A 113,405-nucleotide genomic window follows, 5' to 3' on the forward strand; every position below is an offset into this window, starting at 1 on the left:
TCCTTCGGCACCGTCCAGGCCGCCCTCGGTGTCGTCGCCTTCTCCCTCACCTTCCCCGCCACCGCCTGGGGCCTGGAGGGCTTCGGGCCCTGGTCCCTGATCGCCGTGCGCAGCATCCTCGCCGCCGCGGTCGCCGGAGCCTGCCTGGTGGTGCTGAGGGTGGCACCGCCCGAGCGGCGGCACTGGCTGGGCCTCGCCGTGGTGGGCGCCGGGGTGGTCCTCGGCTTCCCCCTGCTCACGACGCTCGCCCTGCAGACGTCGACCACCGCGCACGCCGCCGTGGTGGTGGGCCTGCTGCCGCTGACCACCGCGCTGCTGTCCGCGCTGCGCATCGGCACCCGCCCCTCGCGCACCTTCTGGATCGCGGCCCTGGCGGGCGCGGCGGCCGTGATCGCCTTCACGGTGCAGCAGAGCGGCGGAGCGCTGACCTCGGCCGACGCCTATCTCTTCGCGGCCCTGCTGGTGTGCGCCGCCGGCTACACGGAGGGCGGCCGGCTGGCCCGGGTGATGCCGGGGTGGCAGGTAATCGGCTGGGCGCTGGCGCTGTGCCTGCCGCTGACGGTGCCGATGGCGGCGGTGGCACTGTCCTTCGAGCCGGTGCACCTGACGGCGCACGCCGTGACCGGGCTGCTGTGGGTGGCGATCGGTTCGCAGTTCCTCGGCCTGGTCGTCTGGTACCGGGGCATGGCGGCGATCGGCATCCCGAAGGCCAGCCAGTTGCAGCTGGCCCAGCCGCTGCTCACACTGGTGTGGTCGGTACTTCTCCTGGGCGAGCACCTGCCGGTGGCCGCTCCGCTGACGGCCGCGGCCGTACTGGTGTGCATCGCGGTCACCCAGCGGGCCAGGGGTTAGCGCCCGCCCTCGGACCGCACACAGGTGAGGAGGCCTCACGGATGCACGCAACCAAGGGCGACCAGCTGGTCCAGCACGGCCGGGTGGTCGGTGAGCACGACAAGGTCGCGGAAATCGTCGAAGTGATGGGCGACAAGGGCACTCCCCCGTACCGGGTCCGGTTCGAGGACGGGCACGAGGCCGTGTGCTCGCCCGGCCCCGACTCGGAGATCCGGCACAGGGAGACCCAGCTGTAGCCCAGGGGCCGCACCCCACGCGGGAGCGGTCAGCGCGGGACGGCGGCCGGCTGCGTGTAGTGGTCGGCGGCCACCCGGGCCATCGCGCCGCCGCGGTCGTCGGCGACGTCCTTGGCCGAGAAGTAGACGTGCCCGCGGACCTCCGGGTACCGAGCGGCCAGCGTCAGGTGGCGGGAGAGTTCGGCCGGGTCCTGCCAGGCGGCGGGCTGCGCCGGGTCCCCGGACTTGTACAGCGCCTCGCCGATGTAGAGCTGGGTGCGGCTGCCCCGGGCGGCCTCGGCCCACCAGGGCAGTAGTTTCGCGTAGTCGGCGCCGTCCAGCCCGATGTTCCAGTACAGCTGCGGCACGACGTAGTCGATCCAGCCCTCGCGCACCCACTTGCGGGTGTCCGCGTACAGGTCGTCGTACGTCTGCACGCCCGCCCGGGTGTCCGAGCCGCGCTCGTCGGTGGCGGCGTTGCGCCACACGCCGAAGGGGCTGACGCCGAAGCGGGCGGCCGGCTGGACGTCCTTGACCCGTTGCGCGGTCTCGCGCACCAGCCGGTCGATGTTGTCCCGCCGCCAGTCGGCCTTCGTGGCGAAGCCGGTGCCGAACGTGCCGAAGGTCCCGCCGTCGTCGAAGCTCTGGCCCGCCACCGGATACGGATAGAAGTAGTCGTCGAAGTGGACCCCGTCCACCTCGTACTTCGCCACCGCGTCCATGATCGCGTCCTGGACGAACGCCCGGACCTCCGGCAGCCCGGGGTTGTAGTAGAGCTGCCCGCCGTACGGCACCACCCACCCGGGGTTCTTCCGCGCGGGGTGCGAGGAGACGAGGCGGGCCGGGTCGTCGTGGGTGGCGACGCGGTACGGGTTGAACCAGGCGTGCAGGTGCAGGCCGCGGGCGTGGGCCTCCTTGACCGCCGTGCCCAGCGGGTCCCAGCCCGGGTCCCGGCCCTGGCTGCCGGACAGGTACTGCGACCACGGCTCGTGCGCCGAGGGCCACAGCGCGTCAGCCGTCGGCCGCACCTGGAGGATCACCGTGTTGAGGCGGTGCCGGACCGCGTTGTCGAGGTGCTCGATCAGCTCCGCGCGCTGCTCGGCGGCGCGCAGCCCGGCGCGGGTGGGCCAGTCGCGGTTGGCCACGGTGGCCAGCCACATCCCCCGCATCCCGGCGGCGGCGCTGCGCGAGGACGCCGGCTCGGCGGCGCCCCGGGCGGTGGGCGCCGCGGACGCCCCCGTAGCCCCGGACACCGCCGTGAACGCCGACAACGCCGCCACCGTGAAGGCACGGCGCGAGACACCGCCCATGGGAAGACCTCCTGAACGCTGTGGATCCGTACGGTCACGGATCGTGTACGGGGCCTCAGCATGCCCGACCCGGGAGACGGAACCGTGACCATTCGGGGGTAACGTGCTCGATCGGAGCAGGCGACGGGGACCCCGGCATGCCTGCGGCCAGCCGTGGAGTCAGCGAAAGGGACGATGTGACCGGCATCTCGGGAGATATCGCACGGGTCGGCGTGGTCGGCTGTGGCCAGATGGGGGCGGGCATCGCCGAGGTGTGCGCCCGCTCGGGTCTGGAGGTGATGGTCGCCGAGACCACCGGCGAGGCTCTGGAGATCGGCCGCACCCGGCTGTACAACTCGCTGGCCAAGGCGGCCGAGCGCGGCAAGATGACCGAGGAGGAGCGGGACGCGACACAGGCGCGCCTCAGCTTCACCACGGACCTCGGCGAGTTTGCCGACCGTGATCTGGTGATCGAGGCCGTCGTCGAGAACGAGCAGGTCAAGACCGAGATCTTCCAGGTGCTCGATCAGGTCGTGACCCGGCCGGACGCGATCCTGGCCTCCAACACCTCCTCCATCCCGCTGGTGAAGCTGGCGGTCGCCACCTCGCGGCCCGACCACGTCATCGGCATCCACTTCTTCAACCCGGCCCCGGTGCAGCAGCTCGTCGAGCTGATCCCGGCGCTCACCACCTCCGAGGGCACGCTCAGCCGGGCTCAGCTGTTCACCGAGAAGGTGCTGGGCAAGCACGCCATCCGCGCCCAGGACCGCTCCGGGTTCGTGGTCAACGCGCTGCTGATCCCGTACCTGCTCTCCGCGATCCGGATGTTCGAGTCGGGCATCGCGAGCCGCGAGGACATCGACAACGGCATGGAGATGGGCTGCGCCCACCCGATGGGCCCGCTGAAGCTGGCCGACCTGATCGGCCTGGACACGGTCGCCTCGGTGGCGTATTCGATGTACGAGGAGTATAAGGAGCCGCTGTACGCCGCTCCGCCGCTGCTCCAGCGCATGGTCGACGCGGGCCGTCTCGGCCGCAAGAGCAGCTCGGGCTTCTACGCCTACGGCTGACGCCGGTCGCGGCGCCGCTCCTCATCCCAGGCCCTTGTCCTTCCTGAGGCCCAGTCCCCGGCTCTGCTCCTGCTCCCGGTTCTGGCTCTGGTTGCGGCTCTGGTCCTGGGTGACCGCCGCCGTGCCGTCGGGCCCGCCGCGTGCACGGTTCTCGGCGGCCCGGTTCGGGGGGCGGGGGCCCGACAGCCCCGCCGCGGCCACGCGTAGCGTGTTCGCCACGTCGGGGTCCAGTCTGCTCGATTCCCGGGGAGCGTCGCTTTCGTCGTCCGGCCCGTCCCGGTTCTCCCGCTCCCGCTCCCGGTCCGGGTTCTCCCGACGACGTGCCTCCGCCGAAGCCTCGTAGGCCTGTTGGGCCTCCACGGCCCGGGCCATGTTGGCTCCGCGCATGCGGTCCACGTTCGGCTCGAGCTTGAACCCCTCGATCTTGAGTTCCTTGGTCTCGATGTCGGACCGGTCCTCGTCGTCCTCGTCCCCGCCGTCGTCGGGCGGTGCGCCGTGGTCGTCCGGGTCGTCGGGACCGTCGCCGGAGCCGCCGGGAGCACCGGCTCCGTCCGGGGGCGGGCCGTCCGCGGGTGGTCCGACCTTGAGGTTGAGCCATGGATTGGGGCGCTGCTCCCCACCGTCGCCGTCCGGCTCCTGGTCTGCCGGGCCCTCCGGGTCGTCCGCGTAGGTATCCGGTGGATCGCCGTCCTGCCAGGCGCCGTCCGGCGGCCCGTCGGCGGCGAACGCCTCACGAGCGGCGTCGGCCCGGCCTTCGAAGGCGGCACCGGCGGCGGCTTCCTCCAGGGCGTTAGCGGTCTCCGCGACGAGATCCGCGGCGGCCTCGGCTGCGGCGACACCGATTTCGGCCACGCCCTCGGCCGCCGACACCAGGGCCCCGCCTGCCTCGTCGAGCTCACTCCGAGCCGTCCGGCCCTCCGGCTCGGCCGGCTCCGACGGCTCCCGGTCATCCGCTTCGGAATCCGGGGTCGAGGCTGCCCTGTCCCGGTCCCCGGGCTCCGGCATGGCCGCCGCTTCGGGCTCCGGCTCGGTGTCCGGCCGCGCTTCCGCGACCGCGGCTTCTCGTTGCGGCCGTTGCTCGGGCTCGGACGCGGGCTCAGTCTCGGACGCGGGGTCCGCGTCGGGCGGGGGCTCGGGCGCCCCCTGGTGTCCCCGCTCCGTCTCGGACGCGGGCTCCGCGTCAGGCGCGGGCTCCGTCTCGGACGCGGACTCGGCGAGCGGTGCGGGCTCGGGCGCCCCGTCGGGGTCTCGCTCGGAGTCGTGCTCCGGGTCCGGCACGGGCTCCGGCCCCGGCCCCGGCTCCGGCTCCGGCTCCGGCTCCGGCTCCGGCTCCGGCTCCGGCTCCGGCTCCGGCTCCGAGTCAGGTTCAGGTTCCGCCGTGGGCCTCGCTTCCCTCTCAGCATCGCGGTCACGTTCCGACTCGGGCCCGGACTCTTGTTCCGGCTCGGGCTCTCGCGCTCGCTCCCGCTCGGTCTCAGAGACGGGCTCAGGTTCCGGCTCTTGCTCGGCTTCGGGCTCGGCCTCGGCTTCGGGCTCGGCCTCAGCCTCGGGCTCGCGCTCGGGCTCGGGCTCGGGCTCGGCCTCAGCCTCGGGCTCGCGCTCGGGCTCGGGCTCGGCCTCAGCCTCGGGCTCGCGCTCGGGCTCCGCCTCAGCCTCGGGCTCGGGCTCGCGCTCGGGCTCCGCCTCAGCCTCAGCCTCAGCCTCGGGCTCGGGCTCGCGCTCGGGCTCGGGCTCGGGCTCGGGCTCGGGCTCGGAGACAGGCTCGGGCTCCGGTTCTCGCTTCGGCTCCGGGGCGGGTGCCTGGTCCGGTGCGGGGGGCGGCTCCGGGTTCGGGGCGGGCTCGGGTTCCGGGCCCGGGTCGGCGCGGTCCTGGTCCGGCGGCTGTGCCGGCTCCGGCTCGTCCGTCGGCGGGTCGCCGTCCTCCGGGGCCTCCGCGACGGGCGGCGCCGGATCGTCGGGCCGGGAGTCGGTCTCCGGAATGTCGCCGTCCCCGGTGTCCTCCGCCCGTTGCCCGTCCTGCGGCGCCTCCGCGTTCTCGCCGGACTGGTCCGGTACGTCTCCGTCACCGGGGGCGTGCGCGTCGCGAGGAGGCGGGGGCGGTGGAGGGGGCGGCGGGGCGTCACCGACCGTGCCGCCGAGTTCGCTCATCCGTGGACCCCCGTCCCCTCGGCGCACACCTGCGCCACCCGTGCCGCCGTCTCCGCCACCAGCGCGCGCAGCCGCGGACCTTCCTCGCAGGCCAGGGCGAAGGCCCGTCGTACGTGGTCCTCCGTCGTGGCGCCCGTCACCGCCGCCACCGCCCGGCGCAGTCCGCTGCGCTCCACGTCGCCGATCCTGGCGTGGGCCTTCCCCGGTCCGTACCCGGGCAGGGCACGGACCTGGAGGCGGTGGTCCGCGCCGGAGGTTCCGGTGAGCACCAGCCCGCGGGCCGCCCACTCGGCCTCGTGTTCCGGGTATCCGTGGGGTCCGTCCGGGGTCGCCTTCCGGGCGCGTTGGATGGCTTCCAGCACGTCCCGGAAGCGGTAGTTGGCGTAGGTGTACCGGCGCCGGTCGACCGGCGGCGGCTCCCGGCCCAGCAGTTCGGCGTACAGCACGGTGTACAGGCGCTCCGCGAAGTCCCCGGGGTCGACCTCGTCCCGCATCAGGGTTTCCCGCGCCGAGACGGCTCGTTCCGCCGCGTACCCGAGGGTGCACTCCAGACCGCGTGCGGTGAGGGCCGTCAGGGCCGCCCGTACCCGAGACGCCGGGGCCGGGGCGGCCATGCCCATCGCCTGCGCGCAGGCGGCTGCCTCCACCCAGATCAGGTGGAGCGGCTCCGCGGACCGGTGCTGGGAGTCGTTCATCGCGCGCAGCGTGCAGGGTGCGCCGCGGCACGCGGGTCCGCACAGGCGGCTGCGGCTGCCCAGCAGCGGCGGTTCGCCGGAGGCGCCCTCGGCGCTCTCGTCGTGCTCGCCGTGCGGGACGGACGTCAGTACGGGCCGGTCCATGCCGTCCGCGGCGACGGCGGCGCGGCCCGGGGGCAGGGCGACGACGTTCTCGCTCTGCTCCGGCCGGAGGTTCATCGTGGCGCCCACGAACCGGCGGTCGTCCTCGGCCGGCAGCCTGTGCATGATCTTCAACGCGCTGTTCTTGACCACGTCCGGGAGGATCTTGCTGGGGATCTGCTCGACGATGACGACGCCCTCGCCGTAGGCGCGGATCTCGGCGAGGAGCGATGCGAACAGTTCGACCGCGGCGGCCGCGGGGCCGTCCTCGACGTTCTTGAGCAGGCGGTGCGCCTCCTCCACGACGAGCACGTGGCGCAGGGGCACCCCGCCCGCGCCGTGGTTCACCCGCAGGTGTTCGACGAGGCGGATGAGGGTGGCCCCGATGAGGAAGGCCTTGTCCTGGTCGTTGGTGATCGTTTCCAGTTCCAGGACCACGTTCCCGGAGAGCAGTCCGGCGACGTCCAGCGGGTGGCCGCCCTCGAAGAACCGGCCCGGGGTGCCTTCCCGCAGCGAGCCCATGCGGACGTCGACGAAACCCCGTACGTCGGCGGTGACCTCCTTGCCGTAGCCGATCGTCTCGACCACCTGCCGTGCCGTCGCCTGGAGTTCGCCGAGGGTCGGGTAGGCCGCCGTGCGGGGCTCGTCCGGCTCGTCCGGCAGGAACTTCGGCTTGTGGGCCGGGCGCGGCTCGCCGGTGACGAGGTCCCACCCGGCCTCCGTGTAGCACTGGGACAGTGCTCGGGCCAGCACCTGCGGGAACGGTTCGTGTCCCTCGAAGGCCGCCAGGAAGAGTGCTCTGACGAGGTCCACATGGCTCTGCAGGGGGAAGCCGGGCTCCGGTTCCAGCGGGTTGAGCGAGGCGGGCGGGACGTCCACGTCCCCCGGCCGGATCACGGTGACCCGCCGGGCTGCCTCCGGTCCCCCGGCCGCGCCGAGGCGGCCGGCCATGCGCGCGTACTCGGCCTTCGCCGGTTCGATCGCCAGCCAGGGGACCGGCCGTTCGTGCGTGGACAGGGCGGTGAGCAGGCTCCGGACGGTCTGGGACTTGCCCGAACCGGTGGCCCCGCAGATGAAGGCGTGCCGGTTGAGGGTCGCGCGCGAGACGTGGAGCCGGCCGGTGGCCGACAGCGACTCGTCGAGGATGTCGCCGATCGGGAAGCCGTCGGCGGCCGTGCCCTGCTCCGAGTCCTGCTCCGTGTCCTGCGTCGTGTCGTCGGCGGTGACGTCGAAGCGGTTGGGGGCCACCGTGCGGATGCCGGGCAGTTCCCGCTCCGGTGGCCGGGCGAGCGCGGCCACGAGTTCCGCGGGTGCGACGAACGGGGTGGCACCCGGCGCCACGGAAGCGACGGAAGCGGCGGCGGCCGGGGCGGTCGCGGTCAGTGCCTCGGCGAAGGGCATCGGGTGCCTGGTCGGCACGAGGACGTACGGCAGGTCGTCCAGGTCGCCGGAGCCGCACAGCAGCGCGGCCGAGGCGAGGACGGACCCCGGCCGCTCCGCGCCGACCAGCACGCGTACGCTCCATACTCCGGTGGCGAGCGCCCTGGTCAGTTCGCGGTGGCGCGCCTCGGCCCGTTCGGCCGCCAGCCGGTCGGCCGCGGAGTTCTCCCGCTGACGCAGCCGGGGCAGTTGCACGGACAGCGCGGCGCGCTCCTGCTCCAGCCGCTCGTACGGGAGGGGTTCGGCCAGGAGCAGCCAGGCGAAGGCGTCCGGCAGGTGGGCGACGGCGTCGTCGAAGGAGCCGCGGCGTTCCGTGGGCAGGGCACGTTCGTCGTCGCCCATGCGCAGGGCGTCGTGGGACCCGAGGCAGGGCAGCCAGTACGGCATCCGCTCCAGCAGTGCGGCGGCCTCGCCTGCCGGAATGTCCCGGGCGGTGGCGCCGGGCGGGTAGCCCACGGGGCGTTCGGCGGTGTCGTGGGGCTGCTCTCCCGCGGGCGGGAAGAACGGGGCGCCGCCCACCAGGAAGTGCATGGGCCGGTGGGGGCCGGGGCGGATCCACGCGGTGGCGAGCCCGGTGGGGCCGCCTTCGCCGTGGTGGCCGAGCACCGCGTGGGCGGCGGTCACCGCCGCGGTCAGCTGGGCGGCCGTACGGTCGTGGCCGGGTTGCCGCTCGTCCGGTCGGCGGGGCACGGTGAGCAGTCGGTGGAAGCGGTACGCGGCGAGTTGCGCGGGACCGCCGCGGGCGCCGGCGTCGGGTGTCACGGCAGGCTCGGGCGCGGCCGATCGGACACTTTCGGCAGGAAGTTGATGCCGGGGCTGCAGTCCCCGAAGACGACGCGTCGACCGCCCGGGCCGGTCTCGACGAGGACCAGTCCGGTCACGGGCAGGGCCTGCATCTGGGTGGGTTCGACCGTGAACTCGTACACCCGGCTGAGGTTCTCGCCGGTCGTGGTCGAGTGGGCGGTCGAGGTGGTGGTGGACTCCTGCCAGCTGCGGGAGAGCGAGGTGGCGGTGGAGTCCGAACTCCCCCAGGTGCTGCCCGTGCCGCTGCCGCCCCGGTTGAATCCCGAGGTCCGGGACAGTCCGCTCTGGAAGGTGTAGCTGGTGCCGCGTCCTTCCGTGAGCGTTTCTCCGACCTGCCGGGTCAGCTGGTTCACGAGGAACTTGTGTTCCTGTCCGATGAACTGCGCGGCGGCCTTCGCCTCCTCGCCGTTGCCCATGCGCATGAACACCGTCGCGCTGTCGGATCCGCCGGCGACCTGGACCGCGGCCTCCCGCAGGTGTTCCAGGAGCAGGACGAGCCGCACTCCGGCGGTCCGTGCCTGGCGGGCCATCGTCTCCAGCGCCTCACGGCCCAGGTGGTCGGCGCCCGCGACGACGAGCGTGCCCGAGCCGGGGGTGACCGCGCGCTTGCGCAGCGCGTGGAGCAGTTGGAAGAAGACGAAGCGGTCGGTGAGGTCCTTGCGCCGGTGCACCTCGTCCTCGGTCGTGACGACGGTGAGCCCGCCGGGTTTCCACCAGGCGGAGACGGGGGCGTCGGGCGTGTGGACCGTCTCCGCCCTGGTCAGCAGTTCCGTCTGGGCCCGCACGTAGCGGAGTTCGTTCTGGACGCGTTCGCCCTGGCCGACGAGGTCGATGGCCCGGGTCAGCGACTCGACCTCGGAGGCGCCGAGCGGGCCCGGTGCCTGCGGGCCGGGGTCGTAGACGCGGAGCAGGACGCGCAGTCCGGCGGCGAGGCGGTCGAGGGTCACGGGCCCTTCGAGGAGGTCGGTGACGGTCTGGACCACGTCCACGTCGATGGTGTGGAGGTCGATGTCGGCGCCGGGCGGGCGCATGGTGCCCAGGGCCTCGGCCAGGGTCTCCGCCAGTTCCTCCGAGGTGAACTCCTCGCGCAGGTCGCGGCCGAGCAGGGCGCCGGGCACGGGTACGTGGCCGACGGTGACTCCGCGCCGGGTGGCGAGCCCGGCGAGTTCCAGGGCCACCGCCTGCTGGGTGAGGTCGAGGACGACGACCGACTGGCCGGCGGTGAGCAGGGGTCCGCCCAGCGTGGCGAGGAGGCTGGCCCAGCCGTTGCCCGTGCCGCCGAAGACGTCGATCCGGCTGGGCCCCGAGGTGAGGGAGATCGGGTACCAGGTGTCCAGGGTCTCGTTGTGGCGCAGATGCGCGTCGCGGTGCTGGGCGAGCAGTTCCTGCCAGGCCTTCGTGCGGGCCTCGTGGTCGCGCCGGGCCCGTTTCCGTTCGGCTTCGAGGCGGCGTTCGGCGGCCCGGAGCCTGGAGTTGGGCGAGGTCGCCCTGAGCAGGGCCACGATGGCGATCATGACGATCACCGCGACGACGATGTTCCCGGCCACGAGCGCGACACCGCCCGCGAGCAGGGTCATGCAGCCGAAGCCTGTGGTGTTGCGGCCGCCCATGGCGTGCTCGCGCAGGGAGCGCACCTCGTGGTCGGAGGGCTCCGTGTACACGGGCGGGTTCTGGGCGGCGCGGTGCGCCGGGGGCTCCGGCGGCCGGACGAACTCCCAGCCCCAGCGCTCCTCGCCGGCGAAGACGCGCCGGGCCAGTTCCACCGCGGCCCCGTCGCCGGGTTCCGCGGGCGTCCCCGCGGGCCTTGGATCCGGCGCCGTTTCCCGGTGGTCCCGGCCGGTCCCGTCGCCCGGCCCGTCGAGCCCGGCTCTCTTCTCGGCAGCACTCATCACGCCCCCCCGTCCGATGTCGCAGCATCGTGCCCGCGCGGGCGGTGCCTGTCAGTACCTGCGGCAGGCGGGACGCCGCCTTGGCCGGAACACCTCAACAAATGACCGAAGTTGGCACATGGTCCGGGCCGGTCCGGGCTACTCCTCCTGCGGCTGGTCGCGCCCGAGCCTGAGGTGGTGGAGCAGGAGCAGGGCGGCCGCCATGCCGGCGGCCGGAACCTCCCCGCGGGTGACCAGGTCGGGGACGAGTTTGAGGGGGACCCATTCCCGGCGCTCGGACTCGAAGTCGTCCACGGGGTGTCCGACGTACGTGCCCCGGTCGGCCCAGTAGACGTGGTGGCGGGCGTCGGTGAGTCCGTTGGAGGGCTCCACGCTCATCAGGTGGTGCAGCGGTCCGGGCCGCCAGCCGGTCTCCTCCTCCAGTTCCCTGGCCGCCGCCACCGCGACGTCCTCGCCGTCCTCGACGACTCCGGCCGCCAGTTCCCAGCCCCAGCTGTCGGTGATGAACCGGTGCCGCCACAGCAGGAGGACCTCGCCCGCCTCGTTCACGACCGTGGCCGCGGCCACGGGGCGCATCCGTATCAGGAAGTGGTCGAGGTGCCGGCCGTCCGGCAGGACGACATCGGCGAGGTTGACGCTGAACCACCGATTTGAGTACACATTTTGTTCGCTCTGTTTCGCCCACTGCACTGTTCTGCCACCTTTCTTTGAGTAGGTGGCAATATCGCAGTAGCAGCGTTCCGGCAGCAGGCGTACGGGGGCCGCTCACGGCGCAGGGGTGGGCGCAGGGGCGGGACGGACGGGACGGGCGGAACGCCTACAGCGGTACGCGCAGTGCCCCGTCGATGAGTTCGGCGGCCTCGGCCGTGCCCGCGCAACCGCTGCTCACCAGGTGTTCGCGCACCGCGCGCAGTCTGTCGCGCAGCCGATGGGACTCCATTCCCCGGGCCTGTTCGGCCATCCGCACGGCCGTCGCCACCGCCTTGTCGGCGTGGCCCTGACGCAGTTCGATCGTGCTGAGCATGGCGAGCCGGTGCACGCGGCCCCGGTCGTGCGCGGGGGTGTCGACGGCCGCCGCCGCGTGCTCCCCGGCCGCCGCGAGTTCACCGAGGCTCAGCAGCGCCTCCGCGACCTGGACGTTGACCAGTCCGGGCTGGACGTAGCCGGTCTCGTCGGGCTCGTACCCCCGCCGGATGCGCTCGGCGGCCTGCTCGGCCCGGCGGATGCAGGCCAGCGCGCCGCTGCCGTCGCCCAGGTGCGCGTACGCCTTCGCCTGCATCGCGTACAGGTCGGAGGCGAGCGCCGGGGTGATGTGCCGGCCGGCGGCGCGCAGCGCGGCCTCGGCGAAGGCGACGGCCTGCCGGTACTCCCGCATGAACAGCGCCTGGTTGACCAGCAGCGCGATGACGTACGCGCCGAGCCCCCGGTCGCCGCTGGCCTTGGCGAGCCGGAGCGCCTGGTGGAAGTAGCGCTGAGCGAGGCCGTGCGCGTCGGAGTCGTACGCGCAGATCCCGGCGACGGCCACCAGGCCCCCGGTGGCCCGGTGCAGCTGCCGTCCGGTGGCGTCGGTGTAGCTGCCGCGCAGCAGCGGGGCGGCCTCGGAGTTGAGGAAGCCGACGATGCGGGCGCGGGTCGCGATGCCGCCGGCCTTGCGGTACATCTGCTCGTAGTGCGAACGGGCGCAGCGCACCGTCTCCAGATCGGCCGCGGTGACCCGGTGCCGTCCGCCGCGGGAGACGTCCGTGTCCTCGGGCGGGTTCTCCCACTCCCACACGGGCATCACGGCCGGCGTGCCGGTGAGCGCGGGGGCGCCGAGGATGTGCGGGCGCTGCTGCTGGTCGGAGCGCCACAGGGCGGTCGCACGCTCCACGAACCCGGACAGCGATCCGGTGTGCGGGGCGGCGGGTTCGCCGGGCACGCCGAGGCCGATGTCGTCGAGGGTGACGGGGCGGTGCAGCCGGGACGCGAGGACCTCGCAGATCAGGTCGGGCACCTGGCCGCGCGGCCGCTGGCCCTTCAACCACCGTGCGACGGCGGTGTGTTCGTACCTCAGTGCGAGCCCGCGTGCGCGCCCCGCCTGGTTGACGTGCGCGGCCAGTCCCGCGTGCGAGATCCCGGCCTCGTCGAGGATCGCGTCGAGCAGGGTGTTGGGCTGCATGGGTGCCCCCGGTGAATCGGTGCCGACAGCGTAGTGCGTCGGGCTTCACACGGGGTGTGAACGGAGTACGCGCATCCGCAGCGTGTGCGCGCTGTCGCGGAGAGTTCCGGGCCGGTTGACTGAAGGGCCTCGAAAGAGGCCGGCCGGGCCGCCGGCTCCCCCTCGTACAGTGCGGCGGCCCGTATCCACGCCGTCCGCCCAGCTGCCTGCCCGACACTCCGTGGCGGGGCGGACGGCGAGCTGGCTCCGCCGGGTACGGAGAGGGTCGCGGTGCGTTTTCGACTGCGGGCGCGTTGTGGTTGCTCGCGCCCACGCGGCGGAGCCGCACATGTCACAGCCCCGCGCCCCTAAAGAAGGGCACGTTGCGCTGACGCCCCTTCAGGGGCGCGGGGAACTGCGCGACCAGCCACCGACTGCCCGCAGCCGCCGAACCGGCAGGAACCCCACGCCCCTTGGGCGAACCGCTAACTACGCAGCACCGCTCCCACCCGCTCGCCCGCGAGGGCAACCGCGGCATCGCGGGCAGCGGAGGCCTCGTCGACCGTCAGCGTCCGGTCCCCCGCGCGGAAGCGCAACGCGTACGCGAGGGACTTGCGCCCCTCACCGAGCTGCTCCGCGTTGTCGTAGACGTCGAACAGCCGGATGGACTCCAGCAGTTCACCCGCGCCCTCGCGCAGCGCGACCTCGACCTCGCCGGCCGGGACGAACGCGTCGACCACCAGGGCCACATCCTGCGTCGCGACCGGGAACGTGGAGATGCCCGGCGCCTGCGGGGTGTCGTCGCCGACCCGCTCCACCGCGTCGAGGTCCAGCTCCATCGCGCAGGTGCGCGCGGGCAGGCCCAGTGCCTTCAGGACGCGCGGGTGCAGCTCACCCGCATGTCCGACGACGCGGTCCTCGCCGTCCGCGGTGAGGAACAGCTCGGCGCAGCGGCCCGGGTGCCACGGCCCGTACTGGCCCTTGCGGACGCCCAGTTCGGCGCCGGCCTCGCGGGCGACGGTGCGGGCGGCCTCGACCGCGTCGGCCCAGTCGGCCGGGCGGCCCTTGCCCCACCAGCCGGCCTGCTCGCGGGCGCCGGCCAGGACCACGGCGACGTGCCGGGGCTGGTCGGGCAGCGCGGCGTCCAGCGCGGCGAGGTCGTCCTCGTCGGGGCGCCGGTCGACGGGCAGGTTGGCGGCGACCCGCTGCTCGCCCTGCGGGTGGAAGACCAGGCCGGTCTCGAAGAGAGCCAGATCGTGCGCGCCCCGGCCGTCGTTGCGCCGCAGGGCCGCGAGCAGGCCCGGCAGCAGCGAGGTCCGCAGCGCGGGCTCCTCGTCGCTGAGCGGGTTGACCAGCTTGACGACGCGGCGGGCCGGGTCGTCGGCGTCGAGACCGAGCTGGTCGAAGACCTGCTCGCCGACGAACGGGTAGTTCAGCGCCTCGACGAACCCGGCACCGGCCAGGGCACGCCCGACGCGGCGGTGCAGCCGCTGCCGGGAGGTGAGGCCGCGGCCCGCCGGGGGCCGGGGCAGCGTGGAGGGCAGGTTCTCGTAGCCCTCCAGGCGGATGACCTCTTCGGCGAGGTCGTTCGGGTCGGTCAGGTCGGGCCGCCAGGACGGCACGGTGACGATCAGCTCGTCCTGGCCGTAGACGTCGCAGCCCACCTCCTGGAGGCGGCGCACGACGGTCTCGCGGCCGTAGGCGACACCGGCGACCTTGTCCGGGTGGTCGGCCGGGAGGCTGATGGTGTGCGGCGCGGACGGGGCACTGATCTCGGTGACCCCGGCCTCGGCGGTGCCGCCCGCGAGCAGCACCAGCAGGTCCACGGTGCGCTGCGCGGCAGCGGCGGCGGCCTGCGGGTCGACGCCGCGCTCGAAGCGGCGGGACGCCTCGGAGGACAGCTTGTGCCGGCGGGCGGTGCGCGCGATGGCCACCTGGTCGAAGTGGGCGGCCTCGATGACCACGTCACTCGTCGTGTTCCCACCGTTCTCGGCGGCGTCGTGGTCGGCGATCTCGGTGTTGGCGCCGCCCATGACACCCGCGAGCCCGATCGGGCCGCGGTCGTCGGTGATGACCAGGTCCTCGGCGTGCAGCTTCCGCTCGGTGCCGTCGAGGGTGACGATCTTCTCGCCCTCCTGCGCCCGGCGCACGCCGATGGTGCCCTGGACCAGTGAGCGGTCGTAGGCGTGCAGGGGCTGGCCCAGCTCCATCATCACGTAGTTGGTGACGTCGACGGCGAGCGAGATCGGGCGCATGCCGACCTTCTGGAGCCGGCGCTGGAGCCAGATCGGGGAGCGCGCCTCGGCGCTGAGGCCGGTCACAGTGCGGGCGGTGAAGCGGTCGCAGCCGGTGGGGTCGGCGATCTTCACCGGGTAGCCGTAGGCGTTCGGGCCGGGCACGTCCAGCAGGGCCGGGTCGCGCAGGGACAGGCCGTAGGCGATGGCGGCCTCGCGGGCGACGCCGCGGATGGACAGGCAGTCGCCGCGGTTGGCGGTGACGGCGATGTCCAGCACCTCGTCGACCAGCTCGAGCAGCTCGATGGCGTCCTTGCCGACCTCGGTCTCCGGCGGCAGCACGATGATGCCGTGGGTGCCGTCGTCGCCCATGCCCAGCTCGTCGCTGGAGCAGATCATGCCGTGGGACGTCTTGCCGTAGGTCTTGCGGGCGGAGATCGAGAAGCCGCCGGGCAGGGTGGCGCCGGGCAGGACCACGACGACCTTGTCGCCGACGGCGAAGTTCCGGGCGCCGCAGACGATCTCCTGCGGCTCGCCGGTGCCGTTGGCCTGCCCCACATCGACGGTGCAGAAGCGGATCGGCTTCTTGAAGCCCTCCAGCTCCTCGATGGTCAGCACCTGGCCGACGACGAGGGGGCCCTTGAGGTCGGCGCCCAGGTGCTCGACGGTCTCGACCTCGAGGCCGGCCGAAATCAGCTTGGCCTGCACGTCGCGGCCGGTCTCGGTGGCCGGCAGGTCGACGTACTCCCGCAGCCAGGAAAGCGGGACCCGCATCAGATCTCCATCCCGAACGGCCGGGTGAACCGGACGTCGCCCTCGACCATGTCTCGCATGTCCTCGACGTTGTGGCGGAACATCAGCATCCGCTCGATGCCGAACCCGAAGGCGAAGCCGCTGTACTTCTCGGGGTCGATACCGCAGGCGGTGAGCACCCGCGGGTTGACCATGCCGCAGCCGCCCAGCTCGATCCAGCCCTCGCTGGAGCAGGTGCGGCAGGGCCGGTCGGGGTTGCCGACGGACGCGCCCTTGCAGACGTAGCAGAGCATGTCCATCTCGGCGGACGGCTCGGTGAAGGGGAAGAAGTTCGGCCGCAGCCGGGTCTTCATCTCCGCGCCGAACAGCGACTGGACCATGTGGTCCAGGGTGCCCTTGAGGTCCGCCATGGTCAGGCCCTCGTCGACGGCGAGCAGCTCGACCTGGTGGAAGACGGGGGTGTGGGTGGCGTCCAGCTCGTCGGTGCGGTACACCCGGCCGGGGCAGATCACGTAGACCGGCAGCTCGCGGGAGAGCGCGGAGCGGATCTGCACGGGCGAGGTGTGGGTGCGCAGCACGACGCCGGACTCGGCGCCGCCCTCCGGGCCCTGCACGAAGAACGTGTCGGCCTCGCCGCGGGCCGGGTGGTCCGGGCCGATGTTGAGGGCGTCGAAGTTGAACCACTCCGCCTCGGCCTCGGGGCCCTCGGCGACCTCGTAGCCCATGGCGACGAAGATGTCCTCGATGCGCTCGGAGAGCGTGGTGAGCGGGTGGCGGGCGCCGGCCGGTACGCGGTCGTGGGGCAGCGTGACGTCCACGGCCTCCTCGACCAGGACGCGCGCGTCGCGCTCGGCCTCCAGCTCCTCCTGGCGGGCGGCCAGCGCCTTGTTCACGGCGCCGCGGGCCATGCCGACGCGCTTGCCCGCCTCGGCCTTGGCCTGCGGGGGCAGGGCGCCGATCTCTCGGTTGGCCAGCGCCAGCGGGGAGGTGCCGCCGGTGTGGGCGACCTTGGCCTCCTGGAGCGCGTCGAGGGAGTCCGCGGCGGCGAAGGCGGCGAGCGCCTCGTCCCGCATGCGCTCGATCTCTTCCGGTTTCAACGCCTCGACCTCGACTGGGTCGTACGACTTATTCGGTGCCGACATCTCTTCCCGTGCTTCCGATTGGCTGGCTGGGACGCCCCGTCTACGGTCCTCGGACGCGGCGGAGACGCTTCGTCTGCGCTTCGTCTGCGGATCTGGACGCAAAGGTGCCAAAGACCGAGTCTAACGGGGCTGTGGAACGCTGATTACGCCCGTGGTGTCCGTCGGCCGTCTCAGGTGGTTGTCAGCTGAGGTACGCCGGTGCCGCCACGGGCAACGTAAATCGGAACTCGGCGCCGCCGCCGGGGGCGCGGCCGACCGTGATGGTGCCGCCGTGGGCCTCGACGATGCCCTTGACGATGTACAGCCCGAGGCCGGTGCCACCGCGCTTGCTGCCCCGCCAGAAGCGAGTGAAGACGCGGTTCATGGACTCCTCCGGGATGCCCGCCCCCTCGTCGCTCACCGTGACCGACGTGCCGGTGTCCTCCCCTTCGCGGGGGGACGCCGTGGGCGTGACGTCAATGGTGACGGTTCCCTCGCCGTGCCGCACGGCATTTTCCAGCAGGTTGCTGAGCACCTGGTCGACCTTGTCGGGGTCGGCCCACAGGTCGGGCAGCGGCTGGGCGAGGCGGAGCAGGAAGCGGTCGGCCTCCAGACCGGAGGCGACGTACGCCTGGATGTGCCGGCCGACGGCGGCGCCGATGTCGACGGGCTGGCGGCGCACCTCCAGGCGGCCGGAATCGATCCGGGAGATGTCGAGCAGCTCGGCGATGAGGCGGGTGACGCGGTCGGCGTCGGCGTCGACGGTCTCCAGCATCAGCCGCTTCTGGTCGTCGGTGAACCTCTCCCACTTGGCCAGCAGGGTGGCGGTGAATCCCTTGACGGAGGTGAGGGGGGAGCGCAGCTCGTGGGCGACGGTGGCGATCAGCTCGGCGTGGCTGCGCTCGGTGCGGCGGCGGGCCTCGGTGTCGCGCAGGGTGACGACGACGCGGTGGACGGGGCCGAGGCGTTCGGCGCGGACGTAGCGGGCGGTGACCAGGACCTCCCGTCCGCCGGGGAGCAGCAGGTTGCGCTCGGGCTGCCGGACGCGGATGGCGAGGCCGCCGTAGGGGTCGGTGAGCTGCCACCAGCGGCGGCCCTCCAGATCCTCCAGCGGCAGGGCGCTGTCCAGGGGCTGTCCGAGAGCCTCGGCGGCGGGGGTGGCGGTGATGCGGACGGCGGCCGCGTTGAAGCAGACCACCCGGCCGTGCTCGTCGGCGACGACCAGGCCGTCGGGCAGCTGGTCCGGGTCGATGCCGAGGTCGGCGGGATCGCCGGGCGTGCGGGGCGCGGGCGGGCACGGCACCTGGCGTGCTCCCGGTGCACTGCTCGTGCCGACGCTCATCCCCGTACCCCACCTCTCAACCGCGCAGGGGCCTTGAGCTGGTCACCCTACTAGCTCTCGGTGACGGAGCGGCACCCTCCGGCGGCGCGCTGTGCACGCGCCGACGCGTAGAGACATACGGCGGCGGCGGTCGCGAGGTTCAGACTCTCCGCCTTCCCGTGGATCGGGACGCGCAGGACGGCGTCGGTGAGGGCGCGGGTCTCCTCCGGGAGCCCCCAGGCCTCGTTGCCGAACACCCAGGCCGTGGGCCCGCCCATGGTGCCCGCGTCCAGCTCGGTGTCGAGGTCGTCCTCGCCCGCACCGTCGGCGGCCAGCACCCGTACCCCCGCCTCCCGCAGTCCGGCGACGGCCCGCTCGACGGGGACGCCGACGGCAACCGGCAGGTGGAACAGCGAGCCGACGGAGGCGCGTACGGCCTTGGGGTTGTAGAGGTCGACGGAGGCGTCGGTGAGCACGACCGCCTCGGCCCCGGCGGCGTCGGCGCAGCGCAGCACGGTGCCCGCGTTGCCGGGGTCCCGGACGTGCGCGAGGACGGCGACGAGCTTGGGCCGGGCGGCGAGGATCTCCTCGAACGGCGTGTCCAGGAACCGGCAGACCCCGACAAGGCCCTGCGGGGTGACGGTGGTGGAGATGTCCTCGATCACCGAGTCGGCGGCGAGGTGCACCCCGGCCCCGACGTCACGCGCGGCCCCGACGATGTCGGCGTACCGCTCCGCGGCCTCGACGGTGGCGAACAACTCGACCAGCGTCTCCCCGTACCCGGCAGCTTCCCGCACGGCCTGCGGCCCCTCGGCCAGAAACAGCCGCTCCTTCCCCCGAAAGTTCCGCTTCCCCAGCCGCCGCGCGGCGGCGACACGGGGGGACCGGGGGGAGATCAGCTCGGGGCTGACAGGACGCACTCTTGCTCACCTTCACATCTGAATCGTCGTGGACTGCAACGCGCCCCAAAGGGGCGCGGGGAACTGCGCGACCAGCCACAACGCACCCACGGCAGACAACGAACCGAACACAACGGCAACCGAAGGGACCCGCAGGCTCCAGCCTGCGGGTCCCTTCAACTACGGCTCAAGCCGGCGCAGCGTCACGCCGCCTTCGGCGCGTTCACATCGCTCGGCAGCGCCTTCTGCGCGACCTCGACGAGCGCGGCGAACGCGTTCGGGTCGTTGACGGCCAGCTCGGCGAGGATCTTGCGGTCGACCTCGACGTTGGCGGCCTTCAGGCCCTGGATGAAGCGGTTGTACGTGATGCCGTTGGCGCGGGCAGCGGCGTTGATGCGCTGGATCCACAGCTGGCGGAAGTCACCCTTGCGCTTCTTGCGGTCGTTGTAGTTGTAGACCAGCGAGTGGGTGACCTGCTCCTTGGCCTTGCGGTACAGGCGCGAACGCTGACCGCGGTAGCCGGAGGCCTGCTCGAGGATCGCCCGGCGCTTCTTGTGGGCGTTGACTGCCCGCTTGACGCGTGCCACTTGTTAACTCCTTGTAGCGGGGCCGCGGTGGTCCTCACGCGGCCCGGTATCGAATGGGTCCCGGTCCTGCCGTACGGCGCTCAGTGGCGCCCGTACGTCACTTGCCGAGAAGCTTCTTGATCTTCGCGGCGTCGCCCGGGGCCATCTCGGCGTTGCCGGTGAGGCGACGCGTCACGCGGGACGACTTGTGCTCGAGCAGGTGGCGCTTGCCGGCGCGCTCACGGAGCACCTTGCCGGAGCCGGTGATCTTGAAGCGCTTGCTGGCACCGCTGTGCGACTTGTTCTTCGGCATAGCGCCGTTCTCTCCTCGTCGGTGGCGCTCCGGTGCCCGGTCGTGAAACCGGGCACGGTTGGAGCGTCGCTCTTGTATCGGGTATGTGTCCTGGGGACTGGCGGTCCCCCGGGGGTCACGCTTCGGCAGGTGCCTCGGCCGGGGCCTCGGCGTCCTCGACGTCGTCGGCCTCCGCGGCGTTCTGCGACTTGCCGGGGTTCGCCTTCGCGTCCGCCTTGCGCGCTTCCTGCGCCTGGCGGGCCTCGGCCATCGCCTCGGTCTTCTTCTTGTGCGGACCGAGGACCATGATCATGTTCCGGCCGTCCTGCTTCGGGTTCGACTCCACGAAGCCGAGGTCCTGGACGTCCTCCGCGAGACGCTGCAGCAGTCGGTAGCCGAGCTCCGGCCGGGACTGCTCGCGACCACGGAACATGATCGTGATCTTGACCTTGTCGCCCTGCTTGAGGAACCGGACGACGTGACCCTTCTTGGTGTCATAGTCGTGCGGGTCGATCTTCGGCCGGAGCTTCATCTCCTTGATGACCGTGTGCGCCTGGTTCTTGCGCGCCTCACGGGCCTTCATGGCCGACTCGTACTTGAACTTCCCGTAGTCCATGAGCTTGCACACGGGCGGACGGGCGTTCGCCGCGACCTCGACGAGGTCGAGGTCGTACTCCTGCGCAAGCTCCAGGGCCTTGGCAAGCGGGACAATCCCGACCTGCTCGCCGCTGGGACCGACAAGTCGCACCTCGGGAACGCGAATCCGGTCGTTGATGCGGGGCTCGGCGCTGATGGATCCTCCTCGGTAGCACCACGCGACGGTCTGGCGGACAGCCGCGTAACGTCTGTGTTCGATAGACCTAACCGAGCCGGCACACAAAAAATGCCCCGGACGATCACAGGCGGGGCTCCTCGAACTGCTACCGGAGCACCGCCGCGATGACCGCGGGGCGCGATTTCGGGCTGGTCACCGCCGTGGGACGGGACCGCCTGACCGGTGACCCGCCGTCCGGAGGACGGCCAGGTGGGAGTTCGAAGCCTCCACTTGTGGGCCGGATCCGCTGCCGTGGGCGTACGTGTCCGACCGGTCGTTACACAAGGTTAGCAGCTCGGCGGGGCAAGGGCTAACCGAGTCCGAGTGGGGCCCGCTCCCCCGCTGCGCCTATCGTGTGCGGCATGAGTGAGACCCCTGCTGAATCCGCGGCGAATCCCGACTTCGACGCCATGACCCGCGACATCGCCGAGGTTCCCGCGGTCGAGGTGATCGTGACGGTCGCCGTCAACCTGATGAGCGCGGCCGCCGTGAAGCTGGGCCTGACCGAGGAGGGCGACGCGCACAAGGACCTGGACGAGGCGCGCAAGCTGGTGCACGCGCTGGCCGGTCTGCTGGACGCGACCGCGACCGAGATCAGCTCGTTCCACGCGGCGCCGCTGCGCGACGGTCTGAAGTCGCTCCAGCTGGCCTTCCGCGAGGCCTCGCTCGTCCCGGACGAGCCCGGCCAGGGCCCGGGCGAGAAGTACACGGGCGCGGTCTACGGCTGACCGCCGCCCGCTGATCCGGAGCTACCCCCGCACGTACAAGGGCTCGCCCGGCGGCGTCGCCCCGGCCGGCAGCAGTGCCAGGTCGAGGCCGCGCATCAGGCGGGCCCTCAGTGTGTCGTCGGCGGCCAGCCGCTCGGCGACGGCGCGCGCGGCCCTCGGCGCGTCGGCGGCCGGGTCCAGCACCAGGGCGAGCGTGCCGTCGGCCCGGCCCGGCCCGAGGTGGGCGCGGAGCACGGCGGGCTCGTCGGCCAGGGCGGCGCAGACCGCCCCGGCCACGGCCGGGTCCGCGAGCGGGTCGGTCGTCGTACGCCCCTCGGCCAGTGCCAGCAGCACCGCTCCGGTCAGCTCGAACGGCACCGGCCCGGCCAGGTCCAGTACGACGGTGTCCGCCTTCTCGTGCGCGGCGGCCTGCAACGCCTGGTGCACCGGTACGGCGACGGGACGGGCCGCGGGGTCCCAGCGGGCGAGCGACGCGGTCGAGGTGAAGGCGGGGAGCGCGGTGCGGTCACCGGCCTTCAGGGTCGGTACGGCCATGTCGCTGGTCTTCTCGCGGCGCAGCCCGTTCTCGTCCTCCTCCACTTCCCCCAGTACGGCGACGACGGGCACGAGCAGCCGGGCGCCCTTGAGCGCCTCCAGCACGGGGGCCACGGCGGTGCGGTCCTCGGCCCAGGCGGCGAGCGCGGCGCTCAGCCGGGGGTCGGCGGTGCCGTCGTCGTCGGAGAAGGCGGAGTCGGGAATGTTCTTGTTCGCCACGGTCCCCGACCCTATCCGGGTACGGGTACGGCGCTCCTCACCGGCCTGAACCATCGCCGCCGTGGCATCCTCCAGAGCCTGGCGGGCGCGGTGGGCCCTCGGGTGGGGAGGCAGCGGTGGAGACGGTCGGACCGGTGGCGGACGGTGACGCGCGGCTGGCCGCGGCCATGGCGTCGGTGCCGGTGCCGGACGGCGCCGAGGTGTCGGTGGCGGTGCTCGACCCGGACGCGGGCGCGGGCGCCGCGTACGGCACGGGCGCCTTCGACACGGCGAGCATCGTCAAGGTCGACATCCTGGCGGCGCTGCTGCTTCAGGCGCAGGACGCGGGACGGTCGCTCACCGCCGCGGAGGAGACGTACGCCACCGCGATGATCGTGAACAGCGACAACGGCTCGGCGTCGGCACTGTGGCGGGCGATCGGGACGGCCGACGGACTCGACGCCGCGAACGAACGCTTCGGGCTGATTGGCACCGAGGGCGGCGACGGCCCGCTGTGGGGGCTGACCCGGACCACCGCCGCCGACCAGGTCGCGCTGTTGCGGCAGGTGTTCGTGACGGACGGCTCGGCGCTGAGCGAGGTGGCACGGGCGTATGTGCGCGGGCTGATGGAACGGATCGCGGACGGTCAGCGGTGGGGTGTGTCGGCGGCGGCCGACGCGGCCGGTGGCACGGCCGGTTCGACGTGGGCGCTGAAGAACGGCTGGCTGCGGCGCAGCACCACCGGGCTGTGGGTCGTCAACAGCATCGGGCGGGTGGCGACCGGCGGCCGCGGCTGCCTGGTGGCGGTGGTGTCGCGGGGCAGCGGTACGCAGGGGGAGGGGATCTCGCTGACCGAGGCGGCGGCGCGGGCGGCGGTGTCCGTGGTCGCGGACGATTCGCCCTAGGAACCTCTCCGGGTGGTCAGAAGTCGTCGGGGCGTTCGCGGCGGCCCCGCCACAGGACCACGGCCGCGACCACCAGGACGCCGCCCGCGCCGCCGGCCAGCGGGGCGGCCCAGGCGGAGGTGTCGTCGTCGGAGGCGGGGGCGTCCGGTCCGCTACCGAAGTACTCGTCCCCGTACGACGCCGCCCTCAGGCCCTCCGGCTTCAGCCGTCCGGCCGCCTCGATGGCGGCGGCCGGGTCGACGAAGCCGAAGCCCCGGGAGTCGTCGCGGCCCTCGGCCGGGGCGTTGCGGGCGGTGTCCTCCAGGACGGACTTGACCTGGGCCGGGGTGAGGTCCGGGTGGGCCGCCTTCACCAGGGCGGCGGCCCCGGAGACGAAGGCGGAGGCGGCGCTGGTGCCCCAGCCCTCGTAGTAGCGGTGATCGGGGTCGGCGATGATCACGTCGACGCCGGGGGCGCTGACCGTGGCGTACCAGCGGCGGGTGGAGAAGGAGGCCCGGGTGCCGTAGCGGTCGACGGCGGTCGCCGCGATCACGCCCGGGTAGGCGGCCGGGTAGGAGATGTGGTCGCCCTTCTCGCCGCCGTTGCCGGCCGAGGCGACGACGATCACGCCCTTCTTCAGGGCGTACTGGATGGCCTCGTCCTCGGCGGGTTCGGGGTGGGCGGAGGCGGAGTCGTCGCCGAGGGAGAGGTTGATGATGTCCGCGCCGTGGTCGGCGGCCCAGCGGATGCCCTCGGCCAGGGCGTTGCCGCGGGTCTTGCGGGCCTTGGCGCGGGAGGGGTCGCCGTCCTCCAGGATCACGCGCAGGGGGAGGATCCTGGCCTCCGGGGCGATGCCCATGACGCCTTCGGTGTTGCCGGTGCCGTGTCCGTGGCCGGCGATGATCCCGGCCATGGCGGTGCCGTGCCGGGCCCAGGATCGGTCGCCCTCGCTCGCGCCGAAGCCGACCAGGTCCTTGCCGGTGAGGACGTTGCCGGCCAGGTCGGGGTGGTCGGCCTCGACACCGGTGTCCAGGACGGCGACGGTGACGCCCGCGCCCTTGGTGGTGCGCCACGCCTGCTGGGTGTGCATGGCGTCCAGGGCCCACTGCTGGGCGCGGATGCCGTCGGCGTGCGCGGCGGGCGCCGGGGCGAGGACGAGGGCGGCGGCGAGGAAGAGACTCAGGGCGCCGGTCCTGCGGCGGATGTCTGCGGGGGTCACGAGGGGTGCTCCGTGGGCGCGCCGACGTGCTTGCGCAGGGCGCGTTCGACGCGGTCGGCGAGGCCCTGCGCCTCGTGGCCGAGACCGGCCTGGGCGGGCGCCGACGTGGCACCGGACTCGATGGCCTCCTCGGCGGGTTCGGGTTCGTCGACGGTGCGGCCGTCGGCCCAGCCGGACACGGCGTAGACGACGACGGGGGCGTCGGTGAGGACGGAGACGGTCCACGATCCCCGCTGGGGTGCGCCGAAGCCCTCGGCGACCGTGTCCTTCGCCGCGTACGGCAGGGGCATGAGGTCGTCCCGGCGGCCCAGGCCCTCCTTCTCGAACCGGCCCTCCAGCGAGGTCATGGCGGCGGCGTCGGCCTTGGTGAAGAGCAGGCCGACGGTGGTGACGTAGCTCTGGGTGGCGTCGGTGTAGGTGGCGCGCAGCAGGCGTGAGCAGCCGACCGGGTCGAGCACCTTGGCGAGGAGCCGGTCGAAGGCGCCCGCGCAGTCGCCGTCCGGGGCGACCGCGACCCGCGTCCAGGTGCGGTCGGCTCCGCCGGGTCCCGCGCCCTTGCCCTGGACGGTGGGCGGGAACAGCTGGTCGACGGGCACGCTGTGCCACAGGTCCCCGGCCTCGGTGTACGCACTGCGCGCGCCGTCGTCCCCGGAGTCCCCGGCGAGCCAGCTGCCGGTGACGGCTCCGGTGAGGAGCCCCACGCCGAGCACGAGACAGACGGCCGCGGCGACGACCTGCGGCCGCGGGCGCCCGCCGAGCGGCCGCGGCCGGGCCAGTCCGTCGTACCCCTCGGGCTCCCCGAACGAGACCCGGGGCCGCGCCTCGTACGGGGAGCTCCAGGAGAAGGCGGGGTCGGGGGCGGTGGAGGTGGCGGGGGCCGCCGGGCCGGAGGGCGGGGCGGGTGCCGGGTGTGACGGGTGGGGTTCTGTTCGAGTCGACGGTTCCGCGGCGGGCGTCGTTCGCGGCTCCGGTGTCGGCTCCGGTTCCGGGTCCGCCGGGACCGGGCGCAGGCGGGCGGTCGTCTCCGTCGGGGTCTCCTCGGGAGCACCGGGACGGTACGGCGGTGCCGACGGTACGCCGCTGCCGCGCGAGGCGTCACGGCCGACGGACGGCGCGGTGTCGGGGAAGCGTGCCGAGGCGCGGGGCGGCGGGGCCGCGGCGTCGGCGGACCGGGAGTCGCCGAGCCGGAAGCGCGGGTGGCGGACCCGGACGCCGGAGCCTTCGGCGTCCCTGTCCCGGGCAGGGCCGAAGGACGCCTCGGGGCGTGCCTCGGACTTCGCCGGCTCCTGGCCGCCGCCGCGCTCCCCCGGCGCCCGTGCCGGGCGGGGCGGAACGCCGGGACGGGGCGGGGTGCCGGGACGCGGGGGCGTCGAGGGGCGGGACGGAGCCGCCGGGTGGGAGGCGGTGTCCGGACCGGACTCCGGGCGCGGCGGCGGTCCCTCACGGCGAGCCGCGGACTCCGGGTGCGACAGGTTGGGGCGGGGCACCACGCCGGAACCCTGCGCGAACGCCGACGAATCCGCCACGGACGCCGACGGGCCCGGCCCGGGACCCGGGGCGGGTGCAGAGGCCGGGGCAGGCCCAGGACCCGGGGAGGCCGCAGGAGCCGGGGCGGGTGCAGAGGCCGGGGCGGGCGCAGGACCCGAAGCAGGCGCAGGCGTACGGGCCGAGGTGGGCGCGGAGTCTGGGCGGGGTGGCGTTTCGGGGTGCGGGGGGAGGGAGGCGCGGCGCGCTTCCGTGCTCATGCACCCCCCGTTTCCTCGGGCCCGGCCCGTTTCTCCGACACGGGCCGGAGACGGTGGTCCTGACCGCGGTCTCCTGCCCGGCCCGGCGCGGAACCGATCCGTCCCGGGCACGCATACCCGCTCGGGAGGACCGCCATCCCGGCGCGGGCTGCCGGGGCCCTGCCGCCGGGGCCGGGTCCGCCCGTGCGTGCGCGCCACTCTACGGCGTGACCCCGCTCGACGGGGAACCAGTCCGCGCGCCCGCGGCATTGGCCCGGATCGTCCCCCTACCCTGCGGTAATCCTGTCTGGCAGGCTGCCGTCATGACCGCACGCGCCGCAGACCGGGCCCGTTACGACCGGGCCACCGCCCATCTGGACGCCCCCGTGGCGATCGTGGACCTGGAGGCCTTCGACGCCAACGCGGACGATTTGGTCCGCCGGGCCGGCGGGAAGCCGATCCGGGTCGCCAGCAAGTCCGTACGCTGTCGTGCGCTGCTGGAACGGGCCCTGGCCAGGGACGGTTTCGCGGGCGTCATGTCGTTCACGCTGGCCGAGTCCCTGTGGCTGGCGCGCTCCGGTTTCGAGGACGTGCTGCTCGCCTATCCGTCGGCGGACCGCGCCGGGTACGCCGAGCTGACCGCCGATCCCAAGCTCGCCTCCGCCGTGACCGTGATGGTCGACGACCCGGCGCAGCTGGACCTCGTCGACGCGGCGCGCGACGGCGACGGCGGCGGGGAAGTCGTACGGGTCTGCCTGGAGTTGGACACTTCGCTGCGGCTGCTCGGGGGCCGGGTACGGGTCGGTGCCCGGCGCTCGCCGCTGCACTCCCCCGCCCAGGTCGCCGACCTGGCCCGGGCGGTGACCCGCCGACCGGGGTTCGAGGTCGTCGGCATCATGGCCTACGAGGGGCATGTCGCCGGGGTCGGGGACGCGGTGGCGGGGCATCCGTTCCGGTCGCGTGCCGTGCGGCTGATGCAGGCGGCCGCGCGGCGGGAGCTCGCCGAGCGGCGGGCGGCCGTGGTGCGGGCGGTCCGGGCCGTGGTGCCCGGCCTGGAGTTCGTCAACGGCGGCGGCACGGGCAGCGTGCAGCACACCGCCGCCGAGGACGCGGTCACGGAGATCGCGGCCGGTTCCGGGCTGTACGTGCCGCGGTTGTTCGACAACTACACGTCGTTCAGCGGTCGTCCGGCGGCACTGTTCGCGCAGCCCGTCGTACGGCGGCCGGGGGTCGGGATCGTGACCGTGCTCGGCGGCGGGTATCCGGCCTCCGGCGCGGCGGGCCCCGACCGGCTGCCGGTGCCGTATCTGCCCGAGGGGCTGCGCTACGACCCGCAGGAGGGTCCCGGCGAGGTGCAGACGCCGCTGCTGGGCTCGCCCGCCGACGACCTGCTGATCGGCGACAAGGTGTGGTTCCGGCACGCCAAGGCCGGGGAGTTGTGCGAGCGGTTCGACGCGCTGCACCTGGTGGAGGGCGACGCGGTGACGGCGACGGTGCCGACCTACCGGGGCGAGGGGCACACCTTCCTGTAGCGGGGAGCCCCCGTCGGGTCGGTGTCGGTGTCAGTCCGTCGGGCCGATGCCGCTGCCCACGCCGCCGCCGGTGTCCGCGTCGCCGATGGGCCGGATGCCCTTGGTGATGGCGTCCATGTCGGCCGGCGGCGGCCCGTCCTCACCCGCGTCGAAGACGTAGCGGACGAGGATCGGGGACTCGGTGCCGACGGTGGACGGGAACACCATCGACTGCACGTAGCCGCCGGGCCCCTCGGCCGTCCTCACCCGCCAGCGCACGTAGTACCCGGCGCGTCCGGCGACCGCGACGGGACCGGACGCCACCTCCTCGTGGGACTCGATGCCGCCGAAGGGCTTGTTGCCGATCAGGTCGCGGTCGTAGGCGTCGTCGGCCGCGTCCTCGATGTCCTGCTCGGCCAGGACCTTCGGGGAGGACTCGGCGTTCGCCGTGACGGTGCGCGAGACGACGAGGCCGTGCCGGCACACGCTGCCGTCGGCGGGGCAGTCGTAGGTGCCGTCGGTGGTCATCATGACGTCGTCCTCGGCGACGTACTTGGGCCGGACCCAGCCGTCCGGCAGCGGGAAGGTGATGCCGTTGAGCTGGTCCTCGACCAGGGCCGGGTCGTCGGCGGAGGGTTCGGAGGCGGTGGGTGAGGGGGACGGCGGGTCGCTGACCGGTGCGGGGTCCGTGGCGGTCGCCGTGACCGGCGGGGTCTGCGTCCGCGGGCTGCCGTCGTCGTCCTCGCCCAGCACGAACACGCCGGTGACGATCGCCGCGACCAGCACGGCCGCGGCGACGGTGACGGCGACGGCCTTGCCGCGTCCCCCGCCGCCCGTCCCCGGCCCGGACTCCGGACCCGGCCATGCACCCGGTCCTGGGCCAGACACGGGAGCCTGGCCCACCGCCGGCCCGTACCCGACGGGCTCGGGAGCCCGGCGGTGCTCGGTCCAGGCCGTGCCGTCCCACCAGCGTTCCTGGTGCGGGGCCGACGGATCTCGGTACCAGCCGGGCGGTGGCGTCATGCTCATCCCGGCACTGTAGGACGCCACGCGCGGTGATCTACAGCGGTGTGACGTACGCCCCGGAGATCCCGCCGTCCACCAGGAAGTCCGTGGCGTTGACGAAGGAGGAGTCGTCGCTGGCCAGGAAGGCGACGGCGGCGGCGATCTCCTCGGCCTCGGCGAACCGCCCCACCGGGATGTGCACGAGGCGGCGCGCGGCCCGCTCCGGGTCCTTGGCGAACAGTTCCTGGAGGAGCGGGGTGTTGACCGGTCCCGGGCACAGGGCGTTGACGCGGATGCCCTCCCGCGCGAACTGCACGCCCAGTTCCCGGGACATGGCGAGGACGCCGCCCTTGGACGCGGTGTACGAGATCTGCGACGTGGCCGCGCCCATCCGGGCCACGAAGGAGGCGGTGTTGATGATCGACCCCCGGCCCTGGCGCCGCATGTACGGGATGGCGGTCTTGCAGCACAGGTAGACGGAGGTGAGGTTGACCTCCTGGACGCGCCGCCACGCCTCCAGGCCGGTCTCCAGGATGGAGTCGTCGTCGGGCGGCGAGATACCGGCGTTGTTGAAGGCGACGTCGACACTGCCGTAGGTGTCGTAGGCCGCCGCGAACAGCGCCTCGACCTGCTCCGGGTCGGTGACGTCGGCCTTGACGAAGGTGCCGCCGGTCTCCTCGGCCGCGGCCTTGCCCCGGGTCTCGTCCACGTCGCCGCAGACGACGTGGGCGCCCTCGGAGGCGAGCCTGCGGGTGGCGGCGAGTCCGATGCCGCTGCCCGCCCCGGTGACGACTGCGGTACGGCCGACGAGCCTGCGGCAGACGATGTCTTCGCTCACTGTGCGGGGCCCTCCGTGCTCGATGGGGTGTCGCTGATGAAGACGTTCTTGGTCTCGGTGAACGCGGCCAGCGCGTCCGGGCCCAGTTCGCGGCCGAGACCGGACTGCTTGAACCCGCCGAACGGTGTCCAGTAGCGGACGCTCGCGTGGGAGTTGACGGACAGGTTCCCGGCGCGCACCGCGCCCGACACGCGCAGGGCGCGACCGACGTCCCGGGTCCACAGCGAGCCGGCCAGGCCGTAGTCGGTGGCGTTGGCCAGGCGGACCGCGTCGGCCTCGTCCTCGAAGGGCAGGACGACGGCGACGGGCCCGAAGACCTCCTCGACGGCCACGCGCGCGTGCGCGTCGACGCCGGTGAGGACGGTCGGCGGGAACCAGAAGCCGGGGCCGCCCTCGGGGGCCTTGCCGCGGATGCCGGCGGCGTCGGCGGGGACGAGCGAGCGGACGCGCTCCAACTGCGCGCGGGAGATCAGCGGGCCCATCTCGGTGCTCTCGTCGGCCGGGTCGCCGACCCGGACGGCCTCGATCGCGGGGGCGAGGAGGGCGAGGAAGCGGTCGTGCACGGACCGCTGGACGAGGATGCGGGTGCGGGCGCAGCAGTCCTGGCCGCTGTTGTCGAGGAAGGACATGGGCGTGGCGGCCGCGGCGGCCTCGAGGTCGGCGTCGGCGAAGACGATGTTGGGACTCTTGCCGCCGAGTTCGAGGGTGACGGGTTTGAGCAGCGCCGCGCCCTTGGCGGCCACCTGTCGGCCCACGGCCGTGGACCCGGTGAAGACGATCTTGGCGACGCCGGGGTGCTCGACGAGCGCGTCGCCCGCGACCGGCCCGTGCCCGGGCAGCACCTGGAACAGGCCCTCGGGAAGGCCCGCCGCCAGGGCGAGTTCGGCCAGGCGGAGCGCGGTGAGCGGGGTGGTCTCGGCGGGCTTGAGGAGGACGGCGTTGCCCGCCGCGAGCGCCGGGGCGGTGGCCCAGGCCGCGATCGGCATGGGGAAGTTCCAGGGGGCGATGACGCCCACGACTCCGAGTGGTTCGAGGAACGTGACGTCCAGGCCGCCGGCCACCGGGATCTGGCGTCCGGTGAGCCGCTCCACTCCCCCGGCGGCGTAGTCGAGCAGGTCGCGGACGTTGCCGGCCTCCCAGCGGGCGTTGCCGAGCAGGTGTCCGGCCTGGCGGACCTCCAGGCGGGCCAGCTCCTCCAGGTGCTCGTCGACGGTGACGGCGAAGCGGCGCAGCAGCCGGGCCCGGTCGCCCGGGGCGAGGGCGGCCCAGGTCGCCTGCGCCCGCGCGGCGCGTGCGACGGCGGCGTCCACGTCGGCCGCGGAAGCGGCGGGGACGGTGGCGACGACCTCTTCGGTGGCGGGGTTGAGTACATGGAGCTCGTCAGGGAGTTTCTCTGACAACTCGAACAACTCGGACAACCGGTGCCTCACATGCGTTCGAAGGAGCGGCGCAGTTCCCAGTCGGTGACGGCGGCGTCGTACGCGTCCAGTTCGACGCGGGCCATGTTGCGGTAGTGGGCGACGGCCTCGTCCCCGAAGGCGGCCTTGGCGAGGGTGCTGTTCTCCCACAGCTCGGCGGCCTCGCGCAGGGTGGTCGGGACGTGCGCGAAGTCGGCGGTGTACGCGTTGCCGGGGCAGGGCTCGGGCAGCTCCAGCCGCTGCTCGATGCCGTGCAGTCCGGCCGCGACCATCCCGGCCACCGCGAGGTAGGGGTTGACGTCGCCGCCGGGGAGCCGGTTCTCGAAGCGGAGCGAGCGGCCGTGGCCGACGACGCGCAGGGCGCAGGTGCGGTTGTCGTGGCCCCAGGCGACGGCGGTGGGCGCGAAGGAACCGGGCTGGAAGCGCTTGTAGGAGTTGATGTGCGGGGCGTAGAGGAGGGAGAACTCGCGCAGCGCCACCAGCTGTCCGGCGAGGAAGTGCCGCATCACGTCGGACATGCCACGGCCTTGGCCGTCGTCGGCCATGGCGTTGCGGCCGTCGGCGTCGGCCAGCGAGAGGTGGATGTGGCAGGAGTTGCCCTCCAGCTCGTTGTACTTGGCCATGAAGGTGAGGGACATGCCCTCCTGGGCGGCGATCTCCTTGGCGCCGGTCTTGTAGACCGCGTGCTGGTCGCAGGTGACCAGGGCCTCGTCGTAGCGGAAGGCGATCTCGTGCTGGCCGGGGTTGCACTCGCCCTTGGCGGACTCGACGGTGAGGCCCGCGCCGGCCATCTCGTTGCGGATGCGGCGCAGCAGGGGTTCGACGCGGCCGGTGCCGAGCACCGAGTAGTCGACGTTGTACTGGTTGGCCGGGGTCAGGCCGCGGTAGTTCGCGTCCCAGGCGTGTTCGTAGGTGTCCCGGAAGACGATGAACTCCAGCTCGGTGCCGACCTGCGCGGTGTACCCGTGTCCGGCGAGCCGCTCCAGCTGGCGGCGCAGGATCTGGCGGGGCGCCGCGAGCACCGGGGAGCCGTCCTCCCAGGCGAGATCGGCGACGACCATCGCGGTGCCCTCGTTCCAGGGGAGCCGGCGCAGGGTCGCGGGGTCGGTGCGCATGGCGAAGTCGCCGTAGCCGCGGTCCCAGGAGGACATGGCGTAGCCGTCGACGGTGTTCATGTCGGCGTCCACGGCGAGGAGGTAGTTGCAGCCCTCGGTGCCGTGTTCCAGGACCTCGTCGAGGAAGAACCGCGCGGCGAACCGCTTGCCCTGGAGGCGGCCCTGCATGTCGGGGAAGGCGAGGACGACGGTGTCGATGTCACCGGCGGCGACGAGGGCGTGCAGTTCCTCGACCCCGAGCGGGGGTGTGCGGTCTGCCACGGGAAGAGCCTCCTTCTGGCCGGGAGCCATAAGGTATTGCCGGGAACCTTTGGTTGGGAAGGGGGCGCGGCCGCGTGCGGGAGGAATCCGGCGGGAGATCCGGGAGTGCCGGGAGTTCCGGGAGCGTGACGGACCGGCTGGCGCCGGTACTGCGGCCGGTGCGCGCCGGGAACGGCTTCGAGGAGGCGTTGGAGCAGATCCTCCAGGTCGTCAGGCTGGGCCTGGTCGCGGGGGGCGAGCGGTTGCCGGCCGAGCGGGAGCTGGCGGAGCGGCTGGGGATCAGCCGGGTGACGCTGCGCGAGGTGCTGCGGGTGCTCCAGGACCAGGGGCTGGTCGAGGCGCGGCGCGGCCGGTACGGCGGGACGTTCGTGCTGCCTCGCGCCGACGCGGGCGGCGAGGACGAGCTGCGGCGCCGGGTGGCCGGGGTCGACATCGAGGACGTGCTGCGCTTCCGGGAGGTGCTGGAGGCGGGCGCGGCCGGGCTGTGCGCGGCGCACGGGCTGACGGACGCGGGGGCGGCGCGGTTGCGCGCGGCGCTGACCGGTACGCGGGAGGCGCCGCTGGCGCAGTACCGGCGGCTGGACACGATGCTGCACCTCACCCTGGCGGAGCTGTGCGGTTCACCGGCGCTGGCGGCGCAGTACGCGGCCGTCCGCGCCACCCTGAACGACCTGCTGGACTGCATCCCGCTGCTGGTGCGCAACCTGGAGCACTCCCAGCGCCAGCACACCGCGCTGGTGGAGTCGGTGCTCGACGGGGACGCGGACGGGGCGCGGGAGATCGCTCGGGAGCACTGCGCGGGCACGGCGTCGCTGCTGCGCGGGTTCCTGGCGTGAGCGTCTTGCCGTGCCCACGCGCTCCGGCAAAGGTGTGGGAACGGTCCATTGCCAGATCCCTCACCAACCCATCACCAGCCCATCGTCTGGAGGACGGATGGCCGACCGGCCGCTGATCGGTGTCAGCACATATATGGAGTCCGGGGCACGCTGGGGCGTGTGGGAGCTGGAGGCGGCGCTGTTGCCGGCCGGGTATCCGCGGCTGGTGCAGCGGGCGGGCGGGCTGGCCGCGATGCTCCCGCCGGACGCGCCGGAGCACGCCGCCGCGACCGTCGCCCGCGTCGACGGGCTGGTGGTCGCGGGCGGCCCGGACGTGGAGCCGGTGCGTTACGGCGCCGAGCCCGACCCGCGCACCGGTCCGCCGGCCCGGGCCCGGGACACCTGGGAGCTGGCGCTCATCGAGGCGGCCCTGGCCGCGCGCGTCCCGCTGCTGGGCGTCTGCCGGGGCATGCAGCTGCTCAACGTCGCCCTGGGCGGCACCCTCGTCCAGCACATCGAGGGGCACGCCGAGGTGGTGGGCGTCTTCGGCGGCCACCCGGTCCGCCCGGTGCCGGGCACGCTGTACGCCGGTGCCGTGCCGGAGGAGACGTTCGTGCCGACCTACCACCACCAGGCGGTGGACCGGCTCGGCACCGGCCTGGTTGCCTCGGCCCACGCGGCGGACGGCACCGTGGAGGCCCTGGAACTGCCCGCCGGTCCCGGCTGGGTCCTGGGCGTGCAGTGGCACCCGGAGATGGGCGAGGACGTACGGGTGATGCGTGCCCTGGTGGCCGCGGCCCGACTGGACCGAGCGGGGCCCGAGGACCGGCCCGGCCGTGACCGGTGACGAAGTCGACGACGTCCGACCGGCGGCCCGCCGGAACGGCCCAAGCAGGCCGCACGACTCTCAGTCCGCGCCCCACGAGGGTCCCTCACACCATCCCGGGCCGGGCCCGACCGGCCCCGTCGGCACGCCCGCGGCCAGGGCGACGACGCCGCTCGGCGGACGGGACCGGCGGCACGGGGACCGACGGACCCCACGGCTCGCAGCTCGCGGGACAGGACGGCCCGCCCCCGTGCCCTCCCGGGGAGGGCCCCGACCGGCCGGGTCGCTGCGGCAGGCTACGCCCTGGTCAGGGACAGCAGTTGGCGGGCCGGGCCGGTGGGGCGGTGGCCGGTGGGCCAGACGGCTCGCAGGTCGCGGGCCAGGACGACGTCCGCCACGGGGACGCTGACCAGGCGCCGGGTGGTCAGTTCCTCGCCGACGGCGAGTTCGCTGAGGACGGACGGTCCGGCGCCGCCCACCGCGGCCGCCTTCACCGCCGTGGTCGAGGACAGTTCGATCAGGGGACGGGCCAGGCCGCCCAGCGCCGCGTCCAGGACCTGCCGGGTGCCCGACCCCTTCTCCCGCAGGATCAGCGGGGTGGCCGCCAGTTCCGCCGCCTCCAGCGGGCGCCTGCGGCGGGCCCAGGGGTGACCCGGCGCGGTGACGACGATGAGCCGGTCGTGGCCGATGACCGCGGAGTCGAGGCCGGTGGGCACGCTCACCCCCTCCACGAAGCCGAGATCGGCCTCGTCGGCCAGCAGGCGCTCCGCCACCACCGTCGAGTTGCCCGCGAGCAGCGACACCGCGGTGTCCGGCAGCTGGGTGCGCAGCGCGACCAGCCAGCCCGGCAGCAGGTACTCGGCGATCGTCATGCTCGCCGCGACCCGTAGCCGCGAGTCCCGCCGGTCGCGCAGCGCCTGCGCGCCCGCGTCGAACGCCTCGGCAGCCTCCACGATCCGCCGCGCCCAGTCCGTGACCAGCGCCCCCGCGTCGGTGAGCCGGGAGCCGCGCGGCGAGCGGTCCACCAGGGCGACGCCGAGTTGCCGCTCCATCGAGCGGATGCGGCTGCTGGCGGCCGGCTGCGTGATACCCAGCTCGCGCGCCGCCCCGCCGAGGCTGCCCAGGCGCGCCACCGCCAGCAACAGCTCCATCGCCCCGAGGTCCGGTACCCGGTGTGCCAGCGAGCCCGCCACATGCCGTGCCCGGGTGCCGTGCCCGCCCTCGGTGCCACCGCCCGTGCCACCGCCGGTCCCACCGTTCGTACCGCTGCTCGTGCCGCTGCTCGTGCCGCTGCCCATAACTCCAGCTTATGCCCTCATAGGGGCAGGGTCCCTGGTCAGGGGCTACGCCCGCAGCGACCGTGGAGCCATGGTCACCGCAGCCCAGCCCCGCTCCCCCTCCCCCTCCTCCTCCGCCGCCGGTCAGGCCGTCCGGCGGGTCCCGGCCGTCCGGCATCTGGGCCCCAACTGGTACGCGTGCGTCATGGGCACCGCCATCGTCGGCACGGCGGGAGCCGCGCTCCCGGGGAACGTGCCCGGCCTGCGCACCGCCTGCACCGCGGTCTGGGCCCTGTCCCTCGGCCTGCTGGCGGTCCTGCTGACCGCCCGGTCCCTGCACTGGATCCACCACCGCGACCAGGCCCGCGCCCACCTCCTCGACCCGTCGGCGGCCCCGTTCTACGGCTGCCTGTCGATGGCCCTGCTGGCGGTCGGCGGCGGCGCCCTGACCCTCGGCCGGGACTGGATCGGCACCCCGGCCGCGGTCGCCCTGGACACCGTGCTGTTCACCGCCGGTACGGTGATCGGGCTGGCGGCGGCGGTCGCCGTCCCGTACCTGATGGCCGTACGCCACCGCATCGAGCCGGGGCAGGCCAGCCCGGTCTGGCTGCTGCCGCTCGTCGCGCCGATGGTGTCCGCGGCCGTCGGACCGCTGCTGGTGCCGCACCTTCCGGCGGGGCAGCCCCGCGAGACGCTGCTGCTCGCCTGTGTGGCCATGTTCGGCGTGAGTCTGTTCGCGACGCTGGTGACGCTGCCGGTGGTCTTCGGCAGGCTGCTCACCGGCGGGCCGCTGCCGCTCGCGCTCACCCCGTCGCTGTTCCTGGTCCTCGGCCCGCTCGGGCAGTCGACGACCGCCGTGGGGAAGTTCGCGGACGTGGCGCCGGGGGTCGTGCCGGGGCCGTACGCCGAGGGCTTCGCGGTCTTCGCCGTGCTGTACGGGGTGCCGGTGATGGGCTTCGCGCTGATGTGGCTGGCCCTCGCCGCCGCGCACGTCGTCCGGGCCCGCCGGGCGGGCATGCGCTTCTCGATGACCTGGTGGTCCTTCACCTTCCCGGTGGGCACCTGTGTCACCGGCGCCGAGGCGCTGGCCCGCGAGACGGGCCTGGTCGTCTACGACGGCCTCACCGTCGCCCTGTACACCCTGCTCGTGGCCGCCTGGGCCGTGGCCGCCGTGCACACCGCGCGGGGCCTGCTCAGCGGCGTGCTGCTCGCAGGGCCGCGGCCAGTGTCCGGGGCGCCTCGGCCAGTGACGGCCCGTACCACGTGAGGTACCGCCCGTCGACGAGGGCACAGGACAGGCCGGGGAAGGCCTCCGGGCCGTCGTCCGCGGTGAAGCGGTACGGCTCGTCCGGCAGGACCACGACGTCCGGGCGGGCCGCCCGCAGTTCCTCCACCGGGACCTTCGGGTAGCGCTCGGCGTGCGCGGCGTACAGGTGGTCGACGCCGAGACGGGCCAGGACGTCGCCCGCGAAGGTGTCGCGGCCCAGGACCATCCAGGGCCTGCGCCAGATGGGCACCACGGCCGTGGCGCGCCGGTCGGGCGCGGGCAAGTCGGCCCAGGCGGCCTGCGCCTGGTCCAGCCAGCAGGGCCGGGAGGGCGCGCCGCAGGCGGTCAGTACCCGGTCCAGCTCGGCGACGGCCTGCGGAACGGTGCGCACCTCGGTCACCAGCACCTCGACGCCCGCCGCACGCAGGACGTCCAGGTCGGGGGCGCGGTTCTCCTCCTCGTTGGCGACGACCAGGTCGGGGGCGAGGGAGAGGATGCGGTCGGTCTTCGGGTTCTTGGTGCCGCCGACGCGGACGACGTCGAGACCGGCCGGGTGGGAGCACCAGTCCGTGGCGCCGACCAGGGCGCCGGGCACGGTGCGGGCCACCGCCTCGGTCAGCGACGGCACCAGCGAGACCACCCTCACCGGCACGCCCTCACCGGCGGGGGCCTTCCCGGACCGCTTCGATGTGCTCGGCGACGGCGACGACGATCAGCCGGGTGTCCGGCACGGTGGCCCGCCAGCGGTGCCGGACCCCGCCGGTGAGGTACAGCGTGTCACCGCGCCCGAGCCGGTAGGCCCGGCCCTCGGCCTCGATCTCGACGGCGCCCTCGGCGACGAACATCAACTGGTCGTTGCGGTACTGCAGTTCCCGCCCGGCGTCGTGGTCGCCGGTGAACTCGGAGGCGTGCATCTGGTGGTGCCCGCGCACCAGGGAGCGCACCCTGGGTGCCAGCTCGGGGTCGGGCTCCTCGGCACGGACCACGTCGACGCTGCACGCGGGGTCGGCCGCGGCGAGCAGTTCCACGGCGGTGGTGCGCAGGGCGTCGGCCACCTTCTCCAGGGAGGTCTGACTGGGCCGCGCCCGGTCGTTCTCGATCTGGCTCAGGAAGGGCACGGACAGGCCGCTGCGCTCGGACACCACGGCGAGGGTGAGTTCGAGGTCCCGGCGCCGCCGGCGTACGGCCGCGCCCACCCGGAGGTGCTGATCTTTGTGGTCGCCCATCGCTCCGGCTCCCTCCTTCACCCGTCGTCCTGATGAGTTCTCTGCACCCTACGCATGTTCGGCAAACCGTTTCATGCGGCCGTCACATCGATGTCACGGTGTGGTGGCCTCGACCTCACGTTTCTCGCCACGGGTGGGACCGTCCGCGCGCCGTGGCGCACGCCCTACCGGTTCAAGGCGTGGACGGCCTTCCGTGTTCCCGCCAGCCACTCGCACCCCGGCAGGGTCACGCTCAGGCCGGGACGTGGCGCTCCGTGGTTGGCCGAATCCCTACCGTGTCCGGGCCGGGAACGACCCGAGGGGTGGGCCCGGGCGCCTTGGGGAGACGCCACCGGACCCACCCCTCGGGGGTGACCGTCACGGAGTACGTGCTACTGCGGGGTCATCCGGCCCACGACGTCCGGGTGCTCCTTCAGCCAGGCGGCGACGGCTTCCTCCTCCTGGCCCTGACCGCGGTCCTTGATCTCGGCCTCCAGGCTGCCCAGCTCGTCCTCGCTCATCTTGAAGTTCTTGATCCACTCGGTGAGCTGCGGGTACTGCTCGGGGAACTTCTTGCTGGAGATGGTCCGGATCGTGTTGCCCTCGCCGAAGGCCTTCTTCGGGTCCTTCAGCTTGGTCAGCTCGTAGTCGCTGTAGGCCCAGTGCGGCGACCACAGGGTGACCGCGACCGGCTCCTTCTTGGCGAGGGCGCGCTTGAGCTCGGCCAGCATGGCGGGCGTGGAGCCGTCAACGACCTCGTACTCGTCCTCAAGGCCGTAGCCCGGCAGGACGTCGTTCTTCAGCAGCTGCATCTCACCGGTGCCGGGCTCGATGCCGATGATCTTCCCGTCGAAGAGGTCGCTCTTGCCCTTGAGGTCGGCGAGGGACTTGACGTCCTTCACGTACGAGGGGACGGCGATCTCCAGGGAGGTCGGTTCGTACCAGGTACCCAGGTCGACGAGGTTGTCCTTGTGCTTGTTCCAGTAGTTGCTCTGGGCGTAGGGCAGCCAGGCGTCGAAGTTGAGGTCGATGCCGCCGGAGGCCAGACCGGTGTAGACCGGGCCGACGTCCATCTGCTTCAGGTTCATCTTGTAGCCGCGGCGCTCGAGGACGTTCTTCCACAGGTAGGTGACGGCGACGTCCTCCTCCCAGGGGAACCAGGCCACGTCGAGCGGCTGCTTGGCCTCGGCGGGGGTGGCACCGGTGCCGCCCTCGACCGGGGCGAGCTTGTCGACGACACCCGGGTTGGCCTTGAGCCAGGTGCGGACGGCCTGCTGCTGCTGGCCCTTGCCCGCCTTGTTGATCTCGGCCTCGAGGCTGGTGAGCTGCTTCTCCGTCATGGAGAAGTCCTTCAGCCACTTGGCCGCGACCGGGTTGTCGCCCGAGAAGCCCTTGCGGGACAGCGAGTGCACGCCGTCGCCCTTGCCCCAGGCGCCCTTGGGGTCCTTGAGCTTCTTCAGCTTGTAGTCGTTGTACGCCCAGTGCGGGGACCACAGCGTGGTGACGATCGGTTCCTGCTTGCTGTAGGCCCGCTTCAGCTCGGCCAGCATCGCCGGCGTGGAGCTGTCGACGACCTTGTACTCCTTGTCGAGGCCGTACTCCTTGAGCACCTTGGTCTTGAGCAGGTTCATCTCACCGGCGCTGGGCTCGATGCCGGTGATCTTCCCGCCGAAGAGGTCGGCCTTGCCCTTGAGGTCCTCGAGGGAGTTGATGTCCTTCATGTACGCCGGGACGGTCAGCTCCAGCGACGTCTCGTCGTACCAGGAGCCGAGGTCCTCGAGCTGCTTGCCGTACTTCTTCCAGTACTGCTCGTGGGTCGTGGGCAGCCACGAGTCGGTCTGGAAGTCGATGTTGCCCTGGGCGAGCGCGGTGTAGAGCGGGCCGGCCTCGAACTGCTTGGCCTCGACCTCGAAGCCGCGCTGTTCCAGGATCTCCTTCCACAGGAACGTGGAGGCGACGCCCTCGTCCCAGGGGATGTAGCCGATGGAGATCTTCTTGCCGTCGCCGACGTTCTTGCCGCCGCCGGCCGTGTCGGCGTCGTCGGAGCTGCCGCCGAACATGCCCATGCCGCCGGCCACCAGAGCGAGGATCACGATGCCGATCACGGCGACCTGCGGCTGGGGGCGGTAGGACCAGATCTTCAGGCCCTCGGCGGCGCGCGCCTTGGCTGCGGCGCGGCGGCCGAGCGGGGAGACGTGGGTGCCGAGCGCGCTGGTCATGCGGTCCAGGTAGATCGCGAGGATCACGATGGCGAGACCGGCCTCGGCGCCCAGGCCGACGTTGAGCTGGCCGATGGACTCCATGACGTCGCCGCCGAGGCCGCCGGTGCCGACCATGCCGGCGATCGCGGCCATGGACAGGCCGAGCATGATGACCTGGTTGACGCCCGCCATCACCGTGGGCAGCGCCAGCGGGAGCTGGACGCGCAGCAGGGTGTTGCCGGGCGTGGTGCCGAACGCCTCGGCCGCCTCGACCAGTTCCTTGTCGACCTGGCGGATGCCCAGCTCGGTCATGCGGACGCCGGGGGCGAGGGCGAAGATCAGGGTGGCCACGATGCCCGGGGCGGAGCCGGTCCCGAAGAACAGGATCGCCGGGATCAGGTAGATCATCGCGGGCAGCGTCTGCATGAAGTCCAGGACCGGCCGCACGAACGCGCTCACCCGGTCCGAGCGGGCCGCCCAGATGCCCACCGGCACCGCCACGACCAGCGCGATGATCGTGGCGACCAGCAGGAGCGCCAGGGTGACCATCGCGTTCTCCCACAGTTCGAGGGAGTCGATGAAGGCGAACCCGGCGAAGGAGAGGATGCCCGCGAAGGTGCCGCGCAGCCAGAAGGCGATCACGGCGAAGATACCGGCGAGCAGCAGCGGCTCGGGGGCCTGGAGGACGGCGTTGATGCCGTCGTAGGCGCCGGTGAAGATGTCCTTGAGGAAGGTGAAGAGCCAGGAGACGTTGTCGAGCAGCCAGTCGACGCTGCTGTTGACCCAGTCACCGAGGGGAACCCTAGGCACGGCTGATCACCTTCTTGCCGCCCTTGTCCCGCGGGCTGTCGCAGACACCGGGGACCACGTCCTCGTCGTCGCCGAGGAAGCCGATGAGCCGCTGGGCCGGGACGACGCCGACCAGTCGGCGGTCACCGTCGACCACCGCCACCGCGTGGGGCACCCGGGCGCTGATCGCGCACAGTTCCGAGAACGGCGTCTCGGGCGTCGCGGTCTCGCAGTCGCAGTCGGCCTCGTCGCCGCGCACGTCGGTCTCCATGACGGCGGCGGCGGTCAGGACGCGGGAGCGGTCGACGTCCTTGGTGAAGGAGGCGACGTAGTCGTTGGCGGGACGTATCAGGATGTCCTGCGCGGTGCCTATCTGCACGATCCGGCCGTCCCGCATGACGGCGATGCGGTCGCCCAGGCGCATGGCCTCGTTGAGGTCGTGGGTGATGAAGACGATGGTCTTCTTCAGGGTCTTCTGCAGGTCGAGCAGCTGGTCCTGCATGTCGCGGCGGATCAGCGGGTCGAGGGCGCTGAAGGACTCGTCCATCAGCAGCAGGTCGGCGTCCGTGGCGAGCGCGCGGGCCAGGCCGACGCGCTGCTGCATGCCGCCGGACAGCTCGTCGGGCCAGGACTGCTCCCAGCCGGCCAGGCCGCACAGGGCGAGCGCCTCGTCGGCGCGGCGTTCGCGCTCGGCGCGGGGCACGCCCTGCACTTCAAGACCGTAGGCAGCGTTGTCACGGACGCTGCGGTGGGGGAAGAGCGCGAAGTGCTGGAAGACCATGCTGATCTTCATGGAACGGACCACGCGCAGCTCGCGGTCGCTGAGCTCGGTGAGGTCCTGGCCCCCGAAGCGGACGTGCCCGGCGGTCGGCTCCGACAGACCGTTGAGCATGCGCAGCAGCGTGGACTTGCCTGATCCGGACAGCCCCATGACCACGAAGATCTCGCCGGGCTCCACGGTGAAGGACGCGTCGATGACGGCGGCGGTGGTGCCGTCGGCGCGCAGTTCCTCCCGGACGTCCCCCTGGTCCTTGCGGATGTCTTCCTGGCGCAGTCGGTCGACCGCCTGGTCCGGTTTCCTGCCGAAGACCTTGTACAGGTTCTCGGCCTCTAGTCTGGCTGACACGCTTACCTCTTGGCTCGGGGGCAGGGGCAGGGCCCAAAGCTCCCCTAACAGTTGAATGCATCAACCAGCTTCGGCCCGGCTGCGCGCCTGCCCCGATGCTTATGCGCCAAACATTTAAGTGAGCCAGTTCACACGTCGTCCCCCGCCCGCGCACACGACCTGCGGCATGATTGCGAGGCGTGACCGGACGACTGATGCTTCTCGACACCGCCTCCCTCTACTTCCGCGCCTACTTCGGTGTGCCGGACTCGGTGAAGGCGCCCGACGGCACGCCGGTGAACGCCGTGCGCGGGCTGCTGGACTTCATCGACCGCCTGGTGAAGGACCACCGGCCCGACCACCTGGTGGCCTGCATGGACGCCGACTGGCGACCGCAGTGGCGGGTGGAGCTGATCCCCTCCTACAAGGCGCACCGCGTGGCCGAGGAACGGCCGGCGGGCCCCGACGAGGAGGAGGTGCCCGACACGCTGTCCCCGCAGGTGCCGGTCATCGAGGCGGTCCTCGACGCGCTCGGCATCGCCCGCGTCGGCGTGGCGGGGTACGAGGCGGACGACGTCATCGGCACGTACACGGCGCGGGCCACCGGCCCGGTCGACATCGTCACCGGCGACCGTGACCTGTACCAGCTCGTCGACGACGCCCGCGGCGTGCGCGTGCTCTACCCGGTCAAGGGTGTCGGCACACTGAACCTCGTCGACGAGGCCGCGCTGCGCGAGAAGTACGGCGTCGACGGCGCCGGCTACGCCGATCTCGCGCTGCTGCGGGGCGACCCGAGCGACGGGCTGCCCGGGGTGCCCGGCATCGGCGAGAAGACGGCGGCCAAGCTGCTCGCCGAGTTCGGGGACCTGGCCGGGATCCGGGCCGCCGTCGACGACCCGAAGGCGAAGCTGACGCCCTCGCAGCGCAAGCGGCTGACCGAGGCCGAGCCGTATCTCGCGGTCGCCCCGAAGGTCGTCAGGGTCGCGGACGACGTGCCGCTGCCGGATGCCGGCACCGCCCTGCCGCACGGCCCGCGCGACGCCGAGGCGCTGGACGCACTGGCGGCCCGCTGGGGACTCGGCGGGTCACTGCAGCGGCTACTGACCACGCTCACCGCCTGAGCGGCGCCGCGCGGCGGCCCGTTTCCATGAGCCACATACGGGCCGGGATGCTAGCTTAGGTATGCCTAACTCAGGGAACCGCACGCAGGGAGCAGGGAGGCCGTCATGGCAGACCGTCCGGCACGCAAGCCGCGCAAGCCGCACACCGCGCAGGTCGTCCGCACCGAGCGGCTGACCCCGCACATGCAGCGCGTGGTGCTCGGCGGCGAGGGGCTCTCCGCGTTCGCGGCGGACACCTGCACCGACCACTATGTGAAGCTGCTCTTCCCCTCCGGGGGCGCGACCTATCCGGAGCCCTTCGACATGGAGCGCATCCGCGAGGACTTTCCCCGCGAGCAGTGGCCGGTGACCCGGACGTACACCGTCCGCCACTGGGACGCCGAGCACCGTGAGATGACGCTGGACTTCGTCGTCCACGGCGACGAGGGGCTCGCCGGGCCCTGGGCGAAGCGGGTGCGGCCGGGCGAGACGATCCACTTCATGGGCCCCGGCGGCGCCTACGCCCCCGACCCCGCCGCCGACTGGCACCTGCTCGCCGGTGACGAGAGCGCGCTGCCCGCGATCGCCCGCTCCCTGGAGGCGCTGCCCGACGGCGCCCGCGCCTTCGCCTTCGTCGAGGTCGAGGGGGCCGAGGAGGAGCAGAAGATCGACTCCGACGTGGAGGTGGTCTGGCTGCACCGCGCCGGCCGTCCGGTCGGGCAGGCTCTGGCCGAGGCCGTGCGCGCGCTGGAGTTCCCCGGGGGCAGGCTGCACGCGTTCGTCCACGGCGAGGCGGCCTGCGTGAAGGAGCTGCGCCGGTACCTGCGCATGGAGCGCGAGGTCCCCCGCGAGGACCTGTCCATCTCCGGCTACTGGCGGCTCGGCCACAACGAGGACGGCTGGCAGGCCTCCAAGCGCGAGTGGAACGCCCGCGTCGAGGCCGAGCAGGAGGGCGCGACGGCGGCGTAACGGCTCCGCCCGCCCACGAAAACGCCCCCGCCGGTCCCTGGGCGGCCCCGTCGGGCCCCGCGTACGCGCCCGTGCGGGCGCATGTCGTGCCACCGGCCCCGGAAGCCGCGCGGCAGCGCCCCGACGCCGCTCCCGCGGCGAACCCCGCACGAGAATCCGGCCGCGCCCGCTCAGCCGCGCGCAGCACCGCCCCGACGCCCACCGGTTCCTGTGGCGACCCGCCACGGGGCACACGCCCTTGAGGCGCCGCGTACACGCCCGTACCGGCGCATGTCGTGCCACCGGCCCCGGAAGCCGCGCGGGAGCACCCCGTCACCCGGCGCCCTCGCGGCGAAAGCCCGCGCGGCACCGGCCCTCCGCCGCCGGGCCCTGGCAGCCCCGCGGGCGGCGAGTCCGTCAGTCGCCGCGTACGCGCGCGTGCAGGTGCATGTCGTGCCACCCGTCGGGGTGGAGCACGGCGGCGCGCTTGGTGCCTTCCAGGGCGAAGCCGGTCTTCTGGGCGACCCGGCACGAGGCCTCGTTGGTCACCGCGTGCAGGAGTTCCAGGCGCTGGAAGCCGATCTCGTCCAGGGCCCACTGGGCGAGGGTCCGCGTGGCCCGTGCGGCGACACCCCGGCCGCGTGCGTCGGCCGTCGTCCAGTAGGCCACCTCGGCCGCCCCGTCGACGAGCACCCACTCGCGCAGCGCGACCCGGCCGAGCAGCCGGTCGTCCGCCGCGTCCGTGACCGCCCACTGGACGCCGCGCTCGCTTTCCCAGGCGCCCTGCCACTCGGTGATCCAGCCCCGCACCTCCTCCTCGGAGTCGGCGGCGCGGGCGTGCCACTGGTGCATCACCGGGTCCTGGAAGGCGGCGTGCACGGCGGGGGCGTCCTCGGTGCGCCACGGGCGCAGCACCAGCCCGTCGCCGGTGGGGAGCGTGGGCTGCGGGGCGCGGGAAAGGGTGCCGGCCGCGAGGACCGGGCGGGTCAGGAAAGGCATGGACGGCATCCTGCCAACGGGCCCGGGCGGCGGCCCAGCGGTTTTCCGGCGGGTCCGGCCCACTCGGTCCGCCGCCGCAGGTCACCGCCTCGTAGGCTGGCAGGTGATGAGACGCCGTACCCCTCCCCCGCCCTCGCCCCTGCCGCAGCGCGACGGCATCGACGCGGTGCGGGTGCGGCTGCCCGCGGACGGGCCGTGGTCCACGGTGCGGGAGCACCTGACGGAGCGGCTGTCGGCCGCGGGCGCCGGCGTCGTGGACGGCATGTTCGACGCCGGGCTGTTCGTCGGGGCGGACGGGCGCCCCGTGGCGGGCGACGCGCCGTACGAGCCGGGCATGTTCGTGTGGTTCCACCGCGAGCTGCCCGCCGAGGTGCCGGTGCCCTTCCCACTGGAGGTCGTGTACCGCGACGCGCACATCGTCGTCGTGGACAAGCCGCACTTCCTGGCCACCACCCCGCGCGGCGGCCACGTCACGCAGACCGCGCTGGCACGGCTGCGCCGGGAGCTGGACATCCCGGCGCTGGGTGCCGCGCACCGCCTGGACCGGCTCACCGCGGGCCTGGTCCTGTTCACCGTGCGCCCCGCAGAACGCGGCGCGTACCAGGGCCTGTTCGCCGACCGGCGGGTGCACAAGGTGTACGAGGCCGTCGCCCCGTACGACGCGGCGCTCGCCCTCCCCCGGACGGTCCGCAGCCGGATCCTGAAGGAACGCGGGGTACTCGCCGCCCGCGAGGTGGCCGGCGAGCCGAACGCCGTGACCCGCGTCGAGCTGCTCGCACACCGGCCGGAGCGCGGGCTGGGCCGGTACCGGCTGGTGCCCGGCACCGGCCAGACACACCAGCTGCGCGTCCACATGAACGCGCTCGGCGTGCCGATCCTCGGCGACCCCCTCTACCCGGAGGTGGCCGCCCCCGTGCCGGCCGGTGACTTCCGGCGCCCGCTGCAACTGCTCGCGCGGGAGCTGGGGTTCACCGATCCGGTCACGGGGCGCGAGCACCGCTTCCGCAGCGGCCGGTCCCTCGCCGCCTGGACCGCGTACGAGGACTGGGCGGCGCAGGAGGGCCGGGCCGGCCGTCAGTAGCCGCGCCACCAGAGCAGGAAGCGCTGCCAGGCACCGCGGGGGCGGGGCTGCCCCGCTCCCGGTGCCTGCTGCGGCTCGGCGGCCGTCACCGACACGGGCTGCGGCGGCTGGGAGGGCAGCGGCGGCTGTGTCCGCTGTTCCGGCTTCGGAAGGCCGACGTGCCAGGGGGCGCTCCGGGCCGGGGCCGGGGCGTGACTCGGCTGCTGCATGATGTCCTGCTGTGCCCTGGGCTCGAAACGGACCGGCAGTTCCACCAGGTGCCGCGAGGCGATCGACGACCGCCAGCGCAGGTCGTCCTCGTCGCAGTCGAGCTGGAGGTCGGGCAGCCGCATCAGCAGCGCGTCGATGCCGGCGTCGGCGATGGCCCGCCCGATGTCCTGCCCGGGGCATTCGTGCGGGCCGCCGCCGAAGGCGAGGTGGGCGCGGTTGCCCATCATGCTGGCGTCCAGGTCGGGACGGATGCGCGGGTCGACGTTGCCCGGCGCGATGCCGAGCAGCAGGCCGTCACCGGCGCGGATGCGCTGGCCGCCGAGTTCCGTCTCCTGCTTGGCGAAGTAGGCGAAGACGGTGCTGAACGGCGGCTCGTCCCACAGGGACTGCTCGACCGCCTGGGGCACCGTCATCTGGCCGCCGCTGAGCTGGGCGCGGAAGCCCGGGTCGGTGAGCACCACCCGCATCACGTTGGCGATCAGGTTGACGGTTGCCTCGTAGGCGGCCAGCAGCACCACCCGCAGGTGCTCGCGGACCTCGTCGTCGGTGAGCCCGGCCGGGTGGGTGACGAGGCGGCCCGCGATGTCGTCGGCCGGGTCGGCCCGGCGGGTGGCGGTGAGCCGTCCCAGCGCCTCCATGACGTAGGCGTGGCTGGCGATCGCCGTGTCGGTGCCCTTGAGGGTGTCGCGGGCGGCCTCCACCAGCCGGTCGTTGTACTCCTCGGGCATGCCGAGCAGATGGCACATCACGCCCATCGGCAGGTGCTCGGCGAACTGGCTGACCAGGTCGGCGCGGCCCTCCTCGCAGAAGCGGTTGACGACGCGCTGGGTGTAGCGCTTGATGTGCCGGCGCAGCTCCCGGTAGTCGAGGTCGGACATGGCGCTGGTGACCGCGCCGCGCAGGCGCTTGTGCTCGTCGCCCTCGGCGTGCGAGCAGATGGGCTGCCAGGCGATGTGCGGCATGAGGGGGTGGTCGGGCTTGACCATGCCCTCGTTGAGCGGGGTCCAGATCCGGCTGTCGCGGCAGAACTGGGAGGGGGTGCTGACCATGTGCAGGTTCTCGGCGTGCCCGAGGACCACCCACATGGGTACGTCGTCGTGGAGCAGCGCGGGCGCCACCGGTCCGTGCTGGGCGCGCAGCTTCTCGTACAGCTCCTCCAGGTCGTCCGCCTCGTGCAGCCGGTGCAGTCCGCCCGGCCCGAGGCCGTGCGCGGGGCAGCCGGGCGGTGGTTCGAGCAGGGGTTCGCCCGTTCCGGTCGGGGAGTGGCTTTCAGGCGTCACAGTCTCGCTCCGCAACAAAAGGTGTGGTCACGTCAGAAGGGGTGGTTCACGTCGGGGGGTTGGTGGGGCGCGCGGGTCAGGTGAGCGCGCCCTTCATGGCCAGGGCGTGCAGGAAGCGCATCAGGGTCATCAGGACGTCCCGGCTGGAGGCCCGGCGCCGCACGTCGCAGTCGAGGATGGGGATCTCCTCGGGCAGGTCGAGCGCGGTGCGCAGTTCCGCCACGGGGTAACGGGGCGCGTCGGGGAAGGTGTTGACGGCGACGACGAAGGGCACGCCGCGTTCCTCCAGGCGGCCCATGACGTCGAAGCTGACCTCCAGGCGGCGGGTGTCGACCAGGACGACCGCGCCGAGGGCGCCTTCGAACAGGCCGTTCCACAGGAACCAGAAGCGCTCCTGGCCGGGCGTGCCGAAGAGGTAGAGCACCAGTTCGTCGGTGATGCTGATGCGGCCGAAGTCCATGGCGACGGTGGTGGCCGTCTTGGAGGCGGAGCCGTAGTTGTCGTCGACGCCGATGCCGGCCTGGGTCATCGTCTCCTCGGTGGTCAGCGGTCTGATCTCGCTGACCGAGCCGACCATGGTGGTCTTGCCGACCCCGAAGCCGCCCACGATGACGATTTTCACGGCGGCCTCGGCCGTGTGCGGCAGCCTGTCCTCGGTCCGTGGGCCCGGGATCGTGTCAGAGCTTTTGAAGTCCATGCATCACCGCTTCGAGGAGGTTTCGGTCGGCGACCTTCTGGCGGACGATCGGGGCGCGGGCCTGCACCAGTTCCGACGCCAGCAGGTCGGTGAGCAGCACGGTCACCACACTGAACGGCAGGCTCAGATAGGCCGACAGTTCGGCCACGGACAGGGGCGCGGCGCACAGCCGCAGCAGGGCGGCCTGTTCCGGTGTGGCGGACACCGGGGGGTCCGCGCGGGCCACGATCAGGGTGACGAGGTCGATGTCGGCGCGTTCGCCGCCTCCCTCGCCGCCGATGACGAAGAGCCGCTCGGGGTTGCGGACCTCGCCCTCCTTGGCGGGCGCGCCGGGAGGGGCGGGCGTAGCGGGAGGGGTGGGGGCGGCGGGCCGGTCGGGCCCGGGGGATCGCCTCTGGCGCCTGGGAGGAGTCATACGGTCTGCCCGTTGCGCCGGGCCGGACTGGTGAGGTGGGGGCCGATCCGGGCGACCAGGTCGGCCATGCTCAGGCCCATCCGGCCGGGTTCGCAGCGGACGTCGGAGAGCACGGCGAGATAGGCGTTGGGACCGGCGGCCATCAGGTAGAAGTAGCCGCCGTTCATCTCGATGAGCACCATCTTCATGTCGCCGTCGCTGGTGGGGATCTCCTGGCTGACGGCGCCGGCCAGGCTCTGCAGGCCCGCGCAGGCAGCGGCGACGCGGTCGGCGGCGTCCGGGTCCCCGGAGTAGCGGGCGATGCGCAGGCCGTCGGCGGAGAGCACCACGATCATCTCGATGCCCGGGACGCCGTCGTAGAGGTCCCGGAGCATCCAGTCGAACTTGCCTTGCTGCTCGATCACTTGAGGTTCCCCTCGTCGTCTGCCGGGGCGTGGGCCGGCTCGTTGCTGCTGGACTGCTGGTGGGCCCGGGTGGCGTCCGGGTGCTGCTTGAGGCCCTCCCAGAAGGCGCCGATGAAGTGGCCCGGCGGGAGGCCGCCCTGGTCCTTGTCCTGCGCGGGCTCCGGCTCCGCGGGCGCCGGGATGCCGTTGCGGGCGCGTTCGGCGGCCTGGCGGGCCTCGCGTTCGGCGTCCTCCCGCTCCCACGCGGCCTGCTCGGCGAGGCGCTGGCTGAGCGGCATCTTGACCCGGCTGCGGCGCTGCGGGAGCCCGCCCGCCGTCCACTCGGTCACCTCGGGAACGTCGTCCTCCATGGACACCGTGGCGGGGATCCGGGGGCTGGTGGGGCGGCGCTTCTTGGGCTTGCGCTCCGGTCCGGGCAGGGCGTCGGGGCCCGGGGTGGGGATCGAGGTGGCGCCGATGCCGTGGGCGAGGCCGACGCCGGGCTCGGTGGTCATCATCTTGCTGGGCACGATGAGGATGGCGCGGACGCCGCCGTACGCGGAGGCGCGCAGCGAGACGTCCATGCCGAACTGGGTGCACAGCCGGCCGACGACGGACAGGCCGAGGCGCGGGTGGTGGGCGAGGTCCTGCACGTCGGTGCCACGCTTGGCCTGCTCCAGCAGGCCCTCGATGCGGCCGCGGGACTCCTCGCTGAGGCTGACGCCGGCGTCCTCGATCTCGATGCACACACCGCTCTGCACCTCGGTCGCGGTGACGTGCACCTTGGCCGCGGGCGGGGAGTAGCGGGTGGCGTTGTCGAGGAGTTCCGCGGCGGCGTGGATGACCGGCTCGACGGCGGTGCCCTTGATGTTGACCTTGGCGATGGAGGCCAGGTTGATCCGGCGGTACTCCAGGATCCGGGACATGGCGCCGCGCAGCACGCTGTACAGGGCGACCGGTTCGGGCCACTGGCGTCCGGGCCGGCCGCCGCCGATCACGGAGATGGAGTCGGCGAGGCGGCCGATCAGCGAGGTGCCGTGGTCGATGCGCAGGAGGTCGTCGAAGACCTCGGGGTTGCGCCCGTGGTCCTCCTCCATCTCGCGGAGTTCCTTCTGCTGCTGGTGGACGATCGCCTGGACCCGGCGGGCGATGTCGACGAAGGAGCGCTCGGCGGACTCGCGCATGGCGTCCTCGTGGTCGACGATCTCGCAGACCATCCGGATCAGCTCGCGCTGGGGCCCGCCGAGTTCGGCGTAGGCGGGGTTCACCTCGCCGAGGCGGCTCATCAGCTCGCGGGGCGTGACGCCCCTGCGCATGAAGTTCAGGACGTCGGGGAGGACTTCGGCGCCGAGGCGGACCATCTCCTCGTGGTGGCTCGCGGCCCGGTGCTCCAGATACGCGGTGTGACGGGCGTGCTCGGCGCCGAGGGCCCGCAGCGCGCGGCCGCGGCGTACCGCTTCGGCGGCCGCGGCGATCACCAGGACGGTGGCGACGGCACCGCACAGGCCGACGGCGAGCCGGGCCGGTTCCGTCACGAGGGCGACGGCGGCCCCGGTGGCCGCGGCCATCAGTATGGCCGGCAGCAACAGCGTTCGCGCGTAGGGAAGTTCACGGCGACCTGGAGGGGAATCAACACTCACCATGTAGGCCCTCTGAAAACGAATCGGCTGGGATGGGGAAGCTTGCGGCGGGGTATGTCTGGGAGTTGTCGGGATCTTCGGCGCATTGGGAACAAGCGCGCGATTACACCTCAACTCGGTGCGCTGCGGGCGAGCTTAGTCCGGGGGGATCATCGCCGTGTCATATTCGGCAAGCACCTGAAACGGGCGCGGGGACTGGAGTATGGTCGGGCCCATTTGCACGCCCGGGAGTCATTCGAACACGTGGAGTAACGTCTCAAGGGTGCTCGAAAATCATCACCGCGATGAGGGAACCAGGCGTTCGGGGCGTTCGAGGGGTACGGGGCGTGGAACGTGCGAAGGCCCGGCGGGTTGTCCCGCCGGGCCGGTGAGGTTTCGGAGCCGGGTCAGCCCACGGACGAGTAGGCGACCACTCCGCGCAGCAGCTCGTCGACCGCCTTGCGCGCGTTCTTCGGGACGGTGGAGCCCGCGCCGGGCGCGGCGGCCGAGATCTGGCCGAGGACGTCGATGACCTGCTTGCACCAGCGCACGAAGTCGCCGGCCGGCATCTCCACCTCGCGCAGCACCTCGTCGAGCCCCTTGCCGGAGGCCCACATGTACGCCGCCCAGGCGAAGCCGAGGTCGGGCTCGCGCTGGCCGACGCCCTCGGTCTGGCTGATCCGGAAGTCCTCCTCCAGGGCGTCCAGCCGGCCCCAGATGCGGACCGTCTCGCCGAGCGCCGCCTTGGCCCTGCCGGAGGGCACCTTGGGCGCCATCGCGTCGTCGGCGGCCCGCGACTCGAAGACCAGCGCCGAGACGCAGGCGGCCAGCTCGGCCGGGGACAGCCCCTCCCAGACGCCTTCACGAAGGCACTCGCTGGCGAGCAGGTCCAGCTCGCCGTAGAGCCGGGCCAGGCGCTTGCCGTGCTCGGTGACCTCGTCGCCGCGCAGGTAGTCCAGCTCCGTCAGCAGCGCGACGATCCGGTCGAAGGTGCGGGCGATGGTGTTCGTCCGGCCCTCGATCCGGCGCTCCAGCTGCGAGGTGTCGCGCAGCAGCCGGTGGTAGCGCTCGGCCCAGCGGGCGTGGTCCTCGCGGTCGTCGCAGCCGTGGCAGGGGTGGGCGCGGATCGCCTTCCGCAGCCGGTTGATCTCCCGGTCGTCGGCGGCCTGGGAACGCTTCTTGCGGGCCCGCTCCGGCGTGATGTGCCCGGCCTTGGTGCGCAGCGCGGAGGCCAGGTCGCGGCGGGACTGCGGCGAGCGCGCGTTGAAGGACTTCGGGATCCGCATCCGGTCCAGCGCTTCCACGGGCACCGGGAAGTCGATCGACGCCAGCCGCTTGACCTGCCGCTCGGCGGTCAGCACCAGCGGGCGGGGCCCGTCGTGGTGGTCGAAGCCGCGGTGGCCGTTGGACCGCCCGGCGGGCAGTCCCGGGTCGAGGACCAGGGCGAGGCCCGCGTACTTGCCGGTGGGCACGTGGATGACGTCGCCCGGCTTCAGCTTCTCCAGTGCCACGGCGGCCTCGGCGCGCCGCTGGTTGGCGCCCTGCCGGGCCAGCTCCTGCTCGCGGTCCTTCAGCTCGCGGCGCAGCCGGGCGTACTCGTCGAAGTCACCGAGGTGGCAGGTCATGGAGGCCTGGTAGCCCTCCAGGCCCTCCTCGTTGCGCTGCACCTGCCGGGAGATGCCGACGACCGACTTGTCCGCCTGGAACTGCGCGAACGACGTCTCGAGCAGCTCGCGCGAGCGGTGCCGGCCGAACTGGTCGACCAGGTTGACCGCCATGTTGTACGACGGCTTGAAGCTGGAGCGCAGCGGGTAGGTGCGGGTGCCGGCCAGTCCCGCGAGGTGCTCGGGGTTCATGGCGCGCTGCCACAGCACCACGGCGTGGCCCTCGACGTCGATGCCGCGCCGTCCGGCCCGTCCGGTGAGCTGGGTGAACTCGCCGGGGGTGATGTCGGCGTGCTGCTCGCCGTTCCACTTGACGAGCTTTTCCAGCACGACCGAGCGGGCCGGCATGTTGATGCCGAGGGCGAGGGTCTCGGTCGCGAAGACGGCCTTCACCAGTCCGCGGACGAACAGCTCCTCGACGACCTCCTTGAAGGTGGGCAGCATGCCCGCGTGGTGGGCGGCGATGCCGCGCTCCAGCCCCTCCAGCCACTCGTAGTAGCCCAGGACGTGCAGGTCCTCGTGGGGGATGGAGGCGGTGCGCTCCTCGACGAGGGCCCGCACCCGCTCCCGGGCGCCCTCGTCGTTGAGCCGGAGGCCCGCGTACAGGCACTGCTGGACGGCGGCCTCGCAGCCGGCCCGGCTGAAGATGAAGGTGATCGCGGGCAGCAGCCCCTCGGAGTCCAGCCGCTCGATGACCTCGGGCCGGCTCGGCGTCCACACCCGTGAGCGCTGTCTGCGCTCCCGCTCCCGGTCGGCCTCCTTCATGGCTCGGCCGCGCCTGCGGTCCTGGTAGGAGGGGCGGCTCGCCTCAAGCCGCGCCATGCGCGTCAGGTCGGGGTTGACGGCCTTCTTGTGACCCTCGGCCTCCTCGAACAGGTCGTACATCCGGCGTCCGGCCAGCACGTGCTGGAACAGCGGCACGGGCCGGTGCTCGGAGACGATCACCTGGGTGTCGCCGCGCACGGTGTCGAGCCAGTCGCCGAACTCCTCCGCGTTCGACACGGTCGCCGAGAGTGACACCAGGGTCACGGACTCGGGGAGGTGGATGATCACTTCCTCCCAGACGGCGCCGCGGAACCGGTCGGAGAGATAGTGCACCTCGTCCATGACCACGTACCCGAGGCCGAGGAGGGTCTGCGAGCCCGCGTACAGCATGTTCCGCAGGACCTCGGTGGTCATCACGACCACCGGGGCTTCGGAGTTCACGCTGTTGTCGCCGGTGAGCAGGCCCACCTTGTCGGTGCCGTAGCGGCGGCACAGGTCGGCGTACTTCTGGTTCGACAGGGCCTTGATCGGCGTCGTGTAGAAGCACTTCCTGCCCTGCTGGAGGGCGAGGTGGACGGCGAACTCGCCGACGATCGTCTTGCCGGAGCCGGTGGGCGCGGCCACCAGCACGCCCTTGCCCGCCTCGAGCGCCTGACAGGCCTCGATCTGGAAGGGGTCGAGGCCGAAGTCGTACATCTCGCGGAAGGAGGCGAGCGCGGTGGCCTGCTCGACAGCGCGCTGACGGGCTGCCGCGTACCGCTCGGCCGGTGAGAGATCCTCTGTCATCGTGCTTTCGAGCGTACCGGCCCGCACCGACAACCGGACGATCATTATCGGGATCGGCCGTGTGGGGGTTCCGTGGCGGCGGCGACGCGTGCCGTCACCGCCCCGGCGGTCCTCAGGTCACGTCGTCGTAGCCGTTGACCCGGTCCTTCGTGGCCTGCTCGGGCAGGGCACGGGCGGTGGTCACGGCCTCGACCTCGCCGATGTCCTCGGGGGTGAGGTCCAGGTCGGACGCCTCGTCGTCGTCGGGCTCCAGAGCCTCGCGGCGGGCCCTGCGGCGGTCGTTCAGCAAGGAGATGGTGACCGCGGCGAAGTACAGGACCCAGATCGGACCGGCCAGCATGATCATCGTCAGGGGGTCGGTGCTGGGCGTGGCGATGGCCGCGAACAGCGTGATGCCCATGATCATCGCGCGCCACCAGCCGAGCATCCGCCTGCCGGTCAGCACGCCGGTGAGATTGAGCATGACCAGGAGCAGGGGCAGCTCGAAGGAGAGGCCGAAGACGACCACCATGCGCGTGACGAGGTCGAGCAGCTCGTCCAGCGGCAGCAGGTTGTCGACGTCGTTCGGCGTGAACTCGATCAGCACCTTCGCCGAGGTGGGCAGCACCGCGTAGGCGAAGTAGGCGCCGGCGAGGAAGAGCGGGGCGCCGGTGGCGACGAAGGCGTAGGCGTACTTCTTCTCGCTCCTGTGCAGCCCCGGGGCGACGAACGCCCACAGCTGGTAGAGCCAGACCGGCGAGGCCAGCACGACGCCGGCCGTCAGCGACACCTTCAGCGCCAGGGTGAAGGGGCCGAGCAGACCGTTGATGGTGATCTGCGCGCACGGCTCCGAGCCGGCCTCCGACTGGGCCAGCTCCGCGAACGACTTCTCACAGCCGATCGACTGGAGGATCGGATCCGTGAGGGCGTTGATGATCCACTGATAGAAGAAGGCGGCGACCACCGTGACGACGACGATGGCCAGCAGCGCCTTCGCGAGCCGGTTGCGGAGCTCACGAAGGTGTTCCGCGAGCGGCATCCGCCCCTCGGGGTCCTTCTCCTTGTTGCGGGCAGGCTTCAGCAACCCACGTTCCCATCTCGTGCGGCGGGCCGGAGATCACCGGCCCTGCGTCAGCGCTTGGTCGTGTCCGTCGGCTCGGTGACCGGCCGGGAGCTGGTCACGTCGCCGGGGGCGGCCTGGATGGTGCGCTGCGCCGCGGACTGCTCGGGGTTCGGCGGGTCGGCGGGGGCGGCGTCGTCGGACTTGGCCTCGCTCTTCATGGCCTTGGCCTCGCTCTTGAGGATGCGTGCCGACTTGCCGAGCGAGCGCGCCATGTCCGGAAGCTTCTTCGCGCCGAACAGCAGGATGATGACGACGAGGATGAGAATGATCTCGGGGGCGCCGAGCCTTCCGAACATAAGTCTTTACCTTCTCACCGAGGCGGCTGGGTGGGGTGCTGTCCGACCGGCCGGACATACGTCCGATCGATCGTCTTGTGCAGCGATCGTAACGCTCAGGGGTGAACGTGAGGCAATCCCCGTGCGTACTCCCGTCCGCGACCGGGCCTCGTTTTCCTGGCCGCGACCAGCAGCGTACCGCCCGGGGCCCGTGAGGTGACAGGGCGAAGTGTCCCAAAACGTAACTCACACCGGCCTGTCGGGCCGCCGGCACCGTCCCGTGGCGGGTTTCAGCCGTTCACAAGGTGTCCACGGCACGGGCGGCGCTCTCGGTGGCGCGCTCCAGGTCCTCGGCGGCCCGGCTGATCCGGCGGGCGGAGTCCGTGACCTGCCGGCCGAGGCGCTGCGCCTCCACGAACACCTTCACGGCGAACACCGCGAGGACGGCGAGACCCAGGAAACCCACGGCAACCGCGAACATCGGCCAGAACATGACGTCGAGACTAGACGGTGGAGTGAAGGCGCAGGGTCCTGACCCCGCCGCCGGTGAGCAGCTCCACCACCCGCTCCCCCGCCGGCTTGCGCACGGCCGACCCGCACTCCGGGCAGGTGAACGAGTAGAAGGTGGTCCGGCTCGTGGCGCCGATGGCCAGGCGCAGGGCGCTCGCGGCGAGTTCGAACCGGCCCCGGCAGTCCGGGCAGCCCGCCTTGAACACGACCGGAGACACGCGTCTCATGCCGGCGAACGCGACCGCCGCGGTCATGCCCGGCCCGGACGGCCCGGACGGCCCCAGGGGGTCGCTCACAGTCCTTGCTCCTGCCTGTCGTGCTGCCCCTCGGCCGCCGCTGCCCCGTGGCGCGCGCCCTCGGCGGTGTCGTCCCCGTCGTGCGCCCCGGCCGCCTCGATCCCGTCGTACGCGGCGAGCGCCTCGCGGGCGGCCCGCCGGGCGCTGTCGGCGAGCGCCGGCGGGGAGACGATCCGGCCGTCGCGCCCGAGCCGCAGCGCGAGCCGCCGCAGGGAGGCCGGGTCGGGAGTGCGCAGGGTGATACGCAGACCGCCGTCGGGACGTTCATCGGCGCTGTCGTGCGGGTAGTACTCGGCGACCCAGCGCCCGCCGGGACCGACCTCGACGACCACCTCGGGGTCCTCCGCGGCGGGCTGCACCAGCCCCTCGGACAGGTCCCGCAGCTCCACCTGCGGGGGTGCGGACGGCTCGTCCATGATGCGGATCTCGGCCACCCGGTCGAGCCGGAAGGTGCGCCGGGCCTCGGAGCGGCGGCACCAGGCCTCCACGTACGTGTGCCCGACGCTGACCAGGCGGATGGGGTCGATCTCCCGCTCGGTGACCTCGTCGCGGGCCGGAGAGTAGTAGCGGATCCACAGCCGGCGGCGCTCCGAGATGGCCCGGTCGACGTCGGCGAAGACACCGCCCTCGGACTCGAAGGTGACGGACAGGCGCGAGCTGGCCCCGGCGGCCTCACCGGCCGAGGTCTCCACCTTCGCCGTCGCCCGCAGCAGCGCCTGCCGGTCGCTCTCGCGCAGCCCGGGCAGGGTGGCGACGGCCCGGGCGGCGACGAGCAGCGCGGTGGCCTCGTCGGCGGCCAGCCGCAGCGGCTCGGCGGCGTCCGCGCCGAGCGCGGCCGGGTTGTGCCACCAGATGCGCTCGCCGTCGGTGTCGATGTCGAGGAGGTCGCCGCCGCGGAAGCTGGTCCCGCACATCGGGAGCACGTCGAGGTCGGAGACCAGCTCGTCCTCGGTGATGCCGAAGGCCCGCGCGACGTCCTCGACCCGCGCCCCGGGCCGCTCACGCAGATACGTCACCAGGGACAGCATCCGCCGGGTCTGGTCGATGGCGTTGACGGGCCTGACCGGTTTGCCTGCCACAGTGTTGTCCGCTCCCCCTCAGCCCTTGGCGACGGCACGCAGCCGGTCCACCACGTCCGCACGCAACTCCGCGGGCTCCAGCACCACCACGTCCGGCCCGAACTCCACCAGCCAGGCGTCCAGGCCGTGCCCGTACGGAATCTCCAACTCGTCCCAGCCGTCACCGAGTTCCCGCACCCCGCTGGCCTTCGCCCGAAGGGGGTACCCCGCGCCCGTGCGCAGCCGGATCAGCGCGGACCGGTCGGCGGTCTCCCCCGCCCAGCTCGCGACCGTCTCCCGGACGGTGACCACGTCGGGCACCGGCGCGGTGAAGCGGGAGCCGCGCGAACGCACCTTTCCCGTGATCCGCGACAGCCGGAACACCCGCTCGGCACCACGGTCGCGGTCGAAGCCCGCCAGGTACCAGTGGCCGCGCCAGCACTCCAACGCCCACGGCTCCACGTGCCGGGGCTCGGGCTGGGCGGCGTTCGCCTTGCGGTAGTCGAAGAGGACCGGCCGGCGGTCGCGGCAGGCCAGCATCAGCGGCTCGAAGGCCGCCTCGTGCACCGGGATGCGGGGCTCCAGCGCGCTGTGCGCCTCGTACGGGTCGACGTCCTCGGGCAGCCCGGCCGCCCGCAGCTTCTGCAGCGCGCCGCTGGCGGCACCGGCGAGGCGGGCCTGCTGCCAGACCTTCGCGGCCAGCCCGAGCGCGGCGGCCTCCTCGGCGTCCAGGGTGATGGGCGGCAGCCGGTTGCTGTCCCGGCGCGCCAGGTAGCCGATCTCGCCGTCGAGGCTCTCCACGGTCTCGATGACCAGTCCCAGCTCGCGCAGATCGTCCTTGTCGCGCTCGAACATGCGGTTGAAGGAGTCGTCGGAGCCCGCCTCGAGATAGGCCTCGACAGACTCGCGCAGTTCGCGCTTGCTGAGTGGCCGCCGCGTCCCGAGCAGACACAGCGCCAGGTTCATCAGCCGCTCGGCCTTGGCAATGGCCATCGACGCCCTTCTCCCTATGGTGCTTACGACGGATGACCGTACCGCCCCGCGGTGGCGCGGCAAAAGCCGAGGGTCCATGCCCGGACAGGCATGGACCCCAGGTGACCGGCTCCGATCGCCGACCGCTCGTGCTTCGATCAGACTCCGAGCAGATCGACCACGAAGATCAGCGTCGAGCCGGGCGGGATCGCCGGGGCCGGGCTCTGGTCGCCGTAGGCGAGGTGCGCGGGGATGGTCAGCTGGCGGCGGCCGCCGACCTTCATGCCCTGCACGCCCTGGTCCCAGCCCGCGATGACGCGGCCGCCGCCGAGCGGGAAGCGGAACGGCGCACCGCGGTTCCAGCTGGCGTCGAACTCCTCGCCCGTGCTGAAGGTCACGCCCACGTAGTGGACGGTCACGGTCTGACCGGCCTCGGCAACCGGGCCGTCGCCCTCCCAGATGTCCTTGATCTCGAGGTCCGCCGGGGGCTCGCCGCCCGGGAAGTCGACCTCGGGCTTGTCGATGCTCACGTGTTCAGCTCCTGCTTGTCTGCGGAAAGGCAACGGCCCAGTCTTACATCCCCGGGCGTCACATCTTCGCGAGGATGTCCACGGAGAAGACCAGCGTGGAGTCCTTCTCGATGCCGCTGCCCTCCGGCGGGCTGTCGCCGTAACCGAGGTCCGGCGGAATGACGATGAGGACGCGGCTGCCGACCTTCTTGCCCGTCAGGCCCTGCGCCCAGCCCTTGACGACCTGCTGCAGCGAGAACGACGTCAGCTGCTTCCTGCCGTACGTGGAGTCGAACTCCTTGCCACCGTCCCACAGCACACCCTTGTACTGCACGAGCACACTGTCCTGGGCGCCGACCTCGGCGCCGTCACCCTCCAGGACGTACTCGGCGACGAGCTTCTTCGGCGCGTCGGCCTTCGGCACCTCGATGGAGGGCGCCTTGCCGTCGGTGTTGGTGCCGACCTTCGGCAGGGCGGCGTCGTCCTGCGCGACCTTCTTGCCGTCGGCGCTGGACTTCGCGTTGAAGGTGTCCTGGACGTCGACCACGAACACCAGCGTGTCGTCGCCCTTGATGCCCGCCTGCTCGTTGCCCTGCTCCCCGTACCCCCAGGTCGGCGGCACGGAGAACTGGACGCGGCTGCCGGTCTTCTTGCCGGTGAGCGCGTACCGCCAGCCGTCGATGATGCTGCCCTGGGCGAGCTGGATGACCAGGGGGGTCTTGCGGTCGTAGGAGTTGTCGAAGACCTTCGCGCTCTGCCAGACCTGGCCGAGGTAGTTCGCCGAGACGAAGTCGTTCTCCGCGACGGCCTTGCCGCCGCCCGCGATCACCGTCTTGACCGCGAGGTCCTTGGACGGCTCGCCGCTGCCCTTGGCGACGGTCGGCTTCTCGTCGAACTTCGTCCCCGCCGTGATCGCCGGCAGCGGACCGTCCACGATCTTCGGCGGCGGCGCGGCCGACGTGGCCGACGCGTCGGGCGACGGACTCTCGCTCGCGTTGCTCGATGAGCCGGAATCGTCGCTGTCACCGCAGGCGGCGAGCGTGACCAGTCCCGCGGGGACGGCGATGAGGAGTGAGCGTCGGCGCACGGTGGGGGCCTCGTATCGGGTATCGGGTCGGTCCTGTTGGCTGGCGTGCGCGCAACTCTACGGCGTGAGAAGGGCACCGCACGGCTAACGTACGGTGCCCGTGTGGCGTTCCGCCCTTTCGCGCGGAGACGCTTCTCTCACCCGTCCGGTCTCATGCCGCCCGGATCACAGCCGGTCCCACACCCGGATCACATCCCGGCGATCAGCTTCTCCACCCGGTCGTCCACCGAACGGAACGGGTCCTTGCACAACACGGTGCGCTGCGCCTGGTCGTTGAGCTTGAGGTGCACCCAGTCGACGGTGAAGTCCCGGCGCTGCTCCTGGGCCCGCCGGATGAAGTCGCCGCGCAGCCGGGCCCGAGTGGTCTGCGGCGGGACGGACTTGCCCTCGAAGATCTTCAAGTCGTTGGCGACCCGGGCCGCCTGGCCCTTCTTCTCGAGCAGGTAGTACAGACCACGACGCCGGTGGATGTCGTGGTAGGCGAGGTCTATCTGCGCGACCCGCGGGTGCGACATGGTCATGTTGTGCTTGGCCCGGTACCGCTCCAGCAGCTTGTACTTCATGACCCAGTCGATCTCGGTGTCGATGCGGTCCAGGTCCTCGGCCTCGATGGCGTCCAGCGTGCGGCCCCACAGCTCCAGCACCCGCTCCACGGTGCCCGTGCGGATGCCGCGGCGCTCGCAGAAGTCCACGGCCTTCTCGTAGTACTCCCGCTGCACCTCCAGCGCCGACGCCTCCCGGCCGCTGGCCAGACGCACCTTGCGGCGCCCGGTGATGTCGTGGCTGACCTCGCGGATCGCCCGGATCGGGTTCTCCAGGGTCAGGTCCCGCATCACCGTGCCCGCCTCGATCATGCGCAGCACCAGGTCGGTGGCGCCGACCTTGAGCAGCATGGTCGTCTCGGACATGTTCGAGTCGCCCACGATGACGTGCAGACGCCGGTAGCGCTCGGCGTCGGCGTGCGGCTCGTCGCGCGTGTTGATGATGGGCCGGGACCGGGTGGTCGCCGAGGAGACGCCCTCCCAGATGTGCTCGGCCCGCTGACTGACGCAGTACACGGCACCGCGCGGCGTCTGCAGCACCTTGCCCGCACCGCACAGCAACTGCCTCGTCACCAGGAACGGGATCAGGATGTCCGCGAGCCGCGAGAACTCCCCGTGCCGGGCCACGAGGTAATTCTCGTGACAACCATACGAGTTGCCCGCGGAGTCGGTGTTGTTCTTGAAGAGGTAGACGTCGCCCGCGATTCCCTCCTCGTGCAGGCGTCGTTCGGCGTCCACCAGGAGTCCTTCGAGAATGCGCTCGCCCGCCTTGTCGTGGGTGACGAGCTCGGTCACGTTGTCACATTCGGGTGTCGCGTACTCCGGATGCGAACCCACGTCGAGATAAAGGCGGGCGCCGTTGCGCAGAAAGACATTGCTGCTGCGGCCCCATGACACGACACGGCGGAAGAGGTACCGCGCCACCTCGTCAGGCGACAGGCGGCGCTGTCCCCTGAACGTGCACGTGACGCCGTACTCGTTCTCCAGCCCGAAAATGCGGCGGTCCATGACTGAACATTACGCCTGATGACCCGAACTGAAACGGGGTTCGACGGCACGGTTTGGATCATTTTCCGGTGAAGCCGCAACCACCGCTCCCCGCACGGGAGCTGCGAGGACCCGCCCCGTGCACGCCAGTACGAGCAGCGAGACGAAACCCGCCGCCCCCGGCACCGCGAAGCCCCACAGCGCCCCGCCATGTTCCACGACGGGCCCCGCCAGGCCCGTCCCCACCGAGGCACCCACGGTGAACGTCGTCACGAGCCACGAGAACGCCTCCGTCACCGTGCCGCGCGGCGCGTGCACGTCGACGAGCACGAACGCACAGGCGATGCACGGCGCGAGGAAGACACCCGCGAGGACCGTGAGCAGCACCATGGCCACCGCCCCCGGCATCAGCATCAGCGGCAGGTAACAGACCGCCAGCAGAGCCACCAGCACCCGCAGCCGCCGCGCCGGCTCACCGCCCCACTGCCGCGCCCCGTAGACCGCTCCCCCCACCAGCGCACCGAGCCCCAGCGCGGCCATCAGCCACCCGTACACGGCGTCGCCCCCGTGCCCGTCGGCGTACGGCACCGACGCGACCGTGATCGACCCGAGCGCCATCCCGATGAACAGGAACGCCCCCAGCAGCGCCAGCAGCCCGCCCGAACGCAGCGCGCCCAGCCAGTGCGCCTCCCGGGGCGCCGACCGCCACGCGCGCGAGGGCGGCGACACGACCACCGACAGCGCGCCCAGCACACCCACACCGTTCAGGACGAGCAGCGCCGCCTGCGGCGACCACAGCGACACGCACACCGTCACCAGCAGCGGCCCGACGGTGAACATGACCTCCTGCGCCACGGCGTCCATCGCGTACGCCGTGTGCACCTGGTCCTCCTTGCCCAGCACGCTCGGCCACAGCGCCCGCAGCCCGCCCTCCAGCGGCGGCGTGAACAGCCCCGCGGCGCCCACGGACAGGTACGCGAGCGCGGCCGTCCCCGTGCCCGCGAAGGCGAACACGGCCATCGCCAGCCCCGACAGCACCGCGGCCGGCAACTGCACCCGCGGCTGCCCGTGCAGATCCACCAGCCGCCCCAGCACCGGCTGGCCCACGGCGTTCGCGACGCCGTACACCGCCGCCAGCGCCCCCGCGAGGCTGTACGAGCCCCCCTCGGCCCGTACGAACAGCACGATCGCGATCGCCGCGGTGGCGTTGGGCAACCGCCCGACCAGCGTGCCGACGAGCAGCCGCACGGCATGCCTCGCCCGGAGGATGTCCAGATACCCGGCGACCACGACGCACCTCCCTGTCCCACTCCAGCAAGTGTTACGTATAACTTCTCCCGCCATACGTACCATGTCGCCAGTTCAGCAGTCCAGACGAAAGCGCAGGCGAACGGTGGCACGAGGCAGCACCCGCCCCACGAGCCGGGACGTCGCCCAGGCCGCCGGCGTCTCCCAGGCAGCGGTCTCCCTGGTCCTCGGCGACAAATGGCGCGGCCGCGTCTCCGAATCCACGGCCCAGCGAGTCCGCGACGCCGCACTGGAACTCGGCTACCGCCCCAACCTCGCCGCACGCAACCTGCGCCTCGGCCGCACCCGCACCGTCCTGCTCGTCGTCCCCGCGCTCACCACGGAGTTCTTCGCCGAGGTGTACACCGGCGCGGCACGGGTCGCCGCCGAACACGGCTTCGGAGTGGTCCTGTATCCCTCACCCGAAGGCGTGGGCCCCGCCCGGGACCCCTTCGCCTCCGCGCAGGCCGCACTGGACGGCGTCATCGCCTCCTCCATGGCCGCCGACGCCCTCTCCGCCATCCGGGGCGACCAACTCCCCCTCGTCATGCTCGACAGCGACCCCGAGGGCAGCCTGGGCGCCGCCACCGTCAACCTCGACATCGCCGACGGCATCCGCCAGGTCACACACCACCTGCTGGCCCTGGGCCACCGCAGCTTCCTCCACCTCGCCGCGGACATCCCGTCCTGGACCTTCGAGGTACGCGCCCGCGAACTGGCCTCGCGGCTCGCCGACGCCCCCGGCACCGAGCTGCGCACGATCCGCGCCCCCATCTCCATCGAGGGCGCCCTCAGAGCCACGGAAGCCGCCCTCGCCGCGCCCGGACCCCGGCCCACGGCACTGGTCTGCGACGACGACAAACTGGCGGCCGGCGCCTACAAGGCCGTCCGCCGGGCCGGACTCCGCGTCCCCGACGACCTCTCCGTCACCGGCCTGGACGACCTCGGCCTCGCCACCGCCATCGACCCCGAACTCACCACCGTCCGCCTCGACGCGGAGGCCTTCGGCGAACAGGGCATGCGCGCACTGCTCGCGGTACTGGAAGGCAGGCCCCCCGAGAAGGGGGACCTGCCGGTCAGCCTGGTGGTACGGGGGTCTACGGCCCCGCCGCGATGAGGTGAGGTGAGGTGGGCGCCTACTCCTCGTCCGACCCCGAGTCGGCCTCGGTCTCGCTCTCCTCCGACGCCTCACTTGCACCCGCGCCCGCAGCGGAGTCCAGCAACCGCGACAGCTGACCGCCCACGATGCGCTTGAACTTCCGCTGCTGCGGACGCGTCCGGTCCAGCACCGCGACCTCCAGCCGCTCCGCCGGAATCTCCCGCTCACTCCCGTTGGTGTCACGGGACAGCGCCTGCACCGCCAGCTTCAGCGCCTCGGCCAGCGTCATGCCGTCCCGGTGCCGCTGGTCCAGATACCCGCTGATCTGCTCCGCGTTGCCCCCGACCGCCACCGAACCGTGCTCGTCCACGATCGAACCGTCATGCGGCAGCCGGTAGATCTGATCGTTGTCCGGACTGTCCCCGACCTCCGCGACGACCAGCTCCACCTCGTACGGCTTCTCGGCCTGGCTGGAGAAGATCGTGCCCAGCGTCTGGGCGTACACATTGGCCAGGCCGCGCGCCGTCACGTCGTCGCGGTCGTAGGTGTAACCCCGCAGATCGGCATAGCGCACGCCGCCGATCCGCAGGTTCTCGTACTCGTTGTACTTACCCGCGGCCGCGAAGCCGATCCGGTCGTAGATCTCGCTGAACTTGTGCAGCGCACGGGACGGATTCTCACCGACGAACACGATGCCGTCGGCGTACTGCAGCACGACCAGGCTGCGGCCACGCGCGATGCCCTTGCGGGCGTACTCCGCCCGGTCCGCCATCGCCTGCTGAGGAGATACATAGAACGGCGTCGACACCGGTTATCCGTCCCTTCCTGTCGAAATCACTGGACCACCTGACAACGAAGACCCGCGCCCGCTACAGCAGCGCGGCCCGCGGACCGTCGGGCTGCTCGAGCCGGGCCCGCAGCACCGAGGCGGCCAGCTCCGCGGCCTCGTCCTCACCGAGCCGGCGGAAACCGTCCTCGGTGATCACAGTGATGATCGGATAGATCCGGCGGGCGACATCGGGACCACCGGTCGCCGAGTCGTCGTCAGCCGCGTCGTACAGCGCCTGCACCACGAGCGTCGTCGCCTGCTCCTCGGTCAGGTCGTCACGGAACAGCTTCTTCATCGCACCGCGCGCGAAGACCGACCCCGAACCCGTTGTCGCGTAGTTCCGCTCCTCGGACCGGCCACCCGTCACGTCGTACGAGAAAATGCGGCCCCTGCCCCGGTCCACGTCGTACCCGGCGAACAGCGGCACTACGGCCAGACCCTGCATCGCCATGCCCAGGTTGGACCGGATCATCGTCGACAGGCGGTTCGCCTTGCCCTCCAGGGACAGCTGCGCGCCCTCGACCTTCTCGAAGTGCTCCAGCTCCAGCTGGAACAGCTTCACCATCTCCACCGCCAGGCCGGCCGTACCGGCGATGCCCACCGCGGAGTACTCGTCGGCCGGGAAGACCTTCTCGATGTCCCGCTGGGCGATCATGTTGCCCATGGTGGCCCGCCGGTCACCGGCGAGGACGACTCCGCCGGGGAACGTGACCGCCACGATCGTGGTGCCGTGCGGTGCCTCGATGACGCCCTGCACCGGCGGCAGCTGCCGGTTGCCCGGGAGCATCTCCGGCTGGTGCTCCCCGAGGAAGTCCATGAAAGAAGAGGACCCGGGCGTCAGGAAGGCAGCTGGTAGACGCCCGGTGCTACGAGTGTTGGCTTCCACGAAGTTCCCTCCAGGTAGGCGGCAGCCCGACGAACAGCGTCGGGATCGTCTCCCAACTTGCCGATGGCCGAATTGCAGTTGAAGCACAGTACGCCACGGACCTTACCCGTCTTGTGACAGTGATCCACGTGTACGGCCGGAGCCTTCAAACAAATCACGCAGAGCCCCATCTGAGAGGCCACCATCGCGTCCCGCTCGGCTTCGGTGAGGCCGTAGTGACGCTTTAGGTGTCGGGCCCGCCCTTCGATTGCCCGGCACGCCTTGCAGGCTGTGGACAGGCCGTCGGAAGCCGTCCTGTTCCGGTCCCACTCGGAGTGCGGCTTGATCTCCTCGCAGCGCTGGCAGTATTTGTGCCCTTCGGGTGCTGCCACCCTCGGGCGCGGCTTCCTGCCACGGGCATCCTGACGCTGCCGGTAGTACGCCGCAGAGCACTCCCGGCAGTAGGCCTGCAGGCGGTCTTTCATCGCCTGGTTACTCGCGAAGGCCGCTCGCGGTTTGGACTGCCTACACCGCGAGCAGCGTTTCGCGTCTTCGTCGACCAATCCCAACTCCCCCGCCGCAACCTTCGAATCAAAGGTAGATTACTCTCCACCCTTCTGAACGAAGGAGCGCACGAAGTCCTCGGCATTCTCTTCCAAGACATCGTCGATCTCGTCCAGGACGGAGTCCACGTCGTCGTTCAGCTTTTCCTGGCGTTCCTTCAGGTCCTCCGATGCCTGCGCTTCCTGCGCCTGCTCCTCGACCTCCTCGGTGGACCGTGTGGCCTTCTGCTGTCCGCCGCCGGTGTCCTTGGTCGCCATAACCCTCACCCCGCTCGGTTCGCCCGACACAGTTGCTCGGTCAAGATCAGACCCTACAAGTCTGGTCCGACATCGGCCCCGTACTTCCTCCAACGTACGAGGACCATCTCCATGGTTCCCGGACCTGGGATATTCCACCCCGTCCGGCTGCTTACTCCCCGGTACCCGCTCGGGCCGCTCACCCGCCGGACAGGACCCTGACCAGGTCGTCCGCGGTGCGGCAGCGGTCCAGGAGTTCCTTGACGTGATTACGCGTTCCGCGAAGCGGTTCCAGGGTTGGGACCCGCTGGAGCGAGTCCCGGCCCGGCAGATCGAAGATCACCGAGTCCCAGGAGGCCGCCGCGACGTCGTCCGCGTACTGCTCGAGGCAGCGCCCGCGGAAGTAGGCCCTGGTGTCCTCCGGCGGCTTCGTACGGGCCCGCTCGACCTCGTTCTCGTCCAGCAGGCGCTTGATGCGGCCGCGGTCCACCAGGCGGTTGTAGAGGCCCTTGTCGGGCCTTACGTCGGCGTACTGGAGGTCGACGAGGTGCAGCCGGGCGGCGTCCCAGTCGAGGTTGTCGCGGCGGCGGTAGCCCTCCATCAGCTCTCGCTTGGCGACCCAGTCCAGCTCGCCGGCGAGGCTCATCGGGTCGTTCTCGAGCCGGTTGAGGGTGTCCTCCCAGCGGCCGAGGACGTCCTTGGTCTGGTCGTCGGCGTCCGCGCCGTACCGCTCCTCGACGTATTTGCGGGCCAGCTCGTAGTACTCCATCTGGAGCTGTACGGCGGTCAGTGTGCGGCCGCTGCGCAGGGTGACGAGGTGTTTGAGCGTGGGGTCGTGCGAGACCTGGTGGAGGGTGCGTACGGGCTGGTCGACGGCGAGGTCGACGGCGATGAAGCCGTCTTCGATCATGGAGAGGACCAGGGCCGTCGTGCCCAGCTTGAGGTAAGTCGAGATCTCCGACAGGTTCGCGTCGCCGATGATGACGTGCAGTCGGCGCCATTTCTCGGCGTCGGCGTGCGGTTCGTCGCGGGTGTTGATGATGGGGCGCTTGAGTGTCGTCTCCAGGCCGACCTCGACCTCGAAGTAGTCGGCGCGCTGGCTGAGCTGGAAGCCGTGTTCGTGGCCGTCCTGGCCGATGCCTACGCGGCCGGCGCCGGTGAAGACCTGGCGGGAGACGAAGAAGGGCGTCAGGTGGCGCACGATGTCCGAGAAGGCGGTTTCCCGCTTCATCAGGTAGTTCTCGTGTGTGCCGTAGGAGGCGCCCTTGTTGTCGGTGTTGTTCTTGTAGAGGTGGATGGGCTGGGCGCCGGGCAGCTGGGCGGCGCGTTCGGCGGCTTCGGCCATGATGCGTTCGCCCGCCTTGTCCCACAGGACGGCGTCGCGCGGGTTGGTGACTTCCGGAGCGCTGTATTCGGGGTGGGCGTGGTCGACGTAGAGCCGTGCACCGTTGGTGAGGATGACGTTGGCGAGGCCGATGTCCTCGTCGGTGAGCTGGCTGTTGTCGGCGGCCTCGCGGGCGAGGTCGAAGCCTCGCGCGTCCCGGAGCGGGTTCTCCTCCTCGAAGTCCCAGCGAGCCCGGCGGGCCCGGTGCATCGCCGCCGCGTAGGCGTTGACGATCTGGGACGAGGTGAGCATGGCATTGGCGTTGGGGTGGCCGGGGACGGAGATTCCGTACTCCGTCTCGATGCCCATTACTCGCCGTACGGTCATGCGGCCCTCCTTGCCCGGCGGCGCCCGTAGTGGGCGCCGCTCAAGTACCGCTGGCGCTCCGATGCGTGTGCGGTGCCCGTCCCCGCACTGCGCGACTCGGCGGTACGGAAGAGCCTAGAACGCCTTTGCGCTGGCGGGGAGATCATTTGCGTCATTGCCTTGCTCCAGCCGGGGCTCCGGAAAACAGTCGGCTGCGGGTACCCGGTGTGGGCACCCGCAGCCGCCCGCGTTTTACAGGTACTGGCCGGTGTTTGCCACCGTGTCGATGGAGCGTCCGGTGTCCGCGCCCTGTTTTCCGGTGACGAGGGTACGGATGTACACGATCCGCTCGCCCTTCTTTCCGGAGATGCGGGCCCAGTCGTCGGGGTTGGTGGTGTTGGGCAGGTCCTCGTTCTCCTTGAACTCGTCCACGCAGGCCTGGAGGAGGTGGGAGACGCGGAGGCCCTTCTGGTTCTTGTCGAGGAAGTCCTTGATCGCCATTTTCTTGGCGCGGCCCACGATGTTCTCGATCATGGCGCCGGAATTGAAGTCCTTGAAGTAGAGGACTTCCTTGTCGCCGTTGGCGTAGGTGACTTCCAGGAAGCGGTTTTCCTCGGATTCGGCGTACATCTGTTCCACCGCGGTCTGGATCATGCTCTGGACGGTGGCGGCCTTGTCCTTCTCGTGCTCCGCGAGGTCGTCGGAGTGGAGGGGGAGGCGTTCGGTGAGGTACTTGCCGAAGATGTCCTTGGCCGCTTCGGCGTCCGGACGTTCGATCTTGATCTTCACGTCGAGCCGGCCGGGCCGCAGGATGGCGGGGTCGATCATGTCCTCGCGGTTGGAGGCGCCGATGACGACCACGTTCTGCAGGCCTTCCACGCCGTCGATCTCGGCGAGGAGCTGGGGGACGATGGTGTTCTCCACGTCCGAGCTGACGCCGGAGCCGCGGGTGCGGAAGAGGGATTCCATCTCGTCGAAGAAGACGATGACGGGGGTGCCCTCGCTGGCCTTCTCGCGGGCTCGCTGGAAGACGAGGCGGATCTGCCGCTCGGTCTCGCCGACGTATTTGTTGAGGAGCTCGGGGCCCTTGATGTTGAGGAAGAAGCTCTTGCCGGCGGCCTGGCCGGTGACCTCGGCGACCTTCTTGGCCAGCGAGTTGGCGACGGCCTTGGCGATGAGCGTCTTGCCGCATCCGGGGGGCCCGTAGAGCAGGACGCCCTTGGGCGGCCGCAGCTCGTGCTCCCGGAACAGGTCGGGGTAGAGATAGGGGAGCTCGACCGCGTCGCGGATCATCTCGATCTGTCCGCCGAGGCCACCGATCTGCTCGTAGCCGATGTCGGGGACCTCTTCGAGGACGAGTTCTTCGACCTCGCTCTTGGGGACGACCTCGTAGACATAGCCGGAGCGGGGTTCGAGCAGGAGGGCGTCGCCGGGGCGGATGGTGAGGCCGCGCAGGGGTTCGGCGAGCCGTACCACCCTTTCCTCGTCGGTGTGGCCGAGCACCAGGGCGCGCTCGCCGTCCTCGAGGATCTCCTTGAGGGTGACGATGTCGCCGACGCTCTCGTACTCCATGGCCTCGACCACGTTGAGTGCTTCGTTGAGCATCACTTCCTGGCCGCGCCTCAGCTCGTCGAGCTCGACGCTCGGGCTGACGTTCACCCGGAGTTTGCGGCCGCCGGTGAAGATGTCGGCGGTGCCGTCCTCGTTGGCCTGCAGGAAGACGCCGAAGCCGGCGGGTGGCTGGGCCAGCCGGTCGACTTCTTCCTTGAGGGCCACGATCTGGTCGCGGGCCTCGCGGAGTGTGCCGGCGAGTCGCTCGTTCTGGGCGGACACGCCGGCCAGGTTGGTCTGCAGTTCGACGATCCGCTCTTCGAGAATTCTCGTGTGTCGCGGAGATTCGGCGAGCTTGCGTCGCAGGACGGCGATCTCCTGCTCAAGGTAGGCCACCTGCCCGGCCGGGTCCTCGGACCCGCGTCCCGGGCGGATGCCGCGGTTCATGTCGTCGTCGTGGGCTGCCACGGTCCTCACCTCCTCCAAGGGGAGCTGGACGCTTCCAGACCCTACCTGGGTGGGTGTCGATTGAAACCCCTAGATCACAAAGACTGTCGGGGTGTGTCCGATCTTCACCCTTGCGCTCTCCCTCACGCCAGGGGAATACCCACGGAACGTGGGGGGAACCCCGGCGGGGGTAGGGTCGAAGTGTTCAACACCCGTCAGAGCTGGCCGGATTCCCGAACGGCTCGGCGCAGGAAACGGCAGGAGACATGAGCGTGCAGCAGGAGGCCGTTGTCGACGGCGAGGCTCTGGAGGTCTGGATCGACCAGGACCTGTGTACCGGCGACGGCATCTGTGCGCAGTACGCGCCCGAGGTGTTCGAGCTGGACATCGACGGTCTGGCCTATGTGAAGGGCGCGGACGACGAGCTGCTGCAGGCCCCGGGGGCGACAACGCCCGTGCCGCTGACGCTTCTCACGGATGTGGTGGACTCGGCGAAGGAGTGTCCGGGCGAGTGCATCCACGTGCGTCGCGTTTCGGACAGGGCCGAGGTCTACGGTCCGGACTCAGAGTGACCAAAATGTGACTTGGCGCGTACGTTCCGTGACTGCTGTCTGGTGTGTCACACCGTCTGTCCCGGGGGCGCCGGTCACACGGTGCGTGCCTGTGAGGGCGTGTCGCTGACGAACGCGCCGTTCTTCCACTGCCACTTCACGTCGTCGGTGACGTCGGGGCAGCAACTGGGCACGTCGGTGGACGAGTAGCCGAGCAGGGTGGCGCGGACGGCGCCGTCGCGCACCGAGAGTTCGGTGGCCGTGCGGCGTTCCTTGGGGTCCACGAGGGTGGCCACGACGCGGGGCTTGCCGCCGTCGGTGTCCCGTGTGATGACGTACACGCCGTCGGGCGGGGTGCCCATGGGGGCGTCGCAGTGCACGGCGGCCACCGTTTCGGGGCGCCCGTCGCCGTCGAGGTCGCCGGAGGCCTTCTTCTGCACCAGGGCCTTGACGGGGCCGCATTCCAGGGGGAAGGCCACGGCGGCCGGGTCGGGCGGCGCGATGTGGGCGGGGGCGCTCTTCGGTCCGGGGGCCGCGGTCTTGTCGGCGCTCTGGGCGGCCGTGGCGGCGTCGGGCTGGAGGACCGAGGACAGGGCGACCACGCCCGCGACGGCCGTGGCGGTGGCGACCCAGTGGATCGGCCGGGTGTGGGTGTGCGAGAGATCCGGAACGGCGGGGTGCTGCACGAGGAGTGTCTCCTGTGAGGGCTGTGCCGGTGGGGGTGGCCAGCATCGTGCCACACGTCACAGTGCGGGGGAACGGCGGGGTGGGTACTCGTTCCGATTCCCGCGCGGGCTCGCGTCCCGTCGGGTGGTCGCCGTCAACGCGTCGACGCCGTGGTGGAGTTCCGGCGATGTCCCGGAACTTCACCACGGCGTCTGTACGTTGTACGCGGCACGGGCCGCCTCAGCGGCCGGAGCCTCCGCCGGCGTTGGGGCCGTCGTAGTCCTCGCCGTAGGCGCCCTTGGCGGGGCGGCGGCGGCGCATGGGCGGCTCGACACCGTCGGCGAGGCGACGGGCGGTGAGCAGGAAGCCGGTGTGGCCGATCATGCGGTGGTCGGGGCGGACGGCGAGGCCCTCCACGTGCCAGTTGCGGATCATCGTCTCCCAGGAGGTCGGCTCGTTGAAGCAGCCGATCTCGCGGATGGACTCGACGGTCCGGGCGAGCTGGGTGGTGGTCGCGACGTAGCAGCACAGGATGCCGCCGGGCACGAGGGCCTTCTTGACGACGTCCAGGCACTCCCAAGGGGCGAGCATGTCCAGGATGACGCGGTCGACGTCGGTGTCGGACAGGTTGTCCTGGAGGTCGCCGACGGTCAGCTGCCAGGCGGGGTGCGGGCCGCCGAAGTAGCGCTGGACGTTCTGCTGGGCGATCTCGGCGAAGTCCTCGCGGCGCTCGTAGGAGTGCAGCATGCCGTGGTCGCCGATGGCGCGCAGCAGGAAGCTGCTGAGGGAGCCGGAGCCCACACCGGCCTCCACGACGCGGGCGCCGGGGAAGATGTCGGCGAAGGCGAGGATCTGCCCCGCGTCCTTCGGGTAGACGACGGCTGCCCCTCGGGGCATGGACAGGACGTAGTCGGGGAGCAGGGGGCGCAGCGCGAGGTAGGCGACGTTCCCGGTGGTGCGGACGACGCTGCCCTCGGGAGCACCGATCAGTTCGTCGTGGGGGAAGGAACCCTTGTGGGTGTGGAAGTTCTTCCCGGCCTCGAGCGTGAACGTGTAGTGGCGGCCCTTGGGGTCGGTCAGCTGAACCTGGTCCCCGACCTTGAAGGGCCCGCGCCTGCGGGCGGCACCGGTCGGTTCGGACATGTGACCAGCCTACCGGTCCCCGGCCGGGCCTCCGACCACCGCTTTGGGAGAGCGGTGCTCAGGAGGGGCGGGCCATGGCCTTGACGAAGGCGCGTTCCACGTCGGCCGCGGACAGGACGCCGTAGATCTCGCCGGTCTCCTCGACGACGAGGTATTCGGTGGCCGGGTTGGCGCGCAGCGCGTCCAGGAGTTCCTCGCCGGACAGTTCGGCGGAGACGCGCATGCCGTCGGTGAGGTCCTGGGCGAGGGTGCTGACCGGTACCCAGGGGCGGCGGTGTTCGGGGACGCCGACGATGGCGGCCTCGCGGACCAGGGAGGCGGGGCTGCCTTCGCCGTCGACGACGACCAGGGCGCGGGCGCCGGAGGCGTTGGCGCGGCGCAGGGCCTCGGAGAGGGGGGTGTCGGCCTGGACGGGGACGGCGCGCCGGGTGAGGGCGCGGGCGCGCAGTTCGGGGAGGTGTTCGCGCAGGCGGGCCATGCGGAGGCTGTTTCCGGCGCCGGTCCAGATGATCGCGGCGAGGATGGCGGCGAGCAGGGCGTCCATGACGGTGTCCATGCCGACGTCGCTCGCGGCGTCGGAACCGAGCGACTGGGTCAGCAGCGGCAGGCCGATCAGTACGGCGATGGCGAGGGCGCGGCCGACCCAGGCGGCGGCGATCGTTCCGCTCATCGGTTTGCCGGTGAGCTTCCAGACGACGGCGCGGAGCATGCGGCCGCCGTCGAGGGGGAGACCGGGCAGCAGGTTGAAGGCGGCGACGATGAGGTTGGAGACCATCAGGCCGGCCAGCAGCACGCCGGCGACGCTGTCGGGCTCCACGGGCAGCAGGGCGGCGTAGAAGACGCCGGACAGGACGAGGGAGAGCAGGGGGCCGACGAAGGCCAGGACGAATTCGCGGCCGGGGGTCTCGGCTTCCTTCTCGATCTCGGAGACGCCGCCGAAGAACTGGAGCTGGATGCGGCGGACGGGGAGCTTGAAGCGGAGGGCGGCCACGGTGTGGGCGAGCTCGTGGACGAGGACGGAGGCGTAGAAGGCGACAGCGAAGAAGAGGGAGACCAGGTAGCGGGCGGCGCCCAGCTCGGGCAGTACGCGGTCGAGCTGGCCGCCGAACACCCAGGTGATCAGGATGGCGACCAGGAACCAGCTGGGGGCGACGTACACGGGCACGCCGAAGGGCCGGCCCATGAGCAGCCCGCCCCCGGGTTCCGGTCGGCGCTGCGGCGGCTTGCCCGGCCCGCCCGCGCCCTCGGTGTGGGCCTCGGCGCGGTGGTGGTGCGGGGCGCCGGTGCCGTGAGCGGCGTGCCGGGGGCCGGCGGCCGGTTCGGAGCGCCTGGGGGGCGTGGGGGCTTCGGGGGCCCGGGGGGCCTGGGGGGCTTCGGGGGCCCGGGGGGCTTCGGAGGGGCGGTCGCCGTCCAGCGGCGATGTGGGCCGGGCGTCCGTGTCACGCCGGCCACCGGCACCCTGCTCCGGTTGCCGCCCGGTCACGGCATCGGGGGCGCCCCGGCCGGGCTCGCCGGGTACGGCGGGGTCTTCGCCGGGGGCCTCCCCGGGCCTGGGGGGCGTCGGCGCCTGCGAATCCGGGGTCTGGGAGCCCGGGATCTGGGAGCCCGGGATCTGCGGGCCCGGTGTCTCGGAGCGTGAAGTTTCAGGACCCGGCGTCTCGCGATCCGGTGCCTCGCGGCCCGGTGCCTCGCGGTCCGGCGTCTCGGAGCCCGAGGGTTCGGAGTCCCGGGTTTCGGAGCCCGGGGTTTCGGCCCCGCGCTTCTCGGGGCCCGTGGCCGTCGGGCCGGTGGGTCCCGGGTCTGCGGAGTCGGTGGGGTCGGCGGCCGGGGCCGTGGGATGTGCCTGGGGCTCGGCCGACTCGTCGTTGCCGGACCGCGGCTGCCCGCTCCCGCCGCTCACGTCCACGGTGTCCCCTCGTTCGAAGCGTCTCCCGCCTGCGGACGGGAGGGTCTCGTGTCGATGGTATGCGTCCGTCGCCGCCCGTTCCGCTCCGGCACCCCTCTGCTTCCCATCCGTCACACGGGTCACGCCTGCGGGCTGGGTCGTTGTCAGTGCCCGGCCGTAAGGTCTGTGGGCATGGAGACGAGTACCGAGGATGTCGCGGAGGACGCCGGCGGACCAGCCCGACCGGCGGCGGCAGTGGCGGAAGGGTCGGCCGCGGCGGTGGAGCCGGAGGCCCCGGCGTCGGAGACGGCGGCCGCCGCGCCCGCACCTGCGGCGATGGCGCCCACCTCGCTCTCGCCCTCCCGGGCCGGTGATTTCATGCAGTGCCCGCTGCTGTACCGGTTCCGGGTCATCGACCGGCTGCCGGAGAAGCCCAGCGAGGCGGCGACCAGGGGCACCCTGGTGCACGCGGTGCTGGAGCGGCTCTTCGACGCCCCGGCGGCCGAGCGCACCGCGCCGACGGCGAGGGCGCTGGTCCCCGGTCAGTGGGACCGGCTGCGGGAGAGCAGGCCGGAGGTCGGTGAGCTGTTCGCGGACGACCCGGAGGGCGAGCGGCTGGCGCAGTGGCTCTCCGAGGCGGAGCGGCTCGTCGAGCGCTGGTTCAGCCTGGAGGACCCGAGCCGGCTGGAGCCCGCCGAGCGGGAGCTGTTCGTGGAGGCCGAGCTGGACTCCGGGCTGCGGCTGCGCGGCATCATCGACCGGGTCGACGTGGCCCCCACCGGCGAGGTGCGGATCGTCGACTACAAGACGGGCAAGGCGCCCCGGCCGCAGTACGCGGAGGGCGCGCTGTTCCAGATGAAGTTCTACGCGCTGGTGGTGTGGCGGCTGAAGAAGGTCGTCCCGCGGCGCCTGCAGCTGGTCTATCTCGGCAGTGGCGACGTGCTCACCTACGACCCGGTCCTGGCGGACCTGGAGCGGGTCGAGCGCAAGCTGCTGGCGCTGTGGGAGGCGATCCGGCTGGCGACCGAGACGGGTGACTGGCGGCCGCGTCCCACGAAGCTGTGCGGCTGGTGCGACCACCAGGCGCACTGTCCGGAGTTCGGCGGCACTCCCCCGCCCTACCCGCTGCCGGTGAGGGCGGCCGAGTCCGGCGCCGTCGGGCAGGGCAGAATGGGGCCGGACTAGCGAGAAGGAGACTTACGTGGCCATCCGCGTCCTACTGGTCGACGACCAGCCGCTGCTGCGCACGGGCTTCCGGATGATTCTGGAGGCGGAGCAGGACCTCGCGGTCGTCGGCGAGGCCGGAGACGGCCTCCAGGCGCTCGACCAGGTACGGGCGTTGCAGCCCGATGTGGTGCTGATGGACATCCGCATGCCGCGGATGGACGGTGTGGAGGCGACCCGGCAGATCACCGGGCCGGAGCGGGACGGTCCGGCGAAGGTGCTGGTGCTGACCACCTTCGACCTGGACGAGTACGTGGTGGAGGCGCTGAAGGCGGGCGCCAGCGGCTTTCTGCTCAAGGACGCCCCGGCCAACGAACTGGTGCAGGCGATCCGCGTGGTGGCGAACGGCGAGGCGATGCTCGCGCCGAGCATCACCCGGCGGCTGCTCGACAAGTACGCCACGCATCTGCCCTCCGGGGACGAGCCGGTGCCGGACACCCTGCACACCCTGACGGACCGTGAGGTCGAGGTGCTGAAGCTGGTGGCCCGCGGGCTGTCCAACGCGGAGATCGCCGCGGACCTGTTCGTCAGCGAGACCACCGTCAAGACCCACGTGGGGCATGTGCTGACCAAGCTGGGCCTGCGCGACCGGGTGCAGGCGGCGGTGTACGCCTACGAGAGCGGTCTGGTGCGTCCCGGCGCGCAGTAGCCCCTCCCCGGCACGCGGGCACTCCCCCGCACCGCGGGCACTTCCCCGCACGCGGCCGCGGCCCGCGCACAACGTGAAGGGCGCCCTCTTCCGGACGGGAAGAGGGCGCCCTTCGGGCTGGTCCGGTGCCGGCCTCAGTCGCTCACGCCCCGGCCCAGCTCCCACAGCTGGAGCGAGGAGGAGGAGTTGAGGAGGTAGGCCGTGCCGGTGACGTCGTCGCGGGTGGCGACGTACTGCTTGCCCTGCCAGAGCGGGATCAGCGGGACGTCCTTGGCGGTGATGTCCTGGATCTCGGTGAGGGTGTCCACCGCGGAGAGCCGGTCGGCCTCGCCGCGGGAGGCGGGGATCAGGTTGTTGATGATCTCCTGGTTGGAGTACGGGATGTTGAGGGTGTTCTTCTTGTCGAGGAACGGCGCGATGAAGCTGTCCGCGTCCGGGAAGTCGGGGAACCAGCCCATGCCGAAGACGTCGTACTTGCGCGCCCGCTCCGCCGGGTGGAACTTCTCCCAGGGCGTGCCCTTGATGTCGACGTCGAACAGCCCGCTGTCGTTCAGCTGCTTCTGGAGGTGCTCGAACTCCGGCTTGGTCGCGGCGCCGTAGTGGTCCGTCGTGTAGTCCAGCGTCAGCTTGACGGGCGTGGTGATGTCCGCGTCCTCCAGCATCGCCTTCGCCTTGGCGACACTGGGGTCGCCGTACTTGTTGAAGAACGAGTTGGAGTGGCCGGTGACGCCGGCCGGGACCATCGAGTACAGCGGTTCGGCCTGGGATCCGTAGACCGCGGAGACGAGTTCGCTGCGGTTGATGACCTGGGCCATCGCCGTACGGACGGCCTTGTCCTTGACCGTCGAGGCGTCCGTGTTGAAGGCGAGGTAGCGGATCTCGAGACCGGCCACCTCGACCAGGTCGACGTCGCCGTCCGTGGCCTTGGACAGGTTCTGGATCTGTTCCGGCGTCATCGCGCGGGTCATCACGTCGATGTCGCCCTTGTCGATGGCGTCGCCCATGGCTTCGGCGTCGGCGAAGGACACGAGTTCGACCTTGTCGTTGTTCACCTTGAGACTCCCCTTGTACTTGGGGTTCTTGGTGAACACGGCCTTGGTCATCTCGTCGCCCTTGACCTCGGCCTTCATCGTGTACGGGCCCGAGCCGGTCAGCTCGAAGCCGTCACGCAGCTTGTCCTTCTCGTAGTCGTCCGGGTTGACGATGCCGGCAACCGGCGTCGACAGCTTGAACGGGAAGGTGGCGTCGGCGGTGTTGAGGTGGAAGATGACCTCGCGGTCGCCCTTCGTCTCGACGGTGTCGACCGTGGAGAGGATGGAGGCGACCTCGGTGTCGGCGTCGATCTTCCGGACGCGCTCGATGGAGTACTTCACGTCCTCGGCGGTGACGGGGTCGCCGTTGGCGAACTCCAGGCCGTCGCGCAGGGTGCAGGCATAGCGCTCGTTGCCGGTGTCGGTGAATCCGCACTGCTGGGCGGCCTCGGGCACGGGTTCGCCGTCACCGCGGGGCAGCACCATCAGCGTCTGCGAGGTCTGCCGCATGATGTTCCAGGCGCCGACGTCGTAGGCGTACGCCGGGTCGAAGGGCGCGGTGATCTCTTTCGAGACGCTGAACCCGTCCGTGGTGCCGACGGCGATCGCGTCCCCGTCGCCGCTGCCGCTGTCCGACCCGCCGCAGGCGGCGAGCACCGGCGCGAGCAGGCCGACGACGGCCGGCAGCACCAAAGTCTTGCGGTTCATGCTCGAGTTTCTCCAGAGCTGTCGGTCCGTGTATCCGGCATGCAGGGGTGTCGCGGCGGATCACGGGGGTAGTGGCCGATGTTCTCGCGACGAGATTAGTCCGCGCCCGCACGGGTCCTCGCAGCCACCGGAGTTGAGGGCTCATCACGGAGCGAAACCGGGTGTGGACACACCGAAAACCCGACAGTGGAAGGATTCGTGCAGGGTTTCACCAATCAGGACACAAAGGCTCCTCGACAACGTTCGCCAAGCCGGACGAAGCACACCCGAGCCTCGCTGTCGACCCCTGGTCGCGTGGTGAACATCACAGCTGGTCTTCGGCCGCTGCTGCTGGAATTCGGCCATCCGGGGCGGTGGAAATGGTCGGTGAACATCCGTAGGGTCGCGCCGCGCGGCCCTTCCCGGAATTGCCGCGCTAACCACGCTGCACGCTCGGTGAAGAGCTAGCGCATTTGGGTCATCAGACCGCGCAGAAATGTCAGGTCGACCTCTTCGAGGGAGGCGACCACCGTGCGCCGGGCGGCGGGGGTGATGGGGGCGACCGAGGGCACCGCCACGACGTGGCAGCCGGCGGACTCCGCGGCGGCGACACCGGTCGCGGTGTCCTCGACGACGGCGCACCGGGCCGGGTCCGCGCCGAGTCCGGCCGCGGCGGCCAGGTAGGGGTCGGGGTGCGGCTTGGTGCGCGGCACCTCGTCCCCGGCGACGGTCAGGGCGAAGTTCTGGGGGCCCAGCGTCTTCAGCACGCGGTCGATGATGCGGCGGTGCGAGGCGGAGACCAGGGCCGTGGGGATCTCGTGCGCGGACAGCTCCGCGAGCAGCCGGGCGGCGCCGGGCATGAGCGGCAGGTCGCGGCCGATGCGCTGCTCGAAGCCGTCGTTGAGCAGGACGCTGAGTTCGGCGAGGGTGATGTCGGCGCCGGTGGCCTCGATGAGGAAGCCCGCGCTGCGGGTCATGGGGCCGCCGACCACGACGTGGCGCCAGGAGTCGTCCAGGGTGTGGCCGAGGGAGGCGAAGACGTCCAGCTCGACGTCCCACCAGAAGCCCTCGGTGTCCACCAGGGTGCCGTCCATGTCGAGGAGCACCGCCTGCAGGGCGGAGCCCTCGGCCGTACGGGTTCCGAGCGCGGGGACCGTACTGGTCATCCACGTACCTCCTTGAGGGACGATCAGGCCGGCTCCCACGAAGGGAGCCGGCCTGCGGTGGACCGACCAGTGTACGTCGTGCGGGGCGCGAACGCCTGGTGAGGCCCGGGAGGCCCTGCGGGGCCTCAGCGGGCGTTGAAGTACTTGGCCTCCGGGTGGTGGATGACGATGGCGTCGGTGGACTGCTCGGGGTGGAGCTGGAACTCCTCGGAGAGGTGGACGCCGATGCGCTCCGGCTCGAGGAGGGCGGCGATCTTGGCGCGGTCCTCCAGGTCGGGGCAGGCGCCGTAGCCGAGGGAGAAGCGGGCGCCCCGGTACTTCAGGGCGAACATGTCCTCCATCTCGGCCGGGTCCTCCCCGGCGAAGCCGAGTTCGGAGCGCACGCGGGCGTGCCAGTACTCGGCGAGGGCCTCGGCGAGCTGGACGGACAGGCCGTGCAGTTCGAGGTAGTCGCGGTAGGCGTTGGCCTCGAACATCCGGGCCGTCTCCTCGCCGATGCGGGAGCCGACGGTGACGACCTGGAAGCCGACCACGTCGATCTCGCCGGACTCCTCCGGGCGGAAGAAGTCGGCCAGGCACAGGCGCCGGCCGCGGCGCTGGCGCGGGAAGGTGAAGCGGGTGCGTTCGTTGCCGTCGCCGTCGAGGACGATCAGGTCGTCGTCCTTGGAGACGCAGGGGAAGTAGCCGTAGACCACGGCCGCCTCCAGCAGGTTGTCCGTCTGGAGCCGGTCGAGCAGGCCGCGCAGCCGCGGCCGGCCCTCGGACTCGACCAGTTCCTCGTAGGAGGGTCCCTCGCCGGTGCGCGCCTGCTTGAGGCCCCACTGGCCCTTGAAGAGGGCGCCCTCGTCCAGCCAGGAGGCGTACTCCTTGAGCTGGATGCCCTTGACGACGCGGGTGCCGCGGAAGGGCGGCGTGGGCACGGGGTTGTCGGTGGCGACGTCGGAGCGGACGTGCCCCTCTTCGGGGCGTTCCTCGATCTCGACGGTGGCGGCCCGCACACGGCGCTGCTTCAGCTCGGGCAGCTTGGCGCCGGGTACGCCGCGTTTGATGCCGATGAGGGCGTCCATGAGGCGCAGGCCCTCGAAGGCGTCGCGGGCGTAGCGGACCTCGCCGTCGTAGATCTCGTGCAGGTCCTGTTCGACGTAGGCCCTGGTGAGGGCGGCGCCGCCGAGGATGACGGGGTAGTCGGCGGCCAGCTTGCGCTGGTTGAGCTCCTCCAGGTTCTCCTTCATGATCACGGTGGACTTGACGAGGAGGCCGGACATGCCGATGACGTCGGCCCGGTGCTCGTCGGCGGCCTCCAGGATCGCGGAGACGGGCTGCTTGATGCCGAGGTTGACGACGTTGTAGCCGTTGTTGGACAGGATGATGTCGACGAGGTTCTTGCCGATGTCGTGGACGTCGCCGCGGACGGTGGCCAGCACGATGGTGCCCTTGCCGTCGTCGTCGGTCTTCTCCATGTGCGGCTCCAGGTGGGCCACCGCGGTCTTCATGACCTCGGCGGACTGGAGCACGAACGGCAGCTGCATCTGGCCGGAGCCGAACAGTTCGCCGACGACCTTCATGCCGTCGAGCAGGGTCTCATTGACGATGTCGAGGGCCGGACGCTCCTGGAGGGCCTCGTCGAGGTCCTGCTCGAGGCCGTTCTTCTCGCCGTCGATGATGCGACGCTTGAGCCGCTCGTCCAGGGGCAGCGCGGCCAGTTCCTCGGCCTTGGACGCCCGCAGCGACTTGGCCGTGGCGCCCTCGAAGAGGGCCATCAGCTTCTGCAGCGGGTCGTAGCCCTCGCGGCGGCGGTCGTAGATCAGGTCGAGGGCGGTGGTGACCTGCTCCTCGTCGAAACGGGCGATCGGCAGGATCTTGCTCGCGTGGACGATGGCCGAGTCCAGCCCTGCCTTGACGCATTCGTCGAGGAAAACGGAGTTGAGCAGGATGCGGGCGGCCGGGTTGAGGCCGAAGGAGATGTTCGACAGGCCGAGCGTGGTCTGCACGTCCGGGTGGCGCCGCTTGAGTTCCCGGATGCCCTCGATGGTGGCCAGGCCGTCCTTGCGGGACTCCTCCTGGCCGGTGCAGATGGTGAAGGTCAGGCAGTCGACGAGGATGTCGGACTCGTGGATGCCCCAGTTGCCGGTGAGGTCGTCGATGAGCCGTTCGGCGATCTCGACCTTCTTCTCGGCGGTGCGGGCCTGTCCCACCTCGTCGATGGTCAGCGCGATCAGCGCGGCGCCGTGCTCCCGGGCGAGCTTCGTGACGCGGGCGAACCGGGACTCGGGCCCTGCGCCGTCTTCGTAGTTGACCGAGTTGATCACCGCGCGGCCGCCGAGCTTCTCCAGGCCGGCCTGCACGACGTCGACCTCGGTGGAGTCGAGGACGATCGGCAGCGTGGAGGCGGTGGCGAACCGGCCGGCCAGTTCCTCCATGTCGGCGACGCCGTCCCGGCCGACGTAGTCGACGCAGAGGTCGAGCATGTGCGCGCCTTCGCGGATCTGGTCGCGGGCCATCTCGACGCAGTCGTCCCAGCGGCCGTCCAGCATGGCCTCGCGGAACTTCTTCGACCCGTTGGCGTTGGTGCGCTCGCCGATGGCCAGGTAGGAGGTGTCCTGGCGGAAGGGCACGGTCTGGTAGAGCGAGGCGGCGCCGGGCTCGGGGCGCGGGTCGCGTGCGGTGGGGGCGGTGTCCCGGACCCGCTCGACGACCTGGCGCAGGTGCTCGGGGGTGGTGCCGCAGCAGCCGCCGACCAGGGACAGGCCGTACTCCCGGACGAAGGTCTCGTGCGCGTCGGCCAGCTCGGGCGCGGTCAGCGGGTAGTGGGCGCCGTCCTTGCCGAGGACGGGCAGACCGGCGTTGGGCATGCAGGTCAGCGGGATGCGGGAGTGCCGGGCGAGGTAGCGCAGGTGCTCGCTCATCTCGGCGGGTCCGGTGGCGCAGTTCAGGCCGATCATGTCGATGCCGAGCGGCTCCAGCGCGGTGAGCGCGGCGCCGATCTCCGAGCCGAGCAGCATGGTGCCGGTGGTCTCGACGGTGACGGACACGATGAGCGGCAGGTCGAGGCCCAGGGCGTCCAGGGCGCGCCGGGCGCCGAGCACGGAGGCCTTGGTCTGGAGCAGGTCCTGCGTGGTCTCCACCAGCAGTGCGTCCGCGCCGCCCGCGACCAGGCCCTCGGCGTTGCGCTGGTAGGCGTCGCGCAGGACGGTGTACGGGGCGTGGCCGAGGGTGGGGAGCTTGGTGCCGGGGCCCATGGAGCCCAGCACCCAGCGCTGCCGGCCGTCGCGGGCGCCGAACTCGTCGGCGACCTCGCGGGCGACGCGTGCGCCGGCTTCGGACAGTTCGTGGACGCGCTCGGGGATGTCGTACTCGCCGAGGGCGGAGTGGTTGGCGCCGAAGGTGTTGGTCTCGACGCAGTCGACGCCGGCCGCGAAGTACTCCTCGTGCACCGAGCGGACGATGTCGGGCCGGGTGAGGTTCAGGACCTCGTTGCACCCTTCGAGCTGCTGGAAGTCGTCCAGCGTGGGGTTCTGGGCCTGGAGCATGGTGCCCATGGCGCCGTCGGCGACCACCACGCGGGTGGCGAGGGCCTCTCGGAGGGCGGACACGCGGGTGCGGGTGTCGGCGGGCGGGGTGGATGGCGACGAGGCCATGAAAGGGCTCCCTAGGATGCGACGGCTGTCGGCTTTGCCTCTGCCCGGTGCCGCCCGTCGTGGACGTCCCCGGGGAGAACGCACGCCGTCAGGGTAGCCGGGACCGGGGGCCGATGGTCAGGGCGTCCACGAGACGGACGAGGATGGCGGGGCGAATACCCGCCGAACGGACGAGCTTCCCCTGCCCGGAACGTCCCAGTCCGGCGGTGGCCCGCGCCCGGTGCGCGCCCGGTGCGGGTGCGGGGTGCGCGCGCCTCGTACGGGACGTCCGCGGTCACCGGGAGGTGGCCGAAGTGCAACAGTTGCCCGCCGACCATTGGCGGGAGGTCGGCATGGACCGGTAGTGTTCGGCATTGCCGAACGACGTCAGCGACGCCGAGGTCGGCAGTCGAAGGGGACGGAGGCAGTAGGTCGATGGCACGGAACATCCAGTCGCTCGAGCGGGCGGCCGCCATGCTGCGCCTGCTCGCGGGCGGCGAGCGGCGGCTCGGCCTGTCGGACATCGCCTCGTCGCTGGGTCTGGCCAAAGGCACCGCGCACGGCATCCTGCGCACCCTCCAGCAGGAGGGGTTCGTGGAGCAGGACGACGCCTCCGGGCGCTACCAGCTGGGCGCCGAGCTGCTGCGCCTGGGCACGACCTACCTGGACGTGCACGAACTGCGGGCCCGCGCCCTGGTGTGGACGGACGACCTGGCCCGCTCCAGCGGGGAGAGCGTCCACCTCGGGGTCCTGCACCAGCAGGGCGTCCTGATCGTGCACCACGTCTTCCGGCCCGACGACAGCCGGCAGGTCCTGGAGATCGGGGCCATGCAGCCGCTGCACTCCACGGCGCTGGGCAAGGTGCTGTCGGCGTACGACCCGGTCGCGCACAGCGAGGCACTGGAGGCCGACCGCAAGGCGTTCACGGACCGGACCGTCTGCGAGCCGGACAGCTTCGAGCACGTCCTGGACATCACGCGCGCGCGTGGGTACGCGGCGGACGTCGAGGAGACCTGGGAGGGCATCGCCTCCATCGCCGCCCCCATCCACGACCGCAGGCGCATGCCGGTCGGCGCGGTGGGCATCACGGGGGCCGTGGAACGGCTGTGCCGGGAGGGCGAGCTGCGGCCCGAGCTGGTCGCGGCGGTGCGGGACTGCGCCCGCGCGGTGTCGCGGGACCTGGGCGCCGGGCGGTTCTAGGGCACACACGGACAGACACGGGCCGGCACAGGTCGGCACAGGGCCGGGACACCGAAGGTGTCCCGGCCCTCGGCGTTCCCGCGGGACGGCCGGGCGCGAGATCGATAGCCCACGACGATCAATAACGATCGTGCTTTCGATAACACAGCTCTTGACGCACGCGTGACGCCGAACGAGACTCGCGTCCATCGGTCGGCATTGTCGAACACCTACCGGCAATACGCGTTAGAGTGTCCACAGTGCCAAGGGCCGCCATCGCTCTCACACCGAGGGCGCCGGAACACCCGGAGGGACCCGGGGTTCGGCTTTCCCTGGACGAAGGACAAAGGAGTCGCGGGTGTCCAGCTCCGACATCTTCATCGGCGAGACCATCGGTACCGCCCTGCTCATCCTGCTCGGCGGCGGCGTGTGTGCCGCCGTCACGCTCAAGGCCTCCAAGGCCCGCAACGCCGGCTGGCTCGCCATCGCCTTCGGGTGGGGCTTCGCCGTCATGACGGCGGCGTACATATCGGGTCCGCTCTCCGGCGCCCACCTCAACCCGGCCGTGACCGTGGGCATCGCGATCAAGGACGGCGACTGGAGCAACACCCCGACCTACTTCGCGGGCCAGCTCCTCGGCGCCATGATCGGCGCGGTCCTGGTCTGGATCGCCTACTACGGCCAGTTCCAGGCCCACCTCACCGACCGCGAGATCGTCGGCGGCCCCGGCGCACAGGACACGACGGCCAAGTCGGTCGAGGCGCAGGAGAAGGGCGCCGGCCCGGTCCTGGGCGTCTTCTCCACCGGCCCCGAGATCCGGCACACGGTCCAGAACCTCGCCACCGAGATCATCGGCACCTTCGTGCTGCTGCTCGCCATCCTCACCCAGGGCCTGAACGACGAGGGCAACGGCCTCGGCATCCTGGGCGCCCTGATCACCGGGTTCGTGGTGGTCTCCATCGGTCTGTCGCTCGGCGGTCCGACGGGATACGCGATCAACCCGGTCCGCGACCTCGGCCCGCGCATCGTCCACGCCCTGCTGCCGCTGCCCAACAAGGGCGGCTCCGACTGGTCCTACGCCTGGATCCCGGTCGTCGGTCCGCTGATCGGCGGTGCGATCGCCGGAGGTGTCTACAACGTCGCGTTCGCCTGAGCGGGCCCCCGCTCGGCGATCATCGAGCCGCAGACCACGCGCCGTACGCACCGGCCACCCACCACGGAACCCCAGGAGCACACAGTGACCGACGCCCACACCACCGGCATCGCCTCCCACGGCCACGGGCCGTTCATCGCCGCGATCGACCAGGGCACGACCTCCTCGCGCTGCATCGTCTTCGACCGCGACGGGCGCATCGTCTCCGTCGACCAGAAGGAGCACGAGCAGATCTTCCCCAAGCCGGGCTGGGTCGAGCACGACGCCACCGAGATCTGGACCAACGTCCAGGAGGTCGTCGCCGGAGCCGTCGAGAAGGCCGGCATCACCCGCGACGACATCAAGGCCATCGGCATCACCAACCAGCGCGAGACCACCCTCGTCTGGGACAAGAACACCGGTGAGCCCGTCCACAACGCCATCGTCTGGCAGGACACCCGCACCGACGCCCTGTGCAGGGAACTCGGCCGCAACGTCGGCCAGGACCGCTTCCGCCGCGAGACCGGCCTGCCCCTCGCCTCCTACTTCGCCGGTCCCAAGGCCCGCTGGCTGCTGGACAACGTCGACGGTCTGCGCGAGCGCGCCGAGGCGGGCGACCTGCTCTTCGGCACCATGGACACCTGGGTCATCTGGAACCTGACCGGCGGCGTGAACGGCGGCAAGCACGTCACCGACGTCACCAACGCCTCCCGCACCATGCTGATGAACCTGCACACCATGGCGTGGGACGAGAAGATCGCCGAGTCGATCGGCGTGCCGATGCAGATGCTCCCCGAGATCCGCTCCTCCGCCGAGGTCTACGGCGAGATCACCGGCGGCCGCCTCGGCGAGCTGCTCGGCGGCATCCCGGTCGCCTCCGCGCTCGGCGACCAGCAGGCGGCCCTGTTCGGCCAGACCTGCTTCTCCGAGGGCGAGACCAAGTCGACGTACGGCACCGGCACCTTCATGGTGATGAACACCGGTGACAAGCTGATCAACTCCTACTCGGGTCTGCTGACCACGGTCGGCTACAAGATCGGCGACCAGGACACGGTCTACGCCCTGGAGGGCTCGATCGCCGTCACCGGTTCGCTGGTGCAGTGGATGCGCGACCAGATGGGCCTGATCTCCACCGCCGCCGAGATCGAGACCCTCGCCCTGACCGTCGAGGACAACGGCGGCGCCTACTTCGTGCCGGCCTTCTCCGGCCTGTTCGCCCCGTACTGGCGCTCCGACGCCCGCGGTGTGATCGCCGGCCTCACCCGGTACGTCACCAAGGCGCACCTCGCGCGCGCCGTGCTGGAGGCCACCGCCTGGCAGACGCGGGAGATCGCGGACGCCATGACGAAGGACTCCGGCGTGGAGCTGACCGCCCTCAAGGTCGACGGCGGCATGACCTCCAACAACCTGCTGATGCAGACCCTCGCCGACTTCGTGGACGCCCCCGTGGTGCGCCCGATGGTCGCCGAGACCACCTGCCTCGGCGCCGCCTACGCCGCCGGTCTCGCCGTCGGCTTCTGGAACAGCACCGACGACCTGCGCGCCAACTGGCGGCGGGCCGCCGAGTGGACCCCCCGCATGGACGCGGAGATCCGCGACCGTGAGTACAAGAGCTGGCTCAAGGCCGTCGAGCGGACCATGGGCTGGCTCGAGGACGAGGAGTAAGAACCACCATGACCACTCAGTCCACCCTGCAGTCCGTGCCTGCCCTGGGTACGCACCCGGCCTCCGGCTCCAACCCGAGCCGGGCCGAGACCCGGGAGCAGCTCTCCAAGGCGTCGTACGACCTTCTCGTGATCGGCGGCGGCATCCTGGGCATCTCCACCGCCTGGCACGCCGCGCAGTCCGGCCTCAGGGTGGCCGTGGTCGACGCCGGCGACTTCGCCGGCGCCACCTCCTCCGCCTCCTCCAAGCTGCTCCACGGCGGACTGCGCTACCTGCAGACCGGCGCGGTGAAGCTGGTGGCGGAGAACCACTTCGAGCGCCGTGCGGTCTCCCGCCAGGTGGCCCCCCACCTGGCGAACCCGCTCACCTTCTACCTCCCCGTGTACAAGGGCGGGCCGCACGGCGCGGCGAAGCTCGGGGCCGGCGTCTTCGCGTACTCGGCGCTGTCCGCCTTCGGCGACGGCGTCGGCCACCTGCTCTCCCCGGCCAAGGCCGCGCAGGACGTGCCGGAGCTGCGCACCGACAACCTCAAGGCCGTGGCCGTGTACGGCGATGACCAGATGAACGACGCCCGCATGGCCCTGATGACCGTCCGCGCGGCGGTCGATTCCGGCGCGGTGGTGCTCAACCACGCCGAGGTCACCGGCCTGCGCTTCACCAACGGCCGGGTGACCGGTGCCGAACTGAAGGACCGGCTGAGCGGCGACGAGTTCGGGGTGAACGCCCGCCTGGTGCTGAACGCGACCGGCCCCTGGGTCGACCACCTGCGCCGCATGGAGAACCCGGACGCGGCCCCGTCCATCCGCCTGTCCAAGGGCGCACACCTGGTGCTCAAGCGCACCGCGCCCTGGAAGGCCGCGCTGGCCACCCCGATCGACAAGTACCGGATCACCTTCGCCCTCCCCTGGGAGGACATGCTGCTGCTCGGCACGACCGACGAGGAGTTCGAGGGCGACCCGGCGGACGTCGCGGTCAACGACAAGGACATAGCGCAGATCCTCGACGAGGCCGCGTTCTCCATCCGCGACCAGCAGCTCGACCGGGACCTCATCACGTACTCCTTCGCGGGCCTGCGTGTGCTGCCGGGCGGCCCCGGCGACACCTCGAAGGCCAAGCGGGAGACGGTCGTCACGGAGGGCCGGGGCGGCATGCTGTCCGTCGCGGGCGGCAAGTGGACCACCTTCCGCCACATCGGCCGTACGGTGATGAAGAAGCTGGAGGCGCTGCCGGGCCACCCGCTGGGCGACGACTTCGAGCCGATCGCGTCGCTGCCGAAGAAGCTGCCGCTGCCCGGCGTCGCCAACCCGCGCGCGGTCGCCCACCGGCTGCTGGTGGACGGCTCGGCGCCCGGCCCGCGCATGGCGGCCGACACCGCCAGGCACCTGGCCACGCACTACGGTTCGCTCGCCTTCGACATCGCCCGGCTCGCCAACGAGAGCCCGGAGCTGGGCCGGCGCGTCCACCCGGACGCCCCGGAGATCTGGGCGCAGGTCGTGTGGGCCCGGGACAACGAGTGGGCCGAGACGGCGGACGACGTGCTGCGCCGCCGTACGACGCTGACGATCCGCGGCCTGGCCACGGACGACGTCCGCGCGCAGGTCCAGGACGTGCTGGACAAGAAGTAGGGCCCGCGTTTCAGCACCCCACGGCGGGTGTCCGGACCCCCGGCACGGGGCAGTGATCCGTTCACTGCCCCGTGCACAGGGGCTGCGGGCGGCCCCTCGGCACGCCGTAAGGTTGGGGGGTACGCGAGGGCACGTCGGAAGGAGGCGCTGGGTGATCGAGCTCGAGGGGGTTCCCGAGCTGGTCGACCCGGTCATGGTGGCCGCGTTCGAGGGCTGGAACGATGCCGGTGACGCCGCCTCCACCGCGGTCGCGCATCTCGACAGGGAGTGGAAGGGCGAGGTGTTCGCGGCGCTGGACGCCGAGGACTACTACGACTTCCAGGTCAACCGTCCCACGGTGTTCATGGAGGACGGCGTCCGCAAGATCACCTGGCCGACGACCAGGTTGTCGGTGGTCCGGGTCGGCGGCGACAAACCGCGCGACCTCGTACTCGTCCGTGGCATCGAACCGTCCATGCGCTGGCGCTCGTTCTGCAACGAGCTGCTCGGCTTCGCCCACGAGCTGGGCGTCGAGCTGGTGGTCGTCCTGGGCGCACTGCTGGGCGACACGCCGCACACCCGTCCGGTCCCGATCAGCGGTACCACGTCGGACGCCGACCTGGCGCGGCGCATGGACCTGGAGGAGACCAAGTACGAGGGGCCCACGGGCATCGTCGGCATCCTCCAGGAGGCCTGCACGCACGCGGGTGTGCCGGCGGTGTCGCTGTGGGCGGCGGTGCCGCACTACGTCTCGCAGCCGCCGAATCCGAAGGCCACGCTGGCCCTGCTGAACCGGCTGGAGGACCTGATCGGCGTGCGGGTGCCGCTGGGCGAGCTGCCCGAGGACGCGCGTGCCTGGCAGGTGGGCGTGGACCAGCTGGCCGCGGAGGACACCGAGGTCGCCGAGTACGTGCAGTCGCTGGAGGAGGCCCGGGACACGGCGGAGCTGCCGGAGGCGTCGGGCGAGGCGATCGCGCGGGAGTTCGAGCGGTATCTGCGGCGGCGGGACGGGGGCGGGCCGGGCGGGCACGCCACGGCGGACGGGGGCGAGGGTCCGGCCGGTACGCCGTTCCTGCGGGACAATCCGAGCGGGCGGGCTCGGCCGTCGAAGCCGCCCAAGCCGCCGCAGGCGGGCGGGGAGGACGAGGAGTCCTCGGAGGACTGAGCCGGTTGGACATGAGTGAGGGGCGCTTCCCTGGTGGGAGCGCCCCTCAGTCGTTTTCGTGCGGGTCACTGCGGGGGGACGCGAACCGGCGCTTGCCGGGCGCCGCCTGCGCCCACCCGTGCCGCCCCACTGGCACGACTGCCCGCAGCTCGGGGGGCGTCTTACAGCGCTACGCCCAGCAGTGCGTCCACCGCGCGGGAGACCACGCCCGGGGCGCCGATGTCCGTGCCGCCCGACTCCTGCTGGAGGGCGGCCCAGCGGTCGATCGCGGCGAGGGCGGCCGGGGAGTCCAGGTCGTTCGCGAGGGCCTCGCGGATCTGCGCCACCAGGGCCTCCGCGGGCGGACCGTCGGGGCGGGAGACGGCGGCGCGCCAGCGGTCGAGGCGGGCGAGGGCGTCCTCAAGCACCTGGTCGGTCCACTCCCAGTCGGAGCGGTAGTGGTGGGCGAGCAGCGTGAGCCGGATGGCGGCCGGGTCGACGCCCTCGCGGCGCAGCTGCGACACGAAGACCAGGTTGCCCTTGGACTTGGACATCTTCTCGCCGTCGAGACCGACCATGCCGGCGTGCACGTACGCCTTGGCCATCGGGAAGTCGCCGGTGAGGGCCTGGGCGTGCGAGGCGCCCATCTCGTGGTGCGGGAAGGCCAGGTCGGAGCCGCCGCCCTGGACGTCGAAGCCCATGCCGAGGTGGTCGAGGGCGATGGCGACGCACTCGATGTGCCAGCCGGGGCGCCCGCGGCCGAGGGTGCCGCCGTCCCAGCTGGGCTCGCCCTCGCGGGCGGCCATCCACAGCATCGGGTCGAGCGGGTTCTTCTTGCCGGGCCGGTCGGGGTCGCCGCCGCGCTCGGCGGAGAGCAGCCGCATGGTGGCGGCGTCGAGGTGGGAGACGCCGCCGAAGTGCGGGTCCGCCTCGACGGAGAAGTAGGTGTCGCCCTCGAGCTCGTAGGCCGCGCCGGCGTCTCGGAGCCGCTCGACGAGCGGGACGATGCCGGGTATGGCCTCGACGGCGCCTATGTAGTGCCGCGGCGGGAGCATCCGCAGCGCCGTCATGTCCTCGCGGAAGAGGGCGGTCTCCTGCTCGGCGAGGGCGGTCCAGTCGACCCCGTCGCGCACGGCCCGCTCCAGGAGCGGGTCGTCCACGTCGGTGACGTTCTGGACGTAGTGGACCTGCCGCTTGGTGTCGAGCCACACGCGCTGCACGAGGTCGAACGCGTTGTAGGTCGCCGCGTGACCCATGTGGGTGGCGTCGTACGGCGTGATGCCGCAGACGTAGATACGGGCGACGGGACCGGGGTCGAGGGTGACGAGGCCGCCGGTCGCGGTGTCGTGGATCCTCAGGTCGCGGCCCTGACCAGGCAGGGCGGGGACCTCGGAAGCGGGCCAGGCATGCATGTCATGAGCCTAACCGGACGGGTGTTCCGTACACGAACCGGACCGGGCCGGATGGCCGGTAAGGCGCTCTTGCGCGCCACCGGCCGGTGTGGCATCGGCTGTCTACACGGGCGGCCAGGGGATGGCCGGCCACTCGCCGCTCGGTTCGGGGTGCTTGCCGGAGGCCAGCAGGGCGCCGACCCGCGCGCGCGTGGCGTCGAGTTCGGCGGGAGTGAGGAGCGCGGCGAGCCGGATGGCCAGGGTGCCACCGTCCTTCAGCGCCTGTCTGAGGGTGTCGAGCACCGCCAGGGCCTCTGCGGTGAGCGGGTCGCCCGCCCAGCCCCACAGCAGGGTGCGCAGCTTGTTCTCGGCGTTGAAGGTGACCCCGTGGTCGATGCCGTACAGCCGCTCCCCCTCCGCGGGCAGCAGGTGGCCGCCCTTGCGGTCGGCGTTGTTGATCACGGCGTCGAGTACGGCGAGCCGGCGCAGCCGTTCGTCGTCGGCGTGGACGAGCAGCGCGGTGCGGCCCTCGCCGACCTCGGCGAGGGCGACCGCCTTCCAGCCTGCGCCGGGTTCCTCCTCGTCCACCAGGGCGAGCAGCTCCGTGTCCGGCACGGTCTCGATCCACAGCTGGACCATGCCCTCGCCGTACGGGCCGTCGCGCAGCACGGTGGGCGGGACCAGGCCCCAGCCGGTGGCCTCGGAGACCTCGTAGGCGGCGACCTCGCGCTGGGCGAGGGTGCCGTCGGGGAAGTCCCACAGCGGGCGCTCCCCGGCGACCGGCTTGTAGACGCAGGCCGCCTCGCGCCCCTCGTGCGTCACCGTGCAGTACAGGGCCGCGTTGGAGGCGTCACGGATGCGTCCGCGCACGGTCAGTTCGCCCAGGGCGAGCAGTTCGGCCGCCGCCGCGTCGGTGGTCACGCTCCGCGGCGGTATCCGTTCTGGCGCGGACATACGTGTCCTTCCGGGTCGAGCGGGAGGCTGCACAGCGGGCACGGCGGCCGCCCGGCGTTGACGACGTCCAGGGCGCGCTTGGCGAAGGACCTGGCCTGCGCGCCGGTGAGGCGGACCCGGAGCATCGGCGGGCCGTTCTCCTCGTCCTGGAGGAGCCGCTCCTCGGCCTCCGCCAGGTCCTCCTCGGACTCGGCGTCCAGCTCCACGAGGGCCTGCGCCTCGACGATCATGCGCTGGTCCTCGCCGTCCCAGGCCAGCGCCATGGTGCCGACCCTGAACTCCTCCTCGACGGGGGTGTCCAGCGGCGCGGTGTCGCCGGGCCCGGTGGGGGCGGTGGCGGGGACGACGGTGCTGCCGCCGCTGCGCCGTACGACCTCGTCCAGAAGCTCGTCCATGCGTTCGGCGAGGGCGGCGACCTGGGTCTTCTCCAGGGCCACGCTGGTCACCCGGGAGCCGGCGGAGGCCTGGAGGAAGAACGTACGGCGCCCGGGCAGCCCGACCGTACCGGCCACGAAACGTTCCGGTTGGTCGTAGAGGAACACCTGACGGGACACGTCCTGTCTCCATGGAAGTCGGGGAAAGCGGAAGATCGGGATCGGGGACACTGCCGCGACCGGTTCACCCTACTGCGGCGGACGATCACGGTGCGCCCGCACCACCCCCGACCGGGGCCTGGTCACCGGACGGCTCCTCGCGCGGGGCCAGGGAGGCGAAGTCGCCCGTGTCGCCGAGGCGGACCAGGAAGGGGCGCAGCCGGGTGTAGCGGATCGCGGTGACCGAGCAGGGCTCGACGGAGATCCGCTGGAAGAGGTCGAGGTGGAGGCCGAGTCCCTCGGCGACGAGGGATTTGATGATGTCGCCGTGGGAGCACATGAGGTAGACGGCGTCGGGGCCGTGGTCGCGCTCCACGCGCGCGTTCCACTCGCGTACCGCCTCGGCGGCGCGGGTCTGCATGGCGCGCATCGACTCGCCGCCGGGGAAGGCCGCGGCGGACGGGTGCGCCTGCACCACCTCCATCAGGGGTTCGCCCCCCAGTTCGGCGAGCTTGCGGCCGGACCAGTCGCCGTAGTGGCACTCCCCGATCCGTTCGTCGGTGTGCGCCCGCAGCTCGGGCCGGGCGTCGAGCAGCGGCCGGAGGGTCTCCTGGCAGCGCTGCAGGGGGCTGGTGACGATCTCGGAGAGCGGCAGGCAGGCGAGCCGCCCGGGGAGCGCGGCGGCCTGCGCGGCGCCGCGTTCGTCGAGGGCGACGCCGGGCGTCCAGCCGGCGAGCAGCCCCTCGGTGTTGGCGGTGGAACGTCCGTGCCTAACCAGGATCAGCGTGGGCATGCGGCCAGGGTAGGCGTACGGCGCGGTACAGGGGCGCCGGGGCGAGGGGAGAATGGGTTCGGTGATCGTCGACTGCGCCATCTACCGGGACGGGCACCGCACGGACGGGCCCGAGGACTTCTCCGACGCGCTCGGTGAGGCGCGGGGAGCGGGCGGGTTCGTCTGGATCGGCCTGCACGAGCCGACGGAGAAGGAGTTCGAGCTGGTCAGCCAGGAGTTCGGGCTGCATCCGCTGGCGGTGGAGGACGCCCTCAAGGCGCATCAGCGGCCCAAGCTGGAGGTGTACGACGACTCGCTCTTCGCCGTCCTCAAGCCGGTGATGTACGAGCCGGACAGCGACGCCGTCTCCACCGGCGAACTCATGATCTTCCTGGGCGACGCCTTCGCGGTCGTCGTCCGGCACGGCGAGGGCTCCCCGCTGAGGGCCGTACGGCGGCGTCTGGAGCACGAACCGGAACTGCTCGGCAAGGGTCCCACCGCGGTGCTGTACGCGATCGCGGACGCCACCGTCGACCACTACCTGGACGTGGCGGTCGAGCTCCAGACCGACCTGGAGGAGCTGGAGGCGGAGGTCTTCTCGCCGGACGGCGGCGGCTCCCGGCACACCGCGTCGCGGATCTACACCTTCAAGCGGCAGGTGCTGGAGTTCCGCCGGGCGACGGGTCCACTTGCGCCGCCGCTGGCCCGGCTGGCGGGTACCGGGGTGTACGGCGGCGGCGTGCCGTTCGTGAACGACAGGGCGCGGCCGTTCTTCCGGGACGTGAGCGACCACCTCACGCGCGTGAACGAGTCGGTGGAGAGCCTGGACCGGCTGGTCTCGGACATCCTGTCGGCTCACCTGGCGCAGACGAGCGTCCGGCAGAACGACGACATGCGGAAGATCTCGGCGTGGGCGGCCATGGCCGCGGTCCCCACGATGGTCGCGGGGATCTACGGCATGAACTTCGACCACATGCCGGAGCTGCACTGGGTGTGGGGCTACCCGGCGGTGATCGCGCTGATGGCCGTCCTGGAGCTGCTGCTGTACCGGCAGTTCAAGCACCGGGGCTGGCTGTAGGGGCCGGGGCCCTCAGGCGACCTCGGGGGCCGCGGTGGCGGGTCCGCCGAGCGCGTCGCGCCGTTCGGGCGTCCGCAGGGTCACCATGCGGCGCCAGCCGGTGAGCCGCTCGGCGGCGTACATCGCGTGGATGCCCGCCGCGAGCAGCGCCGACCTGGCGCGCGACCAGCCGAGGAGGCGTCCCATGTGGGCCATCACCGCGAGGCTGACGTCGCGGTGGACGCGGATCTCGGCGAGCGCGCACTCGCGCAGCGTCCGCCGGATGTACGGGCCGTGTCCGGCGGCGGCGTAGCGCAGCAGTTCCTCGTGGGAGTAGGCGAGGTGGTTGTCCTCGTCGGCCGAGATCATCCGGACGGCCCGGCCGAGTTCCGGATGGTCCGCGAAGTACTTGAGGAGCATCGCCATCTGCTCGGCGGCGCGCTGCTCGGTGACCCTGCTGTGGGCGAGGTAGGTGATGATGTCCCGCACCGTGAGCGGCTGGTCGGCCTTGAGCTGCTCGTGGGCGAGGCCGATGCCGTGCCGCTCCAGGAGCATCGTGTAGTCGGTCTCGGGCGGTACGCCCACGGGTTCGAGGCCGCGCTTCTTCAGCAGGGCGTTGAAGATCCGGCCGTGCTTGTCCTCGTCGGCGCCGTGCCGGGCGATCTTGGGCGCGAGAGCGCGTTCGCTCTCGGGCACCAGCGCCGCGATGCGCGCGTTCTCCCAGCCGCCCTGGGACTCGCCGCTGGCCGCGATGGAGCAGAAGAGACGGTACGACTCGTCGTTGTCGAGGATCTCCTGGAAAAGGCTCTTGGCCGAAAGCATCGGTGGCACCTCTCTGCCGCTGCGTGGTCCGCAGGTTCCGCACACTCCGCGAAGCACGAGTCAAATGCGGGACAGGGGGCGCGGCAACAGGTGCGGCGGAGAACTCCGCCGAAAGAAGGACGCCGGGCACGCACGGAGGCGTAACCCCGCGCGCGTGGGCGCGTTGTTCCTCGTGACGGCCGTGGCGGGGAAGACCCCCGAGCCCCCACCACGGCCGCAGAAACTTTCCCGCGGTGCTACGCCAGTCCGGCGTGCTCCAGGGCCTCGGTGCCGGCGCGGAGGGCGGCGAGCCGCTCGTCCAGGGTGAAGCCGGCGGGGGCGAGGGTCAGGGTGGTGACACCGGCCGCGGCGTAGGCCTTCATCCGGTCCGCGATGCGGTCGACGGAGCCGAGCAGGGTCGTCTGGTCGATCAGCTCGTGCGGGACGGCCTCGGCGGCGCCCTGCTTGTCGCCGGCCAGGTACTTGTCCTGGATCTCGGCGGCCTCGCGCTCGTAGCCCATGCGCTGGGCGAGCTGGTTGTAGAAGTTCTGCTTGCGGCTGCCCATGCCGCCGACGTAGAGCGCGGTGTAGGGCCGGAAGGTGTCGGCGAGGGAGGGGACGTCCTTGTCGTCGCCGAGGGCGAGCGGCAGGGTCGGGCAGATGTCGAACCCCTCGAGGGTCTTGCCCGCCTTCTCCCGTCCGGCGCGCAGGTGCTTGACGGCGGTCTCCTCCAGGTGGTCGGCGGAGGGGAAGATGAGCAGGGCGCCGTCGGCGATCTCGCCGGTCTGCTCGAGGTTCTTCGGGCCGATCGCCGCGATGTACAGCGGGATGTGCTCGCGCTGCGGGTGCACGGTCAGCTTGATGGGCTTGCCGGGGCCGTCGGGCAGCGGCAGCGTCCAGTGCCGGCCCTCGTAGGACAGCCGCTCCCGGGTCATCGCCTTGCGCACGATCTCGACGTACTCACGGGTGCGGGCGAGCGGCTTGTCGAACTTGACGCCGTACCAGCCCTCGGAGACCTGCGGTCCCGACACGCCGAGGCCGAGGCGGAAGCGGCCCTTGGAGAGGGAGTCCAGGGTGGCGGCGGTCATCGCGGTCATCGCGGGCTGGCGGGCCGGGATCTGGAAGATGGCCGAGCCCACGTCGATGCGCTCGGTCTGGGCGGCGACCCAGGTCAGCACGGTGGCCGCGTCGGAGCCGTAGGCCTCTGCGGCCCAGCACACGGCGTATCCGAGCCGGTCGGCCTCCTGGGCGACGGCCAGATTGTCCGCGTCCATTCCGGCACCCCAGTAGCCGAGGTTGATACCGAGCTGCATGGCCGATTCCCCTTACCCATCAGTAACGTGGCTGGTGCCCCGACCTTAGCGCGCGGAAATCGGTTGTCCACAGGCCCCCACAGCGCAAGCCGTGGCCAGTAATGTCGGCGTTCATGGAGCAGAGGCATCTCGGCCGCACCGGCCTGCGCGTGTCCCGCATCGGTCTCGGCACCCTGACCTGGGGCCGGGACACGGACGAGCACGACGCCGCGGACCTCTTGAAGACCTTCTGGGAGGCGGGCGGGACGCTCGTCGACACCGCGGACGTCTACGGCGACGGCGAGTCGGAGTATCTGCTCGGCCGCCTCATGGAGGGCCTGGTGCCGCGCCGGGACCTGGTGATCTCGACGAAGGCCGGCAGCGTTCCGGATCCGGACCGCCGGTTCGACGGTTCGCGTGCCCATCTGCTCTCCGCGCTGGACGCCTCCCTCGCCCGTCTGGGCACGGACCACGTCGACGTGTGGCACCTGCACGCCTTCGACCCGCACACTCCGCTGGAGGAGACGCTGCACGCCCTCGACGTGGCGGTCGGCAGCGGCCGGGCGCGCTACGCGGGGGTCTCCAACTTCTGCGGCTGGCAGCTGGCCAAGGCGGCGACCTGGCAGCTGGCGGCGCCCGGTGTCCGCAACCGGGTGGCGAGCACCCAGATGGAGTACTCGCTGCTCCAGCGGGGCGTGGAGCGGGAGGTGCTGCCGGCCGCCCTGGACCTGGGCATCGGCCTGCTGCCCTCCTCCCCGCTGGGCCGCGGGGTGCTCACGGGCAAGTACCGCAAGGACGCGACTCCGCCGGACTCCCGGGGCGCCTCGGACCATCTGGCCCCGTTCGTGGAGCCCTACCTCGACGCCACGGCCGGGCACATCGTGGACGCGGTGGCGACGGCGGCGGACGGGCTGGCGGTGACCCCGCTCCAGGTCGCGCTGGCCTGGGTCCGCGACCGGCCCGGGGTGGTCGCCCCGATCATCGGTCCGCGCAACGCGCAGCAGCTCACGGCGGCGTTGTCAGTGGAGACCCTTAGTCTTCCTGACGAGATCTGCCGGGCTCTCGACGACGTGTCGGCGCCCGTGCACCGCTATCCCGATCACGACTGGAGCACGCTGTGAGCACGGAGCCCGAGCCCGTCACCGAGGACACCACGGACGCCGTGGACGCCGGGCCGGAGACCCCGGGCGACGCGGCGGCGCCCGCGCCGGACGCCGCCGGGGAGACCGTCCGGCCGGAAGGCGAGCGGGAGACGGTCGACGACGGGGCCGACGACGGGGCCGGCTCCGGCGCGCGGCCGGCCGGGCCCGCCGGACAGGGACCGGACGCCGAGGGCGGGAGCGAGGCGGCCGCGCAGGTGTCCGAGGCCGAGGCCGAACTGGCCGCGCAGCGGGCCGAGCGGGAGCGGATCGAGCGGCGGAAGGCCGAGAAGCAGGGACCGATCGACGCCGGGGGCAAGCTCAGCGGCTCGGCGGCCGACCTGCTCGCCGCCGTGCGCGCGGTGGAGAGCGGTGAGAAGCCGGCGGCCGCCGTCTTCGGGGCCCCCGAGCCCGCGCGCCGCCCCGCGCCGGAGCCGGTGCGACGGCCCCGGCCGGCGCCCGCGGAACCGGCCGCCGCGTCCGCGGGTTCCGCGGGACCGGCGCCGGAGACCGTGCAGACGGTGCGGCGCGTACTGGCCGAGGGGGGCGCCCCCGAGGCGCTCGCGCCGCAGACGGCCGCGCTCCTCGGTGAGGGCGCGGAGGACGCGCTGCGGGCGGACCCCTGGCAGCTGCTCAGGGTCGGCGGGGTGCGGCCGGAGCAGGCCGACGGGTTCGCCCGGGCGCTGCTCGGTGCCGAGTGCGGCCCGGACGACGAGCGGCGCGGCCGTGCCCTCACCGTCTGGCTCCTGGAGCAGGCGGCCCTGGCCGGGCACACGGCGCTGGAGCTGCCGCGGCTCGTGGCCACGCTGGCCCAGCGGGGCGTGCCGGATCCCGACGCCGCCGTGCAGAGCACGCTGGCCGAGGGCGAGGCACTCGCCTTCCAGGACGCCCTGGAGGAGACCGGCGCGCGTGGGGAGGCCGCGGCGAGCGGCGCGGCGAGTGCCGACCGGGCGGACGAGGAGGGCGAGGAGGCCGAGGAGCGTCCCGTCCGGGTGCTGATCGGTCTGGAGCGGTACGCGCTGGCCGAGGAGAGCCTCGCCGACGGTCTGGCCCGGCTGGTCAACTCGACGCCCAAACAGGACGGGTCCGCGGCGGACTGGGAGCAGGCCGCCGCCTCCGCGCAGGGTTCCGCCGCCGAACTGATCCGGGCCGTCGCGGCCCACGGGCTGGTCCTGCACACCGGCGGCGAGGCGTCCCTGGCCGAGCCCGCCGCCCTGCTGCACGCGGCACACGGCCTGGGCCTGCGGGTCTGGGCCGCCGCGCCGGGACCGCTCGGCCGCGACCGCTTCGCCGCCCTGCTGGGCGACCCGTCGGCCGAGCCGCCCTCCCCGGGTCCGGCCGCTCCCGCCGCCGTCACCGTGGCCGGGCTGCTGACCGGCACGGAGGGACCGGGGCGGGACGCCGAGGGGGCACTGGACCTCGATCTGCTCGTCGTGCTCGACGCGCCGCAGCTCGACGTGGAGGCGGGTGCGCTGCTCGCGGAGTCGCTGCCGGACGGGGCCCGGCTGGTGCTGGCCGGGGACCCGGCGGTGCTCTGGTCCGTGGGCCCCGGGCGGGTCTTCGCGGACCTGCTGGCGGCACGGGTCTGCCCCCAGATCGCCTCGCGGCGTCCGGACCCCGGTCCGCTCGGCGAGCTGGTCTCCGGCATCGGCATCGGCGAGCTGAGCCAGGTGGAGGCGCCCGGCAAGGAGGTCGTGATCGTGCCGGTGCGGGACGCGGGCGAGGCCGTGCACCGCACCGTCCAGCTCGTGGCGGACTCGGTACCGCGCGCGATCGGCGTCCCGGTCGAGGAGACCCAGGTCATCACGCCCGGCCACGGCGGTGCCGTGGGCACGCGGGCGCTCAACGCCGCGCTGAAGGAACGGCTCAACCCCGGCCCCGGCCGCTTCGGCGGCTTCGACCCCGGCGACCGGGTCGTCCACACCCCCGCGCCCGGCCGGGTGCTGCCGGGCCGGGTGGTCGGCGCCGACGCCGACGGACTGCGCCTGTCGTGCGCGGGCGAGACCGTGGTCGTACCCAGGGACCGGGTGGAAGGCTCCGTACGGCACGGCTGGGCGCTGACCGCCCACCAGGCACTGGGCGGCCGCTGGCCCGCGGTGGTCGTGGTGCTGCCCGGCGACGCCGTGCCGGCCCTCAGCCGCCCCTGGATCTACACGGCGTTCGGCCGGGCCGCCCGGCACCTGTCGGTGGTGCACGGCGTGGAGCAGGCACTCCCCCGCGCCGTGGCGGAGATCCCGGCCAAAGCGCGCACGACCCGCCTGCCGGTGCTTCTGGCACCGCAGACCCCGGCCGCCGACTGACCAGGAGCCCCGCCCTTTGGCCGCCCGGCGCGAGCGGTGCCGACGGTACCGCTCGCGCCGGGAGCCGCGGTCGCGCGTCTCAGCGGTCCGCCTCCGGGCGGGCGGGTTCGTCGTCCTCGTCCGGCTCCGTCAGGTCGCCGTCCTCGCCGTCCTCCTCGTCGCCGTCCTCGTCATCCTCGATGTCGTCCTCGTCATCCTCGATGTCGTCGATGTCCTCGATGCCGTCGTCGAACTCCTCGTCGAAGACCGTGCTGACGTCGAATCGGCAGACCACCCGCTCCGGGTCGACCTCCTCGAACGGGGCCTCCAGCCACTCGCCGGGGTCGGCGCTCTCGTCCGCGGCCGTCACCCAGAGCGTGGAGTCGCCCTCCTCCAGCCCGAACTCCTTGTGCCGGGAGGCGATCTCGTCCGGCTCGAACTCGCCGAAGAGGAGGCCGAGGGCTCCGTGCACCGTGCCCGAGGCCTCGACGTCCGGCGCTTCGTCGTCCGCCGCCTCGACCCGTCGGGCCTGGGCCATCAGCCGCTGCGGCTCGGCCACGGCGTAGTCGCGGCGGATCAGGACGCTCAGCGCACTGGGTTCCTCGGGGCCCGTGTACGGCGGCAGCGAGTCCTCCCCGGGGATCTCGAAGGGAGTGACCTCGTCGTACCGGTCGTAGAGCAGTTCGTCGTACGCCTCCGCGGCCGCGGCCAGCTCGTTGAACGCGTCGTAGACGGCCGGGTCTTCCTCTCCCGACCGGCGTTCGACCGCGGCAAGGTGGCGGTCGAGCGCGGTCTTGACCGCCTCGGCGGCGGCGCGTACCTCGGCAGCGGTGGGCTGCGCAGCATCAGACATAGTGCAGACGCTATCCGTACCGGGCCCCAGCCCGCACAATAGATTCGATGCCGGAATACGAATTTGTCGATGTGTACCTACCGCGCGGGGTCACCCGCAAGGAGGCGGCACGTCAGCTGACGGACCATGCCGAGTACGGACACTGGGAGTTGTACCGCCTGACGCTCCTGCGCGACGGCAGCCGCAAGGTGCGGTTGCGGCGGCGGATCATCCGCCAGGTGCGCGCCACCTGGTGACGGAGGCGGAAACGGAGCGGGCCCCGCCGGTGCGGAGCCCGCTGCGTGCGCCACCGCGCCCGTCTCACGCCGAGGCGCGCGCCTTGCGGTAGAGCACCGTGCCCGCGAGCAGGGCGCCGGCGCCCACCGGCAGGGCGAGGCCCAGCGGCAGGTCGCTGCCGGTCTCGGCGAGCGCCGCGTCGCCGCGGGGCTGGTCGACGGTCTGGGTGCCCGGCTGGTTGCCGTCCGTGGAGTCGCCCGGCGTCTCGTCGTCCGGCTCGGAAGGCTTGTCCGGGGTGTCGGGGTTGCCGGGGTTGTGCGGCTCTCCAGGAGGCGTTTCGTGGTCGCCGGGGGGCGTCGAGTGGTCCCCGCCACCGCCCCCGTTGCCGCAGTCGTTGCCGAAAGCCGGGTTGAGGGCGCCGACCACGTCGATGCTGTTGCCGCACACGTTCACCGGCACGTCGATCGGCACCTCGACGTGGTTGCCGGAGCCGACGCCCGGCGAGTCCGTGGCGTGGCCGCCCGCGTGGGAGCCCCCGCCGTGGGAGCCGCCCTCGCCCCCGGAGTCGCCGTATCCGCCCTGGTCTCCGTGTCCGCCGGAGGCGGCTCCGCCGCCCTGGTTGGCGCACGAGTTGCCCATCGCCGGATTGAGGACGCCGACCACGTCCACCGTGTTGCCGCAGACGTTCACCGGCACGTGCACCGGGGCCTGCACCGTGTTGCCCGACAGCACGCCGGGCGAACCGGAACTCGAGCCGTGCGCACCCGAGTCCGCGTGGGCGGTACCGCCCGCGGCGGCGATCACGCCGGTGGCCGCCGCCATCGTCATCAGGCCCTTGCGGGTAGCCTGTCGCATTTCCTGAATCCCTGCCTTGTCCTGGTCCCGTGGTACCGAGAATGCCGAGCGTGCCGGAATTCCGGCGCTGCCGTCGCCCCTCTGCCTCGAATGTCCCCCGAAAGGCCGTCGGCCCCGGAGCGCATGGCGTGCACTCCGGGGCCGGCGGAATCAGATCCTCACGGGGCGAGGCACAACGTCACTTGTTGATGCAGACGTTGCCGAAGGCGGGGTTCAGCAGACCGATCACGGAGATCGTGTTGCCGCAGACGTTCACCGGCACGTGCACGGGAACCTGAACGACGTTGCCGGAAAGGACGCCGGGCGAGTGCACGGCGGCACCCTGGGCACCGGAGTCGGCGACAGCCATGCCCGCGCCCGCGAGAACCAGACCACCGGTGGCTGCCGCGGCGGCGACGACCTTCTTGAGCATTGTTCCTCCTAGTTGGCAAACGCGATCCCAAAATTGCCGATCGCATCACCTGTAACGAGGAGGGAGTAATGAGGCTACGAGCTTATGAGCGCATTCACTCGCCCCGGTCACTTCCCGCACGCACGGGCGAATTCAGGACGCGTCGATGAAGCGGTCGAGCACCCGCACGCCGAACTGGAGTCCCTCGACCGGCACCCGCTCGTCCACTCCGTGGAACATGCCCGCGAAGTCCAGCTCCGGCGGCAGCTTGAGCGGCGCGAAGCCGAAGCCGCGGATGCCGAGTTCGTCGAAGGACTTGGCGTCCGTGCCGCCCGAGAGCATGTAGGGCACCGCCTTCGCGGCCGGATCCTCGGCCACCAGGGCGGACTGCATCGCGCCGACCAGCGCTCCGTCGAAGGTGGTCTCGACCGCCTTGTTGGCGTGCACGTCCTCGCGCCGCACGTGCGGTCCGAGGATGCGGTCGACGTCGGCGAGGAACTCCTCCTCGTACCCGGGCAGGTAGCGCCCGTCGATGTGCGCGGTGGCCTCGCCGGGGATGACGTTGACCTTGTAACCCGCGCCCAGCTGGGTCGGGTTGGCGGTGTTGCTCAGGGTGGCGCCGATGAGCTTGGCGATGCCGCCGAGCTTGGCGAGCGTGCCCTCCATGTTCTCCGGGTCGAGGTCGGTGCCGAGCGCGTCGCCCAGCTCGTCGAGGAAGGCCCGGGTGGTCTTGGTGACGCGGACCGGGAACTTGTGCCGGCCCAGACGCGCGACGGCCTCCGACAGTTCGGTGATGGCGTTGTCGCGGTGGATCATCGACCCGTGCCCCGCGGTGCCGGCCACCGTCAGCTTCATCCAGTGGATGCCCTTCTCGGCCGTCTGGATCAGGTACAGGCGGCGCTGCTCGTTCACGGTGAAGGAGAAGCCGCCCACCTCGCTGATCGCCTCGGTGACGCCCTCGAAGAGGTCGGGGTGGTGGTCGACGAGGTGCCGGGCGCCGTAGGTGCCGCCGGCCTCCTCGTCGGCGAGGAACGCAAGGACGATGTCCCGCGGGGGCTTGCGCCCGCTGCGCAGCCGGTCGCGGACGACCGCGAGGGTCATCGCGTCCATGTCCTTCATGTCGACGGCGCCGCGCCCCCACACGCACCCGTCGGCGACCTCCCCGGAGAAGGGGTGGTGGGTCCAGTCGTCCGCGTTGGCCGGGACGACGTCGGTGTGGCCGTGGATGAGCAGCGCGGGCCGGGACGGGTCCTCGCCCTCGATCCGGGCCACCGTGGAGGCGCGGCCGGGGTGGGATTCGAAGATCTTCGGTTCGAGTCCCACCTCGGCGAGCTTCTCGGCGACGTACTCGGCGGCCTTGCGCTCGCCCGGCCCCGAGTGGTCGCCGTAGTTGCTGGTGTCGATCCGGATCAGCTCGCGGCAGAGGTCGACGACCTCGTCCTCGCCGGTGACGCTCCTGGCCGTGCCCGTGCCCGAGTCGCTCACGTGGTTCCTCCCGCTGTCACTGCTGGTGGGTCCCCCTCATCCTCCTCCCTGAGCCGTCCGGACCCAAGAAGGGGGTGATCGGCCACCCCGGAAAGCCTGGTAATGTTTACGTCGTCGCCAAGGGGAACACCCCGCGCGACAGACACCTGGTCCGGGTGGCGGAATGGCAGACGCGCTAGCTTGAGGTGCTAGTGCCCTTTATCGGGCGTGGGGGTTCAAGTCCCCCCTCGGACACCAGCTGAAACCCCTGCTGAGCAGGGGTTTTTTGCTTTCCGCCCGCTGCTCTTCCGCTACGGCGGCCGCTCTACAGTGGTCGCCATGACCACCCCTCTCTGCCCCTGCGGGCGGTCCGAGCCGTACGAGAAGTGCTGCGGCCGTTTCCACGCCGGGACCGCCGCCGCCCCGACCGCCGAGGCCCTGATGCGCTCGCGCTACTGCGCCTTCGTGCGCCTGGACGCGGGCTACCTGCGGCGCACCTGGCACCCCGGCACGCGGCCCGCGCGGCTCGACCTCGATCCGGGCATGCGGTGGACCGGCCTGGAGATCCTGGACACGGCCGACGGCTCCGCCTTCCACACCACCGGGACCGTGACCTTCCGGGCGTCGTACCGCGGCGGCTCGCTGCACGAGCGGAGCCGGTTCGAGCGGGTCGACGGGGCGTGGGTGTACGTGGACGGGGAGTTCCTCGACTGACGCCGCCCGCCGACGCCCCGGCGCTCAGGGCGCCAGGATGTCCAGCTCCTGGAGGGCCCCCTCCGTGATCTCCCGGGTCAGCCGCTCCGCGCGCTCCGCGTCACGGGCGCGGACCGCCTCGGCGACCTGGACGTGCAGGGTGACGGCGGCCGGGTCGGGATCCTCGAACATCACGTCGTGGTGCGTACGCCCGGCCAGCACCTCGGCGACCACGCCGCCGAGGCGGGCGAACATCTCGTTGCCGGAGGCGGTGAGGATGACGCGGTGGAAGGCCACGTCGTGGAAGAGGTACTCCTCGAGCCGGTGCCCGCGTGAGTTGGCGACCATGCCGAGCGCGCACTCGGTCAGCTCGGCGCACTGCTCCGCCGTGGCGTGCCGAGCGGCGAGGCCGGCCGCGACCGGTTCGACGGCCGACCTCAGCACGGTCAGGGAGCGCAGCTGCCGGGGGCGTTCGGAGCCGGCCAGGCGCCAGCGGATGACCTGCGGGTCGTAGACGTTCCACTCGCACTCGGGCAGGACGGTGACGCCCACGCGGCGGCGCGACTCGACGAGGTGCATGGACTCGAGCACCCGGACCGCTTCCCGCATCACGGAGCGCGAGACCTCGAAGCGCTGCGCAAGTTCGTCCGTGCGCAGAACGCTGCCCGCGGGGTATTCGCCCGCGGTGATCGCGGGGCCGAGGGTGTCCAGTACGCGGCCGTGCAGCCCCCGGCCCGGTGTGCTCATGCACTCAGCGTACGGGGCGCGTCACCGGAATAAAAAGTCAGACTTATATGTCACAGACTCTTGAAGTCGTCGTACCTAATGCGTTTCAGTTACGTCGACATCAGGTGTCGACGAAGACAGCAGACAGCGAGAGTGCGATGCAGCAACTGCACACCCCCCACGTGGTCGTGGTCATGGGCGTCGCGGGCACCGGGAAGACCACCATCGGTCCCCTGCTCGCGGCCCGGCTCGGCGTTCCCTACGCCGAGGGCGACGACTTCCACCCTCCGGCCAACATCGCCAAGATGACGGCCGGCACCCCGCTCACCGACGAGGACCGCTGGCCCTGGCTGGACGCCATCGGCGGCTGGGCGCACGGGCGTGCCGGGCTCGGTGGGGTGGTGAGCAGTTCGGCGCTGAAGCGGTCGTACCGCGACCGGCTGCGGGCCGCCGCTCCCGGTGTCGTCTTCGTGCATCTCACGGGCAGCCGTGAGCTGATCGAGGACCGGATGTCGCACCGGCAGGGCCACTTCATGCCGACGGCCCTGCTCGACTCCCAGTTCGCCACGCTCCAGCCGTTGCAGCCGGACGAGGCGGGAGTCGCGGTGGACGTCGCCGGCACCCCCGAGGAGATCACCGAACGGGCGATCGACGCCCTGAAGGATCTTCCCGAGCCGGTGCAGTAACCCTCCGCACCCACCTCCCCCGGGGTCGTGCCGCCTGCCGCGCGCACGGCCCCGAACTCCCCCGAATCCCCATCACCGCAAGGGAACCACCGTGACCAGACTCAGCGTCGAGATGCTGGCAGCGGACCCCGTCGAGCCGATCACCTCGGCGGGCCACGCCCAGCTCGGCATCGCCGTGCTCCTGGGCATCGCCGTCATCGTCCTGCTCATCACCAAGTTCAAGCTGCATGCCTTCCTGTCGCTGACCATCGGGTCGCTGGCGCTCGGCGCGTTCGCCGGTGCGCCGCTGGACAAGGTAATCACCAGCTTCACCGCCGGGCTCGGCTCCACCGTCGCGGGCGTCGGCGTCCTGATCGCCCTCGGCGCGATCCTCGGCAAGATGCTCGCCGACTCCGGCGGCGCCGACCAGATCGTGGACACCATCCTGGCGAAGGCCACGCCCCGTTCGATGCCGTGGACGATGGTGCTGATCGCCTCGGTCATCGGACTGCCGCTGTTCTTCGAGGTCGGCATCGTGCTGCTGATCCCGGTCGTCCTGATGGTCGCCAAGCGCGGCAACTACTCGCTGATGCGGATCGGCATCCCGGCGCTGGCCGGTCTGTCCGTGATGCACGGCCTGGTCCCGCCGCACCCCGGCCCGCTGGTCGCCATCGACGCGGTGGACGCCAACCTCGGGGTGACCCTGGCGCTGGGCGTGCTGATCGCGATCCCCACCGTGATCATCGCCGGTCCGGTCTTCTCGAAGTACGCGGCCCGCTGGGTGGACGTCCCCGCCCCCGACCGCATGATCCCGCAGCGCGCCTCCGAGCAGCTGGACAAGCGTCCGAGCTTCGGTGCCACCCTGACCACGATCCTGCTGCCGGTCGTGCTGATGCTGCTCAAGGCGCTGGTCGACATCATCGTCGACGACCCGGAGAACGGCGTGCAGCGCGCCTTCGACGTCATCGGCAACCCGCTGATCGCCCTGCTGGTCTCCGTGATCGTCGGCATCTTCACGCTGCTGCGGCCCGCCGGGTTCGGCAAGGACCGTCTCTCGGGCCTGGTCGAGAAGGGGCTGGCGCCCATCGCCGGCATCCTCCTGATCGTCGGCGCGGGCGGCGGCTTCAAGCAGACGCTGATCGACTCCGGTGTGGGCCAGATGATCCTGGAGATCTCCAAGGACTGGTCGATTCCGGCGCTGCTGCTGGCCTGGCTGATCGCGGTGGTGATCCGGCTGGCGACCGGTTCGGCGACGGTGGCGACCGTCTCGGCGGCCGGTCTGGTCGCGCCGCTGGCGGCCGACATGTCGACCACGCACGCCGCGCTGCTGGTCCTGGCCATCGGCGCCGGTTCGCTCTTCTTCAGTCACGTCAACGACGCCGGTTTCTGGCTGGTGAAGGAGTACTTCGGACTGAACGTGGGTCAGACCATCAAGACCTGGTCCGTCATGGAGACGATCATCTCGGTGGTCGCCGGTGCCCTGGTCCTGCTGTTGTCCCTGGTCATATAGCCGCACCACGCACCAGCAGGCAGGAACAGCAGGAACAGGAGTACGACGATGACGGCCCACCCCCTCTTCGACATCGGCGGGCGCACCGCCCTGGTGACCGGCTCCAGCCGGGGCATCGGACTGGCGCTGGCCCGGGGCCTGGCGGAGGCCGGCTGCCGGGTGATCCTCAACGGACGCGACGGCGACCGGCTCGCGAAGGCCGCCGCCGGACTGCCCGGCGAGGTCCACACGGCGGTGTTCGACGTGACCGACGGTCCGTCGGTGACCGCCGGGATCGCGGAGGTCGAGGAGCGGGTGGGTCCGCTCGACATCCTGGTCAACAACGCCGGGATGCAGCTGCGGGCGCCCCTGCTGGAGTTCGCGGACGCGGACTGGCACCGCATCCTGGACACCAATCTCACCAGCGCCTTCCTGGTGGGCCGGGAGGCCGCGCGCCGGATGACGGAACGCGGCCACGGCAAGATCGTGAACATCTGCTCGCTGCAGAGCGAGGTGGTCCGCCCGGGCATCGCGCCCTACGCGGCCACCAAGGGCGCGCTGAAGATGCTCACCAAGGGCATGTGCGCCGACTGGGGCCCCTACGGCGTCCAGGTCAACGGTCTCGGCCCCGGTTACATCGAGACCGAGCTGACCCGGCCGCTCGTCGAGGACGAGAAGTTCAGCACCTGGGTGCGCGGCCGCACTCCGGCGGGCCGCTGGGGCCGTACGGAGGACCTGGTGGGCGGGCTGCTGTTCCTCGCCTCGCCCGCCGCGGACTTCGTCGGCGGACAGATCCTGTACGTCGACGGCGGAATGACGAGCGTCCTGTGAGCGCCGGGGAGCGGCCCGGAGAGGTCTTCGTCCCGGGCTGTGTGATCCACGGTGCGGGTGATCTGCGCGTGGAGGACGTACCGGCCCCGCTGCCCGGTCCGGGCGAGGCGCTGGTCGCCGTCCGCTACGGCGGGGTGTGCGGCTCGGACCTGCACTACTGGCGGCACGGCGGGGTCGGCGACTTCCACCTGCGGGAGCCCATGCTGCTCGGGCACGAGGTGGTCGGGACGGTCGTGGCGTACGGCTCCCCGGACACGCCGGGTCCGGCGGCCGGTACGTCCGTCGCGGTGCACCCGGCGACCCCGTGCGGGGTGTGCCCGGAGTGCGTGGACGGGCGGCGCAATGTCTGCCGGGACACCCGCTACCTGGGCAGCGCGGCCCGTTTCCCGCACGTCCAGGGCGGCTTCGCGGCGCGGATCGTGGTCCCCGCCGGGCAGCTGCGCCCGCTCCCGGCCGGTCTCGAACCGCGCCGCGCCGCCCTCGCCGAGCCGCTCTCCGTCGCGCTGCACGCCGTACGCCGGGCCGGTGACCTGGCCGGCCGGCACGTGCTGGTCACCGGCGCCGGGCCGATCGGCTGTCTGGTGGTCGCGGCGGCGAAGGCGGCGGGCGCGGCCCACGTGACCGTGACGGACCTGCTGCCCGCGGCCCTGGAGTACGCGCGGGCGGCCGGGGCCGACACCCTCGTACGGGCCGACGACCCGGACGACGCCGGTTGGCCGGTGGACGTGGACACCGCCGTCGAGGCCTCCGGGGTGGCCGCGGGCCTGGACACCTGCCTGCGGCTGGTGCGGCGCGGCGGTGTGGTCGTGCAGCTCGGCATGCTGCCCCCGGGACAGAGCCCCTTCGCCGGGAACCTGCTGGTGAGCCGGGAGATCGAGCTGCGCGGGGCGTTCCGCTTCGACGGCGAGTTCGACGACGCGCTGCGTCTGCTCGCGGCCGAGCCCGCGTTCGACGCGCTGGTCAGCGCGGTGGTGCCGGTGCGGGACGCGGCGTCGGCGTTCGAACTGGCCGCGGACCGGAGCCGGTCCTGCAAGGTGCTGCTGGACTTCGGCACGGGCACGGCCGGCTGAGTCCGGACGTGTCCCGCGCAAAAGCGGCCCTCCCCCGGTCAGGAGGAGGCGGCCTTGTCCAGCTGGAACGCCTCGTTGCCCTGGCCGATGCGGGCGTGCCGTTCGGGCGCCCGGGAGCGCAGGACGAGGCCCTGCACCACGCCGGCGACGGCGGCCAGGCCGATGATGCCGGGCAGCACCCAGCTCAGGGCGGAGCCGGGTCCGGCGCCGACGAGGACGTCGAAGTCCTTGACCGTGTACCCGGCGATCACCAGCAGGGCGATGCCCGCGACGGTGGAGGTGACCAGGCGTACGCCCTGGGCCCCGGCGGCGCCGCGCCGGACGAAGAAGGCCACGACGGAGAACGAGGCGGCGGCCATCAGCACGATCACGCCGAGGGCCCCGATGTTGCCGCCCCAGGTGAACAGGTGCAGTACGGGCTCGGTCGGGTCGCCGTTCGGCTTGTCGTCGGCGATCGCGAAGCCGATGACGACGACCGCGGACACGGCGGTCTGGAGCAGCGAACCGGTACCGGGCGCGCCGCTGGTACCGCTGGTCCGCCCGAAGGCGGCGGGCAGCAGCCCCTCGCGCCCCATGGCGAACGCGTACCGGGCGACGACGTTGTGGAAGCTCAGCAGCGCGGCGAACATGCCGGTGACGAACAGGACGTGCAGCACGTCGGTGAAGGTGTCGCCGAGCCGTGACTCGGTCAGGAAGAACAGCAGGCCGGCACTCTGCTCCTGCGCGGTGCCGACGATCTTGTCGGGGCCGGTGGCCACGGTCAGGGCCCAGCTGCTGAGCGCGAAGAAGACGGCGACGCCGCCGACCGCCAGGAACATGACACGCGGAACGAGCACGTGGGGCCGGCTGGTCTCCTCGGCGTACACGGGCGCCTGCTCGAAGCCGAGGAAGGCGGCGATGCAGAAGCAGAGCGCGGTACCCACCCCGGCGCCGCTCAGGGTGTCCGGATTGAAGGCGTGCAGCGACAGCCCCTGGGCCCCCGGGTCGGCGACGGCGGCGATGTCGAACACCACCACCAGCACCACCTCGATGAGCAGCAGTACGCCCAGTACGCGCGCGTTGACGTCGATCTTCAGCCAGCCCAGCGCGCCGACGGCGAGCACCGCCAGCAGGGCCGGGATCCACCAGGCCACGTCGAGGTCGGCGTAGGTGGAGAGCAGGCCGGAGACCTCGAAACCGAAGATGCCGTAGATGCCGACCTGGAGGGCGTTGTAGGCGACCAGCGCGACCAGGGCCGCGCCCGCGCCGGCGGTGCCGCCGAGTCCGCGGGAGATGTAGGCGTAGAAGGCGCCCGCGTTGTGGACGTGCCGGCTCATCTCGGCGTATCCGATGCTGAACAGGATCAGCACCACGCCCAGCAGTACGAAGAGCAGTGGCTGCCCGACGATGCCCATGACCGCGAAGGTGGTGGGCATGACGCCCGCGACCACCATCAGCGGGGCGGTGGCGGCGAGCACGGACAGGAGCAGCCCTCCCGTGCCCAGCCGGTCGGCGCGCAGCGCGCGCTCCTCGCCCTTGAAGGTGCTGATGGCGCCACCGCTCGCGGAACTGCTCGTGCTCGAACTGCCCGTGGTCATCGCAGGACGTCCTTCTCTCTCATGGCTCGGGTGGTGTGCGTCGGGGCGGTCAGGCCGTGCCGAGCGCGCCCGCGCGGGCGGCACGGAAGGCGGAGAACGGGTCGCGGTCCGGGTACGACCAGGGGGCCGGCGTGGCGTGGTCGCCGATGCGGTGGAACAGGGCGGCGGCCTCGGCGCCGCGGCCCTCGCAGGACTTGGCGTGGGCGAGGAAGTTGAGGTCGATCAGCCGGCGCGGATGGCCGTCCTGCTCCCACTCCAGCCACCAGTCGAAGGCCGCCTTCATCACGAGCCGGGCACGCCGGCCGACCCAGTGTCCCGAGGCGCGCGGGTCGGGGGACTCGTGGCCGGCCGCGGCCAGCACGCGGTAGCGCTCGGCGTGCGCGACGACCGGGAGGATGGCCAGCGGGGAGTCGGCGGGCGCCTGCTCGGCGGCCCAGTTGGCGAAGTCGTACACCTCGTGCAGCGGGTCGGGGCCGCCGTCGCCGCCGCGCTCGGCGAGCCGGGCCACCATCAGGTGGTGGGCGTGGTGGTGGTCGGCGTACCGTCCGCGCACCTCGTCGAAGACCCGGATGACGTCCTCGTCGGCGCCCAGGGAGCGTTCCAGCGCGAGGAGCCCGAGCCAGGGCGTGGGGTCGTCCGGCACGAGCGCGGCAGCGGCCCGGCACGCCTCGCGGACCCGGTCCGGCTTCTCCTTCCCCCGCAGGGCGCGGTGCACCAGGGCGTGAGCGAGGAGTACCGACGCGTCGGCGGAGTCGGGCTCGGCGAGCAGCCACTCGCGGGCCCAGGGGGCGCAGTGGGACTCCTTGGCGAGTGCGGCCACCCGATGGCCCCGGCGGTCCCAGTCGTCACCCGTGTGGACCAGCAGGGAGCGGACGGACTGCCACCGCCCCTGGGCCAACGCCGCGCGGGCGGCGACGAGTTCGGCGTCGTCGAGGGCCTCGTCGAAGGCCTGGGCCGCGCGTTTGCGGCCGCGGCCGAGGGGAGGCGGGGGTGGGGACACCGCGGGAAACTTCCTCACGCGACGCGGTAGGTCGTCGTAGCCGGACTGCCATGACCGGATTGCCATGAACTGATCACGCACAGCAAACCGGCAGCCAATGCTTGACGTCAAGAGGAATCAGCCTGTTACACGCGTCAACTCGCGTGACAACAGGGGAACTTGTTGATCAGGCGCCCTCTTGGCGCCACTCCGGGACACCCGCCACGACAGCGACCCCGAATGCGCCACTCACCCCGCACCCGCCGCCCACCCGCACTAGAGTCGTCCCCGACGCCCCCGTGACCCGACTGACGATCGAGGTACGCAGCGTGTCGGTTCTCGTCCTGGTCCTCGCCGTGTGCGCCGCATGCTGCCTGGGTTTCGGCTTCGTCCTCCAGCAGAACGCGGCCCAGCGCGCCCCGCTGGGCGACTTCCTCTCGCCCCGCCTCCTGCTCGACCTCGTACGGGTGCCGCGCTGGCTGGCCGGCATGGGCCTGATGGTGGCCGGCCTGGTGCTGGGCGCGCTCGCGCTGGGCGGCGGCGAACTGACCCTCGTCGAACCCCTCCTGGCGACGAACCTCCTCTTCGCCCTCGCCCTCTCCCGCGTCCAGACCCGGCAGCCGCTGGGCCGGCAGGGCTGGGCCGGTCTGGCGCTGCTCGCGGGCGGGGTGACCGCGTTCATCCTGGCGGGCGAGCCGCGCGGGGGCAGCGCGGTGACCGACCCGCTGCGGCACTGGCTGATCGTCGGCGTGATGCTGGGCCTGGCCCTCCTGCTCACACTGTGCGCCGGCCGCCTCCGGCTGACCTGGGGCCCGACCCTGCTGGCCCTGGCCGCCGGCCTGCTCTACGGCGTGCAGGACGCGCTGACCCGGGTCAGCGGCCGGCGCTTCTCGGCGGGCGGCCTCGCGGAACTGCTGACGGGCTGGCAGCCGTACGCCGTGGTGGTGCTCGGGATCACCGGCCTGGTCCTGGTCCAGAGCGCCTTCGAGACGGCGCCCCTGCGCAGGTCGCTGCCCGCGCTGACGGCGGCCCAGCCGCTCGCGGGCATCGTCTGCGGGGTGGGCTTCCTCGGCGACCGGCTGCACACCGACGCCGGAGCGCTCGCCTGGCAGGCGGGCGGCCTCGCGGCGGTCGTGGCGGGCATCGTCCTGCTGGGCCTGCACCCGGCGATGCCGCAGGGCACGGGCGAGAGCGGGCGCGAACGGGCGCTGGAGCGGAGCTGAGCCCCACGGCGTCTGCTGCTTGGATAAGCACATGAGCTCTGCTGACGAGATCCTCGACATCGTCGACGAGAACGACCGCGTCGTCGGCCAGGCCCGGCGGGGCGACGCGTACGCGCAGGGGCTGCGGCACCGGTGCGTGTTCGTGTGGGCCCAGGACCCCGAGGGGCGGGTCTTCGTCCACCGCCGCACGCCGACGAAGCTGGTGTTTCCCGCGCTGTACGACATGTTCGTCGGCGGGGTGGTCGGCGCGGGCGAGTCCTACGACGACGCGGCGCTGCGGGAGGCGGAGGAGGAACTGGGGGTGAGCGGACTGCCGCGGCCGGAGTTCCTGTTCACGTTCCTGTACGACGGCGGGGCCGGGCGGACGTGGTGGTCGGCGGTGTACGAGGTGCGGGTGGCGGGGGCGGTGTCTCCTCAGGTGGAGGAGGTGGCGTGGTACGGGTTCCTGCCGGAGGCGGAGCTGGAGGGACGGCTCGGGGAGTGGGAGTTCGTGCCGGACGGTTTGTCGGCGTATGCGCGGCTGCGGGCTTGGCGGGGGGCGAGTGGGCCGGGGTCGGTCGGGTGACCCCGGGGAGTGCGGGGGTGGGTCGCGGCCCGGCGTCGCACTCGGCACCCGGGGTGGGTGCGGGCGCGAGGGGGACGCAACCCGGCGTAGCGGGGTGCCGCTGCGCCCACCCGTGCCGCCCCAGCGGCACGACTGCCCGCAGCTGCGGCAGCTGGGGCGGGGAGCCGCGTACGGCGAGAAGGGGTCGTGTCGGGGGGTGTCCGCCCGCAGCGGTTGGCGCGTCAACGCCCCGAGCCTCTTCAAGTGACCGATTCCGCGCCGTTCCGAGGACGGACACCCCCCGGCGCGGCCCCGACCCACCCACCGAACCCACCGCGCCACCCGCACCCCCACCGCACCCGCACAGGCGCCGCAGGCACCCACGGCGGGGGCCGGATAGGGTCCCCGGGTGATCGGATTCGTGCGGAGCGTTCGGCTGTGGTTCGTGCCTGCGGAGGTACGGCGGGAGGGAACCACCCCCGACTACCGGTTCTCGCTGGCCAACGAACGTACGTTCCTGGCCTGGCTGCGTACCGCCCTCGCCCTGATCGGCGGCGGGTTCGCGGTGGATCAGTTCCTGCCCGACCTGCGCTGGGGCTGGCGGGTCGGCCTCGCACTCGCGCTGCTCGCCGCGGGCGTGTTGTGCTCGCTGCGTGCCGTGAACCACTGGGCGCGCTGCGAACGCGCCATGCGCCGGGGCGAGGACCTCCCCGTCTCCCGCTTCCCGGCGCTGCTCAGCCTGGTCGTGGCCGTGGTCGCCGTGGTGATGGTCGTCGTGGTCCTCGTCGGCTGGGAGGGCTGACCGTGAGCGGGGC

Annotated in this window: 102 protein-coding genes and 1 tRNA gene (3 of these 103 cut by a window edge); 35 read left to right on the forward strand and 68 right to left on the reverse strand. The window is 72.1% G+C overall.

Translation table 11 applies throughout. The annotated features are described in order from the left end of the window. Positions 1-11: the beginning of an aminotransferase-like domain-containing protein gene (locus tag ACZ7MF_RS36735; protein WP_471482501.1), read on the reverse strand. 1,513 nt of this gene lie to the left of the window's left edge; the window shows 11 of its 1,524 coding nt (coding positions 1-11); its start codon is at positions 9-11; its stop codon lies beyond the left edge, outside the window. Between ACZ7MF_RS36735 and ACZ7MF_RS36740 the strand changes: the two genes are divergently transcribed. Then, on the forward strand, positions 1-852 hold the 3' portion of the coding sequence (locus tag ACZ7MF_RS36740; RefSeq protein ID WP_471482502.1) for a DMT family transporter. Its footprint begins 75 nt before the window's first position; only the last 852 of its 927 coding nucleotides appear in the window; the start codon falls outside the window, past its left edge; its stop codon occupies positions 850-852. The two genes, ACZ7MF_RS36735 and ACZ7MF_RS36740, sit on opposite strands and share 86 nt — an antisense overlap. Before the next feature lie 41 nt (positions 853-893). Beyond that, complete coding sequence (locus ACZ7MF_RS36745) at positions 894-1,088, forward strand: DUF1918 domain-containing protein (protein WP_003977235.1); 195 nt, start codon at positions 894-896, stop codon at positions 1,086-1,088. A 29-nt stretch (positions 1,089-1,117) separates the two neighbouring features. Here ACZ7MF_RS36745 and ACZ7MF_RS36750 read toward each other — a convergent pair whose 3' ends face one another. Beyond that, complete coding sequence (locus ACZ7MF_RS36750; protein ID WP_471482503.1) at positions 1,118-2,377, reverse strand: glycoside hydrolase family 10-like protein; 1,260 nt, start codon at positions 2,375-2,377, stop codon at positions 1,118-1,120. A 137-nt stretch (positions 2,378-2,514) separates the two neighbouring features. Between ACZ7MF_RS36750 and ACZ7MF_RS36755 the strand changes: the two genes are divergently transcribed. Further along, complete coding sequence (locus ACZ7MF_RS36755; RefSeq protein WP_356866073.1) at positions 2,515-3,426, forward strand: 3-hydroxybutyryl-CoA dehydrogenase; 912 nt, start codon at positions 2,515-2,517, stop codon at positions 3,424-3,426. Between the two features lie 21 nt (positions 3,427-3,447). On the opposite strand, the gene ACZ7MF_RS36760 is transcribed toward ACZ7MF_RS36755, so the two are convergent. The 12 genes from ACZ7MF_RS36760 to infC form a co-directional block, all read right to left on the reverse strand. Next, positions 3,448-5,574 carry a hypothetical protein gene (locus ACZ7MF_RS36760; RefSeq protein ID WP_471482504.1) on the reverse strand — a complete coding sequence of 709 codons (2,127 nt, stop codon included), beginning with the start codon at positions 5,572-5,574 and terminating at the stop codon, positions 3,448-3,450. Next, positions 5,571-8,612 (reverse strand): ATP-binding protein, encoded by a 3,042-nt coding sequence (locus ACZ7MF_RS36765; RefSeq protein ID WP_471482505.1) that lies wholly within the window; start codon positions 8,610-8,612, stop codon positions 5,571-5,573. Before ACZ7MF_RS36765 ends, ACZ7MF_RS36760 begins: the two co-directional genes overlap by 4 nt. Further along, positions 8,609-10,543, reverse strand: coding sequence for a hypothetical protein (locus ACZ7MF_RS36770; RefSeq protein WP_471482506.1), 1,935 nt, complete (start codon positions 10,541-10,543; stop codon positions 8,609-8,611). Before ACZ7MF_RS36770 ends, ACZ7MF_RS36765 begins: the two co-directional genes overlap by 4 nt. 138 nt (positions 10,544-10,681) lie before the next feature. Further along, a complete protein-coding gene (locus ACZ7MF_RS36775; RefSeq protein WP_471482507.1) occupies positions 10,682-11,233 on the reverse strand; it encodes an NUDIX hydrolase in 552 nt (183 codons plus the stop codon). Positions 11,234-11,360: 127 nt separating this feature from the next. Continuing rightward, positions 11,361-12,701, reverse strand: coding sequence for a transcriptional regulator (locus tag ACZ7MF_RS36780; protein ID WP_471482508.1), 1,341 nt, complete (start codon positions 12,699-12,701; stop codon positions 11,361-11,363). A gap of 464 nt (positions 12,702-13,165) precedes the next feature. After that, complete coding sequence (gene pheT, locus ACZ7MF_RS36785; RefSeq protein ID WP_471482509.1) at positions 13,166-15,688, reverse strand: phenylalanine--tRNA ligase subunit beta; 2,523 nt, start codon at positions 15,686-15,688, stop codon at positions 13,166-13,168. After that, positions 15,688-16,809 (reverse strand): phenylalanine--tRNA ligase subunit alpha, encoded by a 1,122-nt coding sequence (gene pheS / locus ACZ7MF_RS36790; protein WP_471482510.1) that lies wholly within the window; start codon positions 16,807-16,809, stop codon positions 15,688-15,690. The genes pheT and pheS overlap by 1 nt, the downstream gene beginning before the upstream one ends. Before the next feature lie 181 nt (positions 16,810-16,990). Beyond that, positions 16,991-18,130, reverse strand: coding sequence for a sensor histidine kinase (locus tag ACZ7MF_RS36795; protein ID WP_471482511.1), 1,140 nt, complete (start codon positions 18,128-18,130; stop codon positions 16,991-16,993). A gap of 50 nt (positions 18,131-18,180) precedes the next feature. Then, positions 18,181-19,029, reverse strand: coding sequence for a TrmH family RNA methyltransferase (locus ACZ7MF_RS36800; protein WP_356866058.1), 849 nt, complete (start codon positions 19,027-19,029; stop codon positions 18,181-18,183). A gap of 182 nt (positions 19,030-19,211) precedes the next feature. Beyond that, entirely contained in the window at positions 19,212-19,595 is a 384-nt protein-coding gene (gene rplT, locus ACZ7MF_RS36805; RefSeq protein WP_003977226.1) for a 50S ribosomal protein L20, read from the reverse strand. Between the two features lie 97 nt (positions 19,596-19,692). Next, a complete protein-coding gene (gene rpmI / locus ACZ7MF_RS36810) occupies positions 19,693-19,887 on the reverse strand; it encodes a 50S ribosomal protein L35 (protein ID WP_003977225.1) in 195 nt (64 codons plus the stop codon). Between the two features lie 115 nt (positions 19,888-20,002). After that, on the reverse strand, positions 20,003-20,659 hold the full coding sequence (gene infC, locus ACZ7MF_RS36815; protein ID WP_471482643.1) for a translation initiation factor IF-3: 657 nt from the start codon (positions 20,657-20,659) through the stop codon (positions 20,003-20,005). A 383-nt stretch (positions 20,660-21,042) separates the two neighbouring features. Here infC and ACZ7MF_RS36820 point away from each other — a divergent pair, with 383 nt between their 5' ends. Continuing rightward, positions 21,043-21,408 (forward strand): DUF1844 domain-containing protein, encoded by a 366-nt coding sequence (locus ACZ7MF_RS36820; protein WP_356866056.1) that lies wholly within the window; start codon positions 21,043-21,045, stop codon positions 21,406-21,408. 21 nt (positions 21,409-21,429) lie between these two features. Here the strand turns inward: ACZ7MF_RS36820 and ACZ7MF_RS36825 are convergent, their stop codons facing one another. Then, entirely contained in the window at positions 21,430-22,161 is a 732-nt protein-coding gene (locus tag ACZ7MF_RS36825) for an SseB family protein (RefSeq protein WP_471482512.1), read from the reverse strand. A 167-nt stretch (positions 22,162-22,328) separates the two neighbouring features. Between ACZ7MF_RS36825 and ACZ7MF_RS36830 the strand changes: the two genes are divergently transcribed. After that, positions 22,329-23,045 carry a serine hydrolase gene (locus ACZ7MF_RS36830; RefSeq protein WP_471482644.1) on the forward strand — a complete coding sequence of 239 codons (717 nt, stop codon included), beginning with the start codon at positions 22,329-22,331 and terminating at the stop codon, positions 23,043-23,045. 16 nt (positions 23,046-23,061) lie between these two features. On the opposite strand, the gene mycP is transcribed toward ACZ7MF_RS36830, so the two are convergent. After that, entirely contained in the window at positions 23,062-24,243 is a 1,182-nt protein-coding gene (gene mycP, locus ACZ7MF_RS36835) for a type VII secretion-associated serine protease mycosin (protein WP_471482513.1), read from the reverse strand. Beyond that, a complete protein-coding gene (locus ACZ7MF_RS36840; protein ID WP_471482645.1) occupies positions 24,240-24,953 on the reverse strand; it encodes a hypothetical protein in 714 nt (237 codons plus the stop codon). The genes mycP and ACZ7MF_RS36840 overlap by 4 nt, the downstream gene beginning before the upstream one ends. Before the next feature lie 1,337 nt (positions 24,954-26,290). Here ACZ7MF_RS36840 and ACZ7MF_RS36845 point away from each other — a divergent pair. Further along, positions 26,291-27,499 carry an amino acid deaminase/aldolase gene (locus tag ACZ7MF_RS36845; RefSeq protein ID WP_471482514.1) on the forward strand — a complete coding sequence of 403 codons (1,209 nt, stop codon included), beginning with the start codon at positions 26,291-26,293 and terminating at the stop codon, positions 27,497-27,499. Between the two features lie 30 nt (positions 27,500-27,529). Here the strand turns inward: ACZ7MF_RS36845 and ACZ7MF_RS36850 are convergent, their stop codons facing one another. From ACZ7MF_RS36850 to glnA4, 4 genes are read right to left on the reverse strand one after another with little or no spacing between them, the layout of a single operon-like run. Next, on the reverse strand, positions 27,530-28,501 hold the full coding sequence (locus ACZ7MF_RS36850) for a DUF2510 domain-containing protein (RefSeq protein WP_471482646.1): 972 nt from the start codon (positions 28,499-28,501) through the stop codon (positions 27,530-27,532). A 37-nt stretch (positions 28,502-28,538) separates the two neighbouring features. Then, positions 28,539-29,321 carry a 3-oxoacyl-ACP reductase gene (locus ACZ7MF_RS36855; RefSeq protein WP_471482515.1) on the reverse strand — a complete coding sequence of 261 codons (783 nt, stop codon included), beginning with the start codon at positions 29,319-29,321 and terminating at the stop codon, positions 28,539-28,541. After that, on the reverse strand, positions 29,318-30,721 hold the full coding sequence (locus tag ACZ7MF_RS36860; RefSeq protein ID WP_471482516.1) for an aldehyde dehydrogenase family protein: 1,404 nt from the start codon (positions 30,719-30,721) through the stop codon (positions 29,318-29,320). Before ACZ7MF_RS36860 ends, ACZ7MF_RS36855 begins: the two co-directional genes overlap by 4 nt. A 26-nt stretch (positions 30,722-30,747) precedes the next feature. Further along, entirely contained in the window at positions 30,748-32,115 is a 1,368-nt protein-coding gene (gene glnA4 / locus ACZ7MF_RS36865) for a gamma-glutamylethanolamide synthetase GlnA4 (RefSeq protein ID WP_471482517.1), read from the reverse strand. 125 nt (positions 32,116-32,240) lie between these two features. On the opposite strand from glnA4, the gene ACZ7MF_RS36870 reads away from it, so the two are divergent. Together ACZ7MF_RS36870 and ACZ7MF_RS36875 are read left to right on the forward strand one after the other, a co-directional pair. Then, on the forward strand, positions 32,241-32,951 hold the full coding sequence (locus ACZ7MF_RS36870; RefSeq protein ID WP_471482518.1) for a FadR/GntR family transcriptional regulator: 711 nt from the start codon (positions 32,241-32,243) through the stop codon (positions 32,949-32,951). 97 nt (positions 32,952-33,048) lie between these two features. After that, positions 33,049-33,777, forward strand: coding sequence for a gamma-glutamyl-gamma-aminobutyrate hydrolase family protein (locus ACZ7MF_RS36875; protein ID WP_471482519.1), 729 nt, complete (start codon positions 33,049-33,051; stop codon positions 33,775-33,777). A gap of 275 nt (positions 33,778-34,052) precedes the next feature. Here ACZ7MF_RS36875 and ACZ7MF_RS36880 read toward each other — a convergent pair whose 3' ends face one another. After that, entirely contained in the window at positions 34,053-34,907 is an 855-nt protein-coding gene (locus ACZ7MF_RS36880; protein WP_471482647.1) for a LysR family transcriptional regulator, read from the reverse strand. Positions 34,908-35,124: 217 nt separating this feature from the next. Here ACZ7MF_RS36880 and ACZ7MF_RS36885 point away from each other — a divergent pair, with 217 nt between their 5' ends. Continuing rightward, positions 35,125-36,300, forward strand: a complete 1,176-nt coding sequence (locus tag ACZ7MF_RS36885; protein WP_471482520.1) for a TDT family transporter — start codon at positions 35,125-35,127, stop codon at positions 36,298-36,300. Here ACZ7MF_RS36885 and ACZ7MF_RS36890 read toward each other — a convergent pair. The 4 genes from ACZ7MF_RS36890 to ACZ7MF_RS36905 all read right to left on the reverse strand — a co-directional run bounded on the left by ACZ7MF_RS36890 (position 36,227) and on the right by ACZ7MF_RS36905 (position 41,621). Continuing rightward, on the reverse strand, positions 36,227-36,946 hold the full coding sequence (locus ACZ7MF_RS36890) for a helical backbone metal receptor (RefSeq protein ID WP_471482648.1): 720 nt from the start codon (positions 36,944-36,946) through the stop codon (positions 36,227-36,229). The two genes, ACZ7MF_RS36885 and ACZ7MF_RS36890, sit on opposite strands and share 74 nt — an antisense overlap. Before the next feature lie 10 nt (positions 36,947-36,956). Beyond that, positions 36,957-37,526, reverse strand: a complete 570-nt coding sequence (locus ACZ7MF_RS36895; protein ID WP_003977207.1) for a helix-turn-helix domain-containing protein — start codon at positions 37,524-37,526, stop codon at positions 36,957-36,959. 371 nt (positions 37,527-37,897) lie between these two features. After that, a complete protein-coding gene (locus tag ACZ7MF_RS36900) occupies positions 37,898-40,516 on the reverse strand; it encodes an ABC transporter permease/substrate binding protein (protein ID WP_471482521.1) in 2,619 nt (872 codons plus the stop codon). Beyond that, the gene (locus ACZ7MF_RS36905) at positions 40,509-41,621 is read right to left on the reverse strand and encodes a quaternary amine ABC transporter ATP-binding protein (protein WP_471482522.1); all 1,113 of its coding nucleotides are present in this window, start codon (positions 41,619-41,621) and stop codon (positions 40,509-40,511) included. Before ACZ7MF_RS36905 ends, ACZ7MF_RS36900 begins: the two co-directional genes overlap by 8 nt. A 194-nt stretch (positions 41,622-41,815) precedes the next feature. On the opposite strand from ACZ7MF_RS36905, the gene ACZ7MF_RS36910 reads away from it, so the two are divergent. Together ACZ7MF_RS36910 and ACZ7MF_RS36915 are read left to right on the forward strand one after the other, a co-directional pair. Beyond that, positions 41,816-42,721 (forward strand): 5'-3' exonuclease, encoded by a 906-nt coding sequence (locus tag ACZ7MF_RS36910; RefSeq protein ID WP_471482649.1) that lies wholly within the window; start codon positions 41,816-41,818, stop codon positions 42,719-42,721. A gap of 105 nt (positions 42,722-42,826) precedes the next feature. Further along, the gene (locus ACZ7MF_RS36915; RefSeq protein WP_471482523.1) at positions 42,827-43,669 is read left to right on the forward strand and encodes a siderophore-interacting protein; all 843 of its coding nucleotides are present in this window, start codon (positions 42,827-42,829) and stop codon (positions 43,667-43,669) included. 396 nt (positions 43,670-44,065) lie between these two features. Here ACZ7MF_RS36915 and ACZ7MF_RS36920 read toward each other — a convergent pair whose 3' ends face one another. Beyond that, complete coding sequence (locus ACZ7MF_RS36920) at positions 44,066-44,647, reverse strand: GNAT family N-acetyltransferase (protein WP_471482524.1); 582 nt, start codon at positions 44,645-44,647, stop codon at positions 44,066-44,068. A gap of 106 nt (positions 44,648-44,753) precedes the next feature. On the opposite strand from ACZ7MF_RS36920, the gene ACZ7MF_RS36925 reads away from it, so the two are divergent. After that, positions 44,754-45,728: an RluA family pseudouridine synthase gene (locus tag ACZ7MF_RS36925; RefSeq protein ID WP_471482525.1), complete on the forward strand. Its 975-nt coding sequence runs from the start codon at positions 44,754-44,756 to the stop codon at positions 45,726-45,728. On the opposite strand, the gene ACZ7MF_RS36930 is transcribed toward ACZ7MF_RS36925, so the two are convergent. The 16 genes from ACZ7MF_RS36930 to ACZ7MF_RS37005 form a co-directional block, all read right to left on the reverse strand. Further along, on the reverse strand, positions 45,722-47,218 hold the full coding sequence (locus ACZ7MF_RS36930; RefSeq protein WP_471482526.1) for a cytochrome P450: 1,497 nt from the start codon (positions 47,216-47,218) through the stop codon (positions 45,722-45,724). The genes ACZ7MF_RS36925 and ACZ7MF_RS36930 overlap by 7 nt on opposite strands. Positions 47,219-47,294: 76 nt before the next feature. Then, the gene (locus tag ACZ7MF_RS36935) at positions 47,295-47,915 is read right to left on the reverse strand and encodes a GTP-binding protein (protein ID WP_109033672.1); all 621 of its coding nucleotides are present in this window, start codon (positions 47,913-47,915) and stop codon (positions 47,295-47,297) included. After that, on the reverse strand, positions 47,896-48,330 hold the full coding sequence (locus ACZ7MF_RS36940; protein ID WP_471482527.1) for a DUF742 domain-containing protein: 435 nt from the start codon (positions 48,328-48,330) through the stop codon (positions 47,896-47,898). The genes ACZ7MF_RS36935 and ACZ7MF_RS36940 overlap by 20 nt, the downstream gene beginning before the upstream one ends. After that, positions 48,327-48,704, reverse strand: coding sequence for a roadblock/LC7 domain-containing protein (locus ACZ7MF_RS36945; protein ID WP_202544993.1), 378 nt, complete (start codon positions 48,702-48,704; stop codon positions 48,327-48,329). The genes ACZ7MF_RS36940 and ACZ7MF_RS36945 overlap by 4 nt, the downstream gene beginning before the upstream one ends. Before the next feature lie 26 nt (positions 48,705-48,730). Continuing rightward, positions 48,731-50,356, reverse strand: coding sequence for a sensor histidine kinase (locus ACZ7MF_RS36950; protein WP_471482528.1), 1,626 nt, complete (start codon positions 50,354-50,356; stop codon positions 48,731-48,733). A 383-nt stretch (positions 50,357-50,739) separates the two neighbouring features. Then, a complete protein-coding gene (locus tag ACZ7MF_RS36955) occupies positions 50,740-53,592 on the reverse strand; it encodes a DEAD/DEAH box helicase (RefSeq protein WP_471482529.1) in 2,853 nt (950 codons plus the stop codon). A gap of 67 nt (positions 53,593-53,659) precedes the next feature. After that, positions 53,660-54,610, reverse strand: a complete 951-nt coding sequence (tatC, locus tag ACZ7MF_RS36960) for a twin-arginine translocase subunit TatC (protein ID WP_471482530.1) — start codon at positions 54,608-54,610, stop codon at positions 53,660-53,662. A gap of 47 nt (positions 54,611-54,657) precedes the next feature. Continuing rightward, on the reverse strand, positions 54,658-54,945 hold the full coding sequence (tatA, locus tag ACZ7MF_RS36965; protein WP_109033667.1) for a Sec-independent protein translocase subunit TatA: 288 nt from the start codon (positions 54,943-54,945) through the stop codon (positions 54,658-54,660). Positions 54,946-55,222: 277 nt separating this feature from the next. Then, on the reverse strand, positions 55,223-55,417 hold the full coding sequence (locus ACZ7MF_RS36970; RefSeq protein ID WP_356867738.1) for a hypothetical protein: 195 nt from the start codon (positions 55,415-55,417) through the stop codon (positions 55,223-55,225). Between the two features lie 10 nt (positions 55,418-55,427). After that, a complete protein-coding gene (locus tag ACZ7MF_RS36975; protein ID WP_093455807.1) occupies positions 55,428-55,730 on the reverse strand; it encodes a hypothetical protein in 303 nt (100 codons plus the stop codon). Then, complete coding sequence (locus ACZ7MF_RS36980; protein WP_471482531.1) at positions 55,727-56,809, reverse strand: helix-turn-helix transcriptional regulator; 1,083 nt, start codon at positions 56,807-56,809, stop codon at positions 55,727-55,729. Before ACZ7MF_RS36980 ends, ACZ7MF_RS36975 begins: the two co-directional genes overlap by 4 nt. Positions 56,810-56,827: 18 nt before the next feature. After that, on the reverse strand, positions 56,828-57,781 hold the full coding sequence (locus ACZ7MF_RS36985) for a helix-turn-helix transcriptional regulator (protein WP_471482532.1): 954 nt from the start codon (positions 57,779-57,781) through the stop codon (positions 56,828-56,830). A 137-nt stretch (positions 57,782-57,918) separates the two neighbouring features. Further along, a complete protein-coding gene (locus ACZ7MF_RS36990; protein ID WP_471482533.1) occupies positions 57,919-58,290 on the reverse strand; it encodes an FKBP-type peptidyl-prolyl cis-trans isomerase in 372 nt (123 codons plus the stop codon). Positions 58,291-58,348: 58 nt separating this feature from the next. Continuing rightward, positions 58,349-59,356, reverse strand: a complete 1,008-nt coding sequence (locus ACZ7MF_RS36995; protein ID WP_471482534.1) for an FKBP-type peptidyl-prolyl cis-trans isomerase — start codon at positions 59,354-59,356, stop codon at positions 58,349-58,351. Between the two features lie 188 nt (positions 59,357-59,544). Next, the gene (gene pafA, locus ACZ7MF_RS37000) at positions 59,545-60,906 is read right to left on the reverse strand and encodes a Pup--protein ligase (RefSeq protein ID WP_109033662.1); all 1,362 of its coding nucleotides are present in this window, start codon (positions 60,904-60,906) and stop codon (positions 59,545-59,547) included. A gap of 9 nt (positions 60,907-60,915) precedes the next feature. Next, positions 60,916-62,175, reverse strand: coding sequence for an MFS transporter (locus tag ACZ7MF_RS37005; protein ID WP_471482535.1), 1,260 nt, complete (start codon positions 62,173-62,175; stop codon positions 60,916-60,918). A gap of 103 nt (positions 62,176-62,278) precedes the next feature. Here ACZ7MF_RS37005 and ACZ7MF_RS37010 point away from each other — a divergent pair, with 103 nt between their 5' ends. Further along, on the forward strand, positions 62,279-63,289 hold the full coding sequence (locus tag ACZ7MF_RS37010; RefSeq protein ID WP_471482536.1) for a LacI family DNA-binding transcriptional regulator: 1,011 nt from the start codon (positions 62,279-62,281) through the stop codon (positions 63,287-63,289). Positions 63,290-63,308: 19 nt separating this feature from the next. Here ACZ7MF_RS37010 and prcA read toward each other — a convergent pair whose 3' ends face one another. The 6 genes from prcA to arc all read right to left on the reverse strand — a co-directional run bounded on the left by prcA (position 63,309) and on the right by arc (position 69,474). Then, positions 63,309-64,079 carry a proteasome subunit alpha gene (gene prcA / locus ACZ7MF_RS37015; RefSeq protein WP_471482537.1) on the reverse strand — a complete coding sequence of 257 codons (771 nt, stop codon included), beginning with the start codon at positions 64,077-64,079 and terminating at the stop codon, positions 63,309-63,311. Positions 64,080-64,140: 61 nt separating this feature from the next. Continuing rightward, a complete protein-coding gene (gene prcB, locus ACZ7MF_RS37020) occupies positions 64,141-64,986 on the reverse strand; it encodes a proteasome subunit beta (protein WP_471482538.1) in 846 nt (281 codons plus the stop codon). Continuing rightward, the gene (locus ACZ7MF_RS37025) at positions 64,938-65,450 is read right to left on the reverse strand and encodes an endonuclease VII domain-containing protein (protein ID WP_271415025.1); all 513 of its coding nucleotides are present in this window, start codon (positions 65,448-65,450) and stop codon (positions 64,938-64,940) included. Before ACZ7MF_RS37025 ends, prcB begins: the two co-directional genes overlap by 49 nt. Positions 65,451-65,567: 117 nt before the next feature. Further along, complete coding sequence (locus ACZ7MF_RS37030; protein WP_471482539.1) at positions 65,568-65,786, reverse strand: ubiquitin-like protein Pup; 219 nt, start codon at positions 65,784-65,786, stop codon at positions 65,568-65,570. 178 nt (positions 65,787-65,964) lie between these two features. After that, complete coding sequence (gene dop, locus ACZ7MF_RS37035) at positions 65,965-67,476, reverse strand: depupylase/deamidase Dop (RefSeq protein WP_346265862.1); 1,512 nt, start codon at positions 67,474-67,476, stop codon at positions 65,965-65,967. Between the two features lie 231 nt (positions 67,477-67,707). Continuing rightward, entirely contained in the window at positions 67,708-69,474 is a 1,767-nt protein-coding gene (gene arc / locus ACZ7MF_RS37040; protein ID WP_123622703.1) for a proteasome ATPase, read from the reverse strand. A gap of 245 nt (positions 69,475-69,719) precedes the next feature. Here arc and ACZ7MF_RS37045 point away from each other — a divergent pair, with 245 nt between their 5' ends. After that, complete coding sequence (locus ACZ7MF_RS37045; protein WP_356867760.1) at positions 69,720-70,025, forward strand: ferredoxin; 306 nt, start codon at positions 69,720-69,722, stop codon at positions 70,023-70,025. A gap of 74 nt (positions 70,026-70,099) precedes the next feature. On the opposite strand, the gene ACZ7MF_RS37050 is transcribed toward ACZ7MF_RS37045, so the two are convergent. The 3 genes from ACZ7MF_RS37050 to ACZ7MF_RS37060 form a co-directional block, all read right to left on the reverse strand. After that, complete coding sequence (locus ACZ7MF_RS37050; protein WP_471482540.1) at positions 70,100-70,690, reverse strand: hypothetical protein; 591 nt, start codon at positions 70,688-70,690, stop codon at positions 70,100-70,102. Positions 70,691-70,910: 220 nt separating this feature from the next. Continuing rightward, on the reverse strand, positions 70,911-71,813 hold the full coding sequence (locus ACZ7MF_RS37055; RefSeq protein ID WP_271415029.1) for a tRNA (adenine-N1)-methyltransferase: 903 nt from the start codon (positions 71,811-71,813) through the stop codon (positions 70,911-70,913). A 58-nt stretch (positions 71,814-71,871) separates the two neighbouring features. After that, positions 71,872-73,719, reverse strand: a complete 1,848-nt coding sequence (locus ACZ7MF_RS37060) for a site-2 protease family protein (protein WP_471482541.1) — start codon at positions 73,717-73,719, stop codon at positions 71,872-71,874. A gap of 171 nt (positions 73,720-73,890) precedes the next feature. On the opposite strand from ACZ7MF_RS37060, the gene ACZ7MF_RS37065 reads away from it, so the two are divergent. Beyond that, positions 73,891-74,883 carry a RecB family exonuclease gene (locus tag ACZ7MF_RS37065; protein WP_471482542.1) on the forward strand — a complete coding sequence of 331 codons (993 nt, stop codon included), beginning with the start codon at positions 73,891-73,893 and terminating at the stop codon, positions 74,881-74,883. A 16-nt stretch (positions 74,884-74,899) separates the two neighbouring features. Beyond that, on the forward strand, positions 74,900-75,571 hold the full coding sequence (locus ACZ7MF_RS37070; protein ID WP_003977171.1) for a response regulator: 672 nt from the start codon (positions 74,900-74,902) through the stop codon (positions 75,569-75,571). A 134-nt stretch (positions 75,572-75,705) separates the two neighbouring features. Here ACZ7MF_RS37070 and ACZ7MF_RS37075 read toward each other — a convergent pair whose 3' ends face one another. The 3 genes from ACZ7MF_RS37075 to metH all read right to left on the reverse strand — a co-directional run bounded on the left by ACZ7MF_RS37075 (position 75,706) and on the right by metH (position 82,093). After that, entirely contained in the window at positions 75,706-77,310 is a 1,605-nt protein-coding gene (locus ACZ7MF_RS37075; protein WP_471482543.1) for an ABC transporter substrate-binding protein, read from the reverse strand. 443 nt (positions 77,311-77,753) lie between these two features. Continuing rightward, positions 77,754-78,455, reverse strand: a complete 702-nt coding sequence (locus tag ACZ7MF_RS37080; protein ID WP_471482544.1) for an HAD family hydrolase — start codon at positions 78,453-78,455, stop codon at positions 77,754-77,756. Positions 78,456-78,580: 125 nt separating this feature from the next. Next, the gene (gene metH, locus ACZ7MF_RS37085; RefSeq protein WP_471482545.1) at positions 78,581-82,093 is read right to left on the reverse strand and encodes a methionine synthase; all 3,513 of its coding nucleotides are present in this window, start codon (positions 82,091-82,093) and stop codon (positions 78,581-78,583) included. A 414-nt stretch (positions 82,094-82,507) separates the two neighbouring features. Between metH and ACZ7MF_RS37090 the strand changes: the two genes are divergently transcribed. The 5 genes from ACZ7MF_RS37090 (at position 82,508) to parJ (ending at position 88,817) form a co-directional block, all read left to right on the forward strand. Then, a complete protein-coding gene (locus ACZ7MF_RS37090) occupies positions 82,508-83,272 on the forward strand; it encodes an IclR family transcriptional regulator (protein ID WP_003977167.1) in 765 nt (254 codons plus the stop codon). A 337-nt stretch (positions 83,273-83,609) separates the two neighbouring features. Next, positions 83,610-84,404 (forward strand): MIP/aquaporin family protein, encoded by a 795-nt coding sequence (locus tag ACZ7MF_RS37095; RefSeq protein ID WP_153180633.1) that lies wholly within the window; start codon positions 83,610-83,612, stop codon positions 84,402-84,404. Positions 84,405-84,488: 84 nt separating this feature from the next. Then, entirely contained in the window at positions 84,489-86,048 is a 1,560-nt protein-coding gene (gene glpK / locus ACZ7MF_RS37100; RefSeq protein WP_471482546.1) for a glycerol kinase GlpK, read from the forward strand. Positions 86,049-86,056: 8 nt separating this feature from the next. After that, positions 86,057-87,673, forward strand: a complete 1,617-nt coding sequence (locus tag ACZ7MF_RS37105) for a glycerol-3-phosphate dehydrogenase/oxidase (RefSeq protein WP_471482547.1) — start codon at positions 86,057-86,059, stop codon at positions 87,671-87,673. 151 nt (positions 87,674-87,824) lie between these two features. Then, positions 87,825-88,817, forward strand: a complete 993-nt coding sequence (parJ, locus tag ACZ7MF_RS37110) for a filament polymerization regulator ParJ (RefSeq protein WP_471482548.1) — start codon at positions 87,825-87,827, stop codon at positions 88,815-88,817. Positions 88,818-88,978: 161 nt separating this feature from the next. On the opposite strand, the gene mshC is transcribed toward parJ, so the two are convergent. The 4 genes from mshC to ACZ7MF_RS37130 form a co-directional block, all read right to left on the reverse strand. Continuing rightward, a complete protein-coding gene (gene mshC, locus ACZ7MF_RS37115; RefSeq protein ID WP_471482549.1) occupies positions 88,979-90,208 on the reverse strand; it encodes a cysteine--1-D-myo-inosityl 2-amino-2-deoxy-alpha-D-glucopyranoside ligase in 1,230 nt (409 codons plus the stop codon). 102 nt (positions 90,209-90,310) lie between these two features. After that, positions 90,311-91,141, reverse strand: coding sequence for an SCO1664 family protein (locus tag ACZ7MF_RS37120; protein WP_471482550.1), 831 nt, complete (start codon positions 91,139-91,141; stop codon positions 90,311-90,313). After that, positions 91,105-91,695, reverse strand: a complete 591-nt coding sequence (locus ACZ7MF_RS37125; RefSeq protein ID WP_471482551.1) for a DUF3090 domain-containing protein — start codon at positions 91,693-91,695, stop codon at positions 91,105-91,107. The genes ACZ7MF_RS37120 and ACZ7MF_RS37125 overlap by 37 nt, the downstream gene beginning before the upstream one ends. A gap of 85 nt (positions 91,696-91,780) precedes the next feature. Then, the gene (locus ACZ7MF_RS37130) at positions 91,781-92,467 is read right to left on the reverse strand and encodes a histidine phosphatase family protein (RefSeq protein ID WP_471482552.1); all 687 of its coding nucleotides are present in this window, start codon (positions 92,465-92,467) and stop codon (positions 91,781-91,783) included. A 61-nt stretch (positions 92,468-92,528) separates the two neighbouring features. Here ACZ7MF_RS37130 and corA point away from each other — a divergent pair, with 61 nt between their 5' ends. Beyond that, a complete protein-coding gene (gene corA, locus ACZ7MF_RS37135) occupies positions 92,529-93,524 on the forward strand; it encodes a magnesium/cobalt transporter CorA (protein WP_356868278.1) in 996 nt (331 codons plus the stop codon). A 12-nt stretch (positions 93,525-93,536) separates the two neighbouring features. Here corA and ACZ7MF_RS37140 read toward each other — a convergent pair whose 3' ends face one another. Together ACZ7MF_RS37140 and ACZ7MF_RS37145 are read right to left on the reverse strand one after the other, a co-directional pair. After that, the gene (locus ACZ7MF_RS37140) at positions 93,537-94,325 is read right to left on the reverse strand and encodes a ferritin-like domain-containing protein (protein WP_356868276.1); all 789 of its coding nucleotides are present in this window, start codon (positions 94,323-94,325) and stop codon (positions 93,537-93,539) included. Between the two features lie 236 nt (positions 94,326-94,561). Beyond that, positions 94,562-95,617, reverse strand: coding sequence for an LLM class F420-dependent oxidoreductase (locus ACZ7MF_RS37145; protein WP_471482553.1), 1,056 nt, complete (start codon positions 95,615-95,617; stop codon positions 94,562-94,564). Positions 95,618-95,730: 113 nt separating this feature from the next. Here ACZ7MF_RS37145 and ACZ7MF_RS37150 point away from each other — a divergent pair, with 113 nt between their 5' ends. Both ACZ7MF_RS37150 and ACZ7MF_RS37155 read left to right on the forward strand, forming a co-directional pair. Continuing rightward, positions 95,731-96,717: an aldo/keto reductase gene (locus ACZ7MF_RS37150; RefSeq protein WP_471482554.1), complete on the forward strand. Its 987-nt coding sequence runs from the start codon at positions 95,731-95,733 to the stop codon at positions 96,715-96,717. Beyond that, the gene (locus ACZ7MF_RS37155) at positions 96,714-99,035 is read left to right on the forward strand and encodes a helix-hairpin-helix domain-containing protein (protein WP_471482555.1); all 2,322 of its coding nucleotides are present in this window, start codon (positions 96,714-96,716) and stop codon (positions 99,033-99,035) included. The genes ACZ7MF_RS37150 and ACZ7MF_RS37155 overlap by 4 nt, the downstream gene beginning before the upstream one ends. A gap of 79 nt (positions 99,036-99,114) precedes the next feature. On the opposite strand, the gene ACZ7MF_RS37160 is transcribed toward ACZ7MF_RS37155, so the two are convergent. Then, positions 99,115-99,867 carry a hypothetical protein gene (locus tag ACZ7MF_RS37160; protein ID WP_471482556.1) on the reverse strand — a complete coding sequence of 251 codons (753 nt, stop codon included), beginning with the start codon at positions 99,865-99,867 and terminating at the stop codon, positions 99,115-99,117. A gap of 47 nt (positions 99,868-99,914) precedes the next feature. Here ACZ7MF_RS37160 and ACZ7MF_RS37165 point away from each other — a divergent pair, with 47 nt between their 5' ends. Next, complete coding sequence (locus ACZ7MF_RS37165; RefSeq protein WP_003977152.1) at positions 99,915-100,103, forward strand: DUF5703 family protein; 189 nt, start codon at positions 99,915-99,917, stop codon at positions 100,101-100,103. 64 nt (positions 100,104-100,167) lie between these two features. Here the strand turns inward: ACZ7MF_RS37165 and chpC are convergent, their stop codons facing one another. The 3 genes from chpC to ACZ7MF_RS37180 form a co-directional block, all read right to left on the reverse strand. Beyond that, the gene (gene chpC / locus ACZ7MF_RS37170) at positions 100,168-100,938 is read right to left on the reverse strand and encodes an LAXTG-anchored chaplin ChpC (protein WP_471482557.1); all 771 of its coding nucleotides are present in this window, start codon (positions 100,936-100,938) and stop codon (positions 100,168-100,170) included. Positions 100,939-101,116: 178 nt separating this feature from the next. After that, positions 101,117-101,350, reverse strand: coding sequence for a chaplin ChpH (gene chpH / locus ACZ7MF_RS37175; RefSeq protein ID WP_003977150.1), 234 nt, complete (start codon positions 101,348-101,350; stop codon positions 101,117-101,119). Between the two features lie 132 nt (positions 101,351-101,482). After that, positions 101,483-102,814: a M20/M25/M40 family metallo-hydrolase gene (locus tag ACZ7MF_RS37180; RefSeq protein WP_471482558.1), complete on the reverse strand. Its 1,332-nt coding sequence runs from the start codon at positions 102,812-102,814 to the stop codon at positions 101,483-101,485. Between the two features lie 149 nt (positions 102,815-102,963). Between ACZ7MF_RS37180 and ACZ7MF_RS37185 the strand changes: the two genes are divergently transcribed. Both ACZ7MF_RS37185 and ACZ7MF_RS37190 read left to right on the forward strand, forming a co-directional pair. Continuing rightward, a tRNA-Leu gene (locus ACZ7MF_RS37185) sits at positions 102,964-103,051 on the forward strand. Between the two features lie 81 nt (positions 103,052-103,132). Then, entirely contained in the window at positions 103,133-103,507 is a 375-nt protein-coding gene (locus tag ACZ7MF_RS37190) for a YchJ family protein (RefSeq protein WP_471482559.1), read from the forward strand. Between the two features lie 24 nt (positions 103,508-103,531). Here the strand turns inward: ACZ7MF_RS37190 and ACZ7MF_RS37195 are convergent, their stop codons facing one another. Further along, complete coding sequence (locus ACZ7MF_RS37195; RefSeq protein WP_109033633.1) at positions 103,532-104,233, reverse strand: FadR/GntR family transcriptional regulator; 702 nt, start codon at positions 104,231-104,233, stop codon at positions 103,532-103,534. 137 nt (positions 104,234-104,370) lie between these two features. Between ACZ7MF_RS37195 and ACZ7MF_RS37200 the strand changes: the two genes are divergently transcribed. From ACZ7MF_RS37200 to ACZ7MF_RS37215, 4 genes are all read left to right on the forward strand, one after another. Further along, the gene (locus ACZ7MF_RS37200) at positions 104,371-104,898 is read left to right on the forward strand and encodes a gluconokinase (RefSeq protein ID WP_356868257.1); all 528 of its coding nucleotides are present in this window, start codon (positions 104,371-104,373) and stop codon (positions 104,896-104,898) included. Between the two features lie 91 nt (positions 104,899-104,989). Next, positions 104,990-106,387 carry a GntP family permease gene (locus ACZ7MF_RS37205; protein ID WP_388514293.1) on the forward strand — a complete coding sequence of 466 codons (1,398 nt, stop codon included), beginning with the start codon at positions 104,990-104,992 and terminating at the stop codon, positions 106,385-106,387. A gap of 48 nt (positions 106,388-106,435) precedes the next feature. After that, positions 106,436-107,197 (forward strand): SDR family oxidoreductase, encoded by a 762-nt coding sequence (locus tag ACZ7MF_RS37210; RefSeq protein ID WP_356868253.1) that lies wholly within the window; start codon positions 106,436-106,438, stop codon positions 107,195-107,197. Further along, the gene (locus tag ACZ7MF_RS37215; RefSeq protein ID WP_471482560.1) at positions 107,194-108,267 is read left to right on the forward strand and encodes an L-idonate 5-dehydrogenase; all 1,074 of its coding nucleotides are present in this window, start codon (positions 107,194-107,196) and stop codon (positions 108,265-108,267) included. The genes ACZ7MF_RS37210 and ACZ7MF_RS37215 overlap by 4 nt, the downstream gene beginning before the upstream one ends. A 38-nt stretch (positions 108,268-108,305) precedes the next feature. Here the strand turns inward: ACZ7MF_RS37215 and ACZ7MF_RS37220 are convergent, their stop codons facing one another. Beyond that, complete coding sequence (locus ACZ7MF_RS37220) at positions 108,306-109,844, reverse strand: APC family permease (protein ID WP_471482561.1); 1,539 nt, start codon at positions 109,842-109,844, stop codon at positions 108,306-108,308. Positions 109,845-109,893: 49 nt separating this feature from the next. Next, on the reverse strand, positions 109,894-110,844 hold the full coding sequence (locus tag ACZ7MF_RS37225; RefSeq protein WP_471482562.1) for a hypothetical protein: 951 nt from the start codon (positions 110,842-110,844) through the stop codon (positions 109,894-109,896). A 308-nt stretch (positions 110,845-111,152) separates the two neighbouring features. Between ACZ7MF_RS37225 and ACZ7MF_RS37230 the strand changes: the two genes are divergently transcribed. From ACZ7MF_RS37230 to ACZ7MF_RS37245, 4 genes are all read left to right on the forward strand, one after another. Then, complete coding sequence (locus tag ACZ7MF_RS37230) at positions 111,153-112,046, forward strand: DMT family transporter (RefSeq protein ID WP_471482650.1); 894 nt, start codon at positions 111,153-111,155, stop codon at positions 112,044-112,046. A gap of 31 nt (positions 112,047-112,077) precedes the next feature. Further along, the gene (locus ACZ7MF_RS37235) at positions 112,078-112,611 is read left to right on the forward strand and encodes an NUDIX hydrolase (protein WP_471482563.1); all 534 of its coding nucleotides are present in this window, start codon (positions 112,078-112,080) and stop codon (positions 112,609-112,611) included. A 388-nt stretch (positions 112,612-112,999) separates the two neighbouring features. After that, positions 113,000-113,392 carry a YidH family protein gene (locus ACZ7MF_RS37240; protein ID WP_361016021.1) on the forward strand — a complete coding sequence of 131 codons (393 nt, stop codon included), beginning with the start codon at positions 113,000-113,002 and terminating at the stop codon, positions 113,390-113,392. Between the two features lie 2 nt (positions 113,393-113,394). Beyond that, positions 113,395-113,405: the beginning of a DUF202 domain-containing protein gene (locus ACZ7MF_RS37245; RefSeq protein WP_471482564.1), read on the forward strand. The gene runs 319 nt beyond the window's last position; 11 of the gene's 330 nt are visible here — the first part of the coding sequence; the start codon lies at positions 113,395-113,397; the stop codon falls past the right edge of the window.

This window comes from Streptomyces sp. NPDC111628, from assembly GCF_055635195.1.

Bases quoted from the DNA above. Each gene is read 5' to 3' on its own strand.
- ACZ7MF_RS37200 (WP_356868257.1), top strand. From the start codon at position 104,371: ATGCAGCAACTGCACACCCCCCACGTGGTCGTGGTCATGGGCGTCGCG.
- ACZ7MF_RS36950 (WP_471482528.1), bottom strand. From the start codon at position 50,356: ATGGTGAGTGTTGATTCCCCTCCAGGTCGCCGTGAACTTCCCTACGCG.
- ACZ7MF_RS37150 (WP_471482554.1), top strand. From the start codon at position 95,731: ATGGAGCAGAGGCATCTCGGCCGCACCGGCCTGCGCGTGTCCCGCATC.
- ACZ7MF_RS36760 (WP_471482504.1), bottom strand. From the start codon at position 5,574: ATGAGCGAACTCGGCGGCACGGTCGGTGACGCCCCGCCGCCCCCTCCA.
- chpC (WP_471482557.1), bottom strand. From the start codon at position 100,938: ATGCGACAGGCTACCCGCAAGGGCCTGATGACGATGGCGGCGGCCACC.
- ACZ7MF_RS37165 (WP_003977152.1), top strand. From the start codon at position 99,915: ATGCCGGAATACGAATTTGTCGATGTGTACCTACCGCGCGGGGTCACC.
- rpmI (WP_003977225.1), bottom strand. From the start codon at position 19,887: ATGCCGAAGAACAAGTCGCACAGCGGTGCCAGCAAGCGCTTCAAGATC.
- ACZ7MF_RS36925 (WP_471482525.1), top strand. From the start codon at position 44,754: ATGAGACGCCGTACCCCTCCCCCGCCCTCGCCCCTGCCGCAGCGCGAC.
- ACZ7MF_RS36955 (WP_471482529.1), bottom strand. From the start codon at position 53,592: ATGATCGTCCGGTTGTCGGTGCGGGCCGGTACGCTCGAAAGCACGATG.
- ACZ7MF_RS36915 (WP_471482523.1), top strand. From the start codon at position 42,827: ATGGCAGACCGTCCGGCACGCAAGCCGCGCAAGCCGCACACCGCGCAG.
- ACZ7MF_RS37080 (WP_471482544.1), bottom strand. From the start codon at position 78,455: ATGACCAGTACGGTCCCCGCGCTCGGAACCCGTACGGCCGAGGGCTCC.
- ACZ7MF_RS36985 (WP_471482532.1), bottom strand. From the start codon at position 57,781: ATGGCCATTGCCAAGGCCGAGCGGCTGATGAACCTGGCGCTGTGTCTG.
- ACZ7MF_RS36875 (WP_471482519.1), top strand. From the start codon at position 33,049: ATGGCCGACCGGCCGCTGATCGGTGTCAGCACATATATGGAGTCCGGG.
- ACZ7MF_RS37190 (WP_471482559.1), top strand. From the start codon at position 103,133: ATGACCACCCCTCTCTGCCCCTGCGGGCGGTCCGAGCCGTACGAGAAG.
- mshC (WP_471482549.1), bottom strand. From the start codon at position 90,208: ATGCATGCCTGGCCCGCTTCCGAGGTCCCCGCCCTGCCTGGTCAGGGC.
- ACZ7MF_RS37045 (WP_356867760.1), top strand. From the start codon at position 69,720: ATGAGCGTGCAGCAGGAGGCCGTTGTCGACGGCGAGGCTCTGGAGGTC.
- tatA (WP_109033667.1), bottom strand. From the start codon at position 54,945: ATGTTCGGAAGGCTCGGCGCCCCCGAGATCATTCTCATCCTCGTCGTC.
- ACZ7MF_RS37065 (WP_471482542.1), top strand. From the start codon at position 73,891: ATGGAGACGAGTACCGAGGATGTCGCGGAGGACGCCGGCGGACCAGCC.
- ACZ7MF_RS37055 (WP_271415029.1), bottom strand. From the start codon at position 71,813: ATGTCCGAACCGACCGGTGCCGCCCGCAGGCGCGGGCCCTTCAAGGTC.
- ACZ7MF_RS36845 (WP_471482514.1), top strand. From the start codon at position 26,291: ATGACCGCACGCGCCGCAGACCGGGCCCGTTACGACCGGGCCACCGCC.
- ACZ7MF_RS37220 (WP_471482561.1), bottom strand. From the start codon at position 109,844: ATGACCACGGGCAGTTCGAGCACGAGCAGTTCCGCGAGCGGTGGCGCC.
- ACZ7MF_RS36750 (WP_471482503.1), bottom strand. From the start codon at position 2,377: ATGGGCGGTGTCTCGCGCCGTGCCTTCACGGTGGCGGCGTTGTCGGCG.
- ACZ7MF_RS36745 (WP_003977235.1), top strand. From the start codon at position 894: ATGCACGCAACCAAGGGCGACCAGCTGGTCCAGCACGGCCGGGTGGTC.
- ACZ7MF_RS37210 (WP_356868253.1), top strand. From the start codon at position 106,436: ATGACGGCCCACCCCCTCTTCGACATCGGCGGGCGCACCGCCCTGGTG.
- dop (WP_346265862.1), bottom strand. From the start codon at position 67,476: ATGACCGTACGGCGAGTAATGGGCATCGAGACGGAGTACGGAATCTCC.
- ACZ7MF_RS37235 (WP_471482563.1), top strand. From the start codon at position 112,078: ATGAGCTCTGCTGACGAGATCCTCGACATCGTCGACGAGAACGACCGC.
- ACZ7MF_RS36830 (WP_471482644.1), top strand. From the start codon at position 22,329: ATGGCGTCGGTGCCGGTGCCGGACGGCGCCGAGGTGTCGGTGGCGGTG.
- ACZ7MF_RS36895 (WP_003977207.1), bottom strand. From the start codon at position 37,526: ATGGGCGACCACAAAGATCAGCACCTCCGGGTGGGCGCGGCCGTACGC.
- ACZ7MF_RS36755 (WP_356866073.1), top strand. From the start codon at position 2,515: ATGCCTGCGGCCAGCCGTGGAGTCAGCGAAAGGGACGATGTGACCGGC.
- ACZ7MF_RS36940 (WP_471482527.1), bottom strand. From the start codon at position 48,330: ATGACTCCTCCCAGGCGCCAGAGGCGATCCCCCGGGCCCGACCGGCCC.
- ACZ7MF_RS36910 (WP_471482649.1), top strand. From the start codon at position 41,816: ATGCTTCTCGACACCGCCTCCCTCTACTTCCGCGCCTACTTCGGTGTG.
- ACZ7MF_RS37090 (WP_003977167.1), top strand. From the start codon at position 82,508: ATGGCACGGAACATCCAGTCGCTCGAGCGGGCGGCCGCCATGCTGCGC.
- ACZ7MF_RS36780 (WP_471482508.1), bottom strand. From the start codon at position 12,701: ATGCAGCCCAACACCCTGCTCGACGCGATCCTCGACGAGGCCGGGATC.
- ACZ7MF_RS36850 (WP_471482646.1), bottom strand. From the start codon at position 28,501: ATGACGCCACCGCCCGGCTGGTACCGAGATCCGTCGGCCCCGCACCAG.
- ACZ7MF_RS36920 (WP_471482524.1), bottom strand. From the start codon at position 44,647: ATGCCTTTCCTGACCCGCCCGGTCCTCGCGGCCGGCACCCTTTCCCGC.
- ACZ7MF_RS36970 (WP_356867738.1), bottom strand. From the start codon at position 55,417: ATGTTCTGGCCGATGTTCGCGGTTGCCGTGGGTTTCCTGGGTCTCGCC.
- chpH (WP_003977150.1), bottom strand. From the start codon at position 101,350: ATGCTCAAGAAGGTCGTCGCCGCCGCGGCAGCCACCGGTGGTCTGGTT.
- ACZ7MF_RS36795 (WP_471482511.1), bottom strand. From the start codon at position 18,130: ATGAGCGTCGGCACGAGCAGTGCACCGGGAGCACGCCAGGTGCCGTGC.
- pheT (WP_471482509.1), bottom strand. From the start codon at position 15,688: ATGCGGGTCCCGCTTTCCTGGCTGCGGGAGTACGTCGACCTGCCGGCC.
- ACZ7MF_RS36945 (WP_202544993.1), bottom strand. From the start codon at position 48,704: ATGCTCCGGGACCTCTACGACGGCGTCCCGGGCATCGAGATGATCGTG.
- ACZ7MF_RS37145 (WP_471482553.1), bottom strand. From the start codon at position 95,617: ATGCAGCTCGGTATCAACCTCGGCTACTGGGGTGCCGGAATGGACGCG.
- ACZ7MF_RS36770 (WP_471482506.1), bottom strand. From the start codon at position 10,543: ATGAGTGCTGCCGAGAAGAGAGCCGGGCTCGACGGGCCGGGCGACGGG.
- ACZ7MF_RS37130 (WP_471482552.1), bottom strand. From the start codon at position 92,467: ATGCCCACGCTGATCCTGGTTAGGCACGGACGTTCCACCGCCAACACC.
- ACZ7MF_RS37160 (WP_471482556.1), bottom strand. From the start codon at position 99,867: ATGTCTGATGCTGCGCAGCCCACCGCTGCCGAGGTACGCGCCGCCGCC.
- ACZ7MF_RS36885 (WP_471482520.1), top strand. From the start codon at position 35,125: ATGGTCACCGCAGCCCAGCCCCGCTCCCCCTCCCCCTCCTCCTCCGCC.
- ACZ7MF_RS37140 (WP_356868276.1), bottom strand. From the start codon at position 94,325: ATGCTTTCGGCCAAGAGCCTTTTCCAGGAGATCCTCGACAACGACGAG.
- ACZ7MF_RS36935 (WP_109033672.1), bottom strand. From the start codon at position 47,915: ATGGACTTCAAAAGCTCTGACACGATCCCGGGCCCACGGACCGAGGAC.
- ACZ7MF_RS36820 (WP_356866056.1), top strand. From the start codon at position 21,043: ATGAGTGAGACCCCTGCTGAATCCGCGGCGAATCCCGACTTCGACGCC.
- ACZ7MF_RS37030 (WP_471482539.1), bottom strand. From the start codon at position 65,786: ATGGCGACCAAGGACACCGGCGGCGGACAGCAGAAGGCCACACGGTCC.
- pafA (WP_109033662.1), bottom strand. From the start codon at position 60,906: ATGGACCGCCGCATTTTCGGGCTGGAGAACGAGTACGGCGTCACGTGC.
- ACZ7MF_RS37120 (WP_471482550.1), bottom strand. From the start codon at position 91,141: ATGTCCGCGCCAGAACGGATACCGCCGCGGAGCGTGACCACCGACGCG.
- metH (WP_471482545.1), bottom strand. From the start codon at position 82,093: ATGGCCTCGTCGCCATCCACCCCGCCCGCCGACACCCGCACCCGCGTG.
- ACZ7MF_RS37195 (WP_109033633.1), bottom strand. From the start codon at position 104,233: ATGAGCACACCGGGCCGGGGGCTGCACGGCCGCGTACTGGACACCCTC.
- ACZ7MF_RS37105 (WP_471482547.1), top strand. From the start codon at position 86,057: ATGACCACTCAGTCCACCCTGCAGTCCGTGCCTGCCCTGGGTACGCAC.
- pheS (WP_471482510.1), bottom strand. From the start codon at position 16,809: ATGTCGGCACCGAATAAGTCGTACGACCCAGTCGAGGTCGAGGCGTTG.
- ACZ7MF_RS36880 (WP_471482647.1), bottom strand. From the start codon at position 34,907: ATGGAGCTGTTGCTGGCGGTGGCGCGCCTGGGCAGCCTCGGCGGGGCG.
- ACZ7MF_RS37075 (WP_471482543.1), bottom strand. From the start codon at position 77,310: ATGAACCGCAAGACTTTGGTGCTGCCGGCCGTCGTCGGCCTGCTCGCG.
- ACZ7MF_RS37025 (WP_271415025.1), bottom strand. From the start codon at position 65,450: ATGAAAGACCGCCTGCAGGCCTACTGCCGGGAGTGCTCTGCGGCGTAC.